General features: G+C 69.0%; 81 protein-coding genes and 1 pseudogene. 35 read left to right on the top strand and 47 right to left on the bottom strand.

Going from position 1 to position 115343, the window contains the following annotated elements; all coding sequences use genetic code 11:
* Window positions 1-863: 863 nt before the first annotated feature.
* Window positions 864-1514, top strand: a pseudogene (locus QHF84_RS50295) (zinc metalloprotease); the annotation flags it as partial.
* Window positions 1515-1988: 474 nt separating this feature from the next.
* Here the strand turns inward: QHF84_RS50295 and QHF84_RS31200 are convergent.
* From QHF84_RS31200 to QHF84_RS31185, 4 genes are all read right to left on the bottom strand, one after another.
* Complete coding sequence (locus QHF84_RS31200) at window positions 1989-2477, bottom strand: hypothetical protein (RefSeq protein WP_281317122.1); 489 nt, start codon at window positions 2475-2477, stop codon at window positions 1989-1991.
* 386 nt (window positions 2478-2863) lie between these two features.
* Window positions 2864-3265, bottom strand: coding sequence for a response regulator (locus QHF84_RS31195; protein WP_281317121.1), 402 nt, complete (start codon window positions 3263-3265; stop codon window positions 2864-2866).
* Between the two features lie 33 nt (window positions 3266-3298).
* Complete coding sequence (locus tag QHF84_RS31190; RefSeq protein WP_281317120.1) at window positions 3299-4672, bottom strand: MEDS domain-containing protein; 1374 nt, start codon at window positions 4670-4672, stop codon at window positions 3299-3301.
* A 121-nt stretch (window positions 4673-4793) separates the two neighbouring features.
* A complete protein-coding gene (locus QHF84_RS31185; RefSeq protein ID WP_281317119.1) occupies window positions 4794-5699 on the bottom strand; it encodes a LysR family transcriptional regulator in 906 nt (301 codons plus the stop codon).
* A gap of 111 nt (window positions 5700-5810) precedes the next feature.
* Here QHF84_RS31185 and QHF84_RS31180 point away from each other — a divergent pair, with 111 nt between their 5' ends.
* From QHF84_RS31180 to QHF84_RS31160, 5 genes are all read left to right on the top strand, one after another.
* Window positions 5811-6674 (top strand): hypothetical protein, encoded by an 864-nt coding sequence (locus QHF84_RS31180; RefSeq protein WP_281317118.1) that lies wholly within the window; start codon window positions 5811-5813, stop codon window positions 6672-6674.
* A 631-nt stretch (window positions 6675-7305) separates the two neighbouring features.
* Entirely contained in the window at window positions 7306-7593 is a 288-nt protein-coding gene (locus QHF84_RS31175) for a hypothetical protein (protein WP_281317117.1), read from the top strand.
* A 173-nt stretch (window positions 7594-7766) separates the two neighbouring features.
* Window positions 7767-8510 carry a hypothetical protein gene (locus QHF84_RS31170; protein WP_281317116.1) on the top strand — a complete coding sequence of 248 codons (744 nt, stop codon included), beginning with the start codon at window positions 7767-7769 and terminating at the stop codon, window positions 8508-8510.
* A 197-nt stretch (window positions 8511-8707) separates the two neighbouring features.
* Window positions 8708-11392: a hypothetical protein gene (locus tag QHF84_RS31165; RefSeq protein WP_281317115.1), complete on the top strand. Its 2685-nt coding sequence runs from the start codon at window positions 8708-8710 to the stop codon at window positions 11390-11392.
* Between the two features lie 220 nt (window positions 11393-11612).
* A complete protein-coding gene (locus QHF84_RS31160; RefSeq protein ID WP_281317114.1) occupies window positions 11613-13769 on the top strand; it encodes a PEGA domain-containing protein in 2157 nt (718 codons plus the stop codon).
* 132 nt (window positions 13770-13901) lie between these two features.
* Here QHF84_RS31160 and QHF84_RS31155 read toward each other — a convergent pair whose 3' ends face one another.
* The 14 genes from QHF84_RS31155 to QHF84_RS31090 all read right to left on the bottom strand — a co-directional run bounded on the left by QHF84_RS31155 (window position 13902) and on the right by QHF84_RS31090 (window position 30133).
* The gene (locus tag QHF84_RS31155; protein ID WP_281317113.1) at window positions 13902-14825 is read right to left on the bottom strand and encodes a hypothetical protein; all 924 of its coding nucleotides are present in this window, start codon (window positions 14823-14825) and stop codon (window positions 13902-13904) included.
* Window positions 14825-15319 (bottom strand): hypothetical protein, encoded by a 495-nt coding sequence (locus QHF84_RS31150; RefSeq protein ID WP_281317112.1) that lies wholly within the window; start codon window positions 15317-15319, stop codon window positions 14825-14827. The genes QHF84_RS31155 and QHF84_RS31150 overlap by 1 nt, the downstream gene beginning before the upstream one ends.
* A 182-nt stretch (window positions 15320-15501) precedes the next feature.
* The gene (locus tag QHF84_RS31145; RefSeq protein WP_281317111.1) at window positions 15502-16128 is read right to left on the bottom strand and encodes a type II secretion system protein; all 627 of its coding nucleotides are present in this window, start codon (window positions 16126-16128) and stop codon (window positions 15502-15504) included.
* A 150-nt stretch (window positions 16129-16278) separates the two neighbouring features.
* Window positions 16279-16977: a prepilin-type N-terminal cleavage/methylation domain-containing protein gene (locus QHF84_RS31140; protein WP_281317110.1), complete on the bottom strand. Its 699-nt coding sequence runs from the start codon at window positions 16975-16977 to the stop codon at window positions 16279-16281.
* 60 nt (window positions 16978-17037) lie between these two features.
* Window positions 17038-18546, bottom strand: coding sequence for a sigma-54 dependent transcriptional regulator (locus tag QHF84_RS31135; protein ID WP_348652897.1), 1509 nt, complete (start codon window positions 18544-18546; stop codon window positions 17038-17040).
* A 135-nt stretch (window positions 18547-18681) separates the two neighbouring features.
* Window positions 18682-19089, bottom strand: coding sequence for a hypothetical protein (locus QHF84_RS31130; RefSeq protein WP_281317108.1), 408 nt, complete (start codon window positions 19087-19089; stop codon window positions 18682-18684).
* Window positions 19090-19161: 72 nt separating this feature from the next.
* Window positions 19162-20595 (bottom strand): 30S ribosomal protein S12 methylthiotransferase RimO, encoded by a 1434-nt coding sequence (gene rimO, locus QHF84_RS31125; protein ID WP_281317107.1) that lies wholly within the window; start codon window positions 20593-20595, stop codon window positions 19162-19164.
* Window positions 20596-20754: 159 nt separating this feature from the next.
* Window positions 20755-21885, bottom strand: a complete 1131-nt coding sequence (gene carA, locus QHF84_RS31120; protein ID WP_281317106.1) for a glutamine-hydrolyzing carbamoyl-phosphate synthase small subunit — start codon at window positions 21883-21885, stop codon at window positions 20755-20757.
* The gene (locus QHF84_RS31115; RefSeq protein ID WP_281317105.1) at window positions 21882-23222 is read right to left on the bottom strand and encodes a dihydroorotase; all 1341 of its coding nucleotides are present in this window, start codon (window positions 23220-23222) and stop codon (window positions 21882-21884) included. Before QHF84_RS31115 ends, carA begins: the two co-directional genes overlap by 4 nt.
* Before the next feature lie 170 nt (window positions 23223-23392).
* Window positions 23393-24271, bottom strand: a complete 879-nt coding sequence (locus tag QHF84_RS31110) for a S8 family serine peptidase (RefSeq protein WP_281317104.1) — start codon at window positions 24269-24271, stop codon at window positions 23393-23395.
* A 213-nt stretch (window positions 24272-24484) separates the two neighbouring features.
* Window positions 24485-26749 carry a DUF4340 domain-containing protein gene (locus QHF84_RS31105; protein ID WP_281317103.1) on the bottom strand — a complete coding sequence of 755 codons (2265 nt, stop codon included), beginning with the start codon at window positions 26747-26749 and terminating at the stop codon, window positions 24485-24487.
* Window positions 26746-28419, bottom strand: coding sequence for a GldG family protein (locus tag QHF84_RS31100; protein ID WP_281317102.1), 1674 nt, complete (start codon window positions 28417-28419; stop codon window positions 26746-26748). The genes QHF84_RS31105 and QHF84_RS31100 overlap by 4 nt, the downstream gene beginning before the upstream one ends.
* Entirely contained in the window at window positions 28416-29165 is a 750-nt protein-coding gene (locus QHF84_RS31095; RefSeq protein ID WP_281317101.1) for an ABC transporter permease, read from the bottom strand. The genes QHF84_RS31100 and QHF84_RS31095 overlap by 4 nt, the downstream gene beginning before the upstream one ends.
* Window positions 29162-30133: an ABC transporter ATP-binding protein gene (locus tag QHF84_RS31090; protein WP_281317100.1), complete on the bottom strand. Its 972-nt coding sequence runs from the start codon at window positions 30131-30133 to the stop codon at window positions 29162-29164. Before QHF84_RS31090 ends, QHF84_RS31095 begins: the two co-directional genes overlap by 4 nt.
* A gap of 139 nt (window positions 30134-30272) precedes the next feature.
* Between QHF84_RS31090 and QHF84_RS31085 the strand changes: the two genes are divergently transcribed.
* Window positions 30273-30743, top strand: a complete 471-nt coding sequence (locus QHF84_RS31085; protein ID WP_272425296.1) for a DUF3293 domain-containing protein — start codon at window positions 30273-30275, stop codon at window positions 30741-30743.
* Window positions 30744-30814: 71 nt separating this feature from the next.
* Window positions 30815-31255 (top strand): hypothetical protein, encoded by a 441-nt coding sequence (locus QHF84_RS31080; protein WP_281317099.1) that lies wholly within the window; start codon window positions 30815-30817, stop codon window positions 31253-31255.
* A 188-nt stretch (window positions 31256-31443) separates the two neighbouring features.
* Here the strand turns inward: QHF84_RS31080 and QHF84_RS31075 are convergent, their stop codons facing one another.
* Both QHF84_RS31075 and QHF84_RS31070 read right to left on the bottom strand, forming a co-directional pair.
* A complete protein-coding gene (locus QHF84_RS31075) occupies window positions 31444-32154 on the bottom strand; it encodes a response regulator transcription factor (RefSeq protein ID WP_281317098.1) in 711 nt (236 codons plus the stop codon).
* A gap of 47 nt (window positions 32155-32201) precedes the next feature.
* Entirely contained in the window at window positions 32202-33161 is a 960-nt protein-coding gene (locus QHF84_RS31070) for a HAMP domain-containing sensor histidine kinase (RefSeq protein WP_281317097.1), read from the bottom strand.
* A 91-nt stretch (window positions 33162-33252) separates the two neighbouring features.
* On the opposite strand from QHF84_RS31070, the gene QHF84_RS31065 reads away from it, so the two are divergent.
* Window positions 33253-34560, top strand: coding sequence for a thymidine phosphorylase (locus tag QHF84_RS31065; RefSeq protein WP_281317096.1), 1308 nt, complete (start codon window positions 33253-33255; stop codon window positions 34558-34560).
* On the opposite strand, the gene QHF84_RS31060 is transcribed toward QHF84_RS31065, so the two are convergent.
* Window positions 34528-36168 (bottom strand): hypothetical protein, encoded by a 1641-nt coding sequence (locus tag QHF84_RS31060; protein WP_281317095.1) that lies wholly within the window; start codon window positions 36166-36168, stop codon window positions 34528-34530. The genes QHF84_RS31065 and QHF84_RS31060 overlap by 33 nt on opposite strands.
* A gap of 353 nt (window positions 36169-36521) precedes the next feature.
* Between QHF84_RS31060 and QHF84_RS31055 the strand changes: the two genes are divergently transcribed.
* Complete coding sequence (locus QHF84_RS31055; protein ID WP_281317094.1) at window positions 36522-37121, top strand: hypothetical protein; 600 nt, start codon at window positions 36522-36524, stop codon at window positions 37119-37121.
* A gap of 93 nt (window positions 37122-37214) precedes the next feature.
* Here the strand turns inward: QHF84_RS31055 and QHF84_RS31050 are convergent, their stop codons facing one another.
* The 3 genes from QHF84_RS31050 to QHF84_RS31040 all read right to left on the bottom strand — a co-directional run bounded on the left by QHF84_RS31050 (window position 37215) and on the right by QHF84_RS31040 (window position 48502).
* Complete coding sequence (locus QHF84_RS31050) at window positions 37215-39992, bottom strand: MopE-related protein (RefSeq protein ID WP_281317093.1); 2778 nt, start codon at window positions 39990-39992, stop codon at window positions 37215-37217.
* The gene (locus QHF84_RS31045; RefSeq protein WP_281317092.1) at window positions 39992-43987 is read right to left on the bottom strand and encodes a MopE-related protein; all 3996 of its coding nucleotides are present in this window, start codon (window positions 43985-43987) and stop codon (window positions 39992-39994) included. The genes QHF84_RS31050 and QHF84_RS31045 overlap by 1 nt, the downstream gene beginning before the upstream one ends.
* Window positions 43988-44557: 570 nt before the next feature.
* Window positions 44558-48502, bottom strand: a complete 3945-nt coding sequence (locus QHF84_RS31040; protein WP_281317091.1) for a MopE-related protein — start codon at window positions 48500-48502, stop codon at window positions 44558-44560.
* A 345-nt stretch (window positions 48503-48847) separates the two neighbouring features.
* Between QHF84_RS31040 and QHF84_RS31035 the strand changes: the two genes are divergently transcribed.
* A complete protein-coding gene (locus QHF84_RS31035; protein ID WP_281317090.1) occupies window positions 48848-50062 on the top strand; it encodes a WYL domain-containing protein in 1215 nt (404 codons plus the stop codon).
* A 351-nt stretch (window positions 50063-50413) separates the two neighbouring features.
* On the opposite strand, the gene QHF84_RS31030 is transcribed toward QHF84_RS31035, so the two are convergent.
* From QHF84_RS31030 to gltX, 4 genes are all read right to left on the bottom strand, one after another.
* A complete protein-coding gene (locus tag QHF84_RS31030) occupies window positions 50414-51796 on the bottom strand; it encodes a KamA family radical SAM protein (protein ID WP_281317089.1) in 1383 nt (460 codons plus the stop codon).
* A gap of 226 nt (window positions 51797-52022) precedes the next feature.
* Window positions 52023-52706: a lytic transglycosylase domain-containing protein gene (locus QHF84_RS31025; protein WP_281317088.1), complete on the bottom strand. Its 684-nt coding sequence runs from the start codon at window positions 52704-52706 to the stop codon at window positions 52023-52025.
* 93 nt (window positions 52707-52799) lie between these two features.
* Window positions 52800-53756: a CPBP family glutamic-type intramembrane protease gene (locus QHF84_RS31020; protein ID WP_281317087.1), complete on the bottom strand. Its 957-nt coding sequence runs from the start codon at window positions 53754-53756 to the stop codon at window positions 52800-52802.
* Window positions 53757-53762: 6 nt separating this feature from the next.
* Window positions 53763-55223 carry a glutamate--tRNA ligase gene (gene gltX / locus QHF84_RS31015; RefSeq protein ID WP_281317086.1) on the bottom strand — a complete coding sequence of 487 codons (1461 nt, stop codon included), beginning with the start codon at window positions 55221-55223 and terminating at the stop codon, window positions 53763-53765.
* A gap of 95 nt (window positions 55224-55318) precedes the next feature.
* On the opposite strand from gltX, the gene QHF84_RS31010 reads away from it, so the two are divergent.
* Entirely contained in the window at window positions 55319-55999 is a 681-nt protein-coding gene (locus QHF84_RS31010) for a heme exporter protein CcmB (RefSeq protein ID WP_281317085.1), read from the top strand.
* A 42-nt stretch (window positions 56000-56041) separates the two neighbouring features.
* On the opposite strand, the gene QHF84_RS31005 is transcribed toward QHF84_RS31010, so the two are convergent.
* Complete coding sequence (locus tag QHF84_RS31005) at window positions 56042-57280, bottom strand: 2Fe-2S iron-sulfur cluster-binding protein (RefSeq protein WP_281317084.1); 1239 nt, start codon at window positions 57278-57280, stop codon at window positions 56042-56044.
* Between the two features lie 91 nt (window positions 57281-57371).
* Here QHF84_RS31005 and QHF84_RS31000 point away from each other — a divergent pair, with 91 nt between their 5' ends.
* From QHF84_RS31000 to QHF84_RS30975, 6 genes are all read left to right on the top strand, one after another.
* Window positions 57372-58010 (top strand): hypothetical protein, encoded by a 639-nt coding sequence (locus QHF84_RS31000; protein ID WP_281317083.1) that lies wholly within the window; start codon window positions 57372-57374, stop codon window positions 58008-58010.
* On the top strand, window positions 57991-58602 hold the full coding sequence (gene nadD, locus QHF84_RS30995) for a nicotinate (nicotinamide) nucleotide adenylyltransferase (RefSeq protein ID WP_281317082.1): 612 nt from the start codon (window positions 57991-57993) through the stop codon (window positions 58600-58602). The genes QHF84_RS31000 and nadD overlap by 20 nt, the downstream gene beginning before the upstream one ends.
* Window positions 58599-59432: a DUF2520 domain-containing protein gene (locus QHF84_RS30990; RefSeq protein ID WP_281317180.1), complete on the top strand. Its 834-nt coding sequence runs from the start codon at window positions 58599-58601 to the stop codon at window positions 59430-59432. Before nadD ends, QHF84_RS30990 begins: the two co-directional genes overlap by 4 nt.
* Before the next feature lie 162 nt (window positions 59433-59594).
* Window positions 59595-63194, top strand: a complete 3600-nt coding sequence (locus QHF84_RS30985) for a sigma-54 dependent transcriptional regulator (protein WP_281317081.1) — start codon at window positions 59595-59597, stop codon at window positions 63192-63194.
* On the top strand, window positions 63191-63544 hold the full coding sequence (locus tag QHF84_RS30980) for a hypothetical protein (protein WP_281317080.1): 354 nt from the start codon (window positions 63191-63193) through the stop codon (window positions 63542-63544). The genes QHF84_RS30985 and QHF84_RS30980 overlap by 4 nt, the downstream gene beginning before the upstream one ends.
* Window positions 63545-63601: 57 nt before the next feature.
* A complete protein-coding gene (locus QHF84_RS30975) occupies window positions 63602-65737 on the top strand; it encodes an ATP-binding protein (protein ID WP_281317079.1) in 2136 nt (711 codons plus the stop codon).
* On the opposite strand, the gene QHF84_RS30970 is transcribed toward QHF84_RS30975, so the two are convergent.
* Together QHF84_RS30970 and QHF84_RS30965 are read right to left on the bottom strand one after the other, a co-directional pair.
* Window positions 65721-67415: a formate--tetrahydrofolate ligase gene (locus QHF84_RS30970; protein ID WP_281317078.1), complete on the bottom strand. Its 1695-nt coding sequence runs from the start codon at window positions 67413-67415 to the stop codon at window positions 65721-65723. The genes QHF84_RS30975 and QHF84_RS30970 overlap by 17 nt on opposite strands.
* Window positions 67416-67444: 29 nt before the next feature.
* Entirely contained in the window at window positions 67445-68488 is a 1044-nt protein-coding gene (locus QHF84_RS30965; protein WP_281317077.1) for an L-erythro-3,5-diaminohexanoate dehydrogenase, read from the bottom strand.
* A 146-nt stretch (window positions 68489-68634) separates the two neighbouring features.
* Here QHF84_RS30965 and QHF84_RS30960 point away from each other — a divergent pair, with 146 nt between their 5' ends.
* Entirely contained in the window at window positions 68635-69567 is a 933-nt protein-coding gene (locus QHF84_RS30960; RefSeq protein WP_281317076.1) for a DUF4388 domain-containing protein, read from the top strand.
* Here QHF84_RS30960 and QHF84_RS30955 read toward each other — a convergent pair.
* Genes QHF84_RS30955 through rplC form a run of 3 tightly spaced genes read right to left on the bottom strand, consistent with a single transcriptional unit; the run spans window position 69549 to window position 71409 of the window.
* Window positions 69549-70121, bottom strand: coding sequence for a gamma-glutamylcyclotransferase (locus tag QHF84_RS30955; RefSeq protein WP_281317075.1), 573 nt, complete (start codon window positions 70119-70121; stop codon window positions 69549-69551). The two genes, QHF84_RS30960 and QHF84_RS30955, sit on opposite strands and share 19 nt — an antisense overlap.
* Entirely contained in the window at window positions 70118-70729 is a 612-nt protein-coding gene (locus tag QHF84_RS30950) for an RlmE family RNA methyltransferase (RefSeq protein ID WP_281317074.1), read from the bottom strand. Before QHF84_RS30950 ends, QHF84_RS30955 begins: the two co-directional genes overlap by 4 nt.
* A 14-nt stretch (window positions 70730-70743) precedes the next feature.
* Window positions 70744-71409 carry a 50S ribosomal protein L3 gene (gene rplC / locus QHF84_RS30945; RefSeq protein WP_281317073.1) on the bottom strand — a complete coding sequence of 222 codons (666 nt, stop codon included), beginning with the start codon at window positions 71407-71409 and terminating at the stop codon, window positions 70744-70746.
* 227 nt (window positions 71410-71636) lie between these two features.
* Here rplC and QHF84_RS30940 point away from each other — a divergent pair, with 227 nt between their 5' ends.
* From QHF84_RS30940 to QHF84_RS30925, 4 genes are all read left to right on the top strand, one after another.
* A complete protein-coding gene (locus QHF84_RS30940; protein ID WP_281317072.1) occupies window positions 71637-74177 on the top strand; it encodes a heavy metal translocating P-type ATPase in 2541 nt (846 codons plus the stop codon).
* Window positions 74178-74423: 246 nt separating this feature from the next.
* On the top strand, window positions 74424-75485 hold the full coding sequence (locus QHF84_RS30935; RefSeq protein WP_281317071.1) for an IMP dehydrogenase: 1062 nt from the start codon (window positions 74424-74426) through the stop codon (window positions 75483-75485).
* A gap of 130 nt (window positions 75486-75615) precedes the next feature.
* Complete coding sequence (locus QHF84_RS30930) at window positions 75616-75951, top strand: SCP2 sterol-binding domain-containing protein (protein WP_281317070.1); 336 nt, start codon at window positions 75616-75618, stop codon at window positions 75949-75951.
* A 104-nt stretch (window positions 75952-76055) separates the two neighbouring features.
* The gene (locus tag QHF84_RS30925) at window positions 76056-77228 is read left to right on the top strand and encodes a CaiB/BaiF CoA-transferase family protein (RefSeq protein WP_281317069.1); all 1173 of its coding nucleotides are present in this window, start codon (window positions 76056-76058) and stop codon (window positions 77226-77228) included.
* Between the two features lie 176 nt (window positions 77229-77404).
* On the opposite strand, the gene QHF84_RS30920 is transcribed toward QHF84_RS30925, so the two are convergent.
* Window positions 77405-78805, bottom strand: a complete 1401-nt coding sequence (locus QHF84_RS30920) for a hypothetical protein (protein ID WP_281317068.1) — start codon at window positions 78803-78805, stop codon at window positions 77405-77407.
* Window positions 78806-78977: 172 nt separating this feature from the next.
* On the opposite strand from QHF84_RS30920, the gene QHF84_RS30915 reads away from it, so the two are divergent.
* Window positions 78978-81635: a protein kinase gene (locus QHF84_RS30915; RefSeq protein ID WP_281317067.1), complete on the top strand. Its 2658-nt coding sequence runs from the start codon at window positions 78978-78980 to the stop codon at window positions 81633-81635.
* Complete coding sequence (locus QHF84_RS30910; protein WP_281317066.1) at window positions 81632-82705, top strand: hypothetical protein; 1074 nt, start codon at window positions 81632-81634, stop codon at window positions 82703-82705. Before QHF84_RS30915 ends, QHF84_RS30910 begins: the two co-directional genes overlap by 4 nt.
* Window positions 82706-82826: 121 nt before the next feature.
* Here the strand turns inward: QHF84_RS30910 and QHF84_RS30905 are convergent, their stop codons facing one another.
* Complete coding sequence (locus QHF84_RS30905) at window positions 82827-83639, bottom strand: uracil phosphoribosyltransferase (protein WP_348652899.1); 813 nt, start codon at window positions 83637-83639, stop codon at window positions 82827-82829.
* A gap of 148 nt (window positions 83640-83787) precedes the next feature.
* Between QHF84_RS30905 and QHF84_RS30900 the strand changes: the two genes are divergently transcribed.
* From QHF84_RS30900 to QHF84_RS30890, 3 genes are all read left to right on the top strand, one after another.
* A complete protein-coding gene (locus QHF84_RS30900; RefSeq protein WP_281317064.1) occupies window positions 83788-84375 on the top strand; it encodes an SMI1/KNR4 family protein in 588 nt (195 codons plus the stop codon).
* Window positions 84376-84556: 181 nt separating this feature from the next.
* Window positions 84557-85864: a histidinol dehydrogenase gene (hisD, locus tag QHF84_RS30895; protein ID WP_281317063.1), complete on the top strand. Its 1308-nt coding sequence runs from the start codon at window positions 84557-84559 to the stop codon at window positions 85862-85864.
* 185 nt (window positions 85865-86049) lie between these two features.
* Complete coding sequence (locus QHF84_RS30890) at window positions 86050-90879, top strand: zinc-dependent metalloprotease (protein ID WP_281317062.1); 4830 nt, start codon at window positions 86050-86052, stop codon at window positions 90877-90879.
* Between the two features lie 147 nt (window positions 90880-91026).
* Here QHF84_RS30890 and QHF84_RS30885 read toward each other — a convergent pair whose 3' ends face one another.
* From QHF84_RS30885 to QHF84_RS30875, 3 genes are all read right to left on the bottom strand, one after another.
* Window positions 91027-91938 (bottom strand): DUF4388 domain-containing protein, encoded by a 912-nt coding sequence (locus tag QHF84_RS30885; RefSeq protein ID WP_281317061.1) that lies wholly within the window; start codon window positions 91936-91938, stop codon window positions 91027-91029.
* Window positions 91939-92191: 253 nt separating this feature from the next.
* Window positions 92192-94789 (bottom strand): DUF3344 domain-containing protein, encoded by a 2598-nt coding sequence (locus QHF84_RS30880; protein ID WP_281317060.1) that lies wholly within the window; start codon window positions 94787-94789, stop codon window positions 92192-92194.
* 84 nt (window positions 94790-94873) lie between these two features.
* Window positions 94874-96058, bottom strand: coding sequence for an acyl-CoA dehydrogenase family protein (locus tag QHF84_RS30875; RefSeq protein WP_281317059.1), 1185 nt, complete (start codon window positions 96056-96058; stop codon window positions 94874-94876).
* 97 nt (window positions 96059-96155) lie between these two features.
* Here QHF84_RS30875 and QHF84_RS30870 point away from each other — a divergent pair, with 97 nt between their 5' ends.
* A complete protein-coding gene (locus QHF84_RS30870; protein WP_281317058.1) occupies window positions 96156-96782 on the top strand; it encodes an alpha/beta family hydrolase in 627 nt (208 codons plus the stop codon).
* Here the strand turns inward: QHF84_RS30870 and QHF84_RS30865 are convergent.
* The 3 genes from QHF84_RS30865 to QHF84_RS30855 are packed head-to-tail and all read right to left on the bottom strand — an operon-like array spanning window position 96774 to window position 99666.
* The gene (locus QHF84_RS30865) at window positions 96774-98429 is read right to left on the bottom strand and encodes an AMP-binding protein (RefSeq protein WP_281317057.1); all 1656 of its coding nucleotides are present in this window, start codon (window positions 98427-98429) and stop codon (window positions 96774-96776) included. The two genes, QHF84_RS30870 and QHF84_RS30865, sit on opposite strands and share 9 nt — an antisense overlap.
* Window positions 98426-99376 carry a class I SAM-dependent methyltransferase gene (locus QHF84_RS30860; protein WP_281317056.1) on the bottom strand — a complete coding sequence of 317 codons (951 nt, stop codon included), beginning with the start codon at window positions 99374-99376 and terminating at the stop codon, window positions 98426-98428. Before QHF84_RS30860 ends, QHF84_RS30865 begins: the two co-directional genes overlap by 4 nt.
* Window positions 99373-99666, bottom strand: a complete 294-nt coding sequence (locus tag QHF84_RS30855) for an acyl carrier protein (RefSeq protein WP_281317055.1) — start codon at window positions 99664-99666, stop codon at window positions 99373-99375. Before QHF84_RS30855 ends, QHF84_RS30860 begins: the two co-directional genes overlap by 4 nt.
* A 251-nt stretch (window positions 99667-99917) precedes the next feature.
* On the opposite strand from QHF84_RS30855, the gene QHF84_RS30850 reads away from it, so the two are divergent.
* The 3 genes from QHF84_RS30850 to QHF84_RS30840 all read left to right on the top strand — a co-directional run bounded on the left by QHF84_RS30850 (window position 99918) and on the right by QHF84_RS30840 (window position 102954).
* Window positions 99918-100787, top strand: coding sequence for an alpha/beta hydrolase-fold protein (locus QHF84_RS30850; protein WP_281317054.1), 870 nt, complete (start codon window positions 99918-99920; stop codon window positions 100785-100787).
* A gap of 420 nt (window positions 100788-101207) precedes the next feature.
* Window positions 101208-101912: a hypothetical protein gene (locus tag QHF84_RS30845; protein ID WP_281317053.1), complete on the top strand. Its 705-nt coding sequence runs from the start codon at window positions 101208-101210 to the stop codon at window positions 101910-101912.
* A 358-nt stretch (window positions 101913-102270) separates the two neighbouring features.
* Window positions 102271-102954 carry a hypothetical protein gene (locus QHF84_RS30840; RefSeq protein ID WP_281317052.1) on the top strand — a complete coding sequence of 228 codons (684 nt, stop codon included), beginning with the start codon at window positions 102271-102273 and terminating at the stop codon, window positions 102952-102954.
* 157 nt (window positions 102955-103111) lie between these two features.
* Here the strand turns inward: QHF84_RS30840 and QHF84_RS30835 are convergent, their stop codons facing one another.
* Together QHF84_RS30835 and QHF84_RS30830 are read right to left on the bottom strand one after the other, a co-directional pair.
* A complete protein-coding gene (locus QHF84_RS30835; RefSeq protein ID WP_281317051.1) occupies window positions 103112-105172 on the bottom strand; it encodes an FUSC family protein in 2061 nt (686 codons plus the stop codon).
* Window positions 105173-105254: 82 nt separating this feature from the next.
* A complete protein-coding gene (locus QHF84_RS30830) occupies window positions 105255-106931 on the bottom strand; it encodes a L,D-transpeptidase (RefSeq protein WP_281317050.1) in 1677 nt (558 codons plus the stop codon).
* 85 nt (window positions 106932-107016) lie between these two features.
* Between QHF84_RS30830 and QHF84_RS30825 the strand changes: the two genes are divergently transcribed.
* The 3 genes from QHF84_RS30825 (at window position 107017) to QHF84_RS30815 (ending at window position 111332) form a co-directional block, all read left to right on the top strand.
* Window positions 107017-107850, top strand: coding sequence for an expansin EXLX1 family cellulose-binding protein (locus tag QHF84_RS30825; RefSeq protein ID WP_281317049.1), 834 nt, complete (start codon window positions 107017-107019; stop codon window positions 107848-107850).
* A 6-nt stretch (window positions 107851-107856) separates the two neighbouring features.
* Window positions 107857-109521: an alpha-amylase family glycosyl hydrolase gene (locus QHF84_RS30820; protein WP_281317048.1), complete on the top strand. Its 1665-nt coding sequence runs from the start codon at window positions 107857-107859 to the stop codon at window positions 109519-109521.
* Between the two features lie 98 nt (window positions 109522-109619).
* Complete coding sequence (locus QHF84_RS30815) at window positions 109620-111332, top strand: hypothetical protein (protein ID WP_281317047.1); 1713 nt, start codon at window positions 109620-109622, stop codon at window positions 111330-111332.
* A gap of 332 nt (window positions 111333-111664) precedes the next feature.
* On the opposite strand, the gene QHF84_RS30810 is transcribed toward QHF84_RS30815, so the two are convergent.
* From QHF84_RS30810 to QHF84_RS30800, 3 genes are all read right to left on the bottom strand, one after another.
* Entirely contained in the window at window positions 111665-112429 is a 765-nt protein-coding gene (locus QHF84_RS30810; RefSeq protein ID WP_281317046.1) for a YkgJ family cysteine cluster protein, read from the bottom strand.
* 89 nt (window positions 112430-112518) lie between these two features.
* The gene (locus tag QHF84_RS30805) at window positions 112519-114093 is read right to left on the bottom strand and encodes a carboxypeptidase-like regulatory domain-containing protein (RefSeq protein WP_281317045.1); all 1575 of its coding nucleotides are present in this window, start codon (window positions 114091-114093) and stop codon (window positions 112519-112521) included.
* Window positions 114094-114229: 136 nt separating this feature from the next.
* Window positions 114230-114667 (bottom strand): hypothetical protein, encoded by a 438-nt coding sequence (locus QHF84_RS30800; RefSeq protein ID WP_281317044.1) that lies wholly within the window; start codon window positions 114665-114667, stop codon window positions 114230-114232.
* Between the last annotated feature and the right edge of the window lie 676 nt (window positions 114668-115343).

The raw sequence follows: 115343 nt of genomic DNA, 5'->3' as shown, positions 1-115343 counted from the left end.
CCCCAGTTGCGTTTGAGCGTAGCTGTGGCTCGACGTCTCGCGACGCCGAGCGAAAATTCCATCGCCGGCCGCGCCTCCGCGGGTCGGTCGTCGGGACAGGCCCGCATTTCGATGCAGTGCGAGCCTCACCTCGACCCTCGGTCGGCGCCATTTGCGCGTTTTGCCGAGCGACGAGACGACGGGAAAGTAGCCTGGAATGCGGACCCGGCAAGGGAAAATGGAATCGATCGAGAAGGCAATACAGGACGTAAACATGGGGGAAACTGGAAGTACCAGGTGATCATTCTTTGACGTCCGCATTCGCCCGCACCCTCCTCCGCTCGATTTCCCTCACCCCGAGCCCCCGGCCCGCCCCGAATCTCCCCGTCCCGTTCTGCGTTCGGTCGTCCGGCTCGTCCCGATACCGCCGCCATTGCGGACACCCCGACCTCCGCCCGGTCCGGAGTCCCCCACACCATCTTGCCGTCCCTCTTGAAAAGTTCCGCGTATGACGCGCGGCGCCAGTTGATCATCTATGCGCCGGACGCCCGCTTCCGTTGATGCGAGCCGCACGGGTCTGATAGTTTTCCCGCCTGTCGCTTCCCTGAACGAAGGAGGGAATTTTCATGAAACGAGTCCATCACTTCTTGGCCGTCGGTGGCCTTTTCTTCGGAGCCGCCTCGATGGGCGCCGGCTGCGCCGTGGACGACGGCACCGAGAGCGGCGTCGACGATGATCTCGTCGGCGACGCGACGCTGGATCCGACCTCGCTCCCCGGGCGTGGATGCGGCGTCAAGAACCTCCCCGCGGACGAGATGCTCCGCGTCGAAGAGGAGTTCGAGCGGATCAAGATCGTGCGTCCGGACAACGCCTTCTCCGGCACCGTCACGATCCCCGTCTACTTCCACGTCATCAACAAGGGCACGGGCATCGCGAACGGCGACGTCCCGCAGAGCCAGATCGACCAGCAGATCGCGGTGCTCAACGCCGCGTACGCGGGCTCCGGCTTCCAGTTCCAGCTCATCTCGGTCGATCGGACGACGAACTCGACCTGGTACACGATGAGCCCAGACACATCGGCCGAGACGAACGCCAAGGCCGCGCTCCGCAAGGGCGGAGCGAACGCGCTCAACATCTACACGGCGAACCTCGGCGGCGGCCTCCTCGGCTGGGCGACGTTCCCCTCGTGGTACAGCGGCGCGCCCAGCGACGACGGCGTCGTACTCTTGTACAGCAGCGTCCCCGGCGGGACGGCGGCGCCCTACAACCTGGGCGACACGGGCACGCACGAGGTCGGCCACTGGCTCGGCCTCTACCATACGTTCCAGGGCGGCTGCGCGTCCCCGGGCGACTCGGTCTCGGATACGCCCCCGGAGGCCTCGGCGGCCAGCGGCTGTCCGACGAACCGCGACACCTGCTCCGGTGGCGGGCTCGACCCGGTCAAGAACTTCATGGATTACACCGATGACTCGTGCATGAACTCGTTCACGGCGGGTCAGATCTCTCGCATGCAGTCCCAATGGGACACGTACCGCGCCTCGGGCAGCCCGCCGCCGCCGCCGCCGCCTCCGCCGCCTCCGCCGCCGCCGCCTCCGCCGCCGCCGCCGCCGCCCTCCGGCACGTGCGCGCACGACAAGTGCGTGACCGGCGTGGCGCTGGACGCGTCGGCGTGTGGCGCGGTCGTCCAGGCCGTCTGCGCCGAGGACCCCTATTGCTGCTCCACGCAATGGGACAGCACGTGCGTGACCGAGGTCTACACCGTCGGCGACAGCGCCGCGTGCAAGATGGGCTCGTGCACGCACAGCGCGTGCACGACCGGCACCAAGCTCACGAAGGGCTGCGACGGCCAGGGCCTCACGACGACGCTGTGCAACGCCGATCCCTATTGCTGCAATACGGGATGGGATAGCACCTGCGTGAGCGAGGTCTCGAGCATCGTCGGCGCGACCTGCAACTGAAGCGGTAGACTGTGCAAGCGCGCCGTGCGAGCACGGCGCGCTTGCCCCGCATCACAGCTCAGACACGCACTCGCCCTCGACGCACACCTCCAGATTGTTGCAACGGTTGCCGCAAGCTCCGCAGTGGTACCTGTTGTTGAGGTTCGAGCAGCCCGCAGGATAACTCGTGCAATAGACCTCGCCGCTCGGGCAGCAGCTCGTGCTCGTGCACTCGCAGGCTCCGTTGACGCATTGCTCGCCCGTGTCGCATTGGTGCCCGCAGGAGCCGCAGTTGTTCTCGTCGGTGTCGAGGTTGCGACAGACGCTGAAGAACCCGGCAGGGCAGCAATCGAGGCCAGGGTCGCAGCCGCCGGCGCTGCAAATCCCACCCTCGCCGACGGCGAGCTCGGCCTCGGCGACGTTCTCGTCCGCGATCGAGGCGTTGAGGTCCGGATCCTCCGGGCCGGCCGCCGCGCAGCCCATATCCATCGAAGCGACGCCGCCGATGACGAGCACGGCCAGCATGGAGACGAGACGAGAAATCTTCTTGTCGAATGCCATGGTATCTTCTCCTCGAAGCGATCGTTTGTCGAACGGCGCGGCCAACGGACCTGCGGCCGTCACCGATCGGCGGGCACCTCATCAAGATCGGTGCCAGCACGAAAATCGATGCGAGGAGGAGGTCGAGAGCCGCATGCAAGCGGCGGATTCGGAGGATGTAGGGGGTGGCCTTTCACGTCCGCCGGGGAGATGTGCAGGCGCGCCCATGCAGCGGATGATGGCTTGGGGCATCACCGAATGGGCACGGCGCTCGGCGGGGGCGGGCGTTCGTATCTCCTCATGCGAAGGATCATGGGCACCAAGAAACTGGGCGAGCGCCGGGGGGCATCGCGGCATTGCTCGCTTTCGTGTGCGCGTGCGGCGCGCGGTCGGGAAGACGAGCCGAGCTAGCAATACTCTTCGAGGAATGCGAGCAGCGCGTCGACGTCGACCGGCTTGCTCAAGAACCCGGTCGGGCAGAGCGCGCGGACGCGGCTGCTGTTCGCTCCCGCCGTCAGGACGACGACGGGGATCCTCGAAAGCGCCGGATGCTGGCGTTGCTCCGCGAGGAACCCGTAGCCATCCATGACCGGCATCATCATGTCGAGCAAAATGACGCAGGGCGCCTCGTTCTCCGCGAGATACGAGAGCGCCGCGCGTCCATTACAAGCCGTCACCACGCGATAACCCTCGTCCACGAGGAACGTCTCCAGGGCCTCGATCACCCCCGGATCGTCGTCGATAACGAGGATCGTGCCGGGACGACATCCGTCTGCCTCCGGCGTGGCATCCTGTTGATCGTCGATCATGCAATCCTCCTCGACGGCGGGCTGCACTTCGGGTCAATTCGATTCCACCGGGATGCGCGGCAGCGTCACGCGGAAGGTCGACCCTGCTCCGGGCTCGCTCTCGAGGTCGAGCGTGCCCCGGAACGCGTCTACGATCTTGCGCACGATCCAGAGCCCGAGGCCGAACCCGCCGTGGTGGCGCTCCGGCGGGGAGAGCTGGACGAATCGCTCGAAGATCCGGCCCTGATCCTGCGGCGGGATCCCGGGGCCATGGTCGCGCACCGACACGACGGCATGCCCGTCCTTTTCGGTCACGGTGACTTCGATCGGCGCTCCAGGCGCATACTTGATCGCGTTCGAGAGGATGTTCACGAGCACCTGCTCGACGCGCAGCCGGTCCCAGATGCCCATGATCGGCGTGTCGGCGCGCAGCGAGAGCTTGCAGCCTGCCTTGTCCAGGTTCTCGGAGAAACGCTCGGCGGTCATTCGTGCGACGTCGGAGAGGTCCACCTCCTCGGGCGTGAGCGCGAGCTGACCGGACAAGGCGCGCGAGAAGTCGAGGAGATAATTGACGAGTTTCTCCAGCCTGCCGCACTCCGCCTTGGCCTTCGTCAGCCGCTCGGTGAGCTGCCCCGCCGAGCATGTCCCTTTCGCGCCGGCCCGCAGCAGGCTCTCGATGTAAAGCTGAAGCGAGGTGAGCGGCGTCTTCAGCTCGTGGGAGGCGACCGAGATGAAGTCCTCTCGCATTCGTAGCGCCTCCTCGAGCTCCGCCGTGCGCTGGCGGACGCGCTCCTCGAGCTCCTCGTTGAGCTGGCGAAGCTCCTCTTTGGCGATCTTGAGCGACGAGCTCTCGATGAGCTCCCATTGATCGGCCCGTCGGGTGAGCGCGAACTGATGGCTCCGCACGACGTCGATGACGCTGTCGGAGTTGCATCGGCGGAGGGAGTAGGCGCAGAGGCCGACGATCCGGTGCCCTCGAAACGCCCCGGTCAGCCTCGCCTCGTAGTCGGCGAAGCTCTTCCAGTCGCATACCTCGAGAAAGGACGTGTTTCCGCTCGCCCGCAGCCCCGAGTAGCCATTCTGGAGCGCGACTTCCTGCCGCTCGATCCACATCCGGTGGAGGGTTTCGGTCTTCAGCCCCCCGGTCTTCAGGTACCAGTCGTTATGATCGATGATCTCGAGCTGACCGCTGCGCTCGAGCTTGTCGAGGTTGGGCACGGCTGCCCTGAGCAGGTCGCGCGCCTGGTGGGCGCGGAGCGGATCGGCCGTGACCCAGACACATTGCGCGTTCCCGCGGATCCCCGCGAGGAAATAGGGAACGAGCGTGTCCGCGAGATCCCGCTGTGAATCATAGAACTGACAAAAATGAGTACCCCAAGGGAGAATGCCGACTGCCGGGATTCCGCTGTCAACGCCCGCTGCTACCATGATCCTTTCGTACTCCCCACGCGTTGTGGCGACGCGAGGAGGAGGATGCAAGCGAAGGCCGCGCGAATTTCATTTCAATGCCGGCGATCGTGCTCGGCGCCTGCGGGGCCCGTCGTCCTGGTCACTTCGCATGCACGAGCAGCTCCCTGGCCACGTCCACGAAGAGGCGCAGCGCTGGCGAGCTCTGCGCGCGGCTGGGGTAATAGAGGAAATAACCGGGGACCCTGGGCGCATAGGCCTCGAGCACCCGTTCGAGCCGCCCGGTGCGTAGCTGCTCGGCCACCATGGGCTCGAAGGCATACGCGAGCCCCAGGCCTTCCTCGGCCATGGTCACGGTCAACGCGTTGTCGTTCGTGGCCACGCCGCCGCGCACCGGCACGCGCCAGGTCCTGCGGCCTCGCTCGAGCTCCCACGCGTAGAGCGCCCCGGTGGTGTGCATGCGGAAGGTGATGCACTCGTGGCGCAAGAGATCCTCGGGGCGCTGCGGCGTGCCGTGGCGCGCGAGGTAGCTCGGCGCGCCCACCACCACGAAGCGAAATGCGTCCGTGAGCCGCACCTGCACCATGTCGCGCTCGATGGCTTCGGTCAGCCGCACGCCCGCGTCGTAGCCCTCCGCCACGAGGTCCACGAAGCGCTCCTCGATGACGATCTCGACCTCGATCCGTGGGTGACGTTCGCGGAACGTGGGTACCACGGGCGTGATGATGAAAGGCACCGCCGCCCGTGGTATCGACAGCCGGACCCGGCCCACCGTTTCTCCCGGCTGCGCGGAGACCTCGGTGAGGGCCGCGATCGCCTGTCGCATCGCCGGGCCGGCGCTCTCCACGAGCCGCCTCCCTGCGTCCGTCAACGACACGCTGCGCGTCGTGCGGGCGAGGAGCACCACGCGCAGTTGCTCTTCGAGCTGCCGCACGGCCTGGCTCACCGCCGATCTGGACACGCCGAGCTCGCGTGCCGCGCTGCTGAAGCTGCGCAGACGCGCCACGGTGAGGAACGCCTGGAGCTGCGGGAAGGGGGCCGTGTTCATGCGCCGGATCCGTCGCCGGGCGCGCTCGATTGTCAAGTCTGACGCAACACCATGGCCTGCGACGAAGGATCGCTGGCGCCAAGAAGACGTCTCGTCAAAATACAAAAACCCGTGCTTCGATCGCTGCCGATCCTCACGCTCCTCTTGGCTCTCGTGTCCTCCTGCGACGCGCGCCGCGCCGAGCCCAGCGCCGCGGCGCCCACCGCGAGCGCGAGCCCGAGCGCGAGCGCGCCGCCGGCTCTGCCCTCGACCGTCGTCACGCCGAAGGAGCCGAGTCCGCTCCGAGCCGCGTCGCCCTTCGTCGATCTCCCGGTGCCCGGTCATCCCGCGGCTGTCGTATCTCTACCGAATGGCGCGACGTCGCGCCGGCCCGTCGTCATCGCCGCGCACGGCAATTACGGTCGGCCTGAATGGCAATGCCAGGCCGTTCGCGAGTTGTTCGAGGAGCGCGCATTCGTCTTGTGCCCTCGCGGCATCCCGCGCGACGATTCTCCCGGCCCGGACGACCTTCGCTTCACGTATGAGAGCAACGCTGTGCTCGAGCTGGAGATCGACGCCGGCCTTCGGGCGCTCGCGGCGGCTTATCCCGACCACGTGGATCCCGGCCCTCCGCTTTATATTGGTTTTTCCCTCGGCGCGATTCAAGGCGTCGCGATCGCCGGCCGCCGCCCCGCGGATTTTCCGCGGCTCGTGCTCATCGAAGGCGGCCATGACGCGTGGAAGCCCGAGGTCGCGCAGGCTTTCGCCAAGGGCGGCGGCAATCGCGTGCTCTTCATTTGCTCGCAGAGCCACTGCGAGAGGGACGCCCGCTGGGCGGCGGCGCGGCTGAAAGAGGCGAACGTTCCGACGCGTGTCGTAAAAAGCGCCGACGTGGGACATCGTTATCGTGGCCCCGTGGCCGAGGTGACCCGCAAATCGCTCCCTTGGTCGCTCGAGGGAGACGCGCGGTTCGGGGAGATGCTGCCGGGCCCCTGAGATGTGGCCTCACGCCGCGGCTCGGAAAGCGTGGGTCGGGGGGCATGTCCGAGCCCCCGCGGGGCCCGGGGTGGCGGGTGACGCTCCGGCGCGGCCGGGGCGACCCGAGCGGAGCCCTTCGAGATGCTCCTCCCCATCCCGGAGCGCCTGTCCTCCCTCCCGTCCCTTGGTCCCCCCATCTGCCCGCCCGCGCGTCGGCCGCTCCCCCATGCGCGGACGGAGCCCCCGTGCCCGCTCGTTCCCCCGGAGCGGATGCCCGCACCCATCCCCGTCGGCCGGTCGTCCGGGGTCTCGCCATGCCCCCGGGCATCTCGTCGGCCGTGGGCTTGCCCCGCCGGGATGCCCCCACCCATCCCTCACGCCCGAGCCTTCGCCCACGCCTTTGCCCCTGGGCATCCTCGCGGGCGAACGTTCGCGCAGCGTGGGTCGGGGGGCATGTCTTCGCCCACCCCCTCGATAGGAGTGGGAAGGGGCAAGGAAGAATTGCAGGGAGCAGCTGAAGCTCCCGGGCCGCAAATGGGGACGCGGCATGACGGGAGGCTACAAGCAGACCTCTTGGTCTTGTGCGGGGCGAGCGTGCCGCCGCCCAAGGAGTAGTAAGGAGGAGGAGCCAGCAGTCTTGACGCCGGCCATGCCCGAGTCCCCCGACGAAGAGGAGATCGCGCTCGCAAAGGAACTGGGGGAGGCCGGTCTCGCGGCCGTCGACGCGGCGCTGCTCAAGCAGGTCATCTATCGGTACCAGAAGGCGGCACGCGTGATCGTCGACGCGCTCGATTTCGGTTCGTATCCGCTCGACGACACCCACGTCCGTCTCTTCGCCCGCCGGCTCATCGCCCTCGCGGAGTCCGGGGCCATCGTGGCGAGGGGAAACCTCCTCAACCCGCGGCGCAGTGAGGTAGCGCTGCCCGACGAGCCTTGAGCCCGGTCGCCCAGCTCCACGAGGCACACATGACTCGCCGCAAATCCATCAAACGACCTCCTTTCCGAGCATTGTTCAAAGAAGACACCGAGGAAGGCTGACGCGCGCCGCCCCCCGCCCCCGCTCGAACACCCCCCCCTTGACAGTTCCCCAACCTTCGATCACCTCCGCTCATGCGTTCTTTTTCCGTACTCAACCTAACCGACCTCAGCGTCGGCCTTGCCGATCTGTCCACGAAGCGATACGCGGCCCTGACGAGCACCAAGGCTGGCGTGGGGCAGGTGGACGTCCTTGCCTACCAGCAGAAGGCGATCGATGCGTTGCCCAAGGCCCTCGTCGGAGGAAAGCCGATGAGCGAGGAGCTCGCGTCGAAGGACGACGAGCATGACGGTTTGGGCCTGGGGATCTGGCACATGACCGAGGCCTATTTCCACGTGCCGGGCATCCCGCCTCATATCGTCGACGCTGCACGGCGCGTCCGCGCGGCCTTCATCCCCACGCTCGGCGCGCTCCAGGAAAGCTACGCGGACGAGGCTGCGGCCGCGAACGCGCACAAGGAAGATCTGGCGAAGCTCGAAGCCGATCTGAAGCTCCTCCCCATCGCCGGCGGCGGCACGCTTTACGACTGGGCTGCGAGCTTCGTCGCGGCTGGGCAGGACCTTTCCGTCTTGCTCAGCAAACGCGCCGACGTGAACGCCGCGACGCGCAAGAACGCGCAGGTCCTTCGGTCCGAGACCGTGGGGATCCTCAACGACCTTCGCAGGGCGATCGCGCGCGAAGCGAAACGCAACCCGGCGCTCGCCGCGGACATCGATGCCCAGATTTTCGGCTACCTGGACACCCTGGAAGAACAGCGTGTCGCCGCGCATCGGGCGGCGAAGGCCGAACGAGGCAAATCGTCCACGAACGAGGGGTGAACGCCAGAAACGGCTCCCGTTCCCGCTCCCGCCTCCGCCCCCCGACGAAACGTTGGCCCTTCCGCCTCACCGATGATATTGCCGCGCCGCTCCGCGCCTTTTTCGGCGTCGGGCAGGCCCCATCGGCTTCGAGCGTTCTGTCCACACTCGGGGCTCCGGATCGCCTTCGGCGCCCTCGGCCCCAAACCCCACGCGGCATGGCCACCTCCCGTCTCTCCACCCTCGTTCGACAAGGACGCCGCCACGTCGCGCTCACCGTGCTCGGCGCCGCCGCCCTCGCGACGCTCGTGCCCCGCGGCGTGCCGAACCTGGGCGCGAAGGACAGGTCCACGGCGCTCGCCTCGGCGCTCACGTCGCAGGGCCTCGTGCTCACCGCCGAGGACGTGGCCTGGATCGATCCGCCGCGCGGCGTCTGGGGCGCGCTCGGCGCGAAGAGCCGCGCCGTCGTCCGCGCCGCGCCCGCGCAAGGCGAGCCGAACGATCTCTACCTCGTGCACGCCGAGCTCTCGCCCGAAGGTGTGCTCCTCGACGTGGGCGGCGCGTACAACCTCACCGAGACGAGCGGCGCCGACGAGTCACGTCCTGCCGTTCGTGGCGAGCGCATCGCGTACGTGTCGAGCCCGCTCATCGCCGGCAGCCATCCCACCGTGCACGTCTTCGATCTCTCCGGGCAAGCGCTCGCGACCGAGGGATGGACCCGCGTCGAGCGGATGCAGAACGCGCTCACGAACGCGCAGGAGACGGGACAGCTCCGCGGCATCGGCAAGCGCACGTTCACGCTCGGCGAAGGGGAAGGCGAAGCCGCCGCGCAAGAACAAGAAGGCGAAGCGAAGGAAGGCGAGGCGCCCGCGCGTGACGTGCGATGCGCGCTCGAAGAAGCGACGCTCGTCGTCCGTGATGGAGCGCGCGAGGCGCGCGTGCCGCTCGATGGACCGGCGACGCTCCCGGCTTGGCTCTCGCACGAGAGCGGGGAGATCGCGCGGCCGGGCAACGTGGTCACGTGGTCGGTCGATCGCGTGCGCGACGTCATCGGCGACGAGGCGATGCAGACGATCAAGGCCGTCGCGTTCGCGGGCCTCGAGGTCGTCATGCGGCAGAAGGAGAGCATGGGCGGCGAGCAGGCCGCGGCCGATGCGATCGCCGAGGACCTCGGACAAACCACGCTCGAAGCGCCGACGCGCACGATGCCCACCGACCCCGAGATCGGCTGGCCGCCGGCGCCGCTCGAACCTTGGATCACGCCCGCGCTCCCCGGCGAGGGGCAGTGGAACCCGCAGGACAAGGATCCGTTCATTCGAAGGATCGAGGGCCTGCCGCCCGCGTTCGTCACGACGTACATCCGCCCCGATCGCTCGCGCAAGACGACACGCGTGTTCATCGTCGTCTGGGATCCACGCCAGGTGGAGCTGCACATGATGGCGGGCACGGTCGAGCCGAAGGGCGCGACGGGCGAAGCAGGCCCCGGCCTCATCCCGCGTGACCCCGCGGTGCTCGAACGTGTCGTCGCCGCGTCGAACGCAGGCTTTCAGGCGCTGCACGGCGAGTTCGGCATGATGGCCGACGGCGTGGTGTATCTACCGCCGAAGCCCTATGGCGCGACCGTCGCGGTGCTGCGTGATGGCTCCACCGCGTTCGGAAGCTGGCCCGAGGATCAGAGCATCCCGCCGAACGTGATGTCGTATCGACAGAACATGACGGTCATGGTGCTCGACGAGAAGTTCAACCCGTACAACCGCACGTGGTGGGGCGGCACGCCGCCCGGCTGGGCGGACAAGACGCACACCGTGCGCACGGGCATCTGCCTGACGAAGGAGAAGTTCGTCGCGTACTTCTACGGCGCGGACCTCGGCCCCGAAGGGCTCGCGCAGTCGATGATACAGACGCGTTGCTCGTACGGCATCGCGCTCGACATGAACGCGGGTCACAGCGGGCTCGAGTTCTACAAGGTCGCGCAAGAAGGCGAGATGGATCCGCTCGGCAGGCCCTTGCAGTACGACTGGGAGTCGGAGGGCACGGTCTCGGGCATCGACGGATGGAAGTTCCGTGGCAGGCGCTTCATCCGCGGCATGGGTCTCATGAACTTCCCGCGCTACATCAAGCGCGAGGCGCGCGACTTCTTCTACATGACGCTGCGCCACGTGCTGCCCGGCGCAGGGATCGCGCCCGTCGCGCAGCCGCCCGTCGAGGGCGAAGGACAGTGGCGCGTCAAGGGTTTGCCGCAGCATGGTTTTCCGTACGCGCTCGCCACGACGGAGCTGCGCATCGATGCGGCGCGGCCCGATCGCAAGGCACGCGTGGTGAAGATCGATCCACGCACGGTGGCGGCCGCGAAGGCCTCTGCGCAGAGCGCCGGCAAAACGGTGGCCGTGCTCGACGCGGGCCCGGCCGACGCGGGCGCGGGCTCCGCGTCGCTCTGGGCTTCGGCCGGCGCGTTCGCGATCGGCGCGGAGCCGCCCGTGGAAGGCGCGATCCGCCTCGCGACGGGCTCGCCGAACGCCGCGGTCGCCGCGGCCGCCGTCGGCGTGAACGACAAGGACGGCATGCTCCTCTATGTCGAGCTGTTGACGCCCGCGGATGCATCGGCGGCCGACGCGAAGGCGCTCGACACGCTCCTGAAGAACGCGGGATGCAGCACGCGGCTCTTGCTCGCGAAGCCGCTCGTGGTGGCGCTCGGCGGCGACACGGATCTCGCCGGCGCCGCCGTGCACCCGCCCCAGGGCCCGACGGCCGTGCGCCTCGCCCGCGCCGAGGCCCCCGGCGGTCGCCGCATCCTGGAGGACACGCCCATCGTGCCCTTCAATACGTGGTATCCGCTCCAACAGAAGCGGATCCGCTACTTCAAGAAGCCCCAGAAGGACCCCGCGGAGGGGGCGCCGAACTAGCCCCCCTCGGGGGGCCACCGGACGAAACCCGCGGAACTATGTGAACAAACTCGCGAAGCACGCCGAGCAAGGGTAGGCTAGGTGTGTCACGGTTTTCCCGCCTGCGCGCGGTGCGGTCACGGAGCCCCATCGACCCTCTACTCGCGTCGCGCGAGATGTGCGAAAGGGTTTTCCTGTCGTCCGCGGCGTAACGTCGCATTCTGTCGAGGAGTGGCTGAACATGGCCGATGATAAGGGCAGCGATCTGGACGTCTTCGAGGGGCTGGCGAAGAAGGCTCCTCGCAGCACCACGCCAGGACTCATGCCGCCGCCCCCCTCGGGCGCTGCCCGCAAGAGCACGCTGGTCGGCGGGGTCGCGCCCGTCCCCCTTCCGCCCCCGCCCGGGGGCGGCGCACCCTTGCCCCCGCCTCCGAGCGTGTTGCCCCCTCCGCCAGGGGCACCCTCGCAGCAGCGGCTCGCGACGCCCCTGCCGCCGCCCCCCGGCGCAGCGCCGTCGATCCCGCTGCCGCCGCCGCCCGGAGCCGCCACGTCGGTGCCGCTGCCGCCGCCTCCAGGAGCCGCCGCGTCCGTGCCGCTGCCGCCGCCGCCCGGAGCCGCCACGTCGGTGCCTCTTCCCATGCCCCCCGCGCCGCCTCCAGGAGCCGCCGCTACGTCGGTACCGTTGCCGCCGCCGCCCGGAGCCGCCGCCGCGTCCGTGCCGTTGCCGCCGCCGCCCGGCGCGCCGACCGGTGAAGCCCCCGCGAAGGTGGGCCCCGGCGGCAAGGCCGTCGACATGGACTGGGACGACGAAGAAGAGTCGACCCACGTCTTCGACGCGAGCAAAGGCGACCCGCACCCGACCGGCCCGCGTCCTGCGGCGGGCATGCCTCCCATGAGCAGCGCGGCCGCGGCCCTGCTGTCCGGCTCGGGTGGCTCTGCGCGCCCCGCGCCGCTGCCTCCGCCGGTCTCGGTGCCGCCACTCGGCACCTTGCCGCCCGGCGCCGCGATGCCGCCGCCTCAGCAGCCCGGCGTGGCCACGACGCTCGCGTCCGCAGGCGTGGTGCCGGTCCCCGCGATGCCGCCCTCGCAAGCGCCGATGACGGCGCGCTCCGAGGCGACGGCGATCCGCCCGCGCCCCGATCTGCCGACCATCGCAGGCGTGCAGCCCGCGTCTTCGTCGTCCGGCGGCAGCAAGATCGGCATCATCCTCGGCGCCGTCGCGCTCGTCGCGGTCATCGGCCTCGGCGTCTTCATGTTCCTGCCGAAGAAGGGCTCGCTGAAGATCGACATCCAGTCGAAGGGCGCGCCGATCAGCAAGGCGGAGATCTTCGTCGACGGTCAGAAGAAGTGCGACACCACGCCCTGCGTGGTCGCCGAGCTCGGCCCCGGCGAGAAGACGGTGCGTGTCATCGTCGCGGATCTCGGCAAGGACGAGAAGGTTTCGGCCGTCGTCGAAGCCGGCAAAGAGACGCCCGTGATGGTCACTCTCGAGACCAGCGGCGCAGCCCCCGCGACGTCTGCACCTGCGGCGGCGAACGCGAATGTTACGGGCCTGAAGATCCTCGCCGCGACGCCGAACACGAAGGTGTGGATCGACGGCACGGAGAAGGGCGTGCTCCCGGTCGAGCTGAAGGACATCACGGCCGGCTCGCACAAGCTCAAGTTCGAGGCCGGCGATCGTTACGACCGCTTGGAGCAGACGGTCGACATCGAGGCCGGCAAGATGAAGGAGATCGGCCCGATCAAGCTCAAGGTGCTGCGCGGGCAGATCGTCCTCGAGCTCGCGACCGAGGGCGCGGCCGTCAAGCTCGTCAACGCGAAGAAGGAAGAGAAGAAGATCCCCGAGAAGGAGTGGAAGAACCAGCCCGTCAAGATCGAGCTCGATCCCACGGCCGGCTGGAAGCTCGTCGCCACGAAGAAGGGCCTCGACGACTTCACGCAGGATCTCGCCTTCGACGACGGCCTCGCCGAGAAGCCGATCCGCATCGCGCTCTACGAGCCGGGCAAGGCGCCGACGAACGACGCCGTCGCGAGCGGCTCGGTGAGCGGCTCGGCGAGCGGCTCCGCGACGGACACGGGCTCGGCCACGGGCTCGGCCTCGACGGGCTCGACGGGCTCGACGGGCTCGACGTCGAGCGGCACGTCCTCCACCGCGTCGACGGCGTCGGGCGGCGACAAGGCGCCGGCGACGGGCAACGGCACGCTCAACATCAACTCGATCCCGGTCTCGAAGGTCGTCCTCGACGGTCGCCCGCTCGGCAGCACGCCGAAGGTCGGCGTGAGCGTGCCGGCTGGTACGCACACGGTGACGTTCATCCACCCCGACAAGGGCAAGCAGACGGTGAGCGTGACCGTGAAGGCCGGCGAAACGAAGACGGCCGCCGTCAAGTTCAAATAATGCAACCCTCTGCATCGACCGCATCGCGGTCGATGCACCATCGGTCCAGGCCGTGCCTGGTCCGGGTCCAGGGGCGGATAGCCCCTGGTCGGGCCCGGGGTGAAACCCCGGCGCCACGCTCCAACCAACCCCTCAGCGCTGCTCGTCCGACCCTGCCGCCCACGCCTTCCACGTGAGCGCGCAGCGCCGATCGTCCGCGTGCGCGCCGCCGGCGCAATAAGCCGCATCGAACGGCGGTCCGAGCACGAACAACGTCGACCTGCTGACGAACGGCAAGTCCCGCAGCGTGAGCTCGATCATCTCCGTCTGCCGTCGCCGGTACGCTTCGAGCTTCGCCTCGCCGACGAGGGACGCGAGCTGGAGCTGCAAGCGCTCGCGAAGCTCTTCGTCTTCCGTCACCGCGAGCGTGCGCTGCAGCAGACGGATCGCCGCATCGCGCTCACCTTGCCGATTCAGGATCCCCGCGCCCGCGACGGCAGACCATCCCATGTTCCCCGCATCGCCGCCGAGCTCCGCCGCGCGCGCCAGCATGCGCGCACCGTCGGCCCTCCATGCGGCGCGCTCTTCCGGATCCGTCAGGTACGTTCCGGGCGCGATGAACGCGATGAACTGACCCGCCGTCCTCCACACCTCGGGATCGAGCGGCCGATTGCGCGTCCCACGTTCGAGGATCGCCCGCGTCCGATCGATGTCCGCGCGATCCGCTTCCGCGATCTGGAGCGTGATGAGCGAATCGGAGAGCAAGTACGGATCTCGGAACTCCGGATCGAGCTCGTTGATCGTGTCGATGAGGTCCGCGACGTTCTCGAAGCGACGGCGTTCGAACGTGTGCAGCCCTTGCGAGACGAGCACGTGCGCCCAGAGCACGTCCGCGAGCGCCGCGCGATAACCGAGCGAGAGCGTCACGACCTCCTTCGGCGGCGGCAGGAGATGCACGTCGCTCGTCTCCTTCACGTGCGCATGCTCCCGCGCGACGCGACCCTGCACAGAGCCGATGCACAGCGCCGACACGCCCACCACGATCGCGGTTCGGACGTAGTCGCGGGGCGAGGGCATCACTCCACCTCGCGATCCACGAACATGCCGGGCAAGACCCGCGGAGGTTGTCCCGGCACGCGCTCGCCGCGCACCTGGAACGTCGAGAGCTTGCCGTCGCCGTCGAGATCGCCGTGCGCGGTCGCGACGAACCGCATCACGCGCGTGACCGGATCGAGCTCGCTCTCGAACTGGAACGAGAACGCATGCGGCTCCTCGATGCGGAAGTCGAGCGAGCGCCACGTGAGGTGCTCCCAGATCTCGGGAGGATCGGTGACGCGCACGCCGCGCGGCACCTCGGCCGGCGTGAGTGGCGCGGCCGGCGGGAAGCTGATCTCCTGCGGCTTGCTCTCCGCGTACGCGACGGCGTGCGTGACCAGCCGATCGAGGTTGTCGAGCGGCTCGCTCAGCTTGGAGGCGTGCAGGTTGCGGATGAACGCGGGCACCGCCACCGCGAGGACGCTGCCCCCGATCGCAAAGGCCACGCTGAGCTCGAGCGCGCTCCATCGCGACATGCCCCCCTTCTAGCGCGCCGCCGCGTCGGTTTCCACCCGAGAATCGCGCGGCCCCGGGGCCCGGGAAAACGCGCAGCTTCCGCGAGGATGCTCGATAAAAAACGAAACCCGGGCCGCGCATTGCGGTCCGGGTTTCGGAGGTGAGGTCCGAAGGCGCGCCCGCGGCGCGCTTCAGATTTGGATCACTCGTACTCGTTCGAGATGAAGACCTGGGTCGAGCGGACGAGCTGCTTCGTGGTGGTGTCGACCTGGCCGGTCAGCGTGAAGATGCCGAACTCGGTGGTGTCGCCGTCGAGATCACCCTTCGCCGCGGCCTCGAAGCTCTCGGTGCCGGTGACCGAGGGGCCGGCCGGCGTGGCCTGCTGGCCGATGGGCGCGCTGCCCTTCGTGTACGAGTACTGGTAGTAAATCGGGTCGCTGATCTCGAAGCGCAGGCACTTCCAGCCGTTCGAGGAGTCGCCGCCCGCGAAGTCCGTCGTGCCGCTGTTGTTCGGCTGGTACTTCTTCGCAGCCGGGACGCCGGCCTTGGGCACGGGATCCGCGGCCGAACCGCAGAGCGCGTGCGTCGGGACCGTCGACTCCTGGCCGAGCGGCAGGATCTGCGAGGTCGTGTTCTCACGCTCGTACGACTCGGCAGCGGCGCGCGCGATGCGGCCGACCGCGTTCTTCGCCTCGCTCGTCTTGGCGCTCTTCAGATACCGGTTCACGCCGAAGATCGCGAGCGCCGCGAGGACGCCGATGATGGCGACGACGATCATGAGCTCGACGAGGGTAAAACCACGCTTGCTGTAACGCTTGAATGCACGCATGACGGACCTCCTCCTCTGGCAGACGAAATGTTTCGGAGCGGCAAACCCGCCGCGAATCTATCGATCCCACCTCGACGAGTCAAAAAACGCTCGTCGGATCCTGGGATTTGCGCACGAAATCGAATCGCCGACGTACCAATCGTTTCTTCGTCACTCGTCGTCGCCGTTCTTCGGATCGACGCAGAGCTCGCCCGTGAGCGAGGACGAAGCGAAGAGCGAGAGGACCCCGTCGGCATCCTGGTCTCCCGCTGCCTGCACCACGAACCACGGACCATTCACGGTCGCGTGCGCGGTAGCCCAGTTCTGGCAATACGTCACGTTGGGGACCGCGTCGGGCTGAGGCGCGATTCCCGCGACCACTGCATAACCGAAGCGCACCGGGCCGTCGGTCGTCACATTGAGCCGCATCCAGCAATCGTGGATTGCATTGCCCGTCTGACCATTGTCCCAGTTCCGCTTCTTGTCGTTCGGCGCGGCCGGATACCAGTCCGTGAGGCCACCGCAGCCGAGATATTGAAACGTCTCGGCCTTGTAGGCTTCCTCCGCGATCCGAATCCCGGAGACGACGGCCTTCACCTCCGACGCCGCAGCCCCTCGCATGTATCGGCGATATCCGACCATCGCGATCGCCGCGAGTACGCCGATCATCGCCACCACGATCATCAGCTCGGAGAGCGTGAACCCGCGGCGCTTTGCATCGCCCCTGGGTCGTCCGCCGAACTGCATCGTGTCCATCTGGCCATCGTTAAAAGCACGGCTCGTGCCACCCGCGATCCGCGCCCCGAGGCGCCCCCAGCGAAACGAACGATCCACCTCGATCCAGCGGCTTTCTCCGGCTTTTTCGTTCATTGCGGTGGATCCTCGGCGCCTCTGGAGTCTACCTTTCGCGTCGCGTGGTGACCAAAATTGTCACCGGCGGGCCTCGCGTGGTGACGATTCTCGTCGCCCCCCCGCCGTCGGCTGCGCGGGCACGATCGAGCCGTCCGCGTCGTCGTCGTCGCCTTCCGCGTCCGTGTCGAGCCCATGCTTCGCGAGGCGGTAACGCAACGAGCGAAACGTCACGCCGAGCAATTTCGCCGCAGCCTTGCGCACGCCGCCGCTTCGCTCGAGGGCCTGAAGAATGAGGCGCCGCTCGACCTCGCCGAGTACGTCTTCGAGGACGCACCCCTCCGGCGGGAGCTCCGAAAGAAAAGGCGCCGGGCTCGCCGAGAGGCCGCTCACCTGCGCAGGCAAATCACCGAGCCCGATCGCAGGCCCCGACGCGAGCGCCACCGCGCGCTCCATCATGTTCTCGAGCTCGCGCACGTTGCCGGGGAACTTGTAAGCGTCGAGCGCGCGTAATGCGTCCGTCGTCAATCCCCTGACATCCTTGCCGAGTTCGTTCGCAAAACGACGCACGAATCGCTCGGCGAGCCGCGCCACGTCCCCAGGGCGATCCCGCAAAGGCGGCAGCTCGATTCGAATGACGTTGAGTCGATAATAGAGGTCCTGCCGGAATTTGTTCTGGCGGACGTCGGCCTCGACGTCGCGGTTCGTCGCGGCGAGGACACGCACGTCGACCGGGATCTCGGCCGCCGCGCCCACGGGCCGCACCTTGCGCTCCTGGAGCACGCGGAGGAGCTTGACCTGGAGCGCGGCCGGCAGCTCGCCGACCTCGTCGAGCAGGACCGTGCCGCCGTCCGCCTCGCGGAAGAGGCCGAGCGCGCGCGCCCCCGCGCCCGTGAACGCGCCCTTCTCGTGGCCGAAGAGCTCACTCTCCATGAGCGCCTCGGGCAGCGCGCCGCAATTGACCACGAGGAAAGGTTTTCCCGCACGATCGCTGCGCTCGTGCAGGGCCCGCGCGACGCGCTCCTTGCCCGTGCCGCTCTCGCCCGTGATGAGCACCGTGGTGCGCGTGGGCGCGATCTTTCCGACGATCTCGGCGACGCGGCCCATCGCGGGGCTCGCGAAGATGTCGCTCTCGGCGGGCTCGAGGCGCGAGATCTGCGCGCGGAGGCGCTGGTTCTCGAGGAGGATGCTGCTCTTTTCGAGGGCCTTCTGCGCGAGCGCGATGACCTCCGCCGGCGAGAACGGCTTGCCCACGAAGTCGTACGCGCCCTTCTTCATCGCATCGAGCGCGTTCTCCACGCTCGAATGCGCGGTCATCACGATGACCTCTGTCGCCGCCGATCGCTGCTTCGCCGCCGTGAGGACCTCGATGCCCGATCCGTCCGGCATCACGAGGTCGGTGATCACGAGCGGGAAGGGCTGCGGGTTCTGCTGCAAGGCCTCGATCGCAGCGCGCACGCCCGGCGCGGAGACGACGTCGATGCCTTGGCGCCGGAAGGCGATCTCCAGGACCTGCCGGAGCGCAGGCTCATCATCGATGACGAGGATCTTCGTCGGAGTCGGCGGAACGCTGAGCGGCATGGAGGCCATCCTGCTGAAATTATCACGCCGCTCGTCGAGCGCGCAGTATCTCGCAGGCGTTCTCCGCCGAGAAACGCGTGGCCCAGCCCTCGGCGCGCGCGCGTCGTGAGCAGACGCGCCGCGCCAAGTCCGTGCCTTGTCACTTCATTTGCAGGCGGACGGATCGGTCGGGCCGGACGGGGTGCGATCCTGGACGACGAAGGTGGTGCGTGCGCTCTCGTCCTCGCCGAGGTCCTGCGCGACCCAGGCGACATCGCAGAGCTCGGCCTCGATCTGGACCTCGTAACGGCCGTCGCGGTCGCGATCCTCGACGACCGCGCCCTCACCCGTGCGCTCGTTGAAGACGATGACGATGGCGCCCTCGAGGCACGAGCCGGAGATCGTCCACAGGCCCGGCGCCGCGGCCTGCGGAGAGATGGAGTCGGGCGGCTCGGGCGGAGGGAGGGGGAGGGTCGGGCTCAGGCAACCCGGGAGCGCCACGAGGCAAGCGGCAGCGAACAACCGGAGCAAGGAGCGGCGACCCATCACGCGGGCGCCCCGTGCACGACGCATGCCCCGCAAAACCTCGGTGAATCTTCTGGAAAAACGTGGTGATGCACGCGTGCTCGCGGGAGGCCGAGACAACTACGTTGCCATCGTGCGCCCGTCGGTTTGCAGCACGCGCAGGCTGATGCGCTTCTTCGGGAGGTCGACGGTGAGCGTCGGCGCGTGATCCGTTTCGCCTTCGTCGAGCAGCTCGCCGACGAGGTCGTAGTCGCTGGCCTGCGTGATGCGCACGCGGCGGATCTCGCCGGGGCGCGCCTCGCCGCCCGAGAGGTAGACCTGTCCGTCGATGTCGGGCGCCTGGCCGCGATGGCGGCCCATCTGGACGAACTCGTGCTCGTCGCTCGTGCCCTCGACGAGGACCTCGAGCTCGCGGCCGATGAGCGTGGTGTTCTTCTTGTGCGCGATGCGCCGCTGCAGCGACATGAGCTTGCGGTGGCGGTTCGAGGCGACGCGCGCCGGCACCTTGTCGGGCATCTCGGCGCTGCGCGAGGACTCCTCGTCGGAGTAGCGGAAGACGCCGACCCGATCGAACTCGGCCCACGTGACGAAGTCTGTGAGGTCCTTGAACTCCTCGTCGGTCTCGCCCGGGTGGCCGACGATGAAGGCGGTGCGGAAGGTGAGGTCGGGGATGTCCTTGCGCAGGCGCGTGACGAGCTTGCGGAGGCGCTCGCCGCCGTGGCCGCGGCGCATGCGGCGCAGCATGGCGTCGGCCGCGTGCTGGAGCGGCATGTCGATGTACGGGACGACGCGCGGATGCTGCGCGATGAGCTCGACGAGCTCGTCGGTGATCGTCTCGGGGTAGAGGTAGAAGAGGCGCGCCCAGTGCAGACCCGGGACGTCCGCGACACGACGCACGAGCTCGGCGAGCGTGGGGCGCGCGCCGGCAGGCAGATCGCGGCCGTAGGCGATGGTGTCTTGCGAGACGAGGTTCACCTCGCGCACGCCCGCGGCGACGAGCTGCTCGACCTCGGCGACGACGTCCTCGATGGGGCGTGATCGCTGGCCGCCGCGGAGCTGCGGGATGACGCAGAAGGAGCAGGTGCGGTTGCAGCCCTCGGCGATCTTCACGTAGGCGCTGCCGCCGGGCGTGGAGATCGTGCGTGGATCGGAGGCCCGGACGACCCAGTCGGCGGGGTTGCCGACGAGCATGCGATCGGCCTTGCCCGTGAGGACCTCTTCGAGCCGGAGCATGTCGCTCGAGCCGAGGATGTGATCGACCTCGGGCATCTCGTCGGCGATCTCGGTGGGGTGGCGCTGCGAGAGGCAGCCGGCGACGACGAGCTTCTGGAGGTGCCCGTCCTCCTTGAGCTTCGCCATCTCGAAGATCGCGTCGATCGACTCCTTCTTGGCCTCGCCGATGAAGCCGCAGGTGTTCACGACGATCACCTCGGCGTCCTCGGGGGCGGGGACGTGGTCGTAGCCGGCGCGCCGGGCGACGCCGAGCATGACCTCGGAGTCGACGCGGTTCTTGGGGCAGCCGAGGGAGACGAAATGAATCTTCTTGCCGGACATGGGGAACAATCCTGGGACGTGGGAGCTTGACACGGCAGAGCCGCAGAGAGCGTCGGGGCCCGCGTTTTTCAGGGCGGGCACGGGGTGCCAGTACCCTCCCTCCTCCCACCCCGAGAGCCCGACGCTCTCTGCAGGCTCGGAGCGTGGGAGGGCGCTCGCTCAGGAGCGGGCGGCTTCCTCCATGCGGCGGACGAAGCGCTCGAAGAGGTAGAGCGCGTCGTGGGGGCCGGCGGCGGCCTCGGGGTGGTACTGGACCGAGAAGGCCGAGAGGCCGGGGAGATCGAGGCCCTCGCTCGTGCCGTCGTTGAGGTGGACGTGCGTCGTGCGCGCCTTGCCCTCGAGGGAGGCGAGGTCGACCGCGAACCCGTGGTTCTGCGTGGTGATCTCGATGCGGCCGGTGTCGAGGTCCTTGACCGGCTGGTTGATGCCGCGGTGGCCGAACTTGAGCTTGTAGGTGCGGCCGCCCATCGCGAGCGCGAGGATCTGGTGGCCGAGGCAGATGCCGAAGAGCGGCTTTTTCCCAACGAGCCCGCGCACGGTGTCGATCGCGTAGGAGACGGCGGCCGGATCGCCGGGGCCGTTCGAGACGAAGACGCCGTCGGGCGCGAGGTCGAGGATCTCGGCGGCGGTCGTCTTCGCAGGCACGACGGTGACGCGGCAGCCGACGTCGACGAGCGAGCGCAGGATGTTGCGCTTGATGCCGAGGTCGACGCAGACGACGTGCTTGTTCGCGGCGTGCGCGCCGGGGACCTTCGTGCCGAACGCGCCCGAGCCTTCGGTCCAGACGTAGGGCTCCTTGGGCGTGACGCGCTGGGCGAGGTCGAGGCCTTCCATCGACGGTGCTTCGCGGGCGCGGCGGATGAGCTCTTCCGGCGAGGCCTTGCCGATCGCGCCGTTCTGCGATCCGCGATCGCGGAGCGTGCGCGTGAGCAGGCGCGTGTCGATGCCCGCGAGGGCCACGATGCCGTGCCGCGCGAGGTAGGCGTCGAGCGTCTCGCTCGCGCGGAAGTTCGCGGCGACGGGGGAGAGGTCGCGCACGAGGAAACCCGCGACGTGCGGCGCGCCCGTCGTGCTCTCGTCGTCGTCGCGATTGATGCCCGTGTTGCCGATCTGCGGGGCCGTCATCGTGACGATCTGCCCGCAGTACGAGGGATCCGTGAGGACCTCTTGGTAGCCGGTCATGCCCGTCGTGAAGACGACCTCGCCCGTGGCGATCCCGGGCGCGCCCCAGGCGACGCCCTCGAACGTGGTGCCGTCCGCGAGGCAGAGATACGCGCGCTCGCCGCTCATCGTGCTTGTACTTCTCCCTGGGCCCATACGTCGTGCACGACGCGGCCCGCAGCCATGGTGAGCTCGACCGAGCCCGTGACGGACTTGCCGAGGAAAGGAGTGTTCTTGCTCTTCGACCGGAGGCGCGCCGGATCCACGCTCCAGCGCTTTTCGGGGTTCACGAGGCAAAGCTCGGCGAGCGCGCCCTCGCGCAAGGTCGGCGCCGAGAGGCCCACGATGCGCGCCGGCGCGGCCGTGAGCGCGTCGATCAGGCGCGCGAGCGGGAGCGCGCCTTCGCGCACGCGGGCGAGCAGCAGCGGGACCACGAGCTCGAGGCCGATCATGCCGGGCGAGGCCTCGGCGAACTCGCAGTCCTTCTCCAGCGAGGAGTGCGGCGCGTGGTCGGTGGCCACGCAGTCGATCGTGCCGTCGGCGAGGGCCTCGCAGAGCGCGGCGACGTCCTCCGGCTCGCGCAGCGGCGGGTTCACCTTGCAGGCGGTGTCGTAGCCGATCACCGAGGCGTCCGTGAGCGTGAGGTGGTGCGGCGTGACCTCGGCGGTGACGCGGATGCCGCGGGCCTTGGCCTCGCGGATGATGCGGACGGCGCCGCGCGAGGAGACGTGGGCGACGTGGTATTTCGCACCCGTGACTTCGGCAAGCAACACGTCCCGGGCGACGATGATGTCCTCGGCGACGCGGGGCCAGCCGCGCAGGCCGAGCCGCGTGGAGACGGCGCCCTCATGCATGAGCGCGCCCTCCGTGAGCGCGTGATCCTCGGCGTGCTGGATGACGGGGAGGTCGAAGTTCGCGGCGTACTCGAGGGCGCGGCGCATGACGGCGCTCGACGTGACGCAGCGGCCGTCGTCGGAGACGGCGACGGCGCCCGCGTCCTTGAGGTCGGCCATCTCGACGAGCTCGGCGCCCTTCTGGCCGAGGGTGATCGCGCCGATCGGGTGCAACGCGGGGCCCTCGATCGAGCGTGCCTTCGCGATCATCGCCTCCGTGATGCTGCGCGTGTCGTTGACGGGGCGCGTGTTCGGCATGGCGCAGACGTGCGCGAAGCCGCCCGCGGCCGCCGCAGCGAGGCCCGACGCGATGTCTTCCTTGTACTCTTGGCCCGGCTCGCGCAGGTGCGCGTGCAGATCCACGAAGGCCGGGACGCAGAGGAGGCCTTCGCCGGAGATCACGCGCGCTCGCTCGGAGGCGAGGATCTCCTTCGTCGCGGCGCCCGCGCCGATACGCGTGATGGTTCCGCCCTCGACGACGATGTCCACGATCGCGTCGAGGTTCGCGCCGGGATCGACCGCGCGCACGGAGGCGATGACGAGCAGGCCGTCCTTTCTCTGGGGACCGAGCATCGCCCGCCCTCTAGCATTTTTGCGCGGAGGGGGCTCGCAAAGCAGCGAGCGCGCCCACGGGGCTTGCTCGATCGCGTTGCTCTCGGGGAAAGGCGGCGCCGGCTCGTCCGTCGGGGAAATCGGAAAGCGTGGCGGGGATGAACCCCCGTCGGTGCGCCGTTACTTTGAGGTCAAATGAGCTTGAGGGCGGCGGCGACGTCGAGGCGGCCGCGGAGGACGCCCTTGCCTCGCTCGCTCTGGGCCATCGAGAGGGGCGTGGCGCTCTGGAGCAGCGCGGCGCGGACCGCGCGTGCATCCGCCTGCTTTCCGCGCGTGATCTGCACGCTGAGGAGGAGCGCAGCGATGCCGGCCACCATCGCGGCGGCGAAGGTCGCGCCGCTCTGCGCGACGGTTCCCCCGCCGGGAGCCGCGCCGATGAGGCCCTCGCCTGGCGCGACGATGCCGCTGTCGCGGTAGGTCGGGCCCCACATGCCGAAGTCGAGCAGCTTGCCTTCCGCGTCCTCGGCCGCGACGGCGAGCACCGTGGAGGCGGCCGTGGGCACGTGGAAGTGCTCGTTGCCGTCGCCTTCCGCGGCCACGACGACGAGCACGTTGCGCTCGGCGGCGCGGGCGAGCGCCTTCGCGAGCGCGTCGAGCATGCCCGCGTCCGGCGAGAGCGCGCCGCCGTGCATCGTGATGACGTGGGCGCCGGCGGCGATCGCGTCGCGGATGCCCTTCGCGAGATCGGGCGGGTTGCCGGCGGGCGCGCTGGTCTCGGGGCGGAAGTTGTGCACGGGCACGACGATGCCCTTCGCCTTCGGAGCGATCCCCGGCGCGGGGCCGCCCAGCTGACCGAACACGAGGCTCGTGACGTGGGTGCCGTGCGTGCGGTCGGCCGCCTCGTCGCTGGACACCGGCATCTCGAGGGCCGTGACGTTCGCGCCGCGGAAGGCCGGGTGCGCGAGATCGACCGGGCCATCGAGGACGGCGACGCAGACGTCGGGGCTTCCGAGGGTTTCAGCCTGAAGCGCGGCGAGGCCGGCCAGGTTGGATCGCGGGTCGGTGGACATGGGCTGACGGAGTCTACCTTCTTTTCTTCGCAGGGGTCCACCCTCGAGCTTTCTTGTTCGCGGGGATCCAGGGCCGCGCGGGGAGGCCGCGATTTTTTCGAGCGCCGTGGCCGGGCGGGCGTCCGAACAGTGCTTCGGACTCTCGTCATCGGTCGCGACGCACCTCGGGGGATTTCCGTCTTCTTCGGAAGATCGCGCTGTCGCGGCAGAGTGTCAGCGAGCGGCGTCGAGCAAGGCGCGCGTCTTGGCTTGCGCGATGGCGTAGGTGGCGTCGACGCCGTCGCGCCTCGCGTAGCTGATGTTCGTCCCGCGGAACGTATCGCCGGCGCCGAGCGAAATGCGCAGGGTGCGCTGCGGATCGACGGTCGCGGGCGCGTCGGGATCGAGGCCCCTGCGCTCGATGGTGATCACGACGGCGGGCGGATCGAGGCCCTCTTCTTTGCGCGGCGGGCCGACGCTCACGGCGCCTTCGGGGACGAGGTCGGCGAGGGCGTCGCGGATCGCGGCGGCCTTTGCGGTCGCGGCCTCGTCACCCTGGATGCGCAGCACGTCTCCCGCGCGATCGAGGACGAGGCTCGGTTTGCGTTTGTCCGAAGGGGTGATGGTGACCTTCAGGATCTCGGCCACGTCGAGGGCGAAGATGGATCGATCGAGCAGCCATTTTCCGGCGGCGGCCTCGAGCTTCGGATCGATCACGAAGACGGCATCGTCACCGTCGAGGCGTGCGAAGGAGCCGCCCGTCGTGGGCGCGCCGATGAGCAGGCGCACGGTGCGCGCGCCCGCATCTTTGCCCGCGCCGAGATCGGCTTCGATCACGATGCGCGGGTTCGCCAGGCCGAAGGATCCATCGTCGCGCTCGGCGACGAAACGCTCGACGCGCAACGGGAGCAGCGACGTGGCGAGCTCCGTGCCGAAGCCGAGATCGGCTGCGAGGTTCTTGCCGTGTGGTTCTTTGAGCGCAAAGCTTCCCTCGGGCGTGCGTTCGAGGTGCTGCACGCGATCGCCCTCGGTGATGCGCACCGCGCGCAGGCTCGTCTCCGGCGCGTCGATCACGGTGGGGCTGCGCAGCGTGATCTTGCTCGGGAAGAGCGCGCGCGCTCGATCGGCGGGGATCGCGAGGACGGCGCCGTCGGAGGTGCGCAGCACGGGGACGATGTTGCCCTGGGGCTTGCCGACGAGCAGCTCTTCGATCCGATCGTCGTCGCCGCCGTCGGGGCTGCGCGAGGGCAAGACCGAGACGATGCGCACCTTGCCTTGCGGCGGATCGAGGCCGAGCGAGGCGCGATCGTCCGCCGCGAGAAAGTCCTCCGCGCGGAGGGCGAGCAGCGACTCGAGGAAGAGGCGACCGGTGTCGCCCTCGATGTCGCGATCCTCGGGGGCGCGCTCGTGAAAGCCCGTGCCCTTGCGCGCGAGCTCGATCCGTTGGTCTCCGGCGGTCAGGGTGATCTCGTGGATCTCGTCGATCGTCGCGAAGAACGCGGCGCGATCCACGAACGTGCTCTCGGGCTTCGAAAGCGCGAGGTGAATCTTTGCGACGCAAGCCGCAGCGCTGGCGGGCTCCGTTTGCAGGGCGACGACGAGGTCGGGGTTGTCCGGACAGGGGCCACCGAGGACGAGGGTGCCCTTGGGCTTCGACCCGTCCTTCGGGATCATCGTGAGGGTCACGATGGGCGTGGACGCGCGGCGCGCGGCTTCGTCCGAGAGGAAAACCTCGGCCCGCATGCGGGAGAGAATGCCTTCCAGCTCATCGGTGGCGGCGCGGGAGGCGCGTCGATCCGCTGCCTTCGCGGGAGCATCGAGCCGCAGCGCGTCGCCGCCGTCCGTGGGGCGCGCGAGCGCGAACTTTCCGTCCGGTCCTTCGAATTCGAACCGCGCGACGTCGCCGGGGGGGTAGGGGAGGATGTCGCGCGATCGGAGCGTGCTCGGATCGATCGCGAGCGCGGTGACGAGTTCCTTCGTGATCACCTGGAACGAGGTCCGCTCCCCTTCGTGAACCTCGATGATCGCAGCGCCTGCCGGCGTCGGTGCGGGCCCTCCGATCGCGATCGAGATGCTCCGTCCCGGCGCGGTCACGACGAGGCGCGCGCGTGGCGCATCGAGGCCACTCGCCGCGCGATCCACGCTGTCCGGCGCGAGCACGCGCTCGTGCGTGGCGAACTCCAGCGTGCCGAGGAGTTGATCGACGACCTGCGCCTCCGCGGGGAAACGCTCGCCCCCGATCGTCACCTCCCAGAAGCGCTGCCCGAGCGCGTCGGGCGGCGTGCGCGTGAGCTTCGCGGAGGACGCGCCTTGCTCGACCACGACCTCGCTGATCTCGTCCGGCCTCCACGCGAGCACCACGTTCTTCTTCCGCTGCTCGGCCTCCTCGGTCGTGACCGAGCCGCGATCCACCACGAACACATAGGCGCCCGCGCCGACCGCCAAGGCGCAGAGGACGAGCGTGGTCGCGTGTTTCTTCGCGAGCTTCGCGAAGCTCATTCGGGCGCGCGCTCCTTCTCCTTGCGGGTCCCGCGCCGCTCCGTCGCGCGCCTCCGGAGATGCACGGCGATCCCGGTGAGCACCGACGCGAGCGGGATGAACACCACGACGTAGCGGAAGATCGAGGCGAGCGAGTCCTCGCTCATGCGCAGGCCCGCGGTGAACGCGGGCTTGTTCGGGATGTCGAGCGGCACGGGCGCCGAGGAGAGCCAGGCGATCGCGCTCTCGACGAAGATCGCCGTGCCGCGCAGCTCGTCGCTCTGCCAGTTCTCGCCCATCATCGGGCTCGCCGATCCGATGGCCACGAACCGCGCGCCGCGCTCGGCGCCCGGCCTCTTGGGCAACTCGGCGGCGAACGAGACCGTGAGCGGTCCCTTGTGATCCACGTCGTTCGGCGCGGGATCCGAAGGATTTTTCGCCCACGTGAAGAAGTCGATCATGCCGAAGGCGTCCTCGCTCGTCTCCAGCAAGGGCGACACCGCGGCGGCGCCCTTGCCCGTCTTCTGGAGCGAGCTCGCCACGGTCATGACCGCGCCGAGGCCCGACTGCTCGGCGCGGATCAGGCCCTCGGTGATCGGATGCGGCTTGGCGATCGGAAGGAACGTCTCGCCGTATCCGCGCACGGCGCGCAGGCGCGGATCGGTCTCGAACACGAAGTCCCGCGAGAGCGCGATGCCGAAGCGATCGAGCAGCGGATCGAGGCCGAGATCGAGGTATTTCTGGTCCCCCTCGTCTGGCACGGGCGAGGCCGCGACGAGGACGTTCCCGCCCTGCTCGACGAACCCTTCGAGCTTCTTCGTCTCCGCCTCGGAAAAACGCAGCGACGGCCCCGCGACCACGACGACGCGACAACCGGCGAACGGCGCGCGCGCCTTCTCCTTGTCGTCGGCCTTCTCGCGAGCGTCGACGGTCACGACCTCGTTCCCGTTCTTTTCGAGCCGCTCGCGCAGCGGCGCGAGGCCACTGCCGCCCGTCTCGATCGACTTCTCTTCGTGCCCCGTCGTGAAGCAGATCTTCGGCCGATCCGTGCTCACGACCGCGCGGATCGCTGCGGTGAGGGCCTGCTCGAGGCGTGGCCGTGCGCGCACGTCGTTCTCGTCCTCGACCTCGACGAGATCCCGCGGCGCGATGAACTGCACGCGGTCGCCTCGCGCGACGACGATCGCCGCGTCCGTCACCACCCGACCGTCGACGACGCGCTCGTCGTACTTGCGTTGCACCGCGACGAACTCGGCCGCGTGCCGATCGGGATCGGTGAAGTGCACTTCGAGGCGCGTCGTCTCGCTGCGGTAGGCCTCGAGCAGGTGCCGGATCGAGAGCGCGAGCGGATCACCCGAGGGCAGGAGGACGTCGATGCGGATCGGCTCGCCGAGCGCATGAAGCGTCTGCACCGTGGCCGGGCTCAACGTGTAGAGCCCACCCTTCGTGAGATCGAAGCGTTTGTAGTGCCGCGCCGCGACCACGTTCACGAGCACCGCGAGCACCATCGCCGCGACGAGCCCGACGAGCGCGCCGAGCTTCGTCCCCGCGCTCGTCCCGGCCGGCGCTTCGGGCGCGGGATCACGCGGAGCCTCGGGCGCCTTCGTGGCCGCGGGCTTTCCGCCCTTCGGCTTCGTGGCTTCCGGCCGAGGCGCCTTCTTGCCTTTCTTCGGCTTGCGATCCTCGCTCATCCCCACCTCCACGCCTCGACGGCGCGCACCGTGACGAAGAGCGGCAGCAGCACGACGGTCGCGTCGAACACGAGCCGCCGCGAGTCGAGCAGTCCCCGCGACGCGTCGTTCATTTGTGTCCAAACGGAGACGTGCGTCGCGAGATCGTGCGCCGGCCCGTCCGGCACGATGAACTCCGCGAAGCCGAAGAAGAACAGCCCCGAGATCGCCAGCGCCGAGAGCACCGCGGCCGTGAGCTGGCTCTGCGTGAGCGCGCTCGTCATGACGCCGAGCGCGAGGTAACCCGCGCCGATCGCGAAGACCGAAACGTAACTCGTCCCCACGACCCGCCAGTCGACGTCGCCCGTCCGCGCGAGGATGACGATGTAGAGCGCTGTCGGCGCCCACATCACGACGTACGTCGCCACCGCGGCCGCATACTTCGCGAGCACCACCCCCACGGTGCCCACGGGCGCCGTGAGCAGCGTCTCGATCGTGCCGCTGCGTCGCTCCTCCGCGAAGAGCCGCATCGTGAGCAGCGGGCAGACGAGCAGGAGCGGAACGTAGAGCAGCATCGTCTGGCCGAAGAAGGCCTGGACCGGACCGCTGTCGCCGATCGACTCCGCCGGCGCCGCCGCGAAGTTCACGACGATCAGGAAGAAGTGCAGGCCCTGCAGCAGCAGGAACGACGTGATCACCACCCAGGCGAGCGGCGTGACGAAGAGCGCGAAGAGCTCGCGCTTGAAGATCGGCCAGAACCCCCTCACGCCTGCACCTCGGCCGCGTCCTCGTCACCCCGCGTGAGCTCGGAGAAGACCTGCTCGAGCGTCGCGGCCCGCGGCACGACCTCACGCACCCCGAGCCCTGCAAAGGCGAGCGCCGCGACGACCCGCTCGGCCGCCTCGGCCCCGCCCTCGGCGCGCCGATACTCGACGACGAGCGCCGAAGCATCCGCCGCCGGCGCGTTCCCCGCATCCACCTCGGCCTCCGCGACCTCCGGAAGCGCGCGAACGATCCCGAGCGCCCGCGCCGCGTCGCCGCGCACGACGATCCGGAGCCCCGACGCCCTTCGCATCTCGCGCAGCTCCTCGATCGTCCCCGACGCCACGAGCTTGCCCCGCGCGACCACGAGCGCGCGCGAGCACGTCGCCTCGACCTCCGACAGGATGTGCGTCGAGATCAGGATCGCGTGGTCCTTGCCGCGCCGCCTCACGAGCTCGCGCACCTCGCGGATCTGGTTCGGATCGAGCCCCGCCGTGGGCTCGTCGAGGATCAGCACCGGCGGATCCCCGAGCAGCGCATCCGCGAGCCCGACACGCTGCCGGTAGCCCTTCGACAGATGCCGCACGAGCACATCCGCGACATCGTCGACCCGCGCCTCCTCCGCGGCACTCTCGACCGCCTTGGCCCGCGCGCTCCGCGGCACGCGCTTCACCTCGGCGCGAAAGGCGAGGTACTCGCGGACGCGCATCTCCGGATACAGCGGCGAGGTCTCGGGCATGTACCCGAGCTTCTCCCGCGCGAGCAGCGGCTCCTCGGCGATGTCGTGCCCGCCGATGCGGATCCGCCCCGCGCTCGGCCCGAGAAAGCCGGCCAGCATGCGCAGCGTCGTGCTCTTGCCCGCGCCGTTCGGACCGAGGAAACCGACGACCTCGCCGCGCTCGACGTGAAACGACACATCCGACACGGCGCGAAAGGCGCCGTACGACTTGGAGAGGCGCTCCACTTCGATCATCCCGGGCAGGGCTTAGCGCAAGCATCCAGGAAGGGAAAGACGCGCGGGCAAGCTCACGAGGAGGCCGGGCGCGGCTCGTGACGCGAAGGGCCTGGTAGCGGGCGGGCCGCCACTCTGGTAGGAGCGGTCAGACCTCTCGATGGACCAAGCGCTCCTCCGTTCGTACCTCGCGACGATCTACGAGTTTCCCGGCCCGCACGGCGCGCCGCTGCGCGCCTCGCTCGACGGCGAGATCGTCCAGGATCACTCGGCCCTGCCCGAGCTCCTGAACCGGCGTTTCGCCGTGCTCACGGCCTACAACCCGCGTTCGATGCTCCTGCCCCGCAAGGTGAACGAGCAGCGCCACCACGTGCTCCGCGACCTGCTCATCCTCGGCTGCTACCGCGTCGAGCCCTGCGTCGGCTCCGAGGCGGAGCCCGAAGGTGTCTGGCGCGAGCCCGCGTGGCTCGTCTACGGCATGGAGCGCGACGAGGCCATCGCGTTCGGCCGCGTCTTCCGACAAAATACCATCGTCTACGCGGAGAACGGTCGCCCCGAGATCATCGTGACCGACCCGACGGCCGACGACGTGGGACGTACCTTCCACGGCAACTGGCGGGTACGCTCGTGACTGCGAAGTTTCCGGCCTCTTCGAAGAAAGCGGCCACCGAACGCCAATCCCTCCACAGGAGACAGTCGAAGATGCGTCATCAATCCCTGTTCTCGGCCGCGATCCTGGGCGCCGCTCTGCTCGTGGGTGCCACGGCCTGCGGCCAGAAGAAGATCACCGAGTGCAACCAGCTCATCGAGGTGATCAACAAGGGCGTCGAGAGCCTGAACAAGACCCCGAAGGGCGGCGCCGATCCGACGGGGGCAAACGAGCTCAAGAGCATGGCCGACGCGATGGACAAGGTCGCCGCCGACGCCGCCAAGGTGGAGCTCACGATCCCCGACCTGAAGAAGTACTCGACCGAGTACCAGACGATGGCGAAGGACGTGGCCAAGGCCGCCCGCGACATGGCCGCCGCCGCCGAGGCGAAGGATCTCGCGAAGATCAACTCGGCCCAAGCCGCGCTCGACAAGGCCGTCAAGCAGGAAGACCCGCTCGTCGACAGCATCAACAAGTTCTGCCAAGCGCCTTGATTACGGTGGGGGGCTTGGTCACGGTGGGGGGCTCCGGTCGGCCCTGAGCCGATTCTCCGCTGCGCGGAGAATCGTCGGGCCTTCCTCTGCCCCCCACACCCCCCGCCGCTCGCCTCCACTTCGCGGAGCTCCGTTACGGCTTCGCGTTCGAACTGGGGGGTTTGTCTCGGAGACTTCGTGGAGCCGCGTCAGACCACGAAGCGGTAGCCGACGCCTCGCACCGTCACGAGGTGCCGGGGGTTTGCCGGGTTGTCCTCGAGCTTCGTTCGTAGCTGAAGGATGAAGTTGTCCACGGTGCGCGGCGTGCCGTGATGGCTCGGCCCCCACACCTTCGCCTGGAGCTGCTCCCGTGAGAGCACGCGGCCGCCCGCGCTCACCAGGCAAAAGAGGATGTCGAACTCCGTCGCCGTGAGCTCCACGAGCTTGCCGTCGCGCCGCACCTCCCGCGTCGACGGATGGATCTCGAGGTCCGCCGCTCGGATCGCGGCCGCGTCGTCGCCACGCGCGATCGCGTCGCGCCGGAGCACCGCCTTCACCCGCGCGAGTAGCTCCGCGAGCCCGAACGGCTTCGTGATGTAGTCCTCGGCGCCGAGCTCGAGCCCCATCACCTTGTCCATCTCCGCACCGCGCGCGCTCAGCATGATCACCGGCATCGTGTACCGCTCGGCGCGCAGCATCCGCAGGAGCTCGAAGCCGTTCAGCTTCGGCAGCATCACGTCCAGGATCAAGAGGTCGATCCCGCCCCCGCGCGCGAGCGCGAGGCCACTCTCCCCGTCGGTCGCGAGGAGCACGCGATACCCCTCTGCCGACAGGTTCATCTCGAGCCCCATCGCGATGCTGTCGTCGTCCTCCACGACGAGGACCGTGCGCCGCGCGCTGCCCTGTCCGACCCGGTTCATCGATCCAGGCTCTCTATCACGTTCCGCGCCGCTTGCCGCTCCCACGCTCACGCCGTCCCTCCCGTACTCGACATCGGCTCCGACACCCGGACCTTCGCCTGGATCGGCAGCACCAGCGTGAACGCGCTGCCTCGACCCGGTTCGCTGTCCACGATCACGCGGCCCCGATGCGCGCGCATCACGTGTTGCACGATCGCAAGACCAAGCCCCGACCCCTCTTGCTGTCGTGCAAGGAGATCATCGACCCGGTAAAATTTCTCGAAGATGCGCTTGTGCTCGCGCCGCGCGATCCCCTTGCCGTTGTCGCGCACCGTGATCATCACCTCGCCGAGCTTCCGCGTCACCGCGAGCTCGATCTTCCGCGGCTGCCCCCCGTACTTGTAGGCGTTCGAGAGCAGGTTCACGATCGAGATCACGATCGCCCCGTGGTCGCACCACACGCGCGGCAGGTCCGGCTCGAAGTTCACCGAGAGCTCCACGTGCCGCTGCTCGCGCGTCGGTTCGAACGCGGCGATCGCCTCCTCGACGACCTTCACCACGTCCTGCTCGGCGAGCTCGTAGACGCGCCGCCCGCTCTGCATGCGCCCCCAGTCGAGCAGCCGATCGATGAGCTGTTGCAGCCGCGCGCTCTCCTTGTTGAGCGCCTGGATGCATCGATCCTCGCTCTCCTTGTCGCCGCGCCGGAGCACCAGCGTCTCGGTGAACATCCGGATCGACGTGAGCGGCGTCCTGAGCTCGTGCGAGACCTTCGACACGAAGTCGGCTTGCAGCTCCGAGAGATCACGCTCCCGCCGCAAGAACACCCACACCAGGATCACCCCCGTCACGAGCGCGCTCGAGAACGTGAGCACGAGGATGCCGATGAGGATGTTGTACCGCGCCTCGCCCAGCACCACGAGCGACGCCCCGACCGCCGACAGAAGCACAGACGGGACGATGACGAGCGAGACCAGCAGCTTGACGATGCGCCGGTAGCCGAGCGTCGTGAAGTCGCGTGCCCTGCTCATGCGGCCGAAAGGTAGCGCGCGTCCCAGGCCCTGGGGAGACGCCGCGCACGCGGCCCGCGCCGCGAGGCCGCTTTGAGGTATGCTCCGCTCCGTGGAGACCCTGGTAGAGCTCATCGCCAAGAAGCGCGACGGCGGCCGCCTTTCGGACGACCAGATCGAGCGCCTCATCCGCGCCCTCGGGACGGGCGAGCTCGCCGACTACCAGATGAGCGCGCTCTGCATGGCCATCTTCTTCCGCGGCATGGACGACGCGGAGACCGTGGCCCTCACCCGCGCCATGCTCCACTCCGGCGACGTCCTCGATCTCTCCTCCGTCCCCGGCATCAAGGTCGACAAACACTCGACCGGCGGCGTCGGCGACAAGGTCTCCTTGTGCCTCGCGCCCCTCGTCGCGGCCTCGGGCGTGCCCGTGCCCATGGTCAGCGGCCGCGGCCTCGGCCACACGGGCGGCACGCTCGACAAGCTCGAAGCCATCCCCGGCTTCAACGTCTCGCTCGACACGGACGCGTTCGCGCGCATCGTGCGCGACGTCGGCGCTTGCATGATCGGTCAAACCGGCCGCATCGCGCCCGCGGACAAACGCATCTACGCGCTGCGCGACGTCACGGCCACGGTCGAGTCGATCCCCCTCATCGTCGCGAGCATCCTCTCGAAAAAGCTCGCCGAGGGCATCGACGCGCTCGTGCTCGACGTGAAGGTCGGACGCGGCGCGTTCATGAAGACCGAGCGCGACGCCCGCGCCCTCGCCGAGGCCCTCGTGCGCGTGGGCAAGGCCGCCGGCAAGCGCGTGGTCGCGCTCCTGACCGACATGAGCACCGTCCTCGGTCGCACCGTCGGCAACGCCATCGAGACGCGCGAGGCGATCGAGGTCCTCCACGGCGGCGGGCCGGACGATCTCGTCGAGTGCACGCTCGCCCTCGGCGCCGAGATGCTCGTGCTCGGCGACGCCGCCTCGACGGTGGAAGACGCGCGCGAAAAACTCCGCGACGCGATCACGAGCGGGCGCGGCGCGCGCGTGTTCGAGCGCATGATCGAGGCCCAGGGCGGCGATCCCGCGGTCGTCGAGGATCCGCTCCGCTTGCCGCGTGCCCCGGAGACCGTCCTCGTTCCCTCCGACGCCGACGGCTTCGTCGCGGCGATCGATCCCCTCGAGATCGGCCTCGCCGCCGTCGCCATGGGTGCGGGCCGCACCCGCGCCGATCAGAAGGTCGATCACGCCGTCGGCATCGAGATCCTCGCGCCGCGCGGCGTCGGCGTTCGTCGCGGCGAGCCCCTCGCGCGCCTCCACGTGCGCTCGGCGGCCGCGGCCGAGGCCGTCGCGGATCGTGTCCAGAACGCCTTCCGCGTCAGCTCCGCGCCCGAGGTCTCACCGCCGCTGCTTCTGGGCCGCATCGCTTGACGGCGGCGTGATCAGGGAGGCCGGCATCATCGAGCGCGCGCCGGCTGAGAGGCCGTCGTTCGTCCAGGAAAACTGGTCCACGAGGACCACCGGATCCGAGGTGGACAGAGGATCCACCTTGCCGAGCACCCACGCGTCGGCGCCGCTGCCGTCGCGGCGCACGCGCACCCGCACGAAGTGCTTGTACCCGGGGTGCGCCAGCGCCGCGAACGCCTGGTGTTGCTCGATCCCGAAGACCGTCAGCGCCGTCAGGTACGCGCCGAAGACGAGCGTCGCGACGTAGACCGAGGCCGCGAACACGAGCCACGGCCGCGCGCCGTAGAGATCCGCCGCGTGGAGGAAGAGGCCACCCGCCGCGGCGAACGTCATCCGCGCGAGCATCGGCACGAACCCGACGATGAGCCCCGCGATCGTCGCGAGCAGGTACACCGCGATCGATCGGTTCCGGAAGCCCCCGAGCAGCCGGCACACGAAGCCCGCGATCGCCGCCGTCACGAGCGACCCCACCATTGGCGGCGCGCCGCCCCATCGCACCGCGGTGAACGCCGGCAGGTAGAGCAGCGCGGCCGCGAGGTGCACCAGGAAGCCGCTCCGCCCGTGCACGATCTGCCACGGGATCTGCAGCGCCAGCGCGAGCGACGCCTTCGGCCCCGGGAACTCCGCGGCCGGCTCGGGCAGGCCCTGCCGCATGATCCGCGCCGGATGCAAGAACGCCCCGCCTCCGCCGGCGATCACGTGACACGTCTTGCCGATCTGCTCGCGGCAGTAGTGGTGCGTGTCGCCCGTCAGCACGAGCACGCTGTCGTCTTCGAGCCGCAGATCCAGCGCGTCGACGATGTGTTGCCCCGCCGGGTTCGGCTCCAGGAACGCGTATGCCGGATCCGCCAGGGTCAAGAGGAGCCCGCGGTTTTCCGTTCGTAGCGACGCGAAGAACGCGCGTTGCTCGAAGTCCACCGCCCGGAGCTGCCGATCCGCGCCCCACAGATCGAGCCCCGGCGCGAGCCGGAGCGCGAAGTAACTCGCGTCCTGCACCGGCACGTACCCGTCGAGCGGCAGCGTCGATCGTTTGCTCACATAACGTCCGATGCGAAATGCCTCCACCCACTGGATGAAGTGGCCGATCTGCGCGAACCGCACGACCTCGTTCGGCGCCGATCTCCCCACGAGATCCACGGTCCCGCGCCGCTCCCGGAACATGCGCCCGAAGCCGTCGAGCCCCGCGTACCAATCGTGATTTCCCGGGACGCCCAGGAGCACCCGGGGTTTGCCGTCGCGAACCTCCTCGAGCACCCGCGAGAACGGCACGATCACCCGGTTGTGGATCTCGAGCTCCGTCGCCACCGGATATGCCGTGTCCCCGCCGAACAGCAGGATGTCCCCGCGCGGCAGAACCAGCGTCTCGCCGGGTTTGTCCGGAGCTTCGACCTCGTACGTCTCGAACACGAGACGCGCGACCTCCTGGCTCACGGACACGCAATCGCCCGTGTCGGCGAGGAAATCGATCCAGACGTCGCGATCGAGCGCCTCGGTGAGCGTCTCTTTGCCCTCGCGACCGCCCAGCACGGCCGCGGCCTTGCGCGTCAGTGTGTCGGCTGTGCTCGGTCGCATCCATGCGCGACTGTCGATGTCTTCCGTCGCGATGACGCTCGCCGCGAGGTGCCAGAGGTGCCCCCAGAACGATCGGGCTCCGAACCACGCGATCGCCTGCGGATATCGGCCTCCGCGCGTGAAAAGCAGCTTGGGAACGTCGGGAGGAGCAGCCGCAGGGCGGAGGGGAGAGGGACGGACCGGCGAGGGAGCAGACATCGGCACTTTTTTTGTCTTGCCATCAGGCCGTGGATACGGATCAAAGTCGAATGCCGGGGCAACTTGCCCCGCGCGGCCGGACCATGGGCCGGGCGAGTAGGAATGCGAGGATCGCCGAGAAAGGTCGATCTTCGCCACCATGTAAGGAGAGCAGGATGAGACAGGGAGTGCGGTTCGCGGCGATTGTGGCGCTCGCGGGTGCCGTCGGCTGCGGCGGTGGTGAGGCGAAGAACGAAGGCGCCTCGCCCGAGGCGAAGCCCAGCGCGGCCGCGGCGGACACGCAGCCTGCGGCCTCCGCGGCCCCGGTCGCGTCAGCGGCCCCCGCGCCGAGCGCCGAGGCCCCCAAGCCCGAGAACAGCGCCGCGTCCGCCCCCGTGGAGCCCGAGGGGTCCGCCGCGGCTGCGGCGTCCGCGGCCCCCGCCGCCGGCTCTGCGGCGCCCGCGGCCAGCGCGGCGGCCGGCCCGAAGACGTTCGATTGCGGCGGCAAGGGGCAGAAACCCTGCCCGATGCAGGGCTGGATGAAGACGGTCATGGCCTCGGCGACGTCGAGCGGCGACGCGCAGAAGATCGCGAATGGCCTGGCCTACATCGCGGGCAAGCCGCCGCCCGGAATGGGGAGCTGGACGGCGATCTCGAACGATGGCGTGGCCAAGGCGAAGGCCGGCGACATCGACGGCGCGAAGGCCTCCTGCAAGAAGTGCCACGATCTTTACAAGGAAAAGTACAAGCAGACGATGCGCGATCGCCCCTGGTGATCGCAGCCCAGGGGCCACGTCATCGTGGCCCCGAATGAAAAAGCCCACGCGTCCCGGGTTTCGGGAGCGTGGGCTTTTTCGTTGGAGGTTCCGTCAGCCGGGGTTCGAGGCGAAGCAGCAGCGGAAGCCGGTGTCGAAGAACTGGAAGTTCTGATCGACGGTGTAGAACGTGAAGTCCGACTGCGCGCCCGACTCGGCCTGCGTATTGAAGGCGCCGCCGAGCAGCGGGTACGTGTTCGTCGCGGACTTCGTGATCTCGCGGAGGTTACCGGTCATGTCGTAGATCTGGGGATTGGTTTGTCCCGTCCAATCGACGAAGCAGTTCTTCAGGTTCACCGTGTCACCGGTCACGAGCAAACCGTTCTGAATGCCGGCATCCGGCGAGAAGTCGTACGAGAAGCCGAGGTTGCAGAACTTCGTGCCCGCCACGTACCCGGTCTTGCACGCGGAGAGCGGCGCATAACCCCAGAGGCAAAAATCCGGGGTGGTATTCCGCGCGGCGGCCTGCCAATCGGCCGTGCTGCAGACGGTGCCGCCGGCCGCGGCGCAGACCTGCTCGACCTCACGCGGGGTGACGTTGAACCAGGGGATCTTCCCCTGGACCGAGCACGCCGGGGTCTTGTCGAGCGTGGAGCCCGTGGGAGCGCTGGTCCAGAAGCCGTTGCCGGTGCCGGGGACGACGGCGGTCGCGTTCGGGCGGCTGGCCTCGAAGGCCATGATCCACTTGTTTTGCGAGCCGATCTTCGTGGCGACGGGCTTGACGTAATACGTCGCGTTGCTGCCCTTGTTGCTGTAAGGCTCGTCGGCGATGCCGTCGCAATCGTTGTCGAGGCCGTCGCACTTCTCTTCGCAGCCGCCGGGCAAGCTGCTGCAGTTTGCCGGCGTGGCGCTGCATTTGACGGCCATGGTGCCGTCACAGATGAAGGTGCCAGGCGTGCGGCAGGCGCCGTGTCCGGGCGGCGGCAGGCCGTCGTCGGAGTTGCAGGGCTTGTTCCAGTTGGCGACGTTCTCGTTCTGGACACCGTCGCAATCGTTGTCGAGGGAGTCGCAGAGCTCGGGGGTGCCGGTGCAGTAGTTCGGGGCGGCCCCGGTGCAGACGCCGGCCGGGAAGGTGCATTTCCAGGCGCCCATCACGCAGGCGACGTTGACCTGGCTCGTGCACTCGGGCTTGACGGCGGAGGGGCTGACGCCGCAGACCTGCGTGGGCGAGGGGGCGATGACGTTCTCGTCGATCTGGCCGTCGCAATCGTCGTCGAGGCCGTTGCAAGTCTCCTGCGCCGAGATGAAGTCGCAGTCGTACTCGCACTGCTTGTCGTTGTTGAGATCGTAATATCCCGGTTCGCAGCCCTGGAACTGGCAAGCGCCGGCGACGCAGGACCACGTGGAGTGGACCGCGCCCGTGTAGCAGCTCTTGCCACACATGCCGCAGTTGTTGACGTCGGTCTGCTTGTCGGGCTGGTTCGTCAGCGCGCCGTCGCAGTTCGCGTCGATGTTGCAGCCGTCCTGCGTGCCCGGCGCGGGCGTGACGGAGTTCTGGCAGACGATGGCGCCGCCGACGCAGGCCTTCTGGCCGGCCTTGCAAGGCGTCGTCGAGCCCGCGGGCGGGTTCGGCGGGACGTTGCAAGCGCCGACGGAGTCGGACGGCGGGCTGCCGTTCGTCTTGTCGATCTGGCCGTCGCAATCGTTGTCCTCGCCGTCGCACATCTCCGTCTTGGGATCGATGTTGCCGACGCAGACGAGCGCGCCGTTCTGGCATTGCTGCGTGCCGTAGGCGCAGGGGAAGATGTTGCTGACGCCGCAGGCCTTGCCGGCGTCGGTCGGGCTGTCGTCGACGATGCCGTCGCAATCGTCGTCGAGGCTGTTGCAGAGCTCGGGGTTCTGGTTCTCGACGAGGACGTTGGGCCCGGCGCAGACGATCTTGTTGCCCTGGCAAATGGTCTTGCCGAGGTGCGCGGGCGTGGCGCACTCGCCGTTCGGATCGCCGTAGCAATCCACGCCGAGCTGCGCGTCGCCCGAGAGATCGTCGGCGTCGTCGATCTTGCCGTCGCAATCATTGTCGAGGCTGTCGCCGCAGATCTCGACGCCATTGTTCGTGATGTTGCACTGGTACTCGCAGCCCGTGGCATACGAGCCGTCGAGATCATAGAACCCAGGCTCGCACGACTGGATCACGCATTGCGTGTTGCCGTCGTTGCAGGCCTGCCCCGGCTCGGCGTTGCTCTGGCAGGCCGGGGTGCCGTGGAGGACGACGCAGGTGCGCCCGCACTTGCCGCAATCGGTGGTGCTGGTGCAGAGGTCGACGTCCTCGTCCTTGATGCCGTCGCAGTCGTCGTCCTTGTTGTTGCAGAGCGAGTCGTCCGCGCCGCCGGAGACGCAGTAATACTCGCAGCCCGGCGCGTCCGGATCGAGATCGTAATAATCGAGCGCGCACTGGCCGGTGCAAATGCCGTCGGTCTTGCCCGGATCCGCGCTCGGGGTGCAGGCGATGGTGTCGGGGTCGGTGTTGAGCAGGACCTGATAGCAATTGTTTGCGCAGGTGCCGCAGGCCTCGGGCGTGCTCCAATCGGAAAGGTCGTCGACCGTGCCATTGCAGTCGTCGTCCTTGCCGTTGCACTCCTCGACGCCGCTGTCGGACGGCACGCAGCCGCCGCCGCCGCCTTCGCCGGCCGTGCCGCCCGTGCCGCCGCAGCCGAAGAGGCATCCACCTTCGCCGCCCGTACCGCCGGTGCCGGAGGAGCTGGAGGTACCCGTGGCCGAGCCGCTATCACAATCGTCGAAGCAGAATGCTTCGGTGGTGCATCCCGCGGAGCCCGCGGCGAGGGCGAGCCCCGCCGCGGCCGCGAGCCATCCGAGTCTGGAAGAGAAGCTCATCACGCAACCTCCACGTTGCGCGCCGACCGACGCCGGCGGAGGAAGGCCAAGGGCAAACCGAGGAGTGCGAGCCAGCCGGCCGGGGAGCGCGAATCGCCGGCCGTGGAGCAAGCGCAACCGCCGCCGCCCGTCGCGAGGCCCCAGACGCCATTGTCCTGCGCGCCGGCCGAGCCGCCGGCACCAGGGCCTGCGCCGGCCATGCCGCCGTCTCCACCCGCGCCGCCCGAGCCGCTCGAGCTCGAGGTGGAACCCGGCCCGCCCATGGGCTCGACGCATTCACCTCGGCTGCAAGCGACGCCCGGCGGGCAATCATTCTGGCAAACCTGCCCCTCGGGGCAAACCACGCCTTCGCAGGGGCAGTTGCCGCAGGCGCCCGTGACCGGGTTGCAGCAGCCGCCGCTCGCGCAGGGGCCGGCGCACTGGTTCTGGACGCACGTCGGCGGGGTCTGGCTGAGATCGCAGTATTGATCGGGGCCGCAATTCGGGCTGCAGGCGGCCACGCACGCGCCGCCCTGGCAGACCTGACCCGCCGGGCAATCCACGTTCGCGCAGGTCGAGACGCACGTGAACGTGGTGTAATCGGCGCTCGGCTTGCAGATCTCGCCGGGCTGGCAGCTATCCGGCTGGCAGGGGTTGTCGATGCACGAGCCGAGATTGCAGACCTTGTTGCAGCCGGGGCAAGGCACGTTGTAGCAGTTGTCCACCACGCACTTGCCTGCGTTCGGGCCGTAGTTCGCGCAGACCTGGCCGGCGCCGCAGCTCACGCCGTCGCACGGCTCCTTGCAGCCCGCCTGGCCCTTGCAGGTGCACACGGGCGGCTTGTAGCAATTCGCGTCGGCCGGCGTATCGGCGGGCGCGCAGAGCACGTTGCCGTTCGCGTCCTTGACCGTCTTCAGCTCGCAATCGGTGCAGGGCTCCGACACGCAGTAGAAGCCGAGGTTCTCCCCCGTCGAGCTCTCCGTCACCTGCTGGCACTGCTGGCCGGGCGGGCACGGATACTCCTTGCCGGGGTTGCAGGCGCTCGCGCACTGGCAGATGCCCGCGCTCCCCTTGACGCACTCCTTGCCGGTGCTGCACAGCGGAATGCCGTTGTTGGGGTTGTCGCTCTGGCCGTCGCAGTCATTGTCGTTGCAATCGCAGACCTCGAGGACCGGCGTGACCTCGCCCGTGCAGACGAACCCGCCGTTCAGGCAGGTGTACGTGCCCTGCTTGCACTCGCCCGTCTCCACACCGCACGCCTGGCCGATGCTGCCGGCGGGCGTGGGCTGCGGGTTCATCGAGCCGTCGACGCCGTCCGGCCCGGGGCCGCTCTCGTCGACCGTGCCGTCGCAGTCGTTGTCGATGCCGTCGCAGACCTCGGGCTGCGGCGTGACGCCGCCGAGGCACTCCACGCCGGCCGCGCCATTGCAGAGGAACTCACCCGGCGTGCACGGCGAGGCCGTGCGATCCCCGGGATACAGCGCGGTGTCGTACGCAGGCACGCACGGGCCGCCCGAGGGGATGCCGTTGTCGTTCACGCCGTCGCAATCGTTGTCCTTGCCGTCGCAGATCTCGGACACCGGGCCGACGTCGTTCGCGCAATCGAGCACGCCGGCCGTGCAGGCGAGCGTGCCCGTCGCGCACTCGCCCTGATCGGTGCCGCACGTCGTGCCGACCTGCGGCAGGTTGCCGTCGTCGAGCATGCCATTGCAGTTGTTGTCGAGCCCGTCGCAGACCTCCGGGGTCGGGGGCTTCGGGTTCGAGCAGACCCACTTTTGCAGGCCCTGACAGACGAGCTTGCCCGTGTTGCACGGCGCCGTGAGCGTGCCCGTGCCATTGCAGGTGCCGCCGGCGGGCGGGCACCACGTGAGGTTTCCGAACGTGCAGCAATTGCCCGGCTCGGTCCAGCAGCCGTTGTTGCCGCCGGTCGGCGCGTCCGCGAGCGGCGTCTCGTCGACGGTGCCGTCGCAATCGTTGTCCTTGCCGTCGCAGACCTCGGGACCCGGCTGCACGCCGCCCTGACAGACGAGCGCGCCATTGACGCAGGCCGTAGTGCCGGGCACGCACGGCGACTGGTTGGTGCCGCAGGGCGTTCCGACGCCGAACGGGCTCTCGTCGACGGTGCCGTCGCAATCGTTGTCGATGCCGTCGCAGATCTCCGCGCTCGGCCCGATGAAGCCCTGGCACGTGCCATTGCAGGGCTGCAAGCCCCGCTTGCACTGGCTGTTCGGGCCGTAGTTCAGGTTCGACGGCGTGCCGACGGGCACGCACTGCGCGGCCGGCACGCCGTCGTCGATCGTGCCGTCGCAATCGTTGTCCTGGCCGTCGCAGGTCTCGACCTGCGGATTGTTCGTGCAGGCGTTGAACCCGCCGTTCGCCACGCAAGCGCCGGGGAGCGCCACGGGTTGCGCCGCCTTGCACGTCAGCGTGCCGGCGCAGTTCGCCGGGGTGGTTTGGCCACACGCCGCGCTCGGGGCGCCGTTGTCCGCGACGCCGTCACAATCGTTGTCGCAGCCGTCGCAGATCTCGGGCGAGGGGACGCACGGCATGATACACACGCCGCCCTCGTCCGTTTGCCCGTCGCAGTCGTCGTCCTGGCTGTTGCAGGTCTCCGCCTTGGGGCAATGCGCGGGGCTGCCGCACTTCGTCACGTTTTCGTCGATCGTGTTCGCCGCGTCGCCGTCGAACGCGGGCCCCGGATCGCAGTTGTTGTCGACGTTGTCGCAGCTCTCCTTGGGGTTGTAGCAGAGCCAGTTGGCGGGCTGCGTCGCCTGCGTGGGCGTCGTACAGGGCAGCTTCGTCAGGTCGCCGCCCGGGTTCGCCATGGTGATCGTGCTCTGGAACGTCGACATGCACGTCGCGCGCTGGGCCGCCGTCGACCAGTTGCAGCAGGTCTGCCCCTGGTTGCAGTAATGGGCGAAGCCCTCGTCCGTGCAGCCGTTGCAGTTGTTATCGGCGTTGTCGCAGGTCTCGGGCTTGATGGCGGAGGCGACGATGTTCGCGAGCGCCGTGGAGAGCTGCGTCTCGTTCGTCGCCGCCTTTGCCGTTCCCGTACCGCCGGCCGCCGCGATCGTGTCGTTGATCGGGTTCGCGCTGCCGAAATCGATGACGTGCGTCTTGACCGACCAGTGGATCCCACCTCGGTCGAAGCCCGTGAGAAGATCAGCGGCCGCGTCGACCGCGTCGGCGGCCACGTCACACGACTCCGTACCGTCCGTGACGAGGATCGTGTTGATCGTGCGGCAGGCGCGCTCGCCCGACAGCGCGATCGGCGACTGGAACGTCGGGTTGTTGGTGGTCGGCCGGATCCATTGGTCCGAGAGGTAGCGGTAGGCGTCGCGCAGGATGCCGTTCAGCGGCGTGCCCCCTTCGGCCCAGAGCTCGTAGCTGAGCGGCCGCGTCGGGTGCGGCGCGCAGTTATTGTCGACCCACTTGAGCAGCTCCGGGACGTTCGAGTCCTCGAGCGGCGGCAGGTAGAAGTTGTCGAGCTGCATCGGGACGAGAATCTCGGCGCCGCGACGATCCGCGGAGTTCGGGGCCGACGTGTCCACCTCCACCCCGCAGCCGGCCGAGAACCCCCCCCACTGGCAGGTGCCGTTTCCTTCTCCCTCGCCGCCGCCGACGTCGGCGCAGGTGGCCGTGCAGCCCGTCGCCGTGCCGCGCAGGAACGCGGCGAGCCCGAAGTTCACCTGCCCGCCGAACGCGTAGAACATCTTCCGCAGCGCACACTTGGCGTGGGTGATGCGTGTGCTCCCGAAGCCGCACGAGTCGGGCACGGGGTTCAGGTTGTTCGGGACGCCGCCCGTCATCGACCCCGAGGTGTCGAAGAGGATCATGAAGTACGGCTTCGCGGACGAAGGCCAGTCTTTCGGATCCGCGCTCAGGCACGCAGCCTCCTCTGCGGAGGCGCGCGGCGCCGTGAGCGACGCGGCGGCCATGAGGGCCGCACCAGAAAGGACCGACGCGATACCAAGCTTGCGACGGCCAATGCCACGGGAGAAGAAGGTCCTGTTCATGTTCTCGTGATCCAGCCCCGGCCCGACCTCGTCATGCAGCGACGCGTGTCGGCCGAAGGAAAGTAGGAACGGGACGAACGCGAATTTTGCAAAAGGAGTTTGCCTCGACGTACGGGTTTCCATCACGCCCGGCACCGGGCGATCGGACGATGCTCCGTCTGATCCCGAGAGCCGGGAAGATGATGCTCGTTCACCCTACAAGAGTTCGTGCGAGGCGTAAACTCTCTTGATCGGGACGGACAAGGGGGCGTTTTCCGCTGTGATTTCAGCGGGGTAGCCCGCGCGGAGCCCCGGGGCGGGTCCGCGCGGGGCGGAGGCGAAGTCACCGCGGAAGCGGGTGTCGAAGCGCTGGCACTTCCGAGCGACGATGCGGGAGGTGAGCGCGTTCTCTGCGCCGAACCGGCGTCAGGCCTTCGCCGGGATTGTAGGTTACGGCCCCTCGGCTCGCCTCCGCGCGCGGGCCAACATCGAGCGCACGTGCACTGGCAATGGTCGCGCAAGCAAACGAAATGGGCGCGACCCGCGGCGAGGCCGAGCCACGCCGCGGGCGCGATCCATGCGATTGAAGGATTACGCCGCCTTCGCGTCGCGCGTCGAACGACGCCGGCGGAGGAAGGCCAAGGGCAAACCGAGGAGCGCGAGCCAGCCGGCCGAGGAGCGAGCATCGCCGGCGGCGGAACAAGCGCAACCGCCGCCGCCCGTCGCGAGGCCCCAGACGCCCTTGTCGGGCGCACCCGCGGAGCCGCCCGCGCCGGGGCCCGCGCCGGCCATGCCGCCCGCGCCGCCCGCGCCCGGGCCCGCGCCGCCCGCGCCCGAGCTCGCGCTCGAGCCCGTGCCGCCCATGGGGTCGACGCATTCGCCGCCATTACAAGCCTGTCCGCTCGGGCAAAGGACGCCTTCGCACGGGCAGTTGCCGCAAGCGCCCGTGAGCGGGTCGCAGCAGCCGCCGTTCGAGCAGGCCCCGGCGCACTTGTTCTGCACGCAGGCCGGCGGGGTCTGGCTCGTGTCGCACGTCTCGCCCGCGCCGCACGCAGGATCGCAGGTCGGGACGCACGCGCCTTCCTTGCAGGCCGTGCCCGCCGCGCAATCGACGTCCGCGCAGGTCGGGACGCACGAGAACGTGCTGAAATCGGCGCTCGGCTTGCAAACCTCTGCGGGCGGGCAAGCGCCGGGCACGCACGGGTTGTCCACGCAGGAGCCGAGGTTGCACGCCTTGTTGCAGCCGGTGCAAGGCACGTTGTAGCAGGTGTCCACCACGCACTTGCCGAGGTTCGCCCCGAAATTCGCGCAGACCTGGCCGCTCGGGCAGCTCACGCCGTCGCAAGGATCCTTGCAGCCCGCCTGGCCCTTGCAGACGCACACGGGCGGCTTGTTGCAATTCGCGTCGGCCGGCGTATTCGCAGGCGCGCAGATCACGTTGCCGGCCGCGTCCTTGACCGTCTTCACCGAGCAATCGCCGCAGTTGTCGGGGACGCAATAGACCCCGAGCGACTCGCCCGTCTCGCTCTTCGTGACGTCCTCGCACCTCTGGCCGGGCGGGCAGGGGAATTCGCCGCCCTTGCAAGGCGAGGCGCACGCGCACGCCTCGCCGCTCTTCACGCACTCTTTGCCGGTGCTGCAGAGCTTCGGTTTGCCCGGATCCTGCTCGTCGCTCGATCCGTCGCAGTCGTTGTCGAGGCAATCGCAGGCCTCGTCCGTGGCCTCCATGCCGCCGATGCACGTGAGCTGGCCATTGACGCAGCCATACTTGCCCTCGGCGCAGACGCCGACGTTGAGGCCGCACGCATCGCCGACGTTCACGGTCGGCGGCGGGGCCGGGTTCGCCGATCCGTCGATGCCGTCCGGCCCGGGGCCGCTCTCGTCGACCTTGCCGTCGCAATCGTTGTCGAGGCCGTCGCAGACCTCGGGCGAGGGGCCGATGCCGCCCGCGCACGCCGCGCCGCCCAGGCCGTCGCATTGCAACACGCCCGGCTGGCACGGCGGCGCGCTGCGATCGCCGGGATAGAGGCTCGTGTCATACGCGACGGTGCAAGCGCCGCCGGCCTGGATGCCGTTGTCGATGTTGCCGTCGCAGTCGTTGTCCTTGCCGTCGCAGAGCTCCTGCGTGGGGCCGACGTCGCCCACGCAATCGAGCACGCCGGCATTACACGCGAGCGCGCCGATCTGGCATTCGCCCGTGTCGCTCCCGCAAGGATCGCCGACCTGGGAGATGCTGCCGTCGTCGACCATGCCATTGCAATCGTTGTCGAGGCCGTCGCACGCCTCGGGCTCGGGGGCCTTCGGCGTCGCGCACACCCACTTTTGCAGGCCCTGGCAGACGAGCTTGCCCGTGTTGCAGGGCGCCGTGAGCGCGCCCGTGCCATTGCAGGTCGCGCCGGGCGGCGGGCACCATTGCAGGTTGCCGAACGTGCAGCAATTGCCGGGGTTCGTCCAGCAGCCGTTCATGCCGGCGGCCGGCGCGTCCGCGAGCGGCGTCTCGTCGATCGAGCCGTCGCAATCGTTGTCCTTGCCGTCGCAGACCTCGGCCTGGGGTTGCGTGCCGCCCTGGCAGACGAGCGCGCCGTTGACGCAGGCCGTGAGGCCCGTCGTGCACGGCGCCTGGTTCACGCCGCACGGCGTGCCGACGCCGAAGGGGCTCTCGTCGACGGTGCCGTCGCAGTCGTTGTCGATGCCGTCGCAGATCTCGGCGCTCGGCCCCACGAAGCCCGAGCAGACGCTCGATCCGCAGGGCTGCGTGCCCTTCTTGCACTGGCTGTTCGGGCCGTAATTCAGGTTCGACGGCGTGCCCACGGGCACGCACTCGGCCGCCGCGACGCCGTCGTCGATCGTGCCGTCGCAGTCGTTGTCGACGCCGTCGCACGTCTCGGTCATCGGGTTGTTCTGGCAGGTGTTGTACCCGCCGCTCGGCGCGCAGGTGCCGACGGGAACGTTCTGCGGCGGCTTGCACGAGAGCGTGCCCGCGCAGTTCGACGGGGTCGTGAGGCCGCAGGGGATCGCGGGGATGCCGTTGTCAGCGACGCCGTCGCAGTCGTTGTCGCAGCCGTCGCAGATCTCGGGCGAGGGCTTGCAGGTGCAGGAGGCGCCGAGGCCCTCGTCGGTGAGGCCGTCGCAGTCGTCGTCCTGGCCGTTGCACGTCTCCGTGGTAGGGCAATGCAAGGGATTGCCGCACTTGAAGACGCCCTCGTCGACGGTGTTCTGCGGGTCGCCGTCGATCGTCGCGTTGGGATCGCAGTTGTTGTCGACGTTGTCGCAGGTCTCCTTCGGGTTGAAGCAGAGCCAGCTCGCCGGATCCTGCTGCTGGGCCGCCGTCGTGCACGGCAGCTTCGCGAGATCGCCATCGGGATCGGCCCCGGAGATCGTGGCCTGGTAGTTCGAGAGGCACGTCGCGCGCTGGGCCGGCGTGGACCAGGCGCAGCAGGTTTGTCCCTTGTTGCAGTAGTGGACGAAGCCCTCGTCGGTGCAGCCGTTGCAGTTATCGTCGGCGTTGTTGCAGCTCTCGGGCTTGATCGAGCCGGCGATGATGTTCGCGAAGGCCTGGCTGAGCGAGGCCTCGTTCGTCGCGGCCTGCGCCGCGCCCGTGCCGCCGGCGGCCGCGAGCTGGTCGGCTTCCGAGCCGACCTGGCCGAAGTCGATGACGTACGTCTTGATGCTCCAGGTGATGCCGCCCTTCGTGAAGCCTGTGAGTAGATCCGCGGCGGCGTCCTTCGCGTCGTTGACGGGGTCGCAGTTCTCGCCGCCGTCGGTCACGAGGATGACGTTGACGGAGCGACACGGCCGCTCACCATCCGCGAGATTCGCGAGCGGCGAGGGGTAGCTGAGGCCCGCGATCACGGGGCTCGACCAGCCCTCGTAGAAGTACCGGTAGGCGGTGCGCAGCATGCCGTTCAGCGGCGTGTTGCCCTGCGCGAAGAGCTCCTTCTGATCCGAGCAGTCGTTGTCGACCCATCTGAGGAGGTCACTGATGTTCGAGAGGTTCGGCGGCGGGCTGTAATAGTTGTCGACGAGCAGCGGGACGACGATGTTCGCGCCGTTTCGGCAGCCGGAGTTCGGCTGGGCCACGGGCGGGGTGCCGCACTCCGCGGGCTCCGGTCCGCACCCCGCTTTGTCCATGTTGCCGGGAAAGTCGCTGTGATAGCAGGCCTCCTCCGTACACGCGGCGTCACAGCCCTTCTGGACCTTGGCGAAGGTCGCGAGCCCGAAATTCGCCTGCCCCGCGAACGCCTGGAAGGTGTTTTTCATGGCGCAACGGCCATGCCCGAGGCGGTCGTTCGCGTAACCGCACGAGTTCATGCCCGCCACGGGGAGCGTCATGGACGCGGACGTGTCGAACATCACCATGAAGTAGGGCTTCGACGGCGCCGGCCACGCCGCAGGATCAAACGACAAACACGCCGCCGGCTCCGCGAGCGCCGGGCGCACGACGGCGAGCGTCGCAGCGGCGGCAAGGCCGACGATCGCCCCGACCTTCACCTGCACCGAGCGCTGCCCAAGAAGTGTACGAACCCTGGTGAACATCGTGTCCTGTCCCCGCTGGCCCGTGTCGGGCGGCCCCCGCGCCTCCCCCGGAGTCGCGGAGAGCCGCAGAGCACGCACGCACGCCAACGGTCCATGGTCGCACGCATGCGCGCGATCCAGCAAGGCGCGATGTTCCCAATTTCAGAAGAAGCGTCGCCACACGCGGCCGCCGTGGCCGTCAAGCACACGACATGGCCACGCGTGCCCGGTATGGATCTCCGAGCCCGCACACCAGGACGAACCCAGAGGAGCGCCCGGAGAGGCCCGCGCAGGCGAAGCCCGTCGGGCGCAGCCACGAACGCGCTTTCCCGCAGGCGCGCGTTGCGATACACGAAGGTGCATACCGTGGGATCCAGCACTTCGAGCACGGGACGCGATGCCCTCTCCTCCGCGCGCCGCGCCGCGCCCGCCGCAGCCGCCGTCGCAGGCCGCGCCGCGGCGTCCGAAGCAAGAGCGCCACAAGCGAGCCCGCAAGGCGCGTCGTCCGCTTCGTCCACGCGCCCACGCGGCCGGCCCAAAGGCCCGTTCACGCAGCACCGGCGCCTCGATACGCTGCGCGCACTCTTGCAGCGGCACCCGAAGGGCCTGACGATTTACGAGCTCGCCCGCGAGCTCGACGTGACGCCACGATCGATGCGCCGCTACCTCGCAGAGGTGCGGCGTGATCTCGACCTGGTCTCGACCACGAGCAAGCCCGGCGGGACACGCCTCTGGCGCCTGGCCCCCGGCGAAGCGCCCCGGCGCGTCGAGGTCCGTCGCACGCAGGCCTACGCGCTGCTCGCCGCGCGGCGCCTGTTCGAGCCGATGCGAGGCTCGACGCTCTACGAAGAGATCGACCTCGCAGCGCAGCAGCTCCTCGGCGTCGCGCGCCGCCCCGGCCGCGGCCCGAACGCAGGCGTCGCCGACGCGCGCCTCGAAGAACGCTTTCTCTACCTGCCCTTCGCCCCGAAGGACTACGCGGCGCACACGGAGGCGCTCGACGATCTCTTCCAAGCCGTCGCCGATCTACGCCCGCTCTCGTGCCGGTATCGGCGCGCAAAGGACGGGCGCGAGGACAAGGTCGTCATCCACCCGTACGCGATGGTGCTCTACAAGGACGCGATCTACTGCGTCGGCCTGCACGCCGGGCGCGGCGAGATCCGGACGTTCTTGCTCGACCGCATGCGCGACACGGAGTGCGCGACGACAGAGCGCTTCGACCTGCCCGCAGATTTCCGAGTCGAGGACTACTTCCAGGGCACGTTCGGCATCTGGTCGGGCGGCGCGTCGACACACGTGGTGATCGACTTCAGCGCAAAGGTCGCCGACTTCGTACGGACCCGAAAGGTGCACCCGTCGCAGGTGATCGAGGAGCTACAAGGCGGAGGCGTGCGGCTCTCGCTCGACATCGGCGACATGACGGAGCTGACGTCGTGGGTCCTCGGCTTCGGCGAGACAGCACGCGTGCTCGAGCCAGCCGATCTCGTGACGCGCGTGAAGAGGGAGCTCGAGCAAGCCGTGGCGAACTACGAGGCCGATCCCGAGGATCGACCGAAGGTGAAGAAGAGCCGCTCTTCTTGAGGTCGAGGCCGCCGCGCCGGGGCGCTGCCCCGGGCCCCGCGGGGGCTATCCGCCCCTCGACCCGGACCAGCGCAAGCGCTGGACCATTTGGGGAAGAACTGCGCGATGCGCAGTTCTTCCCACAGGCCGGTGGCAAGACCATGAAGGTCGTCGCACGCAGCGGCACGTTGCCGGCTGAGACGTCAGCGCTGCCGTCTTGGTTGGCAGGGTCGTCGTACGTCTTGACCTGGCCTGTTCGATGAACTGCGCGGAGCGCAGTTCATCGACCCCGAGTCCAGCGCTTGCGCTGGTCCGGGTCCAGGGGCGGACAGCCCCTGGTCGGGCCTGGGGCGAAGCCCCAGCGACGCGGCTTCAGGAAATCGCGCGCATCGCCTCGTCGATCATCACCTGGTGCTCGCGCGGGTCGGCCCAGCGGGCGCGGCCTTCGTCGGGCAGCCGATCGATCGGATCGAAGTAGAGGTACTTCTGGCCGGGCTTGACGCTTGGGCTCTCGAAGATGCTGATGCCTGTGGTGCGATCGTAGAACTCGTAGGAGTGCACGTCGCGCTTGCCGCCGCCGCCGGGGGCGTCGACGACGACGGTCGGCGTGTTGAAGCCTGCGGTCGATCCGCGCACGTGCTTCTCGATGAGCTCGCCTGTGGCCACGGTGGTGCGCAGGTCCTCGGCGCCCTTCACGAGGTCGTGCACGTACACGTAATAGGGCTGCACGTTGAGGTGGCCGAGGCGCTTGACGAGGAGCTTCATCGTCTCTGGATCGTCGTTCACGCCGCGGATGAGCACGCTCTGGTTGCGCACGCGGATGCCGCGCTCGAAGAGCTTCTGCATGGCGTCGCGCGTGATGCCCGTGATCTCGTTCGGGTTGTTGAAGTGCGTGTGGACTGCGACCTCCTTGTGCAGCTTCCGGCCGAGGTCCGAGATGTACGTGACTGCGTCGATCCACTCGTTGTCCGTCAGGATCTTCTGCGGCATCACGGCTGGGCCCTTCGTGGCGAGGCGGATGCGCCGGATGTTCGGCATGCCGAGCAGCGTCTCGCCAATCGAGCGAATCTGCTCGGGGCGCAGGTTGTATGCGTCGCCGCCCGAGACCACGATGTCTTCGAGCTCGGGCCGCGAGGAGATGTACGTGTACGCGGCCCGCCAGCGATCCTCGTCCACCTTGAAGTGGGTCTTCTCGACCTCCTCGGTGTCGATCCCGACGGCATAACTGCGCGTGCAGAAGCGGCAGTAGACCGGGCAGGTGTCGAGCGGGAGGAAGAGGGCCTTGTCGGAGTAGCGGTGCGTGAGCCCCGGGACTGGCGCGTCCGCGCGCTCGTGGAGCGAGTCGAGCCCGAGCTTCGGGTGATCCGGCAAGAAGCGCGATTTCAGCGGGATGAACTGGGTGCGCAGCGGATCACGGTAGGGGTCGTTCCAGTCGATGAGCGAAAGCAGGTACGGCGAGACGCGCACGCTCATCGGGGCGCGGGCAAAGCCCTCGGTCGCGTCCTTGATGAAGTCCTCGGAGACGAGATCACGCAGGGCTTCGAGCAGTTTGTCGGGCCGGGTAATCGATTTCTTCGACTGCCAGCGGTGATCGAGGAATTGCTCCTCGGTGACGTCGGCATAGGCGGGGATCCTCCGCCAGTCCGGCGCTTCCTTGAAGTTCTTGTACTCGAGCCTCGCCGGATCGACCGGGGGCTTGAGCGGCACGATTTCGTAGGTGCGTTTGCTGAGCTCGACGAGGCTTTGGGCAGTCATGGTTCGCCCCCAAGCGGGTTATGCACGGCGGCCCTCGGGCTCGCCCGGCTGACGAGCGCCATATAGAACAATCGGGCGTTCGTGCAACCTGCAGGAAGGGCCGATCGTAGCACAGGGACGGCCCCGGGGTCTCCAGGGACTCGTGATGCCTCCCGATTGCTGCGCTGCGTTGAATTCGCTTCCCGCTCGAACGGGCGGGGGGTGTGGGGGGCAGAGGAAGGCCCGCTCAGCGGGCCGACCGGAGCCCCTCACCGTCGAGGGCCTTGAAGGCCCGGTAATGGCCGACCACGCACCCGACGTACCCTTGCGTCTCTTCGTACGGCGGGATGCCCTGGTACTTCATGACGGCATTTTCGCCCGCGTTGTATCCCGCCACGGTGAGCTCGAGATCGCCGTTGAACATGTTCGCGAGCACGCGCAGATAACGCGAGCCGCCGAGGATGTTTTCGCGAGGATCGAAGGCGTCACGCACCTGCATTCGCAGCGCCGTCGCCGGCATGAGCTGCATCAGGCCCTGCGCGCCCGTGGGCGAGACCGCGCGCGGATCGAAGTCGCTCTCGCACTTGATGATCGCGCGAATGAGCTCCTCGGGGAGGCGATAAAGACGCGCGCCTTCGCGGATCCACGAGTCGTAACGTCCAAAACGCTCCGGCGATCGGTCGCTCGGCATCGACACCGTGAAAAGCTGCGCCGCCTTCTTGCGCGATTTCGTGCCGTCTCCGCTCGTGATCCGATCCATCTTTCCGCCCGATTTTCCGCCGCGGACGGGTTGGCTCGTGACGTGCACGTTTCCCTGCGCGTCCGTGTAGGTATAAATGTCGGCGTTTGCGCGGCCCGGGACGAGCAGCGCCGCCCCGAGGCCGAGGAGGCCGAGGACGGCGTGGGCGGAGGAGAGCGAAGAGGCGGCCAAGCGAGGCCAGGATAGCACACGATCGGGCGGCGGCATCAGGGGCCGAACCGGCGAGGTGGGCCGATCCTTCCTAGGAACTGCGCTTACCAGGGCTCAGGGCCCCCAGAGCGACGTGGGCAGCGCGTTTCGATGCGAGAGCGCCAGCAGATCCATGAGCAGCGCCACCGTCACGTGCACGAGGAAGCCCGAGTAGATGCTCTTCGTGCGCATCGCGAGCGAGCCGAGCGCGATGCCCGCGACCACGGCGCCCGCCGCTTCGAGGTAAGGCTTGCCATAATGGATCATGCAATACGGCACGCACATCGCGAAGATGGCGCCGGAGCCGAGCGTCGTGCGCAGGCCCGAGAGCCAGAAGCCGCGGAAGAAGACCTCGAGCGCGAAGAACTGGGCGAAATACATCGTCTCCCACATCGCGAGGTCGAACCACGAGCGGGAGCATTGCTTGTAGAATGGGTAATATGTGCCGAAATCGGGAGCCCGCGAGACGATCACCACCGCCGGGACCACGACCGCGAGGCAAAGGCCGTAGATCCACGCGTGCTTCCAGAAGCCGCGGACCCGTAAGCCCATGTCGAGCAGGCTGTCCCTCCGGAAGCAGATCTTCCAGATGATCATCGGGACCGCCACGTATCCGAACACGCGCGTAAAAGCCCACCAGCCGTAGCCGTAGAGCTCGTTCCACTTGCGGAGATCGACCCCGAAGCCGCCCATCTTTTCGAGCTCGCGCAGGAATGGCTTCAGGTGATTTTCATAGAAATCACGGCCGCCATAATATTCCTGGAGCGTAAGCACGAGCGCGGTGGTCACGAAGAGCACCGCGGGGCGGTAATCGTAGGCGCCGGAGGCGAGGGTTTTTCGCTGGTGCTCGTGCGCCGCGACGTCGAGCTCGCGCCACGTGCCACGGAAGAAGAACCAGAGGACGGGCGCGAGCGCGAGGTACGCGGCGACGGGGAAGAGGGCCTTGGTCGCCGTCTCGAGGAGCGTCGGCGCGGCGCGCGCGCCCGTCGGGCCCGCCGCCGCGGCGAGGAGCGTCGAGGCGAGATCGAACATGGCGGCTCAGCCGGCCCCGGACGAAGCCGCGATCAAGGAGAGCGCATGATCGAGGCGCGCGAGGACGCGCGGCTTGTCGATGAGCGCGAGGACGTCGAAGAGCCCAGGCGTCGCCGTCCGGCCGCTGATCGCGACACGAACGGGCTGCGCCACGTCCTTGATCTCGAGCTTCTTCTCGGCGAGGAGCTCGCCGAAGCGCGCCTCCAGGTTCTTCGCGGAGAAATCGTCGATGGACGCGAAGAGATCCCGCACGGCCCGAAGATGCGGGGCCTTGTCCGCGACGAGGAATTTCTTCACGGCCTTCTCGTCGTAGACGGGCAGATCGCGGAAGAAGTAGTCGAGCGCGTCGGCCGCGTCGGCGTACGTCTGCGCGCGCTCGCGGATGAGCGGGAGGACCGCGCGCACCGCCTCGCGATCGAAGCCTGAAAGGCCGCGCTTTTCGAGGAACGGGAGCGTGTTGTCGAGGTACGCGTCGTCGGGCGTGAGCGCGGAGGACTTGAGGTGCTCGAACGCGATCGCCGCGAGCTTCTTCGCGTCGAACTTGCCGTCGGCCTTGCTGCAGTTCTCCCAGCTGAACTTCTGCACGAGATCCTGCATCGGGAAGATCTCTTCGTCGCCGAAGGACCAGCCGAAACGGACGAGGTAGTTGAGCAGGCCGACCGCGGGGATGCCGCGCTCGCGGTACTCGCCGACGGAGACCGCGCCATGCCGCTTCGAGAGCTTCTGGCCGTCGGGCGCGAGCATCATCGGCAGGTGCGCGAACTGCGGGACGGGAGCGCCGAGCGCCTGGTAGAGCAGGATCTGCGGCGGCGTGTTGATCATGTGGTCACGGCCGCGCGCCACGAGCGTGATGCCCATGGTGATGTCGTCGACGACCGCGCCGAGGTTGTAGAGCGGGACGCCGTCCGCACGCACGAGCACGGCGTCCTGCTGCGTGTTGTTCGGCGTGACGACCTCGCCGAACACGAGATCCCGGTACGTGACGGAGCCCGAGCTCGGCGCGCGGAAGCGAATGACGAACGGGCGATCGGGAGCGGGGCCCGTGCGGTCGCGGCAGGTGCCGGGGTAGCGGAACTGGGCCTTCGGATCGCGGGCCTTCAAGGCCTCGCGCTGGGCGTCGAGCTCCTCCTTCGTGCAATAACAGCGATAGGCCGCGCCCGCCGCGATGAGCTTCTCCACGAACTCCTGGTAAATCGGGAGCCGCTCCATCTGCCGGTACGGGCCGTGCTCGCCGCCGACTTCGGGGCCCTCGTCCCAGCCGAGGCCGAGCCAGCGCAGCTCGCGCAGGATGATCGCTTCGTTCTCCGGCGTGCTCCGCTCCTGGTCGGTGTCCTCGATGCGCAGGACGAACGTGCCGCCGGTCTTGCGCGCCCAGAGCCAGTTGAAGAGCGCGGTCCGGACCCCGCCGATGTGGAGGTAGCCCGTCGGAGAGGGAGCGAATCGAACGCGAGGCTTGCCTTGTGCCATGGCGCCCGCGCTGTAGCATTTTTCGGTTCGATTGTCGGCCTCGGCGTGCTCACGCTCGGCGAGCGCGTGTATACCCTCGGGCCCTGAGCTCGCACGTGAAACGATTCCTGAAGCAAGCAGCGCTCATCGCCGGCAAGGACCTCGCCATCGAGCTGTCCACGGGCGAGATCGTGACCACGAGCGGGTTCTTCGCCGTGCTCGTCGCCGTCATCGCGTCCCTCGCGTTCTTCGCCGGACAGGAAGCAACGGAAGGCGTGGCGCCCGGCGTGATCTGGGTCTCCGTCGCGTTCGCGTCGGTGCTCGCCGTCGGGCGGACGTGGCAACGCGAGCGCGAGGAGAACGCGCTCGCGGGGCTGCTCGTGCTTCCCGTGTCGCGCGGCGCGATCTTCGCGGGGAAGGCCGTGAGCGTGGCGATCTTCGTGGGGCTCGTGGAGGCGATCGTGGTCCCCGTGAGCGCGCTGCTCTTTTCCGTCGATCTGATCCGGATGGGGCCGGGGCTCGTCTTGATCGCGCTGTTCGCGACGCCGGGGATCGCCGCGGTGGGGACCTTGTTCGGCGCGATGACGGTGCGCACGCGGGCGAGGGATCTCGTGCTCGCGAGCGTGTTTTTTCCGCTGCTCGCGCCGACGCTGCTCGCCGCCGTGGCGGGCACGCGCGAGCTCTTCGGCGGCGCGGAGACGAGGGAGCTCTTCGATTATCTCGCGCTGATGGGCGTGTTCGGGTTCGTGTTCACCGCCGGCGGCGTGGGGCTGTTCGATACGCTCATCGACGGGTGACGGGGGTTTGGGGGCATCGCTCCGCTTGCCGGAGCGGAGCCCTCAAGCGTTGACAAAGGCGGCGCAGCGCTCGGCGGCCGCCGTGATCAGGTCGGGATCGAAGGCCATGCCGGTGCACTCGCCGACGGCCCAGATGCCTTCGCCGGCCGCGCCGTTTTCGTCACACGCGACCGCGTAGCCACGCGCCGGATCGAAACGAACCTCGGCTCCCGCCTGCGCGGCGAGCTCGAAGGCAGGGGCGCCGGGCAGCGCGAGGGCGAGGACCTCCGCTTCGATCGATCGCTCTTCTTCGGCTCCCTCGCGCAAGAGAACACGCTTCACGTACCCCGTGCCCTCCACACCCGCGAGGGCCGAAGCCGCGGCGCGCACCACGCGATCGCCGAGCCGACGCGCGAGCTCGTCTGCCCAGAAACCTTCGCCCGCGACGACGACGGGACCGTCGGGCTCGATGCCGTACGCATGAAGGAGGCAAAGCGCGCGCGCCGAGAAGACGCCGGGCAGATCGTTGCCCGGGAAGGCCGATACGCCGTCGTGCGCGCCCGTGGCGAAGACCTTGGCGGGCGCGCGTACCACGACGGCGCCTTCTTCCGCAGCGACGAGGAGATCCCCGAGGTAGACGCCGGCCGCCGTGGCGCGCGAAAAGACGAGCTCGCCGCTCGCGCGGATCGATTCGAGCAGCGGCGCGTGATCGGGCAGGGCGAGGAGCGAGCCGCCGAGCGAGAGGCCATCGTCGACGACGACGACCCGCGCGCCCGAGGCGCCGAGCTTCTGCGCGACCACGAGGCCCGCGAGGCCCGCGCCCACGACGACGACGTCGGCTTCGAGCACACGTGCAGGCCGCGGCGCCTCGACCTCCGAGGGCATTCGACCGAGGCCCGCGATCTTGCGGGCCATCGTCTGCATGAGGGTGCCGAGCGCAGGGACGCCGGCCATGAAGTGGTGATGGTCGATGCCCTTCGGGAAGAACCAGTCCGTCAGGCGCAGGAGATCGGCCTGGCGTGAGCCGATGACGTTCTGGGCTTCGACCTCTTCCTCGCCCCGGGTCGCGTGGAGGCAGGTCATCACGTTCGGCGTGCCGTCGACGCGCATGAGGCAGCCGTCGCACCCGCCGCGGAAACAGCTCGCGCTGCGCGGGCGGTGGAGCTTGGGGCTCCGCGCCAGGATGATCTTGTCCTCGGCGAGGAGCGAGGCCGCGAGCGGCTCGCCCCGCTCGGCACGCACCGGCGAGCCGTCGAGGTGGATCGTGACCGGATCTCGGAAGGCCCGCGTACGCCGGAACATGGGCCAGGGCCCTATAGCACGGCAAACTCGGGAGCGGCCCCCGCAAACAAACGTCCACGAGGACTCGCGCCTGATCTACCCTCTCGAATCGATGCGCCTAGGCATCCTCGGACCGGCCAACAGAGATCTGCCCGCGCTTGCACGGGCGGCGCAGCTCCTGCTGGACGAGGTCCAGGTCGACAAGATCATCTACCTGTCCGACGACGGCGCGCTCGATCTCGTAGCGAAGGCCTGGGCGTACCAGATCGTCGGCGCGAACCCGAGCGAGGACCTGCTCTTCGCGCGCGCCGCGGTGCGATGCGCGCGCGCTACGCCGGAGGCGATCGACGCATACGTCGCGGCCGAGCGCGCGCGGTCGCGCCTTCGCGCGCTGACGAGCATCCCGAGCCGCCAGCTCCGATCGATCGAGCTCGTCGACGGGCGCGTGGCGGTGTTCGTCTACGACAAGGCGATCCTCGATCAAGACGACATCGCGGCCGCGAGCTTGCTCGTGTTCGGGCGGAGCCAGGAGCCGACGATGAAGCGGATCGGGTCGAGGATGTTCGTCTCGCCGGGGCCGATCGGGGCGCCGGGCGGAGGCATGGGCGTGCTCGAAGAGGTGGAGTCGGGCGGCGTGCGCGTGGAGATCCGCAACGCGAGCGGGGCGGTCACCGCAGAGGACGTGCTGGGCGGAGGGCCGAGCCTGCCCGGCATCAAGATGCGGGTGCAGGATGGCAAGAGCAGCGGATGAGCCGGAGGCGCCCGTGCCCGCGCCGCAGCATCGGGTCGCCGTGTTCGGAGGGAGCTTCAACCCGCCGCACGTCGCGCACGTGCTCGCGGCGGTCTACGTGCTGTCGACGGAGCCCGTGGACGAGGTGCTCGTGGTGCCCGTCTACAGGCACCCGTTCGCCAAGGAGCTCGCGCCGTTCGAGGATCGCCTCGCGATGTGCAATCTCGCGTTCGACTGGATCCCGCGCGTCCGCGTCTCCACCGTGGAGCGCGAGCTCGGCGGCGAGAGCCTCACGTTGCGGACGCTCGAGCACCTCGCCTCGGAGCACCCCGACTGGTCGATGCGGCTCTTGCTCGGCGCCGACGTGATCGCGGACCTCACGAAGTGGCATCGCTTCGATCGGATCGCGGAGATCGCGCCGCCGCTCTTCGTGGGACGCGCGGGCGTCACGACCGAGGGCGCGCCGGAGCCGATGCTGCCGAGGATCTCGAGCACCGAGGTGCGTGACGCGATCGGCCGCGGAGAGATCGAGCGCGTTGAGAAGCTCGTGCCGCGCGAGGTGCTCGCGTATGCGGCCGAGCACGGGCTCTACCGGAGGACGTCTTGGCCGTGAAAAACCGCGTGTTCATCCTGGGCGCGGGCAAGGTCGGCGCGGGCCTCGCGCGGGCGCTGCGCAGCGCGGGGTACGTGGTGACGCTGCGTCCGCAACGCAGAGGGCTGCCTTCGCGGCGCATCGATGCGCCGTTCGTGATCCTCGCGGTGCGGGATCGGGACATCCAGCCGCTCGCGGAGCAGATCCGGGACGCGGGACTCTTGGGGCACCAAAAGGCGGTGGTCGTGCACTGCGCGGGCGCGCTCGGCCCGGAGCCGCTCGCGCCGCTCCGGAGCGAGAACGTCGCGGTCGCGCAGATGCACCCGATGATCTCGTTCGCGTCGCCGGACGTGACGCCGTCGCTCACGCGCGGGCAGCTCCACGTGGATGGAGACGCGCGCGCGGTGCGGGCCGCGTCGGCGATCGGTCGGAAGCTCGGGATGACGCCGCGGACGATCCCCGGGCTCGATCGCGTGCTCTATCACGCGGCGGCCGGGCTCGTGGCGAACGGGGCCGCGGCGCTTGCCGCAGGCGGGGTGGATCTGCTCGGACGCGCAGGCGTGCCGGCGGACACGGCGGCCGCGATGCTGGGCCCGCTCCTCCGAAGCGTCGCGGACAACGTGGAAACGATGGGTTTGCCGGCGGCGCTCACGGGGCCGGTGCGTCGAGGGGACGCGGCGGGCGTGGGTCGGCACCTCGAGACGCTCGCGCGCGCGGCGCCGCACCTCGTGCCGCTCTACGTGGCGGCCTCGAAGCTCCAGGTGCCGCTCGCGCGCGCCCTGGGCGATGCGCCGGCGGAAAGCTTCGACGCCATCGTCACGGTGCTGGAAAAGCCGCCGAGCGGCGCCTGAAAAACGTTGCGGTAGGCAAGCTGCCGACCGTACGCTGGAAAAGCCGTGGCGGACGCCGAACCTCGCACTTCTCCGCTCGATCGGTTTTCACCCCCGGAAGCTTCGGGTGTTCGCGCCGAAGGTGTCTTCGGTGGGGAGGCGGGCGCGCTGCCTTCCGGGGCGGTGATCGCTGCGCCCTCGGTGCGCACCGCGCTCCGTGGTCTCGCGGCGGTCGACGATCTGCTCTGCGCGAAAGGCGCGAGTGGGCTCGTGGTGCTGCACGGGCCACGCGCGACGCTGGAGGCGGTGGGCGCGCACGCGGCGCGGCGGGCGCAGGTGATCGGGCGCGCGTGCCTGCGGGTCGCCGAGGTCGCGTGGGACGAACCCTGGCGCGAGATCGCCGCGCAGATGGGGATCGTCGATGTGGTGGAGCCGCGCCTCGTGGCCGCGCGGATCACCTCTGCGGCGAACGGCGCGATGATCGTCGTGTCCGAAGGCACGCCGACGCACTGGGGACAGGCGGTCGTGGAGGAGATGGCGCGCCTCGTGATCGCCCCTCCACGCGCAGGGGCCGCGCCGCTCGTGCTCGTGCTGCGCGAGGTGGCATCGGCGCCGGCGGGCGCGCGCCTCGTGCAGTTCGATCCAATCGCGTCGCCGGAGGATCTGCGTCGCTTCTGGGAGGCGATCGCGCAGGCGGCCGAGCTTCGCCTCGGCGCGGAAGAAGGAAGGCTCGAAGCGCTGGAGCGCTGGTGGTCGGCGGCGCGACGCGCGCCGCTCGACGGGCGCGCCGAGCCGATCGTGCTCGAACCGGCGCAGAGGCGGCTCTGCGCGCGGCTCGCGCTGGCGCAGCGGAGCTTGCCGGCCGCAGAGATCGGTCGGCTCGGCGCGAGCGCGGACGTGGAGGCGCTCGTCGCGCGGGGCGCGGCGACGATCGACGCGGCGGGATCGATGAAGCTCACGGGGGCTGCGCCGATCGAGCTCGAAGCCGATCGCGACGATGCGTTCGCGGTGGCGAGCGCGCTCGAAGCGGTGTTCCCGCTCGATCCCTGGGCGATGCTCCGCGCGGCCGAGCTTTGGGCGCGCGCAGGCGATTCGGAGCGAGCGGAGCTGCTCGCGACGCGCGCGCTCGCCGGCGTGGCAGAGCCTTCGGCGCGGGTGGATTTCTGGCGACGCTGGGAAGCGGCGCTCGCGCTCTTCTCGGATGCGTCGACGACGAAGGCGCTCCTGCGTTCGGCGGAGCTCGCGCTGCGTGTCGGCGACGCGGAGCGGGCGACGGGGTTCGCGCGGGCCGCGGCCGCGCGGGATGGAAACGCGCCCGAGGTGATGATCACGCTCGGCAAGGCGTTGAGCGCCGAGGGTGATCTCACGACGGCGACGATCGTGCTCGAACGCGCGATGAGCCGCGCGGATGCGTCCGGCGCGCGCGCGCGTGCGGCCGTGGAGCTCGCCGAGGTCCGGTACACGGCCGGTGATCTCGAAGCGGCGCGAAGGTTTGCCCAGGAAGCGCAGGCCGGCGCGGCGGATCTCGCGACGCGGCTCGGGGCGCGCAACGTGCTCGGCAAGCTCCTGCTCGCGGCGGCGTCGTGGAGCGAGGCGGAGGCGCATTTCGCGGCGGACGCGTGGGAAGCGGCGTGCGGCGGCGAGGGGATCGCGGAGCTCCGGGCGCGGCTCAACCGCGCGATCGCCGTGCTCTCGACCGGCAGGCTCGACGAGGCGCGGCCGATGCTCGCCTCCGTGCTCGAAGACGGCACGGCGCGCGGCGAGCACCGCGCGGTGGGGTTCGCCCTGACGAACCTCGCGACGATCGCCATCCTGAAGCGCGATTATCCGGAGGCGTTCCACCTCTCGGAGCGCGCGATCGAGGTCTTCCGGCGCATCCGCGAGCGGCTCTTCCTCGCCACCGTGATCCCGAACCTCGCCGAGCTCCGGCTCGATCTCGGGCTCGTGGCCGAGGCAGAGCAGACGCTCGCGTTCGGGCGGCAAGCGTGCGGCCCGGCGATCCCGGGGACACGCGCGCCGCACTTCGCGCTCGTCGCGGCGCGGATCCACCTCGCGCGCGGCAGGACGCTCGAAGCGCGGGCGGAGCTCGCGTCGGCCATCGCGGGCGCGAGCGGATCGAGCAACGGCGCGAAGCTCTGCGAGTGCCACTGCCTCGCGGCGCGTATCGCGCTCGACGACGGCAACGTCACGCGCGCCGCGCAGGCGATCGAGCGCGCGCGGGCGCACGCGAGCTCGACGGGGGCACGCGCGGAGGTCGCGCTCCTCGAAGCGACGCGGGCGCGCGCCGCCGGTGATGCGTGGGACGGCGCCGCCGAGGAGGCGCTCGATCTCGCGCGGGAAGCGGACGCGCCGGAGCTCGAACGCGAGGCGCGCGTGCTGCTCTGCCACGCGGAGCTCGCGCGGGGCGATGCGCGCGAGGCCGAGGTGCACCTGCAAGCGGCGCTCGCCTCTCGTGATCGCATGGCGTCGTCCCTGCCCGAGGGGATTCGCGAGCGTTTCCTCGCGCGTCCCGAGCTCCGCGGGCTCGCGGCCCTCGAAGCGCGCGCGCCGCGTGCGAGCGAGCCGGGGTCGAGGCCTTGCGAGCGATGCGGCGATGCGTCGTGCCCGGGCTGCTCCGCGCCGTCGCTCCACCCTTCGTCGCCGTCCTTGCGCGCGTCGTCGCCGTCGCGCTCGTCGGTGACGGCGATCGAGCGGATCGTCGGGCGCGACCCGACCATGCTCTCGCTGCTCTCGGCCATCAAGAAGGTCGCGAAGGCCGACACGACGGTGCTGATCCAGGGCGAGAGCGGCTCCGGCAAGGAGCTCGTCGCCGACGCGATCCACGAGATGAGCCCGCGCCGCGCGGGGCCGCTCGTCAAGGTGAACTGCTCGGCGCTCGTCGAGACGCTCCTTCTCTCCGAGCTCTTCGGCCACGAGAAGGGCGCGTTCACCGGCGCGCAGGCGCGGCGCCGCGGCCGCTTCGAGCTCGCCGAGGGCGGCACGATCTTCCTCGACGAGATCGGCGACATCTCGCAACGCACGCAGGTCGCGCTCCTCCGCGTGCTCGAGGACAAGAGCTTCGAACGCGTCGGCGGCGCCCAGCCGATCCGCGCGAACGTGCGGATCCTCTGCGCCACGCACCGCGATCTCCGCGCGATGGTGGCGCGCGGCGAGTTCCGCGAGGATCTCTACTACCGGCTGCGGCAGGTCGTGCTCGAGGTCCCCGCGCTTCGTCAGCGCATCGCGGACATGCCGCTCATCACACAGGCCTTGCTCACGCGCATCGCACAGGAGCGCGGCGAGCCGCAGAAGCGGCTCTCGGATCGGGCGATCGAGGCGCTCATGCGCCACGCGTGGCACGGCAACGTGCGCGAGCTCGAGAACGCGCTGCGCGCGGCGTCGCTCTTTGCGGAGGGCGACGTCATCGAGCTCGAGGATTTCACGACGAACGTCGAGTACATGCGCGGCGTAGCTGCCGAGATCACGAAGAGTTCGTCGCCGCCGTCGCCTTCGGAGCCGCAGGACACGCGTGGGGGAAGCGGGGGCGCCTCTCAGCTCACCGAGCGAAGATCGCAGGGGGAGGGCGATGCGACGCCGGTCGAGGTGACGTACGCGCACGTCCGCTCGGGCGTCAGCCTGAGCGACATGAAGCGGAAGATCGAGCGTGAGTGCATCGCGCGCGCGCTCGAAGAGAGCGGCGGGAACATCACCCGCGCTGCGGTGCTTCTGGGGATGAAGCGGCCGCGGCTCTCGCAGCTCGTGAAGCAGTACGGACTGGGCAGTGCGTCGGAGGACGGATCATGAACGTTGGGAGACAATCGCTCGGGCTCGGAGGACTCTTCGCACTCGTCGCGACGGTGCTCACGGGGTGCCTGGTTGCGCCTGACGAGAGCGCCGAGGTCGACGAGGCCATCGAGGAGCTCGCGGTGAATTCTTCCGACGCGGAGGATCAGCCGGATCGTGGTTCCCCGAGCGTGCCGGACGAGCCGCCTCCGCAGACCGACGACATGCCCGATCCGCTGCCGTGGCACGAGATCGTCACGGTGAAGCCCGGCGGGTGTGATCCCGAGGCGCGCAGCGGCCCGGATCCGCTGCCGTGGGTCCCCGGCGCCGGCACGCAGAGCTCGCCGGGCACGGGGACGAAGCAAGACTAGGAGCGCGCGCGGCGATCGATCGGGGACGACCCCGGGGCGGCGCGTTACGCTCTCGTCGTGCCGATAGGGATCGATCTCCGGACACGGACCACGCTCGTCTGCGGCGCGCTCGCGCTCGTCATCGCCGTCTCGATCCTGCTTCGCGGCCGTGTCCGCACCGTGCACCTGCTCTTCGCGGCGTTCGCGGGCGACATCGGCCTCTGGTACCTGTCGCAGTCCCTCTTCGGCTTCTTCCAGCAGACGATCTGGGAGCGCTTCACGGCGATCCTCGCGGTGGCCCTGCCGCAGTTCGCGCTCCACCTCTTCGAGGCGATGATCCCGCACGAGGGGGATCGACCGAGCCGATTGCCGCGCCTCGCAGGCGTGCTCGCGATCCCGATGGTGCTGCTCGTCTTGAGCCCGAAGCAGGGTTTTTGGCTCGTGCGCGGCGCGGTGTTCTTCTACGTCTTCGCGTTCCTCACGGCGGGGCTCTGGGAGCTCGGGCAACGCGGCGCGCGGAGCGGCTCGCGCGCGACGCAGCGGCGCGTCCGCTTCCTCGTGGTCATCGGCGCGCTCGCCGGCCTCGCGAGCGTGGCCGACTTCGCGTGGTTCCTCGGCGTGAACCCCGCGCCCGTCGGCGCGGCGCTCAGCGTCGTGTTCCTCTTCATCCTGGCGCAAGCGCTCCGACACGAGCGGCTGCTCGACGTCTACGAGATGCTCGCGCGCCTGCTCGTCGCCACGGCCGTCGCGTTCTTGATCGCGGGGATCTTCTACGTCCTCATCACGTTCATCGGCGGCTTCAACACGATGTACTTGAACGCCGTGCTCGCGGCGATCGTGATCCTCGTCCTCTTCGATCCGCTGCGCGAGCGCGTCGCCGAGCAGATCCAGAAGCTCTTCTTCCGTGATCGGTTTGACCTCGAACAATCCGTGGCCGACGCGCGAAGGCGTCTCGTGCATGTGCTCGAGCTCGACGACCTCGGATCGATCGTGATGACGGCGCTCGAGCAGTCGCGGCGCGTGACGAAGGCGGCGATCTACCTGCGCGACGCGGACGGCTCGGGGTTCGACAAGCTCGCGTCGCTCGGCCAGGGCGCGCCGCCGCGGATCGAGGTGGCGACGGCGCGTGCGCTGCTCGATCGGCTCGAAGTGGGTCCGCTCTCGCTCGAAGAGCTCAAGCGCGAGGTGCGCGAGCGCAAGGCGCGGGGCGCGCGAACGGACGCGCCGGAGGCCGTGCTCAGCGCGGCCGCGGTGCTCGGGAGCATGCGGGACGGCGCGATCGTCCTGCGGATCCGGGCCGAGGGCGACGAAGCCGTGGGGCTGCTCGTGGTGGTCGACGAGCGCGTGCGGGACGCGTTCTCGCCCGAGGAGACCACGCTGCTCGACGCGATCGCCACGCAGGTCGGCGTGGTCATCGAGAACTCGCGCGTCTACCAGCAGATGAAGGAGCGCGATCGGCTCGCCGTCCTCGGGCAGATGGCGGCGGGGCTCGCGCACGAGATTCGAAACCCGCTCGGCGCGATCAAGGGCTCGGCGCAGCTCCTCGCGGAGCCGGGGCCGGACGGACGCGATCCGGATCCGCAGTCGCGCGAGTTCATCGGCATCATCCTCGAAGAGGTCGAGCGGCTCGATCGGGTCGTCGGCTCGGTCCTCGATCTCGCGCGCGCGAACCAGGGCGCGGTCGTGCCGACGGACGTGAACGCCGTCGTGCGCCGCACGCTCCAGGTGCTCTCGACCGAACGCGCGACCCAGGATCTGACGGTGGAGGTGAACCTCGATTCGAGCCTGCCGCGCGTCGCGATCGATCCGGAGAAGCTCCGGCAGGTCTTGATGAACCTCTACCGGAACGCGGCGCAGGCCATGAAGGGGCGGGGGAAGATCACGGTGTCGACGCGCGTGCGGCTCGGCCGCGGGACACGTTCGGGGACGGGGATGGCCGACGAGCCGTTCGTGGAGCTCACGGTCGCGGACAACGGGCCGGGCATCTCGCAGAAGGTGCTGGAGAACATCTTCCTGCCGTTCTTCTCCACGAAGGAGAAGGGCACGGGGCTCGGGCTCGCGATCAGCCAGCGCATCGCCCAGGGCGCGGGCGGGCGCATCGAGGTTCGATCGTACGAGGGCAAAGGGTCGACGTTCGCGGTGATCCTGCCGGCGGCGATGGACGCGCTCGGGGCGCCGTCCTCGACGCCGACGCCGCTCAGTCGTTCTGCATGAGGCCGCGGATTTTGCCGGTGGGCAGGAGCTTGACCCGCAAGGCGGAGGGCTCACGCGGCAGGCCCGGCATGGTCATCATGTCGCCGGTGAGCGCGACGGCGAAGCCTGCGCCGGCGCTCAGGCGGATCTCGCGCACGGTGACCTGGAAGTTCGTTGGACGTCCAACGAGCGCGGGATCGTCGGAGAGCGAGAGCTGGGTCTTCGCCATGCAGACGGGCACGCCGCCGTGGCCGAGCTCCTCGATGCGGCGGGCGTCGCGTTCGGCGGCGGCGGTGAAGGTGACGCCGTCCGCGCCGTAGATCGTGCGGGCGATCTTGGTGATCTTGTCGCGCAGGGGCTCGGCGAGGTCGTAGACGAAGCGGGGCGCAGGCGGCGCTCCGTCGGTCGCGTCGGCGGCGCTCGCGACGGCCTCCGCGAGCTCGAGGGAACCCTCGCCGCCTCGCAAAAAACCTTCGCAGCGGACGGCGCGCACGCCGCGGCGCTGCATGGCCGCCTCGACGAGGGCGAGCTCCTCTTGCGTGTCGTTCGGGAAGACGTTGATCGACACGACGACGGGCAGGCCGAAGAACGCGGCTGAATCGAGGTGTTTGTCGAGGTGCGCGAGGCCGAGCTCGAGCGCCCTCGCGTCGGGCTCCGCCGCGCGCTTGACCGGCGCGCCGCCGTGCATCTTGAGGGCGCGCAGCGTGGCCACGAGGACGAGCACGCGCGGGAAGACGCCCATCGTCCGGCACTTGATGTCGAGGAACTTCTCGCCGCCGAGGTCGAAGCCGAAGCCCGCCTCCGTGATCACGTAGTCGCCCGAGAGCAGGCCGAGGCGCGTCGCGAGGACCGAGGAGCAGCCGTGCGCGATGTTCGCGAACGGGCCGGCGTGCACGAGGGCCGGGCCGCCCTCGTCGGTTTGCACGAGGTTCGGCTTGATCGCGTCGCGCAGGAGCGCGGTCATCGCGGCGGCGGCGCCCACGTCGTCCGCCGTGATCGGCGCGCCGCTCGTGCTCTGGCCGATCACGATGCGGCCGAGGCGCTTCTCGAGATCCTCGGGCCCGTCGGCGAGCGCCACGATCGCCATGACCTCGCTCGCGGCCGTGATGTCGAATCGATCCTGCCGCGGCACGCCGTCGGCCTTGCGGCCGAGGCCGACGATCACGTTGCGCAGGGCGCGGTCGTTCATGTCGAGCGCGCGGCCCCACGTCACGAGGCGCGGATCGATCGCGCCTTTTTCGCCGAACGACGTGCCGAAGTGGCACGCGTTGTCGACCATCGCGGACAGGAGGTTGTGCGCGGTGGAGATCGCGTGGATGTCGCCGGTGAAGTGCAGGTTGATGTCGTCGGCGGGCACGAGCGTCGCGCGTCCGCCGCCCGTGCCGCCGCCCTTCACGCCGAAGACCGGGCCGAGCGAGGGCTCGCGCAGGCAAAGCACGGCGCGCTTCGCGAGGCGCCGCATGCCCATCGCGAGCGCGATCGACGTCGTCGTCTTGCCTTCGCCCGCGGGCGTCGGGTTGATCGCGGAGACGAGCACGAGGCGGCCCGCGCCGGCAGCGGGGCGCGTGAGGGCGGCGAGATCGATCTTCGCCTTGTTGCGGCCGTACGGCTCGACGTGATCCTCGGACACGCCGAGCTCGCGCGCGACGTCGAGGATCCCCTGGGGTCCGATGGGCAAAGCGCTCTGCGTAAGGGTCACGGGCCTCCTCGGTGCCTGCAGCGCAGGCGTCAGGTGTAACGTCGTTGCATCAGGTCGTGGAGCAGGCGGCTCCCGCGCACGAGCGAGAGCGTGTGCTCGGCGTGGTCGTGGGCGTAGCCGTTGCCGATGAAGAGATCCACGTCGCGGCCGAGCCCCTCGGCGCCGAGGGCGGCGGCCGTGAAGCTCGTGCTCATCGCGAAGTAGTAGACCTTGCCACGATCGCGGGCCGCGAGGATCGCGGAGAGCTCGACGCCGGGCACGTTCACGCACGAGAGCACGAGGTCCGCGCCGCGGCCCTCGGTCAAAGGCGCGACGGCGTCACGAACGGCGAGCGGATCGCGCGCGTCGAGTGTCGCGACGTGATCGCAGATCCCGAGCGCGCGCAGATCGTCGGCGTACGCGGGGAACGACTCGATGCCGATCACCTTGCCCGTCGCGCCGACGCGGCGGCGCGCCTCGGCCGCGCAGAGCAGGCCCGATTTGCCGCCCGCGCCGAGCACGACGACGCTGTCGCCGGGTCCGCAGAGGCGCGCGACCTGCGGCGCCGCGCCGGCCACGTCGAGCAAGGCGAGGACGAGCCGCTCGGGCATGTCCGTCGGGATGCGCGCGATCGGCGCCGTGAGAAAGACGGCGGCCTTGCCGACGACGTCGAGTTGCGCCGAGGCGGGGCGCACGGCGAGCACGCGATCGAGCCAGAGCGGCGTGAGCGAGAGCGAGACGAGCGTGGCGACGCGGTCGCCCGGGACGAAGCCGCGCGCTGCCGCGAGATCGCCGACGCGCTCGACGACGCCGAGCAACATGCCGCCGGAGCCGGTGACCGGGTTGTGTTGCTTGCCGCGTCGCTTCACGGTTTCCAGGACGAGCGCGGCGACGCCCTCGGGGCTTCCGCCGGAAGCCTCTTCCATTTGCCGAAAGCTCGCGGCGTCGACGTTGAGCGTCTGGACGTCGACGACGATCTCGGTCGCGTAGACCTTGGAAAAATCGTTGTCGAGCCGCTCGGCGGGCTGGGGGAGCGCACCTTTCGGCGCGATCACGCGGTGGGTCCCGAGGGGGTCTCCGGCAGGCGTTGTCACGAGCGCTCCCTTATCACGCCTTTCGCCGGACGGAAGGCGCGGGGGGGATCCCGCGAGGAACGCTTGACCCTCGCACGTCGGAAACCCTAAAGTTTCAAGGACGAAGCGGGCGTATCCTGCGCCCTCCGCGAATCTTTCGGCCGAGCATGGAAAGCCAACTGCCCAAGGTGTCGCCGCCGCGGAGGCTCGCGCTGCGCTTCATCTCCGGCAAATACCAGGGCGGAGAGTTCCTCCTGGAGGACAAGAAGGAGATCATCGTCGGGCGCTCGAGCGACCTCGACATGGTCCTCGTGGAGGACATGGTCTCGCGCAAGCACGCGCGGATCGCGGTCGGCGACCCGATCACGATCGAGGACCTCGGCTCGACGAACGGCACCTTCGTCAACGGCGAGCGCATCAAGCGCGCGACGCTCAAAGAAGGCGACCGCGTCCTCATCGGCACGAACATCCTGAAGGTCGTCATCGCCGAGGTCTCGTCGCCCGGGATCCGCCTGCCGAAGCGCAGCGAGCAGCCGCCTTCGGGTCGCTCGCCGACGCGCAGCATGTCCGGCGCGATCGACGAGATCCCGCTGCCCGATCTCCTGCAGCTCCTCGGTTCGTCGAAGAAGACGGGCCTGCTCGTGATCCGCACCGACGACGAGGTCGGCAAGATCCACCTCTCGAAGGGCACGATCATCCACGCGTCGCTCGACGACAGCGCGGATCTGCCGCCGCTCAAGGCCGCGTATCGGATCCTCTCGTGGGGGAGCGGGACGTTCGATTTCGAGCCGCCCGACGAGGTCCTGCCGAAGGATCCGATCGACGTGTCCGTGCAGGAGCTCCTGATGGAAGGGCTCCGTCAGCTCGACGAGTACAACGCGATCAAGCACAAGCTGCCCGGGAAAAACGCGCAGCTCTCGGTCGCGCTCCCGCTGAAGCCGCTCATCCGCGATCTCTCGCCGCTGGAGCTCGATGTGCTGCAGGCCGTGTGGAACCACGCCGAGATGCACGTCGTGATGGACAAGAGCACCGCGAGCGACCTCGACACGGGGCGCACGCTCCTCAAGCTGATCTCGTCGGCCTACGTGCGCGTCGAGTAACGCGAAGGATCCACGATCGCGGCGCGCACCGCCTCGGCCAGCGAGGAGACGTGATCGTCCTCGAAGCCGAGCGAAAGGAGCGTCTCCGCGAGGCGCAGCACGTACTCCACGTTCGTCCCGCTCGGCCCGCGCGCTTCGAGCACGTCGGCGACCATCGTCTCGAACGGCGCGGGCCCGAGGTGCCACGGGTTTCCGGGGCGCGCGATCCAGGTGATCGCCTCGATCGTCGTCGCGCTCTCCTTCGCCGCGGCTTCTCCGTGAAGCTCCGCGTGGACCGTGACGCGGTCGTAGCCGCCCTGCTCGCGTTCATCGAGCGCGGTGAGGATCGCGTCTGCCTCCGCGGGCGCGAGCGCGTACACGAGCCCGCCCACGTGCGCGCCGGGCGCGGGCACGAGCGTCGCCACGCGGCCGAGCCGCTCGGGCGTGCCGCGATGATCGGGCGAGCCTTGTTCGAGCCGTCGCGACAAACCGGCGACCCGCGCGGCCTTCGCCTCGACGTACGGAAATCCGGGCCGCCAGAGGAGCGACCCGTAGCCGAAGATCCACACGCTCACGGCGCTGCTTTTTTCCGGCCGAGCCCGACGAGGAAGACCTCGGAGCTCACGCTGCGCGTGCCTTCGGGCCGGATCACGCGCACCTCGTCGTAGAGCGAGCGCAGCCGCTCGCGCGCCTTCTGGAACTCTTCGCTCATGAACAACTTGCCGACGAAGGCGCTGCCGGGCGCGCCGAGCGCCTCGGCCACGGAGACCGCGCGATCGAAGAGCTCGTAGCTCCGCCACTGATCCGCGGCCTTGCTGCCGGTCGTCGCGGGCGCCATGTCGCTCAGCACGACGTCGTAGGGCGCGAACTGCGCGAGGGCTTCGTTCGTGAGCGAGAGCGCGTCGCCTCGCACGACCGTCACGTTGGGGCCGAAGGCTTGCCGGATCTCCGAGAGATCCACGGCGAGCAGGTGTCCCTTCGAGCCGATCTTTTGCGCGGCGTACATGGACCACGACCCGGGAGCGGCGCCCAGATCGAGGACGCGCTGCCCGGGTCGTAGGAGACGTACCCGACGATCGATCTCCTCGAGCTTGAAGACACTCCGCGCCGGAAACCCTTGCGCCTTCGCCGCTTTGGTGAAGGTGTCGGGTTTCCGGTACGGATTCTTGCCCTTCGCGCTCACGAGGAGATGGGCGATCAGGCCTTCTTGCCGCCGTTCTTCTTCTTCACGGCGCCGCGGACGAGGACGATGCCGTTCCGCGCGCCCGGGACCGCGCCCTCGATGAGGACGAGGTCCTCCTCGGGGATGAGCTTCGCGATCTTCAGGTTGAGCGCGCTCACGGTCTCGGCGCCGTAGTGACCGGGCATCTTGAGGCCGGGCAGGGTGCGGCCGGGGGTCATGTTCGTACCGATCGAGCCGCCGTGACGGCGATACTCGTGCGTACCGTGCGTCTGCACGGCGCCGGCGAAGTTCCAGCGGCGCACGACGCCGGTGAAGCCGCGGCCGCGGGACGTGCCCTGCGCGTCGACGATCTGGCCGACCTCGAACACCTGATCGACGCCGATCTTCTGGCCGACCTCGAACTTCGCCGCGTCCTCGGCCGACACGCGCAGCTCGCGCACGACGCGCTTCGGCGTCTGCTGCGTCTTGCGGTACGTGCCGAGCAAGGGCTTCTTCGTGTGCTTCTCTTTGCGCTCGCCAAGGCCGACGATGAGGGCGCTGTAGCCGTCCTTCTCCACCGTCCGCTTGCCGATCACGACGCCGCCCGCCTGCACCACGCTGCAGCGGAGGACCTCGCCCTTTTCGTCGAAGATCTGGGTCATCCCGATCTTCTTGCCGAGGATGCCAAGGTTCTTGTTCATCTCGATGCCTCTATCGTGCGCTTCTTCTGGGGTTCGTCCGGCTGTGTTCGCGAGGATCGCGAGCCCCTCGTCGCATCTTTCGCCTGCTTGGCGAAGGCCGGTTCGAAGCGCAGAAACCGGGGTGAACGAGCACCAGGCGAGTCGGGGGGCGGGGAGTCTACCCAGGAAGGTCCAAAGGGAAAGGTTTTTTGTTGGCAAACCCCGCCGGGAGGAACAAGGAGGGTGGGGTGAACGAAGAAGCACCGGCCAGAGTGAAGGATCCGGTGTGCGGAATGATGGTGACGCCCGGGGCGGCCAGGGGCGGCCATCACGAGCACGCAGGCACGACGTACTGGTTCTGCAACCCGCGTTGTAGGGAGAAATTCGCGGCAGATCCGGAGAAGTACCTCGCGCCGAAGGCGGAAGAACAAGCTCCCGCGCCCGCCAAGGTGAAGGATCCGGTGTGCGGGATGATGGTGACGCCCGGAGCGGCCAAGGGCGGTCATCACGAGCACGCAGGCGCGACGTACTGGTTCTGCAACCCGCGCTGCCGGGAGAAATTCGCGGCGGATCCCGATAAATACCTCGCGCCGAAGGTCGAGGCGCCCGCGGCGCCCGCGGCGAAGGTCGAAGAAAAGGCAGCGTCGCCGGCCCCGGTCGTCGAGGCGCCCGCAGGCACGATCTACACGTGCCCGATGGATCCCGAGGTCCGGCAGGACAAACCAGGATCCTGCCCGATCTGCGGCATGGCGCTCGAGCCGATGGCGGTCCTCACCGCCGAGGAGCCGCCGAACCCCGAGCTCGAGAGCATGACGCGAAGGCTCTGGATCTCGGCCGTGCTCTCGCTGCCGCTGCTCGTGCTCGCGATGGCGCCGATGTTGATGCCCGGCTGGCGCTGGTCGCACGTGCTGCCGTACCAGCGATGGATCGAGCTCGTGCTCGCGACGCCCGTGGTGCTCTGGGGCGGATGGCCGTTCTTCGAGCGCGGGTGGACCTCGCTCGTGACCCGGCGTTTCAACATGTTCACGCTGATCGCGATCGGCACGGGGACGGCCTACGCCTACAGCGTCGCGGCCACGATCGCGCCTTCGATGTTCCCCGCGTCGTTCCGCGTGCACGGCGGCGAGGTGCCCGTTTATTTCGAGGCCGCGGCGGTGATCGTCACGCTCGTGCTCGTCGGTCAGGTGCTCGAGCTTCGCGCGCGCAGCCGCACCTCGGGCGCGATCCGCGCGCTGCTCGGCCTCGCTCCGCGCAGCGCGCGGCGGCTGCGCGACGGCGTCGAGGAGGACGTGCCGATCGAGGTCGTCGCCGTGGGCGATCGGCTGCGCGTGCGGCCGGGCGAGCGTGTCCCCGTCGACGGCGTCGTGCTCGAAGGCAAGAGCTCGGTCGACGAGTCGATGGTCACGGGCGAGCCGATCCCGGTGGAGAAAGACGTCGGCGATCACGTGACGGGCGGGACGGTGAACGGCGCGGGTGGCTTCGTGATGCGCGCCGAGCGCGTGGGGCAGGGGACGCTGCTCGCGCAGATCGTGCGGATGGTGGGCGAAGCGCAGCGCACGCGCGCGCCGATCCAGCGCCTCGCCGACGTCGTGAGCGCGTGGTTCGTCCCGGCCGTCGTGCTCGCGGCGTTGCTCACGTTCGTGGTGTGGGCGCTCGTCGGCCCCGAGCCGCGCCTCGCGTACGCGCTGCTCAACGCGGTCGCGGTGCTCATCATCGCGTGCCCCTGCGCGCTCGGCCTGGCGACGCCGATGTCGATCATGGTGGGCACGGGGCGCGGCGCTTCGGCGGGCGTGCTCGTCAAGAACGCGGAGGCGCTCGAAGCGCTGGAGCGCGTGGACACGCTCGTCGTGGACAAGACGGGCACGCTCACCGAGGGCAAGCCCGCCGTGGCCTCGATCGTGCCGCTCGACGGCGCAGACGAGGCGACCGTGCTCCGCGTCGCGGCGAGCCTCGAGCGCGGCAGCGAGCACCCGCTCGCCTCGGCGATCCTTGCGGCTGCAAAGGATCGAGGCGTCGATCTCGCGAGCGTCACGGAGTTCCGATCGCTCACCGGCCGCGGCGTGACGGGCGTGCTCGAGGGCGAGCCGGCCGCGCTCGGAAACGCTCGCCTGCTCGAAGAGCTCTCGATCGAGAGCGCCAGCGGTCTCACGCGCGCCGAGGCGCTCCGCGCGCGTGGACAAACCGTGGTGTTCGTGGCGCGCGGCGGGCGCGTCCTCGGGCTCGTGGGCGTGGCCGATCCGATCAAGAGCTCGGCAAAAGAGGCGCTCGCCGCGCTGCGCGAAGAGGGCCTCGCGATCGTCATGCTCACGGGCGACAGCCGCACGACCGCCGAGGCCGTGGCGCGCGAGCTCGGGATCACGGAGATCGAAGCCGAGGTCCTGCCCGATCAGAAGAGCGCCATCGTCGAGCGCCTCACGAAGAGCGGGAAGATCGTGGCCATGGCCGGCGACGGCGTGAACGACGCGCCGGCGCTCGCGCGTGCCGCCGTCGGCATCGCGATGGGCACGGGCACCGACGTCGCGATGGAGAGCGCGGGCGTGACGCTCGTGCGCGGCGATCTACGCGGCATCGTGCGGGCGCGGCGCCTCTCGCACGCGACGATGAAGAACATCCGCCAGAACCTCTTTTTCGCCTTCGTCTACAACGGTCTCGGCGTGCCGCTCGCGGCCGGCGTCCTCTACCCCTTCTTTGGTCTCCTCCTGAGCCCCATGATCGCGAGCGCCGCCATGAGCCTGAGCAGCGTCTCGGTCATCACGAACGCGCTCCGTCTGCGCACCGTGCGCCTCTGACGCAAAGCGTCGGTCGCTCGGTTCCGAAGGGGGGAAGGCCGAGGGCGGGCCGAGCCGGGAAAGCTGAGGCCGTCCTGGAAAGAGCGCGAGCTTGCATCGCCGGTTGGGCTGCGCCAACCCCCTCCCGTACGGCAATCGGGGTGCTACGCTCTCCGAGGGGCGACGCGCCTGCCGCCGGGAGGTTCGATGGCAAGCGAGCGCAATCGCAACGGAGCCGCGAGCCCGAGGGATACGACGAGGACGCGCGTGTCTCCACGGGAAGGCGCGCCGCGCACGCGCGGGATGCCCGCGTCGCATCACGCGGACGGAAGCTGGGGCGGACCTGGAAAAGGCGCGCGTTCGTTCGCGGCGGTCACCCCGGGCGCAGGCGCGACGAAGGCCGCCTCCCGGGACAGCGCCTTGCCGCTCGTGCTCGTCGCGCTCGTCGTGCTCGCGGTCGCGCAGAACATCGTTCTCCGCATCGCCGTGCCGCTCGTGCTCGTGACGGCCGCGATCGTGCTTTACGTGCGCGGATCACGCAGGCGTTCGAGCGACAAGGCCGCGTCGCGTGGCATCTGCGTCGACGGCCACGGGCTCTTTTTCCAGCCGGAGAGCGGGCCGCCGCAGAACGTCGTTCCGCTCGGCGAGCCCTTCGGCATGACGCTCGTGACCAGCGCGAAGCGGGATCGAATGGTCGCCGTGTGGAGCTCGCCGGAAGGCCTCTTCTACGTGGGATCAACGTTCGAAGGCACGGCGCGCCGCGCGCTCGGGGCGCTCTTCGATCGCGCGTTCACCGCGGTCGGCGACGACGCCGCGCTCGAAGCCCTCGGCCCCGACGGCGCGCCGCTCGAGCTACTGCCCTCCGACTTCGCGGCGCTCGTGTTCGCCGTCGAGGAGCTCGATCCTTCGTGTGTCGAGCGCCTCGTCCTCTCGGACGCGCGGGGCGCGCCGCTCACGCTCGACGGCCGCGAGCTCGTGGTGGGCGAGCGTCGCTTCGACCTCACCGCGCCGCTCGAATGGCGTCCTTTCGTCTTTCAGGAGGCCTTCGGACAGGCCGTCGCCGTGTACCAGGGCACGTCGATCCGGCAGGGCGGGAGTGAGGCCGTGCTCGTGGCGCTTTTGCCCTCCATCCTGCCTTACGAGTTCGGCGCGGAGAGCGACCTCGATCGCACGCTCCTGCGTGATCTGCGCCTGATGCAGGCGCCGCCCGAGGAGCCGCCGCCCCGCGACGCGCGGGTCGCGATCGATCGGCTCTTCGTCTTGCCCGTGCGATCCGCCCTCGACAGGGCCCCGCGCGCCTCGCAGCAGCCCTCTCGGGCGCGCGCGTAGTCGAAACGCAATTTTGCCGCCAAACCATTGTCTTCGCGGCCGCTTGACGCGGCACGTCGCTCGCGGCTACACCCGGCCGACGCTAGAACACGCCGACGACGACGTCGGCGCATCGCTGCCCGGAGGCACCATGGCCGTCGACATCCAGAAGCTCTTCAACGAAGAAGTCCCCTCGAAGATCGCCAAGAACCCCACCGGGGCGAAGGCGATCGGCGGCAAGTACCAGTTCGTCATCACGGGCGAGGGCGGCGGCGAGTGGTTCCTCGACCTGACGGACTCGGGCCCGAGCTCCCAGGCGGGCAGCCCCGGCGGCGCCGACCTGACCGTCACCATCGCGTCGAGCGACTTCCAGAAGCTCTACGAGAACCCGCAGGCGAACGGCATGCAGCTCTACTTCGCCGGCAAGCTCAAGATGGTCGGCAACCCGGCGCTCGGGATGAAGCTGAACAAGCTCTTCGAGCTCTGATCGATCCCGAGCCCGGGAAGAGGCCGGCGCGTGCTCGGATCCGTCCGAGGGCCGCCGGCCTTCGTTCATCCGCCACCATTTCTTTTTGACCTCAAAGGAAACGCATGCGCCCCCTCGTCGGCAAACGGATCCTGGACCTCTCGCGGCTCTTGCCCGGCCCCTTCGCGACGCTCGTGCTCGCCGATCTCGGCGCCACCGTCGACAAGATCGAGGACCTCGCCGGCGGCGATTACCTCCGGCACATGCCGCCCGCGCTCGCCGGCGAGTCCGCGGCCTTCCAGCTCTTGAACCGCGGCAAACGCAGCGCGCTTCTCGACCTCAAGCGTCCCGAAGGACGCGCGGCGTTCGAGCGGCTCGTCGGCTCGTACGACGTGCTCTTCGAGCAGTTCCGCCCCGGCGTGCTCGATCGCCTCGGCCTCGGGCACGACGTGCTGCGCCGAAAATTCCCCAAGCTCGTCATCTGCGCGCTCACGGGCTACGGCCAGGATGGGCCGCTGAAGAACCGCGCGGGCCACGACATCGACTACCTCGCGCGCGGCGGCCTGCTCGGCTCGCAAGGCCCCGAGGATGGCCCGCCACAGCCGCCCGGCTTCCAGCTCGCCGACGTGAGCGGAGGCATGTGGTCCGTCATCGCGATCCTCGCCGCGCTCGCCGAGCGGGATCGCACGGGTGAAGGGCGCGTGCTCGACATCTCCATGACCGACGGCATTCTCGGCTTCGCCACGGCCACGATCGGCGCCGCGCTCGCAGGCGAGACGCGCCCGCGCGGCACGGACGCGCTCGTCGGCGGCATCGCGCCCTACGGCACGTACGTCTCGAAGGACGGGCACCCCTTCGCGCTCGGCGCCCTGGAGCCGAAGTTCTGGATGTCGTTCTGCGCCGCGGCCGGGATCGAGCCGCGCATGGAGGCGCTCCTGCCGGGGCCGCATCAGGCCGAGATCAAGGCCACGGTGCAGAGCGCCTTCGCCCAGAAGACGCGCGACGAGTGGATCGCGATCGCTGCGAGCCACGACTGCTGCCTCGAGCCGGTGGTGCGCCCGAACGAGCTCCGCGACGATCCGCTCATGAAGGCACGCGAGCTCTTCTTCGACATCCCGAGCCCGCGCGGCGACATCCCGCAGGTGCGGCTCCCGGTCACGCCGAAGGACGTCGCCTTCGCCCCGCCGCCGCGCTCGGGCGAGCACACGCGCGTGGTCTTCCGCGAAGCCGGCTTCTCCGACGCGGAGATCGACGACCTCGTTCGCGCCGGCGCCATCCGCGAAGGCGAGAGCAGCTAGGGCCGATCAGAGGGTGTTCCACAGCGTAGCGCCGGGGTTTCACCCCGGACCCGACGAGGGGCTGTCCGCCCCTCGACCCGGACCAGGGCCAGCCCTGGACCTCTGATGCATCGACCGCGATGCGGTCGATGCACAGGCGCATGGGTTTTCACTCGCGACGCCTGTGGAACACCCGCTCAGATCTTCTTGAGCTCGTCGACGAACTCCCAGTCGGCGACGAGCCCCTTGCGCAGGAGCACCGACAGGAGCGCGGCCGCGATGGCCTCCCAGCGCAGGTTCGGCCCGAGGATCTGGTTCGCGTCCGCGCCGTGACAAACCGCGCGCAGCGCCGCCACGAGATCCCGCGCCGTGAGCCCGGCGCGATCGTCCTCGGCCCCGAGCGTCGACGGCGGCAGCTCCTCCTCCGACGGTCCGCCCGCCGGCTGCGCGAGCGTCGGCACGCGTTGCTTCTGCTTGCGCGGCGCGGGCAGCGAGATCGTCGTGCCGTCGAGCAGCGTCAGCGAGATCATGCGCGGCGCGCGGCCTCGCGGCTCGGGGATCGTGTCCACGGGCTCGGAGCTCGGCGGCAAGGCGCCCTCGTCGAGCGTCGGCGGCTGCGGATCGTCCGTGATTTCGAGCACGCGACGCAGCCGCTCCGACGGCGGCGGCAGGGGACGCGCTTCCACGATCGACACGCGCGTCTTCGCGGCGACCTCTTCGAGCTGCGGCGACTGCGCGCCCGGATCGGGCAGCGTCGGCGGCGGAGGCACGTCGGGCGCCGAGGGCATCTTGCCCCGCGCAGGCGCGGGCGCGGCCGCCTCGGCGAGCGCGACGGCGTCCTGCGTGGTCGGCGGGGGCGGCGTCTTCGGCGCGCTTCGTGCCGCGCTCGGCTGCGGCTTCGGCGGCGAACGATCGGGATCCGAACCTGGGAGGTCCAACGAACTCACCGTGATCTCCGCGACCTCGACCGCCGGCCCTTCCACCGGCGCCGGCGCCGGCGCCACGAACGGCGAGGCCGGCGTCTCCGCGATGGCGAGGCTCGGATCGGCCGCGGCTTCGGGCCTCGTGCCGTCGGGCGTCGTGTCGCGCTCCACGATCGGCGCTCCTTCGGCGGGCGACTGCGCGAGCGGCGCAGGCGGCGCGCTCGGCTGCACGTCGTAGTAGACGCGGATCGCGTTTCGGATGTCGCTCGGCGGCGCGATCATCGCCTTCACCGGCAGCCCCGAGTGCTCACCACACGCGCGCAGGCCCTCCTCGTTCGAGGGATCGTCCATCGCGACGTAGAGCGTCTGCCCCTGCCCGCGCACGTGGCGCACGTAGATCGGCACCACGCAGAAGCGCTCGGCCACGTGGTGCGGCACGAGGTTCAAGAGTTGCCGCGAGAACTCGATGTGCAGCAGCGAGACCCAGGGAACGCTCAGTTGATGCGAGAGGATCTGTGTGAGCTGGGTCTCGTTGATGTGCCCTCGCTCCACCAGCAACGTGCCGAGGCGGCGCCCGTCGCTTTTCTGAAGCGCGAGGACCTCGTCGAGGTCTTGCTGTGAGAGCAGCCCTGCGTCGACGAGGAGCTGACCGAGACGGAGGCGCGGCGTTGGCATCGGCCCGCAGGTTAGCCGATCGCAGCGCGGACCTACCAGTTGTTGGGGTGCGGCGTTCGCTTGATAGAACCAGCCCAATCCGGGCCCCGACCGTGGTACCTTGCGGCGCGTGTCGGATGTCCTTTGCCCTCAGTGCGCCACCGCGTGCGATCCGGCACACCGCTTTTGTCATGTGTGTGGCTTTCCGATCTCGGAGCTGCAGACACGCGCCGACGATCCGCTGCTCGGAACGACGCTGCCCGGCGGCTACGTCATCCTCGAGCTCATCGGCGTGGGCGGCATGGGGCGCGTGTATCGCGCCGAGCAGAAGGCGCTCGGCCGCACGGTCGCCGTCAAGATCATCCACCCGCACCTGCTCGGCGACGAGAGCGCGTCGGTCCGTTTCATCACCGAGGCGCGCGCGGCGAGCCGGCTGAACCATCCGAACATCGTCAGCGTCTTCGACTTCGGAAAGAGCGGAAACCAGCTCTACCTGGTGATGGAGTTCCTGCGCGGCCGTGATCTCGCGCGGGTCGACTACGAAGAGGGGCCGCTGCCGTTCCGGCGCATCGTCGAGATCATGTGCCAGGTCCTCGCGGGCCTCGCGGAAGCGCACCACCTCGGGATCATCCATCGCGATCTGAAGCCCGAGAACGTGGTGCTCGAGCCGATGCGCACGGGCGGCGACTTCGTGAAGGTCGTCGATTTCGGCCTCGCCAAGATGCGCGAGGTGCCGAGCACGCACATCACGAGCCCCGGCATCGTCTGCGGCACCCCCGACTACATGTCGCCCGAGCAGGGGCGCGGCGATCCGATCGACGGCCGCAGCGATCTCTACACGTGCGGCGTGCTGCTCTTCCAGCTCCTGACGGGACGGCTGCCATTCGAGTCCGAGTCGCCCACGCAGGTCGTGCTGATGCACCTCACGGTGCCCCCGCCAAACCCGCTCGACGTCGCGCCCGCGCGCAACATCCCGCTGCCGCTCGTCGACGTGACCCTGCGCGCGATGGAGAAGGAAGTCAGCCGCCGCTACCAGACGGCCGACGAGTTCACGCTCGCGCTGCGCGCCGCCGCGACGATGCTCGATCGTGGTGCGCCTCCGCCCTCGGTCGACGAGCCCGGCGTGGCCTGCGGGTCGTGCGGCACGATCGCGCCGCGCAACCAGAAGTTTTGCGGCGAGTGCGGCGCGCGGATCTCGCTCCAGCCGCCCATGAGCCAGCCCCGGCGCATCGCGCCGCCCGTCTCCGCGGGTCCGCCGCCGCGCGTGCGCCTGTCGAGCTTGCCCGAGCTGCCGCTGCCGTTCGTCGGCCGCGAGCGTGATCTCGAGTGGCTCGACAGCTTCCGCTTCGACGTCGATCGCACGCTCGCGACCGCGCGTATCGTCGGCGAGGGCGGCACGGGCAAGACGCGCCTCTTGCAGGAGTTCATCCACCTCGCCTCCGTGGCGGGTGACTTCGTCGTGCTCACGCGGCCCGATCCGTGGGGCGCCGACGTTGGCTACCACGTGCTGCGCGAGTCGATCGTGGCGCTCGCGTCGCTGCCGCCCGGCGGCGGAGAGCCGCACGAGTGGCGCGGCGCGACCCCCGAGGCGCGCGCCGGCCTCATGGCCATCTTCGGCAAGAAGGACCGCAGCGCGCCGCAGCCGAGCGTGAACATGTGGTCGAAGCCGCCCGCGGGGATCGTGCTGCCCGACGATCGTCGCTTCACCGCGGCCGAGGCCCTGCGCTGGGCGATCATGCGCGCGCACGAGAGCAACGAGGGGCGCCTCGTCCTGCTCGCGATCGACGACCTGCACGCGGTCGACGGCGCCAGCCGCAATGCCTTCGCCGACGTCGTCGCCGAGCCGCCGATCCACCCGCTGCTCGTCGTCTCGACGCACCTGCCTGGCTTCGATCCGGGCTGGGCCGGCGCCACGCGTGTGCTCGAAGGTCTCCCGCTCGACCTCGTCTCGCAGATGGTGAGTCAGCCGATGGCCGCGACCCTCGGGCAGGGCGGCGGGCGCTCGATTTCGCCGCTCTACCTCGATCAGTTCCTGCGCTTCTCCTCCGAGGGCGGCACGAACCCGCCCGCGCGCCTCGGCGATCTCGTGGCCCAGCGCATCGAGCGCCTCCCGCCGGAGGCGCGCCGCGTGCTCCAGTCGGTCTCGGTCCTCGGCGACGACGCGCAGATGGAGGACATCGAGCGGCTTTTGCCCTCGGATCGCAACACGGGCACGCTGCTCGCCGTCCTCCGCGCGTCGGGCATGATCGAGCAGGAGCTCGGCGGCTTCCGCGCGGCGCACCCGCTCCTTCGCGAGATCGCGCTCGCCACGACGCCCGTCGCCGTCCGCCGCGACCTCCACGCGCGCGCGCTCGTGGGCCGCGACGGCGATCCGCTCCCCTTGCCGCTCGAGGTCCGCGCGCTCCACGCCTACCACGCACAGGACACGTTCGAGGCGCTCATGCTCCTCGAACAGGTCGCCGATCGCGCGGGCGAGCGCGGTGATCGCGCGGGGGCCATCCTCGCGCTTCGTCGCGGCCTCGACCTCGCGCGGCGCGAGCTCTTCCGCGGCGAGCTCGACGAGCCCGAGAAGGCCGTGATCATCTTCAGCCGCAAGCTCGGCGAGGCGCTCGCTCGCGCCTCCGCGCTCACCGACGCGGACGGCGTCCTGCGCGAAGCGCTCGATCTTGCGGCGGGCGGCATCGAGCGTGCGCGCTTGCTCGCGGCGCTCGCCTTCGTCGCGCACGAGCGCGGGCGTGCGAAGGAGGCGAGCGCCTTCCTGCACCAGGCGTTCGACCTCGCCCGGTCCGTCGGGTCGAGTGATCTCGTGGGCTCCCTCGAGCGCATGCGCGCCGAATGGAACGCGGGGTGAACGAGCGACGCGTGGTCCCCGAGGGGCCGGCGCCCGGAGCCTCCGCCGCGCGCGGCGCGTCTCGCCCCTTCGTCGCGCGCTGGGACCTCGACAAGACCTACCTGCGCACCGACTTCGACACGGTGCGCGACCTCGTCCGCACCGCGATCGAACGTCCCGATCAGAAGCGCACGGTCCCCGGTGCGGCGGCGCTGCTTCGTGAGCTCGGCCGTGCGGGCGTGGAGATCCACATCCTCTCCGGCAGCCCCGAGCAGCTCCGCTCGCGCATCGAGCAGAAGCTCCGCCTCGACGGTGCGCGCTGGGCCTCGCTCACGCTCAAGCCGAACCTGCAGAACATCCTGCGCCTGCGCTTCCGCGCGCTGCGTGGCCAGCTCGGCTACAAGCTGCCGGCGCTGCTCCGCCGACGTTGCGAGCTCGGCTCCGTGCGCGACGAGAACGGCGAGCTCGTGCGTGAGGTCCTGCTCGGCGATGACGCCGAGGCTGACGCGTTCGTCTACTCGCTCTACGCCGACGTGTGCGAGGGCAAGGTCAAACCCGACGAGCTCGTCGACATCATGCGCGCGGGCGGCGCGTACGAGGACACGATCCTCGATGCTGTCCGCTTCGCTGGCTATGTCGAGAAAGGCCCTGTCGTCGAGCGCATCCTCATTCACCTCGATCGGCAGTCTTCCCCGTCGGACTTCCGCCTCTACGGCGCGCGCGTCGTCCCGTTCTACAACTACCTGCAGGCTGCCTTCGTCCTGCACGAGGACGGCCGCATCCCGGATCGCGCCGTGCTGCGTGTCGCGCAGGACCTCGTCGCGTCGCACAACTTCGACGGCGCCGCGCTTGGCCGCAGCTACCTCGACCTCTCGCGCCGCGGCCACGTCTCTGGCCGCGGCATCCCTGCGATTGCCGAGGCCTACCGCGAGCTCACGCAGGGACGCGCCGCGTCCGCGAGCGAGCTCGGCGCGATGGTACAAAGCCTCGAGCACATGCTCCCCGACCTGCGCCCGCCCGTCTCTCGCTCCGAGAACGCGCTCGACTACCGCGCGATGGTCTCTGCGCACAACCCGAGAACGCGACGTTGATCCCTCTGCATCGACCGCATCGCGGTCGATGCACCAAGGGTCCAGCGCTTGCGCTGGTCCGGGTCCAGGGGTGGACAACCCCTGGTCGGGGTCCGGGGCGAAGCCCCGGCGCCACGCTCCCTCAAACCCAGGCGTTGTTCAGAATCTCGCCCACGCCGCCTGCGCCGGGCACGATGTACTGCACCTCGTTGAGCCCGCGCTCTTCCTCGTGCGTACCGGGCTCCGTGCGCAGCACGGCTGGCGGCGACAGCCCTCGATCGAGCCGGTAGGCGTACACCACGAGATCCGGATGATCTGCGTGCACGCGCCGGATGTACTCGGGCGTCACGATCAGGTGCATCGCGATGAGCTTCGCGGGCTTTCCTTCCAGCGAGTTCTTGTAATACGAGACCGCGCTGACCATCGACGAGCCCGTCGCGCCCATCGGATCGGGGAACAGCACGTAACGGTCGCTCACGTCACGCCCGATCTTCGCGTCGTGCCATGTTGCGCCGACGACCTCGCCCTGGGCGTTCGTCTGCCGGCTCATGAACAGGTGATCTTGCCGCACGAGGCTCGGGTCGAGCACCTCGTTCATCAGGTCGAAGACGACCTGCGACGGCATCGTCCCGGCCCGCGCGATGCCCACGGTCACGGCCTTGGTGGTCCTTCCGAGGGCGGTGCCGCGGTAGACGGCCTCCGGGTGTGAGACGGCCATGCGGGTGGGGACGTCCACGCGGGCGCGGGGGAACTCTGTCGCCAGCACGACGCGGGCGAGCCCTTCGTAGAGCATGCGGACCAGGCGTCCCATGTCCGGCTGCCCGGTGTCCGGCGAGCAAGCTCGGGTCAAAAGGGTCCAGGCGAACGGGTCGTCGATCAGATGGACCCCTGGCCCGTAGCGGTGGGGGATCTCGGCGGCCCGGTACCGGCTCTCGGCGTAGGCGGTGTCGACCATCATTTTTCTGTTACACTACCTGGCCCCGTGCGGGGTATTCCTACGCGCGCCGGTGGTTCCGGCGTATGGGTTCGGCACGGCGGACGTGGGTCTGGTCTTTCCAGGCGTCCGGACGTGTACGACACCGGCGAGACGGAGGATGGGTTCGGTGGACAGCGACCTGGCCGAATCGGTTGCGGCGCTCAAAGAAATCTTCGCCAAGCGGGGCATCCCCGTGCGCTTCGGCAAGGCGGAGCCGGCGGTGATCGACGAGCTACGCAAGACCTTCAGGATCCCTGCGCGATTTCGCGCCTTCATCACGGCCGCCGATCCGACGGACGTCGAGACCGTGACTCCGGTCGAGCGTGTGCGGCTCTTCCCGTCGTACAAGCTCGCCGACGAGCAGACGCTCGGGGGCAAGCCCGCGGCGGAGATCCCGAACTGGCGCAAGAACTGGGTGGTCATCGGCCGCAGCGCGCTGCTCGGCGATCCGTACTTCCTCGACACGAGCAAGCTCGACGCCGAGGGCGACTGCCCCGTCTTCACGTGCATGCTCGGCACCGACACGATCAAGCCCGTGCTCTGCGCGTCGAGCTTCCAGCAGTTCTTGCGGATCCTCGCGACGAGCATGGAGGTCGCGACCGGCTTCGGTAGCGGGGTGCTCGACGACGAGGACGAGGCGATCTTCCGCGAGGCGCTCGCGCCGAAGATCAAGACGATCGACTCGGCTGCGCTGCGCGCGGGTCACTGGACCTAGAACATCACTCCGAACGATGTCCTGGGTAGCCGCGAGGGGTCGTTCTTCCGGGAACGACCCTTCCGTCCGGTGAAAAAGCCGCGGGAGTAGGCCCCGATCGGGCCTATGTGCCGAAAAAAGAACGTGGTACGGCACGAGCTTCGCCTGCGATCCCCTTGATTCGCAGCGCGCTCGCTGTCGCATGATCCCCATTCACATCGACGGAACCGAGACGTTCGCCGCGAGCCTCGGCCGCCTCGTGGCGCGTGGCGCCGATGATCTCGGCGCCGTCGAGCAAGACGTCCGCGCGATCGTGTCGGCCGTCCGCGCCGAGGGCGACGAAGCCGTCCTCCGTTACGTCGAGCGGTTCGAGCGTCGCCGCCCCGAACCGCTGGTCATTCGAGAGTTCGACGGCGCTGCTGCGCTCGCGCGACTCGAACCGGATCTCCGTGCTGCGCTCGAGCTCGCGGCCGATCGGATCCGCCGCTACCACGAGCACCAGCGCGAGACCGGCTTCCGTTACGAGGAGGATGGCGTCGTGCTCGGCATGCGCGTGCGACCGCTCGCGCGGGTCGGCGTGTATGCGCCTGGCGGCAAGGCTCGGTATCCGTCGAGCGTGCTCATGTCTGCGATCCCCGCGCGGGTGGCCGGTGTGCGCGACATCGTCCTCGCCACGCCCGCGCCGGATGATCGCCTCCTCGCGGCCGCGCACCTCTCCGGCGTCACGAGCATGCTCGACGCGGGCGGCGCGCAGGCCATCGCCGCGCTCGCGTACGGCACGGCGAGCTTGCTGCGCGTCGACAAGATCGTTGGTCCCGGAAACATCTACGTCGCTTGTGCGAAGAAGCTCGTCTACGGGGACGTCGACATCGACGGCATCGCGGGGCCGAGCGAGATCGTCGCGCTCGCCGACGACACGGCCGATGCGTCCGTCGTCGCCGCGGATCTCCTCTCGCAGGCCGAGCATGACGAGGCCGCGTGGTGTGTCCTCGTTACGACCTCCCGCGCGCTCGCCGAGGCTGTCGTCGCCGAGCTTGGCCCGCAGCTCGCGGCGCTCTCGCGTGACTCCATCGCGGGTGAGGCGATGCGCACGCGTGGCGTCGCGCTCGTCGTCCCGACCCTCGCGCGCCTCGCGGAGATCGCCTCGCTCGTCGCGGGTGAGCACGTCGCGTATCACGTCGCCGATCCCGAGGCGCTCTTCGACGCTGTCGAGGGCGGAGGCGCCGCGCTGCTCGGCGGCATGACGCCGGTCGCGGCGGGCGACTACCTCGCGGGTCCTTCGCACGTCTTGCCGACGGGCGGGGCTGCGCGTTTCGGCTCTCCGCTCGGCGTCTACGACTTCGTCGTGCGGGCGAGCATCATTCGTTACGGGGCGCCCGCGCTGCTCCGTCATGGGCCCTACATCGCGAACTTCGCGCGTGCCGAGGGCCTCGACGCGCATGCGCGCGCGGTCGAGTTGCGGATGTCGCATCACACGCGCCTCGGGGGGCGGGGGGAGGGCGAGAGTTAGCGATCGTCGTGTCAGAGCTTTAACGGGGATCCGGGCGGGGCCCCGTGCTTCAACAAGCAAGTGCTTGAAAACGCCCAGAAATTCGTTGTGGCATCAAACGTGCTTTCAGTCCCGCAGACCGGGCAGGTACCCGCTCGCGTGGGCTTTCGGCGGGCTTCGGATCGGCAGTGCAAGGAGGACCTTCGATGAGATGGATGAGGTTACGGGTCGCCTTCGTGGCCACCCTCGGGCTCCTCGCTGGTGGGGCGCTCGGGTGCGCCGAGGAGCGAGACCCCATCAACCGCGTGCAGGCGAACGCGCTGGCGAAGTCGTTCTTCGTCGGTGAAGACCTGCATAGCGACGCGGACAACCCCGAGTTCTGGACCCAGGGCACGGTGGTCGACGTCGGCTACGGCGCGGCGCAGGACGGCTTGTTCACGTCCACGTACGCGCAGCCCGTCGCGCGCTTGAAGTGGCAGATCACGGAGGACCTCCTGATCGGGCGCTTGAGCTACGAGCGCATCCAGGATTCCGACGGCAAGAAGGGCGTGGGCCCGTCGACGGATCAAGGCGTGATCGTGGTCGCGTACCCGATCGTGTCGCACTTCGACATTCGCTACGAGTACAACCCGACGACGGGCGAAGAGCTGAACGTCCTCGTCGAGAACTCCTCGGACAAGCCCTGGTACGAGCGCGAGTACTTCCGCGTCGACTGGAGCCGGAACAAGAACACCGACTCGTACGACTTCGACACGCTGTCGATGCTCGGCGTCTACGGCGGCGTCGAGTACGAGCCGATGGACTACTACGTCAGCGATCCGAACGATCCCGACGCGCCGCACTTCGATCCCGAGACGGGCTACTTCGACGTCACGAACAAGGCGTTCGCGAAGCCCAAGATGATCGACCTCAGCCACCTCGGCTGGGGCATCGACAAGTTCCCGGCCTGCTTCCTCGACAACGATTTCTTCGGCGGTTCGGCGCCCTCCGGCACCTGCAACCCCGTCGAGCTCACGATTCGCCAGTCCTTCCGCCGCGTGGTCGATCGCGACTACGAGCCGGTCAACTGGGACGGCAAGCGCTTCAGCGCGTACGGCGCGTTCACCGTCGATCGCTCGGGCTACGCCCGCAACTACGGCATGAGCGACGACAAGTGGTACCGCTTCGCCGCGCGTTACAACATCTGGGAGCGCAGCCACTACTACGCCGATCCCGAGAAGATGACGGGCGAGGTGAAGTGCTTCGTCCCCGAGAAGACGTTCTCGGGCGACGATCCGCACCGCGACGCGGACGGCAACGGCACCGAGGACGAGTGCGAAGAGGTCACGCAGCGGACGGGCGTGGCGGGCTCGCGTTGCGACGAGTTCAAGCAGCGCTGCACGCTGCCGTATCGCCTTCGCAAGGAGGTCCCGCAGCCCTGGTACTACACCGCGGAGTCGGACCAATCCTACTTCGAGTCGACCGACTGGGCGACGCACGAGTGGGACGTCGCGATGCGCGCGGCGGTCATGTCCTCGCGCAACGCCGAGTGCAAGGCGACGGGCGGTGATCCCGGGGCGTGCGACGGCCAGTTCCCGATGTACCGCGGCCAGATGGACGACAACTGGGATCTGATCCAGCTCTCCCGCGAGGTCGACGCTTGCCGTGCCGGCAAGACGAACGACGGCCGCAACTGCGAGGCGATCGCGGATCAGCTCGGCGCCGAGCGCGGCATCGATCCGGGCGTGATCGCGGTCGCGAAGATGCCGCAGATGATCATGCTCTGCCACAGCCCGGTCCTCGAGACCGACGATCCGGCCTGCGGCCCGGCGGGGCGCACGGTGCGCATGGGCGACCTGCGCTACCACCAGATCAACGTCATCCCGACGCCGCAGACGCCCTCGCCGTGGGGCATCATGACGGACTCGGACGATCCGCTCACGGGCGAGAAGATCGCGGCGAGCGCGAACGTCTGGTCGCACGTCACGGACCTCTTCAGCCAGGGCATCGTCGATCAGATGCGGTACCTGAACGGCGAGCTCTCGACCGACCAGGTCACCGAGGGCACGTACGTCAAGGACTGGGCGGTCGCCAGCGAGGCGGCGGGCGGCACGGGCGTGCTGCCGCAGATGAGCCAGGCGGACCTCTCGCGTCGCGTGCTCGGCGCGGCGGGCGTCATGCCGGACAAGATGAAGGCCGTCGAGAGCGGCGAGGGCTCGATCGTGTCGAAGCCCGAGTTCGCCGAGTCGCTCGAGAACGTGAAGCAGATGGTCCGGGACGTGCGCGCCGACGCGCTCGCGCCCTCGGCCAACCGCCCGGTGTACGAGGCGCGCCGCCAGCACGCGGCGGGCTCGCCGATGGAGGCGGAGCTCACGACGAAGGCGATGCAGCAGCTCGCCGGCACGGAGAAGCTCCCGCTGAACGACGCCGTGATGAACTTCGCTTCGCCTCTGCGCGGCAACCACCCGCAGGTGCAGCGTGATATCGCGCGCATGAAGGAGATCGCCCTCGCCGAGCGCGGCATGTGCATCATGCAGGCGACCTTCCCCTCGCCGATCGGCCTGACCTCGCTCGACAAGGCGATCCAGGCGAAGTTCAAGGACGCCATCAACCCCCGCACGGGCGCGCCGTACGGCACGTTCGCGGATCCGATGGCGAACTCGAAGCAGGACCAGCTCGACCGCGCCGAGGCGATCCGCAACTGGATCGCGCAGAAGGCGCACTACTCGGTCATCGCGCACGAGATGGGTCACTCCATCGGCCTGCGCCACAACTTCGTGAGCTCGTCGGATGCCTGGGGCTTCCGCCCGCAGTACTGGCAGCTCCGCACGAAGAACGGCAAGGTCACGGCGGCGTGCAACGACCTCAAGAACGAGGCCGACAGCGAGACCTGCATCGGGCCGCGTTACTTCGACCAGGTCACGGCGAACGAGCGTGATCAGCTGATCACGATGTTCATGCACCAGTCGATCATGGAGTACGGCGGTGAGGTCACGCAGGACTTCATCGGCCTCTCCGCGTACGACTTCGCCGCGGCGCGCATGTTCTACGGCCAGACGGTCGCGGTGCATGCGGACCCGGACATGAACGCCGACAAACCGCTCGGCCGCGCCGCCCTCGACAAGATGGACGGCTTCGGCGGCATCATCGGCTACCAGTACACGTCGAACGGCAGCGCGAACATCCACTACTCCCAGCTCCAGCGGACGTGGAAGATGCTCGACGCGGCGAGCTGCACCTCGCTCACGGAGGAGCAAGTGCAGCGCATGAAGCCGTCCGACTGGGACGAGGGTCGCCTCGGCAAGTGGGACCCGCTGCTCGACGGCCTGATCGTCAAGGTCAACGGCGAGTACTCCAAGTGCAAGATGCGCAAGGTCGACTACATGCCGTGGCAGTCGATGCGCGACAACGGCGTGGACTTCGGCCGTCGCTGGAGCTCCGTCGATCCGGCGAAGCGCACGCGCGTCCCCTACGGCTTCGCCACGGACCGCTGGGCCGACCTCGGCAACGTCGCCGTCTACCGCCACGACAACGGCGCCGACGTCTACGAGCTCTTCAACTTCTTCATCACGCAGCAGGAAGTCGGGCACATCTTCGACAACTACCGCCGCAACCGGCAGAGCTTCAGCGTCCGCGCTTCGGCGATGCGCACGCTCGAGCGGTACAACACGAAGATGCGCGATGCGGCCAAGGGCCTCGGCCTGCTCGTGAACATCTACCGTGACTTCGCGCTCGAGAGCGGCTTCGACTTCAACTCGGAGTGGCCTTCGATCGCGAAGCAGTTCTACCAGGACAACATCCTGGCCTCGGGCCTCGCGTTCGATCACTTCGCGCGCCAGGTCGCTCGCCCGCAGCCCGGCGATCACCAGAAGGTCGCGAACGACCTCGTCATCCGCTCGACGGACGACATCTACTCGCAGCCGGGTCCCACGGTCCTCGTCGTGCCGAACGGCGCCACGGGGTATCGCTCGGACAACAGCCCCGCGGGTCCTGCGTCGATCGGCATCGGCGGCAAGCCGCTCGAGAACCGCCTCGCGGACGACAAGGGCAACGACTACGACTCCGAGTACACGATCAACGCCGGGTCGTATTACGACAAGGCCTGGGCCTCGATGCTGATGACCGAGTCGGTCGACAACTTCATCAGCGCCTCGCGCCAGGACTTCCTCGACGCTCGTTACCGCGCGGTCTCGCTCGCGGACGTCTTCCCCGAGGGGTATCGCCGGTGGCTGGGCAACAACCTGACCGGCGACGACATGCTCAAGGGCGCGTGGGTCAAGGCGAACAACAACTCGCCCATCACCGATCCGCAGAAGTTCCCGACGACGCCGCTCGGCTGGACGAGCTGGTGGCCGGCGGAGGGCCCGCAGGTCTGCTTCCCCGGCCAGGGGTCGACGGTCTGCTCGGCGGTCGGCTGGGATCCGGGTGTCTTCGAGGGCGAGGCGGTCAACGTCGACACGCTCATGCCCATCGACGGCCAGATCGGCTGGGAGCAGCAGAAGTTCCTGATCGCCTGGACGATGAACTACCTGCCCGAGAACCAGCAGCAGTGGTGGATCAACATGCTCCGCCTGTGGGAGCAGGGCGTGGACGGCGATCCCGAGTTCGGCAACCGCATCGAGTTCCACGATCCGACGGGCAAGGTGTACATCGCCAAGTCCTTCGGCACCGAGGTCCTCTTCGCGGGCACGAAGTACGAGAAGACCGTTCAGAAGGGCATCTCGGCGCGCGTCCTCCAGTACGCGAACGATCTGCTCCAGCAGGCGTACGTGGTCGACGAGGTCGACTACGACAACGACGGCACGGTCGACTGGTACAAGGCGCGGATCAACAGTGACGCGACGTCGCCGAACTACGGCGCGCCGCTCGTCAAGTTCGACTCGACGATCCAGTCGTCGGCCGATCGTTGCACCGCCAACGACAACACGGGCTGCACCTGCACGGCGAACCGCGCTTGCGTCAAGCTCTCGCGTTACGTCGAGGTGCCGTTCTTCATCCGTCAGGCCCTCGCGGCGTACGGCCTCGCCGACCCGACGATGAAGGGCATCTACGACTGATCGAAGACGCCTTCCCCCCACCCCTCTCCTTCGGGAGAGGGGCCGGGGGTGAGGGGACCTTTCAAAACGAAAAGGCCACGGGATTCGCTCCCGTGGCCTTTTTCTTTGCGCCGCCGGTTTGTCCGGGCGCGCGTTCGTCCGGGCGTATCAGCCCTTCCGCAGATAGCCGGCGTTGATCAGCTTGATGACGGCTTGCGTCGTGTCGAGGTCCGTCGCCTGGCTCTTGTTCAGCACGAGGGCGAGGTGCCCGTGGTTGTACGCGAGCTGGAAGACCTCGATCTCCGTCGGCGAGAGCTCACGCAGCGCGGGCCCGAGCGGGTGCGGCACGAGGAGCCGCGTATCGAGATCCGGCAGCTTGTGCCGGAGCGCGTTGAGCTCGTCGATCTGCCGCAGGCCCTCCATCAGCAGCTCCTGCACGGACAGGTTGATCGTCACCGGCAGCGTGCGCTCCTCGGGCGGGTCGAAGTCGAACGTCCCGCGTGTCCACGCGAGGATGCGGATCGCGGCCTTCAGCGGCGGCACGTCGTCCTCGTTGATCTCGGCGTACGTGACGATGCCTCGGTGCAGGAAGATCTTTCCGACGTCGTCGTCCGACGTGATCACGAGGACGCCGCTCTTCTTCGAGGTGCCGAGGAGCTGCAGGAGATCGGGCAGCGGGATCTCCTCGATCGCGCCGGACATCGAGCGCGCGGGGCCGCGGGGCGCCACGGAGGGGCGGGGCGGCTCCATCTTGCGACGCGAGGCGGCGGCGGTCTCGGCCGAGACCACCTTGAGGATGCTCGTGCCGATGAGCACGCGGTCGCCTTCTTTGAGCGCGCTCTTCTGGATCTTCTCGCCGTTCACGAACGTGCCGTTCGTCGAGCCGAGATCCTCGATCGTGAGGTCCGTGTTCGAGAGCAAGAAGCGCGCGTGTTTGCGCGAGACCATCTCCTCGACGAGGACGATGCCCGCGTCGCTCGCGCGCCCGACGACGAGCTCCTGCGCGTCCTGCAGCGGGATCTCGCCACCCTGGTACTTTCCCGAGATGAAGCGCAGAACGAGCCGCGACGGAGACGTCATGTGTGGAGCTTGTTCCATGTGCGTGGAAACCGAGCACGCGCTACTGCCACGCTCGGTCCGACATTGTGCATCGTGAGACCCTTGGGGTCATCCATCAAAACGACGCGGGCGTAGGGCCCGGGGCCCTGCGTTTCCGCGGAGATCGTGACGCCGCGGAAGCTCGCGCGCACGACGCGAAGTCGATTTCACGTGTGGTGGGCTCGCCACGATCGCGCCCCGCACCCCCTTTCGGGCGTGCGGGACGGGGGTGCGGCTAACGGCTCCGGCGCCTTCGCAGCGCGAGCGCCGCGCCTGCGAGACCGAGGGCCCAGGCGAGCGGATCCGTCGACGACGGCGCCTTGCCGGTCGAGCATGCGCCGCCGGTGATCAGGAAGCCTTCCGGGGGCGCTTGTCCGCCGCTGCCCGCGGCTCCGCCTTGTCCGCCGCTTCCGCCTGCGCCTGCGGCACCACCTGCGCCACCTGCGCCACCGGCGCCCGCGGATCCGCCTGCACCGCCTGCGCCGCCGGCACCACCTGCGCCGCCTGCGCCTGCGGCACCACCTGCGCCGCCTGCGCCACCGGCACCACCTGCGCCGCCCATGCCGCCGGAGCCCGAGCTGACCGTGTCGTCGCTCGGCTCATTCGGGTCACCTTCTCCCGGATCGACGGCGCCGTCCTTGTCCTTGTCCTCCTCGCCGTCGGGGATGCCGCCGTTGTCCGTGTCGGGGTCGAGCGGATCGGTCGTCGTCGCGCCCATGTCCGCGTCGGGCACGCAGTTCCCTGCGGCGGGGTTCGTCCCGGGACCGCTGCAGTCGTGGCCCATCTCCGTGCCGTCGAAGATCCCGTCGCCGTCGCTGTCGGGGTCGAGCGCGTTGATGAGCCCGTCGCCGTCGGTGTCGTCGCCTGGCAGCGGCTCTTGCCCGTCGGGCACGCCGTCGTTGTCCGTGTCGGCGTCGTTCGGGTCCGTGCCGAGTACCACCTCGACGTCGTCGGGCAGCCCGTCGCCGTCGGCGTCGTTGCAGCCCTCGTCGATCGTCCCGTCGCAGTCGTTGTCGATCGTGTCGCACGTCTCCATGCCCGAGGGCACGCAGATGCACTGCTTCTGCGCCGGATGGCAGACGGGTTTGTCGCCGGGGCACTGGCTGTCCTCGGTGCAGCCCACGCACTCGTTCGGATCGCTCGACGTGTCGCAGATCGGCGTCGCGCCGCCGCAATCGGCGTTCGCCATGCACTCCTCGATCACCACGACCGTGGGCGGATTGCCCGGCGACACGCCGTTGCCGTCGGTCGGGAAGGACGTGTACGGCGCGCCTTGCTTGCCTTCGCCGCTGACCGTCGCCTGGTTCGAGAGCGTCGCGGGCGCGTTCGGCTCGACCTTCACGCGGAAGCGCACGAGCGCCGTCTCGCCCGGGGCCATCTCGCCGCCCGTGATCGCGTTCGCGCCCGCGCCGAGGCGCACCGTGACCGTGCGCGTGGCGGCCGTGTACTCGCCCTGATCGTCGCCCGCTTGCTCCGTCTTCGGCCCTGCGTTCGCGCCTTGCACGATCTCGAGCGAGCCCGGGACGAACGACACGCCGACGGGCAACTGATCGTCGAGGCGCGTGTTGATCGACGCGTCGTTGCCGCTGTTCGTCACGGCGATCGCGTATTCGAGCTCGTCGCCGACGACGAGCTTGCCGGCGTTCACGTCCGACGCGGTCTTCGTCGAGGTCGAGAAATCGGGCAGCAGCGTGGTGATCGACGAGACGAAGCCGCCGATCCAGAAGATATCGTTTGCACCCGAAGCATTGCCGACCTGCACGTTCGCGGTCTTCTGGCCGGCCGTGATCTTCGTGGAGATGTCGACCACGTCGAGATCGATGCCGGCCATGCTGCCGGGCCCGCCCGTGAGCTTCGGCAGATCGCCGTTTGTGCTGACGGCCGTGCCGAGCCACGATCGCGAGGCGTTGAAGAAGTTGCCCATCGGGTTCTGCGCGTCGATGACGTCGTCCGCGGCGCCGAGCACGCCCGCGCCGAAGCGCAGGTAATCGTTCTGGCCGGCGGAGCTCGCGACGTCGCCCTCGTAGGCGATGACGGCGAGCTTGCCGTCGATGGCCGCGCCGGGGACGGTGAAGCCCGAGAGCGCGAGCGTCTGCGGCGTGACGCCGATCCGATCGAAGCCGTCGTGCAGCGCGAGGTGGCGCGGTTTCTCCGAGGGCAGCTCGTAGAACACGACGAGCCACCACCCGGCGAAGAGCCGGTCTTGCACGAGGCCGACGAAGCTGATCGAGTCGACGCCGGAGAGCCGGTACGCGCCGCCGCCCTGGGCTGCCACGAGCGCGGTCACGTCCGCGGTGGACTGGTAGAAATACTCGGTCACGCCGCCCGAGACGTTCGTGCTCACGAGGCTGTCGTCGGCGGTGAGCGTCTGGGAAAACGAGCCGGGGCGCTCCAGCGTCACGCTCGTGTCGGCCGTGCCATTGTTGTCCCAGCGCGCGCCCCAGTAGAGGCGGGCGTAGGTCACGGTCGCGCCGGGCGGCAGCGTGAGCACGGCGGTCGAGCGCTGATCGGCCACGGCGACGCTCTCGGAGGCGCTCGCGGTGCCGGGGGCGGGCGCGTCCGCGCGCCAGTGGATATCGGGGGCGCCGTCGCCGCTGCCGTTGCAGGCCACCTCGCCGACGAGCGGCGCGACCCCGACGTTGCCGCACTCGTAGCCGAGCGTATTGCCGATCAGTCGAAAATCGCCGTGGCCGTCGAACTGCTTTCGCAGCTTGGGAGCGGCGAACGCCGTCCCGGAGGGGAGGGCTGCGAGGGCCGCCGCGCCGAGGAGGGCGGCGAGGCCAGACCGGCCGAGAAAGCTACGCCGGGGCGGGGAAGGGGAGCGCGTGGACATGGCAAGGACCTCGCATTCCATCATGCCAGAGGTCACCCGCCGAGCGCATTCTTTTTGGGCGCGATCGCGGCCCTCGCGGCGCGCTCAGAATGCGTTATGACCGGTCAGCGCGTTGCCCAGGATCAGCGTGTGCACCTCGTCCGTGCCTTCGTAGGTGTAGACGCTCTCGAGGTTCAGCGCGTGGCGAATGACGGGGTAGTCGAGCAGGATGCCGTTTCCGCCGAGCAGGCCGCGCGCCTTGCGGGCGGCGCGCAGCGCGAGGCCCACGTTGTTCTTCTTGCAGAAGGAGACCTGAACGGGCGTGATGCTGCCCGCGTCCTTGAGCCGACCGTAATGGAGCGCGAGGATCTGGCCTTTCGCGATGTCCATGGCCATCTCCACGATTTGCTCCTGCACGAGCTGCTTTCCCGCCACGGGTTTTCCGAACTGCACGCGCTCGCGCGTGTACGCGACCGCGGCCTCGTAACAGGCGCGCGCGGCGCCGAGCGCGCCCCAGGAGATGCCGAAGCGCGCTTGCGTGAGGCAGGAGAGCGGCCCCTTGAGCCCGACCACGCCCGGGAGCACGTTTTCCTTGGGAACACGCGCCTCGTTGAGGACGATCTCGCCCGTGGGGCTCGCGCGCAGGCTCATTTTTCCGTGGATCGTGGGCGTCTCGAAGCCCTTCGTCCCGCGCTCGACGATGAACCCGCGGATGGACGAGGCGTCGCCGTCGTCGACCTTCGCCCATACCACGGCGAGATCGCAGATCGGCGCGCTCGTGATCCACATCTTCGTCCCCGTGAGCACGTACGAATCCCCGTCGAGGCGCGCGCGCGTCTTCATCGAGCCCGGATCGCTGCCGGCATCGGGCTCCGTGAGGCCGAAGCAGCCGATGAGCTCGGCGGCGGCCATTTTCGGCAGGTATTTGTTTTTCTGTTCCTCGGAGCCGAAGCGCCAGATCGGGTACATCGCGAGCGAGCCCTGGACGCTGACGAAGCTCCGCAGCCCGCTGTCGCCGTACTCGAGCTCGGCGAGCGCGAGGCCGTAGGAGACGGCATTCATGCCGGCGCAGCCGTATCCCTTGAGGGAGGCGCCGAGCAGGCCCATCGCGGCGATCTCGGGGATGAGGTCTACCGCAAACTGCTCCTTCGCGAAGAGCTCGGCGGCGCGCGGCAGATACCGCTCGCGCACGAACCTGCGCACGGTGTCGCGGATGAGGCGCTCCTCGTCCGTGAGGAGGCCGTCGATGGCGGTGAGGGCGTCGAGCGAGAGCGGCTCTTGGGGCGTCATGATCTTCGGCGTGTGTAGCCCGGATGGCGAGCGCGGGGAAGGGGCGTCGCGGCGCGCGCCCTCACGATCGCGACAATCCACGTGTTATGGATGCTGCATGCGCCCCCTCGACGGCACATTTTTCCTTCCTGGCCCGGCTGGCCGCATCGAGGCCGTGCTCAAGCGCCACCCGAGCCCTCGGGCGGCGGCCGTGGTTTGCCATCCTCACCCGCGCTTCGGCGGCACCTTCTACAACAAGGTCGTCTCCCGGGCCACGCGCGCCCTCCACGGCGCGGGAGCCACGGTGTTACGCTTCCATTTTCGCGGCGTCGAGGCGAGCGAGGGCCATTTCGACGAAGGCGTGGGCGAGGCGGACGATACCCGCGCGGCCATCAATTTCCTCGCCCCCGAACATCCTCACCTCCTCGTCGCGGGGTATTCCTTCGGCGCCTGGGTCGGCCTGCGGGCCGGCGCGATGGATCCACGGGTGAAGGCGCTGATCGGCATCGGGATCCCCATCAACGTTTATGATTTCTCGTACCTCCGCGAGACACGGAAACCCCTGCTGCTGATCCAGGGCGATCGCGACGAATGGGGAGAGATCGAAACGGTCCGCACGCTCGTACGCGAGCTTCCCGGCCCGGTCACGCTGGAGGTGATCCCCGGGGCAAACCATTCCCTCGCGGAGCACCTGGAGACGATGATGGAGAAGATTTCCGGATTCGCCCTGCGCGCTTCAGGCTGATTCGAGCGAGCGCCCTTGCGCGAGCGCCTCGGCGACCGCGCGCCGCCGCAGCTTGCCGCTCGTGGTCTTCGGCAAGATCCCGGGGGGCACGAACACCACGCGATCGACGCCGATTCCGCGCGAAAGCAGCGCGGCGCGCACCCGCTCGCCGAGCGCGTCTTGGGCGGTCGGATCGAGCTTCGTCTCCGCGATCACGTAGACGAGCTCGGTCTCGTCCGCCTCCGCGCGAACGCCGACGGCCACGACGCACCCGCTCCGCACGTCCTCGACCTCGGAGACGATCTCCTCGATCACCGAGGGAAGCAGGTTGTGCCCGCCCTTGATGATGAGATCCTTCTTCCGCCCCGTGACGAAGAGCTCGCCTCCGTCGAGATATCCGAGGTCTCCGGTGCGCAAATGATCGTCCCGGAACACGGCCGCGGTCGCCGCCGGATCGTCGAGGTATTCGTGCATCAAGGACGGCGCGCGGACCTCGATTTCGCCCACCTGCCGCTCGGGCAGGCTCTCGCCGTCTTCGCCCGTGATACGCACGTCGGTCTGCGGAATCGGCCGCCCCACGCAGACGAGCTCGAGCGCGTGCGGGCCCGGCTCGGTCGCGATGGCGCGCCCGGTCCGCTCGAGCGTCTCGCGATCCACGACGGCGAAACGCGACGGCGCGAGCAGCTTCGGAAAGCTCACGGCGACGGTGGCCTCGGCGAGGCCATACACCGGGAAAAACGCCTCCGCGCGGAACCCCACGGGGCGGAAGGCCTCGGCGAAGCGCCGCAAGAGCCCGGGTGAAATGGGCTCCGCGCCGATCATCGCGCATTCCCACGGCCGAAGGTCGAGCCCCGCCTCCGCGGCGCGCCGCGCGAGCCGCAGGACGAGCGCATAGGCCGAGGGCGGCGCCGCGCAGATCGTCGCCCGCAGCGAGGACATCGCCTCCAGCCAGGCGAGCGGCCGCGACCGGAAATCTTGCGGCGCCAGCATGTTCGCGACAAACCCATTGTAGAAAGGAAAAAGCAGTCCGCCGATGAGGCCCATGTCGTGGTGCAGCGGTAGCCACGAGACGGCCACCGATTCCGCGTGGCTCGGTAGTGCCTCGCTCATGCACGCCATGTGCAGCATCAGGCGCTCGTGCCCGAGGACGACGCCGCGCGGATGCCCTGTGCTCCCGCTCGTGAGCTGGATCAAAGCGGGCCCGGGGGCCGCGTCGGGATCGGGCGAAAAGCCATGCGGCGCAATCGACAGCTCCTCGGCGCAGAGGACCCGAACCGGCCCCGGCGCGCCGGCGAAGGCCGTGAGCGCGCGCGAGGTGACGAGCGCCCGCGCGGAGAGCTTCTCCGCTGTTTTGCGGAGCTGCTCGAGAAATCCCTCGATGTTGGTCAGCCGGAACGGGAGCCCGATGGGAATGGGCACCGCGCCGAGCGACCAGATTCCGAAGAGCGTCGTGACCGCGGCCTTCACCTCGGGTACGAGCACGAGCACGCGGTCGCCGGGCCGCACGCCCGACTCGCGGAGCCCTGCCGCGATGCGCACGGCTCGTTCCCAGAACTGGAGCCAGGTCCACGCCTCGAATCCGGAATCCTCCTTGAATCGAATCGCGACCTCGTCGCTCCTCGCTTCGGCGCGGCGGCGGAGCAGCCCGGCGAGGGTCCTCGTATTCATCGGACCCCCTTGTCGCGCGGAACGATGGGGAACCACGCGGCCTCGGCCCGCGGCCGGCCCCGCGTCGCCAGGATCATGTATTCGAGCGCCGTGCGCCGCGCGAACGAGAGCTTGGCGACGGTCATGTACTGCTGCAGGAGCCTCGAGAAACCCGGCGAGATCGCCTCGATGCGGCGGCGGTTCTTGCGCACGTTGTCGATCCAGCGCTCCAGCGTGAGGGCGTACGAGCTCGTGAGGTCCTCGACATGGCAGATGTCGAGCCCCGCGCGCTCGATGAACGCGAGCTCCTCACTGAGGTGGAGGAGGCGGCAATATCCGAGCGCCTCGACGAAGATGTAATCCGTCGCCGTGCTCTCGCGATCCCCGCGGTGCTCGGCGGGATAATAACAATCCGAGATGAGCAAGCGCCCGGAGGGGCGGAGGATCCGGGCGACCGTGCGGTGGATCTCCTCGCGGTTGTGCATGTGGACGATGCTGCCGCTGAAGAGCACCACGTCGAACGATGCGGGCTCGAGGGCGAGATCCTCGATGTGTTTGACGTCGATGTGGACGCGGTCGGCGACGCCGGCGAGGCGCGCGCGGCGGAGCGCCTCCTCGCGTTGCCGCTCGCTCAGCGTGATCCCGAAGAATTCGCCCTGGGTATGCTCGGCGAGATACAAGAGATTGCTGCCCCACCCGCAGCCGACGTCGAGGACACGCTCGCCGGGCTGGATGTCGAGCTTGGCCTGGATGCGGGCGAATTTGCGCGCCTGGGCGGTCTCCAGGTCCTCGTCGGGGCTCACGAAGACGCCGGTCGCATACGCGAGGCGGCTATCGAGCACCATCGAGAAGATCTCCACGTCGTGCTGGTAGTGCTCGGCCACGACGCGGCGCTCGTGCTCGCGTTGCTCCGCGGGCGAGCGCTCCATGGCCTCGCGCTCGGGGCGGGTATGCGCGGTCGAGATCATCGCGCACCTCCGTTCGCCTGCGCGGAGACCTTTTCGGCGACGAGCGCGGCCACGTCGCCCACGGAGCGGATGTGCGGCTGCTCGGGCATGGTGAAATCGGGCAGCGTGATGTCGAACGCCTCTTCGAGCGCGACGTTCAGCTTGATGAGCCCGAGGGAATCGATGCCGAGGCGCGCCTCGTCGAGCCGCGCGTCGAGCGCCACCTGCTCCACGGGCAGGCGAAGGGTCTCGGCGATGATGCGGCGGACGTCATTGACGATGGCGTCGGGAATGGAAAGATTGGTAGCCACGCAAAGCTCCTTGGTGCGGAAAGATACGGTCACGGCGCCTGGCAAGTTGGAGGCCACGCCGCGGGCCTCCGTGTGGACGCTGGACGTACCGGGTGCGTGCGCAGCCAATGCCCAATTCGCGCGGATCTTGCTCGCGCAGCATTGGCGCGGCCGTATGGCTTCGGCGAAACATTGCCGGGATGGCGGACGGCGTACGCGAACGTGACACACGGGCTTTCGTGGCGCGAGCGACGAGGATATGGTGGCGCCCGATGCGCCATCTCCTCTTTGCGGTGACCTTCGGCTCTTGCCTGACCCTCGTCGGCTGCGCTGCCCGCGGCCCCGAGCCGAGCCATGCGCCCGCGCCGCCGGACGCCGACGCCATCGTCATCGGACGTTCGTTCGTCATGGACTCGGCGGCGCTCGGCGAAAAGCGGCGGATCACGGTGTACCTGCCGCCGGACTATGCCGAGAGCCGCGAGCGATACCCGGTGATGTATCTGCTCGACGGCGGCGCGGCGGAGGATTTTCACCACATCACAGGCATCGTCCAGGTCTCCGTGGCGAACGAGATCATGCGGCCGGTGATCGTGATCGGAATCGAGAACACCGAGCGAAGGCGCGATTTGACCGGCCCCACGGAGAACGAAAAGGACAAGGCGATCGCGCCGCGCGTCGGCGGCTCGGCCAGGTTCCGCGCCTTCCTGAAGGACGAGCTCGTGCCGAGGATCGAGCGTGAGTATCGGAGCAATGGGGAGCGCGGGCTCATGGGGGAGTCGCTGGCGGGGCTGTTCGTCCTGGAGACGTTTTTCGAGGACCCCGCATTGTTCGGGACGTACATCGCGGTGAGCCCGAGCCTCTGGTGGAACGATGGTTTCTTGCTCGCGCAGGCCGAGCCGCGCTTGAAGATGCTATCGGCGCAGGGCAAGACGCTGTACCTGACGGTCGGCGGCGTCGAGGACAATACCGAGCAAACAGAGCGGATGGCGGGGATCCTGCGCCGGCATGCGCCTCCGGGGCTGATATGGCATTATGTGCCGCTTCCGGCGGAGGGGCATGGCACCGTTTACCATCCCGGCGCATTGAATGCGTTGCGGCTGCTCTATGCGCGGAAGAAGACGGAATCGGGGAATGGAGGCTAGGCCGCGTGCCCTCGCCGCCCGCGTCCTGGTCGTGGAATCGGCGCGCGTAAACGTCTACACGTCATCAAGATCGCCCACGGGCGCACGTGTAGTGTACGTTGCGGGCGCGAGACATTTCTCCCGGGCGTGTCCCTCACTCCTTAAACGAAGTGCTCGGCCCAGCGTCCCGTCCTCGCGATGTGCCCGCGGCGACGGCGCGCTGCATCATGTCGCTTTCGTGCTGCCGACGCACCCGGGTGAGGGGCCGTTTGAACGCGTATCGATTTCCAGATTGCCGCTTGACCTTTGACTGGACAGTGGGGTATACCCGAGCCGCCTATCGAGTGCGCATCCCATGATTTGGAAGATGCCCACTCTGTGGTTGTCCATCGTTCTCATTTTCCTGACGACCAATCCGGTCGTCCTTCCTGAGGTGCGCACATGAATAAGCTCGGTCTCTTCGGTGCTGCTGCGATCGCGACGGCGTTCTGCTTCTCCTCGGACGCGCGGGCCACGGGTGACGGCGATGTCGCGGGCTCGGCGCTCGACCTCGTCACGGCGTACGTGAACAATGGCACCACCACGGGCAACGGCGGCAGCTTCGTCACGAAGGCCGTCAAGGATGCGCTCGGCTGGTCGAGCAGCCAGTGGCTCTACTACTTCGGCACCTCGACCCTGAGCGCGCAGAAGTGGTACGAGCAGATCGTCCCGCCGGGCGGCGGCGCGCCCACGAACTTCGTCGAGGTCGACAACATCGCCGACGTCGACGCGGGCCAGATCTTCGCGATCAACGCCACCGGGTCGTACACGGGCCACGCGGCCGTGATCATCGGCGAGCCGATCGACATCACGCCCCCGAATGCGTACTACACGCCGTACATCACGGGGACAAAGCAGTGGGCGGTGGCGATTGCCGACTCCACGGGCAGCGAGCACGGCCAGAATGCGTCGTACCCCGACAGCCGCCGGAGCTCCAGCGGCTTCACGGCCAACGTCCCCGGCACGGCCTACATCCGGCTCTACTCGAACGCCACGACGGGCGAGATCCTCTCCTACGGCTGGAGCATCACCGCGACGAACGACCTCAACATCTACGACCAGAGCGAGCGGCCGTTCGCCATCGGCGAGCTCACCGTCTCCCCCTGAACGAAGTCCCTCCACGCGCCCAGCCGCGTGGCTCGAAGCTCCCAGGGCGCGTCCCGCAGGACGCGCCCTCCTGGGAGCTTTTTTCATTTGATCCCATCCAGCCCAAGCTCGCCACGAGCCCGCCAAGCGCACCACGCGTGCGAGCGGGACGTGCGCGCGTCCGGCAGGCGCGTTCGCTCCGACGGCGGATGAAATAAACCGCCCCTCCCACAACCACTATAGCCTTTGCGTTGATATCGGTGTATAGACGATGCGGCTATCGAGTGCGCATATATCGACTTCCTGATGCCCACTCGCCGGGTGCCCATCGTTACTCTTTCCTGACGACCACTACGGTCGTTCCTCCTGAGGTGTGAACATGAATAAGCTCGCTCTCTTTGGTGCTGCTGCGGTCGCGACGGCTCTCTGCTTCCCCTCGGACGCGAAGGCCGATCCTGTGCTCAACGCCTCCATCGACGCCAATGCGGAGGCCCTCAGCGGCGTGAACACGGGCAACGGCGGCAGCTTCGTCACCAAGGCGGTCAAGAACGCTCTCGCCTGGACGAGCAGCCAGTGGCTGTACTGCTTCGAGGTCTCGACCCTGAGCGCCGCGCAGTGGTACGAAGACATCACCACGCCCCACAACTTCGTCGAGATCACGAACATCGCGGACATCGAAGCGGGCCAGATCTTCGCGATCGACGCCACCGGGTCGTACACCGGCCATGCGGCCGTGATCGTCGGCGAGCCGATCGACATCACGCCGCCGGCCGGGTACTACACGCCGTACCGCACAGGGCAGAAGCAGTGGGCGCTGCCGATCGCCGACTCCACGAGCACCGAGCACGGCCAGAACGCGGCGTTCCCCGACAGCCGCCGCACGGCCAGCGGCTTCACGGGGAGCGTCGGCGGCACGGCCTACCTGCGGCTTTACTCGGACGAGGCGACGGGCGAAATCCTGTCCTACAGCTGGAGCGTGACCTCGACCAACGAGGCGAACGTCTTCGATCAAAGCGAGCGTCCGTTCGCCATCGGCGAGCTCGACATCTCCGCCTGCCTCTGATCACGAGCCGCCACGCCGGGCGCTGCCCCGGGGTTGTCCAGCCGAACAGCCACGCGCTGCATTGCACGTGCCCCCGCTCGCAGGGCGTGCCATCCGCAAATCGCTACGATCTCCCAAGGCGCCGACGATGACGCCGGGCGGAGGCGGATGCGCGCCCTCAATCCTGCCTGACCAAGCTCGCCACGAACCCGGCCGAGCGCACCACCCTTTCGAGCGGGTCGTGATCCACGATCTCGGGCGCGGCCGTCACGCGCTCGGGACGCTTCCCGCGCACGTGCGCCTCGGCGGCCCGTAACACCGCCGCGACGTAGGCCTCGACGCGCGTGAGCTCGTCCGCCTGCGGGGGCGCTTCCTTCACCAGCGTATCGGCCGCCGTGAGCGCCGAGCCGAGCCGCCGCGTGTACGTCACGAGGAGCATTGCGTCCGCCGCGGCTTTCTTGTCACCGAGGGGCTCCGCGAGCAGGCGCTCCAGCGAGACCTCCGCTTCGCCGAGCGCCACGCCGGCCGATCGTCGCGCCGCGGCCACACGTTCGTCCGCGTCCGGCGCTCCCCGATTCGACGCCGACGTCAGCACCACGTGTGCGTAGGAAGAGACGGCGCCGAGCATCGACGCGAGCGCGTCCGGCAGACGTTGTCGTTCGGACGAAGGCAAAAAAATCGTGCCCGCCACGACCGCGATGACGCCGCCGACGGCCACGGCGGCCACGCGCTCCGCCGCGGTCTGCCAATCGCCGAGGTGCCGCTCCGCGAGCAGGACGAACACCGGCGTGAGGAAGACCGTGAAGAGGCCGCGGCTCTGCGGCTGCGTCGCGACGGCGGCCACGAGAAGCGGGACCATGATCGTGGTGAGCACGATCGGCGATCGAACGGTGAGCGTGAGGGCGGCCGCGAGGGCGCAGCCGAGCACCGTCCCCACGACACGCTCGAGCGCGCGCTGGATCGTGGCGCCGATATGGGGTTGCAGGATGACGAGGGTCGTCAGCGTGACCCAGTTGGAATGGCCCGGGAGCACGAAGCCGCCCGCGATGGACGCCACAGCGGCGGCACACGCGGATCGAAGGGCGTGGTGCAAAAGGACGGATTGCGGGCAGAGCGCGTCACGTATCGCGCGGAGGCCCGCGTGGAGCTCCCCGAGGGGCGCGCGCTCGTCCGTGCGTGGAGGCAGCGGCATGTATTCGAGCGCGGGCGCCCCGAACGGCTCGTCGAGGTGCTTCGTGAGCTCGAGCGCGGCGCGCGCCTCCGATGCGAGGTGCGCCGCGAGCGCGCCTGCCCTCGACGCCGCCGCGCCGGCCGCAGGCGCGCGCGGGGTGGGCCGCGCCTTTGGGCTCGCTTGGAGCGCGCGTGCCCCGAGGATGCGGTTGATCTCGGCATAAGCCGCCGTGGTCTCCCCGAGGCATGTGGCAAGCTCGGTGCGCGCCTCGCTCGGGAGGGATTCGACCTCCTGCACGAGCGTGCCGAGCCGCGGGAACTGCGCCTCCGCCGCGCCGAGCAGCAGGCTCGTGTTCCTGCCGAGCCGCGTGTCTCCCTCGCGCCGCGCGCGCATCGCGAGCGCCATGTCCCGCGCGGCTTCGAGCGCGTCGCGGATGCGCCGGTGGTGTTGCCGGAGGAGCGCGCCCCATTGCGGATCGTCCCGGGGGATGGCGAGCATCGCCGCGCCGCCGGCCGCGGCCGCGTAGGCGGCGAGCTCCTCGTACACGCGCGCGAGCGAGCGGCGCACGGGGAGATGCGTCCAGATGGGCCATACCACCGAGGAGACCAGGACCGCGAGCGTCGCGCCCAGGCCGAAATACAGGGCGTCGCGCAGCGGCACCGGCGACGGGCGCCCGCTCGCGATCGCCGCCCCGATGGCCACCATCAACCCGACGAGCGAGGCCGTCGGCCCCGCGGCGCGCACGAGCCCCGCGGCGAACGCGATCCCCGCGAGCACGAGCGTCGAGAGCACGCGCGAGCCCTCGCACGCCTCCGTGAGCCCGACGGCCGCGGCCCCGGCGATCGCGAAGGCGACGAGCGCCTTCGCGCGGGTCGCGCGTGAGCCGCCCGGGTCGGCCAGGGTGCCGAGCCAGCCGCCGAGCGCCGTCCACGTGAGCTCCGGGTGCGCGTACGTCGCTGCGAGGTAAAACGCGGGCAGCACGAGGAGCGCTGCGCGAAACCCGCGCGCGATGTCGGGCACCGCCAGCGTGATCGGACCCGACGAGCCGAGGAGAGCACGAAGCCGCATCGCGTGGGGGCAAAAGACTAGCGCGGGCCGCGCGTCGCTGCGAACGCTGCCGTCTACGATCGGGCCGTCCCGCCGCGAACGGTCACGGATGGGTATACACGACCGTCCCGCCTCGCAGCGAGAGCCCCGCGTGCCACGTCGCGGGCACCTCCGGGGTTGTCCAGCCGAACAGCCACGCGGCGTCCCTCGGCGCGAGGTTCACGCAGCCGTGGCTCCGGGGCGTGCCGAAATCGTCGTGCCAGTAGGCCGCGTGGAGCGCGTATCCCTCGTTGAAGTACTGCACGAACGGCACGTCGCGCAGGTCGAACTCGTCGCCCACCTCGTCGCCGTCCATCGTCACGCTCACGTGTTTCGTGTGGATGCGGAAGACACCCTGGATCGTCGAATGCGTCTTTTTCGGATCGCCGAGCCCGTCCGCGCCCGTGCTCACGAGCGTCACGTAGACCGGCTTCGTCCCCTCGTAGGCCACGAGGCTTTGTTTCAGGATCGAAACATCGATCCATTTTTGCCCCGCGAGCGCCCAGCCCGGCGGGCGTGTCATCGGATCGATCCGCACCACCTGATCCTCGCGCACCCATGACCCGTCACGCGCTTCGAGGTAGGTCGCGCCGCCCGAGCGCATCGATTTGCCCGTGAGCGGCACGGCTTCGCGATGGCCGAGCTTCGTGGCGCCGCCGAGGCCGCCGCTCGCCGAGGTGTATCGCATGGCGTGTCGGCTCTTCACGAAGGCCACCGGCAGGGTCACCTCGTCGAGGGGCAAACCCTGGAACGGGGACGTCCGGATGACCCGCGTGCGATCGATGGGAATCACGGCGAGCTCGGTCGTCAGGCCATAACGACGGTCCTCGTGATCGAACGTCGACAGCAAGGCAAACCCCGACCGACCCTTGGCGCGCCCCACGACGAGCGTGTCGGCTCCGCGGGATACGCCGGCGAGCGGCGGCGCTGCGAGGCCGTAGAGCAGGGCGCCCGGCGTGGGATCGGGCGGCGGGGGCGCGATGAACTGCGGATCGAGCGCCGTTTGCGCGACCTTGCGCAGGTGGCTCGCGAGATCCGGCTCCACGACGCGCAGCTCGGCGTCGGTCGGGAGGCGCGCGTAAAGATGCGGCGATGGGCTCCGCGACATCACGTACGTGTAGGGCAAACCGTCGCGCAAAGGCCGCGTCGCGGCGGCTTCCACCACCGGGTGATGAATGTCGAGCGTGGCGTTCGTCCCGACACACACGTAGCCGCGCGGTTTGATGTGGTACCAGCCGCCTTCGCAATTCGCGCGGCTCTTGGGTTTTTCGTCGCGCGTGACGATCGCGCCGGCCCGCAGGTATCCGATGCGGCGGCTCCGCCAGCGGGGTTCGGCGTAGATCCAGGTTTCTTTTGCGATGCTCGCGAGCTCGAAGACTTCGGCCTCGGGCTTTTTCGGAGGCTCTTTCACCGGCTCGATCGGCTCTTCCGGCTCTTCGGGCACGGCGGGCGCTTCGGGCTCGGTGAGCACGAGATCCGCGGGCGCGGCCGGATCCGGCGGCAGATCCGGCGTATCCACGGTCGCCTCGGTTGGCGCCGCGGGCACGGGCGCGGCCGGCTGCGGGGCAGGGGGCGGCGCGGGGGCGGGCGTCGGCGTGGCGAGGGCGGGCAGCGGCGCGGGTTTCGGCAGAGAATCCGGCGCGGGGGAGGCCAATTCCTGGCCCACGCTCGGCTCGAGCAACGGACAACCCGTCGCGAGGCTCGTGATGGCCACGGTGGCGAGGAACGATGAGGCCCGCATGAACGGCCCGCTAACAGGCCTCTCGCGCGCGGGCCAAGTTCCTGCCGGATGGACAGGCGCGCCGCCGGGGTGGTACCGTCGTGGCATGGCTTATCGAGCGATCCGAGCGTTGGGCATTTCCTATGGTGTAGGCCTCGCGGCGGCCCTCGCGCTCGTCGTCGGATGCGGCGGCGGCAGCGGCGGCGGAGACGGCGACGGCGGCAGCGGCGGCAGCGGCAACGGCGGAAGTGGGAACGGCGGCAGCGGCAACGGCAGCGGTAACGGCGGTTCGGGCGCGGGGAGCACCGGATCCGGGTTCGGGGCCTGTGACAATGCGCCGACCTTCGAGGGCGACGGCACGTATTACGCCGCGAACGGCTCCGGCGCGTGCAGCTTCGACGCCTTGCCCGATTCACCGCTGCTCGTCGGGGCCATGAACGCCGAGGATTACGCGAATTCGGGCGTCTGCGGCGCCTGCGCGCACGTGAAAGGGCCGAACGGCGAGGTCACGGTGCGTATCGTCGATCTTTGCCCCGAGTGCGTGCACGGCGACATCGACCTCTCGCCCGACGCGTTCGCGATGCTCGCGCCGCTCGAAGACGGCCGGATCCCGATCTCCTGGCAATTCGTCCCCTGCGACGCTCCCGGGCCGATCGTCTACCATTTCAAGGAAGGCTCGAACCAGTGGTGGACCGCGGTGCAGATCCGCAACCACCGCAACGCCATTGCCAAGTTCGAGTGGAAGAGCGACGACGGCGCCTGGCACGAGGTCCAGAGGCTCGATTACAACTATTTCGTCGAGGACAGCGGCATGGGCCCGGGGCCGTACACGGTCCGCGTGACCGACGTCTACGGCAGCGTGCTCGAAGACAGCGGGATCCCCTTCGTCGAGGCCGGCGATTCGCCCGGACAGGGGCAGTTCCCCGCCTGCGGGATGTAAAACGACATGCAAAAAGCCGAGCTTCCGCCCTGGTGGGCGCGGACGACCGTCTACCAGATCTACCCTCGCTCGTTCCTCGACACGAACGGCGACGGAATCGGGGACCTGCCGGGGATCGTGCGGAAGCTCGACTATCTCCGGGATCTCGGTGTCGAGACGCTCTGGATCTGTCCGTTTTACGGGAGCCCTCAAGAGGACCTCGGCTACGACATCTCCGATTACGACGCCGTCGCGCCCGAATACGGCACCCGGGACGACGTCCGGCGCCTGCTCGACGAGGCCCACGCGCGCGGGATGCGTGTCGTCGCGGACATGGTCCTGAACCACACGTCGATCGAGCATCCGTGGTTCCGCGAGTCCCGTTCCAGCCGGACGAACCCGAAACGAAACTGGTATCTCTGGCGCCCCGGCAAAAAGCCCGGCGGAAAGGCGCCGCCGAACAACTGGCGCTCGCTCGTCGGGCCACGCGGCTGGCACTGGGACGAACGTACGCAGGAATGGTACTGGGCGAGCTTTTTGCCGTTCCAGCCCGACCTCGATTATCGCAACCCCGAGGTCCAGGAGGCCATGCTGGGCGTCGTCCGGAGGTGGCTCGCATTCGGCTTCGATGGCTTGCGGCTCGATATTTTCCACGCGCTCTTCAAGGACGAGCGCTTCGAGGACAACCCCTTCTCGACGCGCCTCCTCCCGAGCGAGGACGATCCCGACGGGTTCTTGCAATCCTACCGGCGCACGCTCCACCACCCGGAGACCATCGCCTTCGCCCGCACGCTCCGGCGCGTCGTCGACGAATTTCAGGACCCTCCGCGATTCATGGTCGGCGAGGTCTTCGGGCAGCCGAGCGCGCTGCGCCAATATTGCGAGGGCGGCGACGGCCTGCACAGCGTCTTTCTGTTCAAGGCCATGCGCGCGCCGTTCACGGCGACCGGGTTTCGCGAGCTCGTGCGCGAGTTCGAGCGCGAAATGCCGGCGCCGCTCGTGCCCACGTGGGTCTTCGGCAACCACGATCGCTCCCGGCGCGGCGAGCGGCTCGGATACCACCCCGAGCGCGAAAAGCTCAGCGTCGCCGTCCAGCTCACGGCCCGCGGCATTCCGTTCGTCTACTACGGCGAGGAGATCGGCATGCGGGACCTCGATCTGCCGCTCGCCACCGCGAAGGATCCGCTCGCGCGGATGTACCGGTTCCTCCCCGACGTCGTCGCGCGCAAGCTCCACGCGGCCGGCGTTCTTTTGAACCGCGACGCCTGCCGCACGCCGATGCAGTGGTCGGGCGCGCCAAACGCAGGATTCACGGCTCCCGGCGTCAAGCCGTGGCTCCCTTTGCACCCCGCCGCGGAGACCGTCCACGTCGAGGCCCAAGAACGAGATTCCGCCTCGATCCTGCATTGCTACAGGCGCCTGCTCCGGCTCCGCAAAGCCCACCCGGCGCTCCAGGCCGGCGCGCTCGAGCTCCACCCCGAGCAAGCGCTCCCGCCCGAGGTCCTCGCCTATCGCCGGACGTTCGGCGACGACGTCCTCGACGTGCTCCTACATTTCGACGACGCCACGAGGCGCGTGCGGATCCCGGGGGATTGCGGCGTCGCCCTGGCCTCCACGTACCCCGAGCCGCTGCCGATCCGGGAGCGCGAGGTCGTACTCCGTCCTTATGAGGCGCTCGTCCTCGGTCGATAACTCCACAGTCGGCGGAGCGTCCGATTCATGCCCCGGACGCGAAATCTCTACCACATGTTTCGGGGTATGGCTACCATCACCGGCCGCAAGGAGCACTTATGCGAACCTACGGCTTATTTTCTCTCGGCATCCTCTTGGCCCTGGCGTCGACAGCAGCTTGCAGTGACGGCGGTGGCGGCGGCGGTAACGGTGGCAATGGTGGAAATGGCGGCGACGCGGAGGGCGTGACGGGCACCGCGGTGGACCTCTACCGGCCGACCACCGGCGACGTCTCGTTGCCCAGCAAGACCTGGACGAAGATCGAGGCCCTCGTCGATCAAGGCGGGACCTTGCAATCCTACCCGGGCACCATCAACGACCAGGGCAACATCAGCATCCCCGGCGTCCCGACGGGGCCATACCTGCTTGCCCTCGAGGGCCAGCCGTCGGCCCCGTTCCCGAATGCGCCGCCGGTCCGGACGTACGTCGCCACGGACGCGCGCACGCTCGACATCGGATACCTTTACAGCGGCCGGCCCGATCCCGCGCCGATGTCGCAGCCGACATACGTCTCGATCGACGCGACCCTCGGAACGCCCCTGCAGGTGGCCACGTACGACGACATGGGCAACGTCCAGGGGTTCGACGACGAGATCCAGATCTATTCGCAAAACGGCACGATCCTCGCCTTTGCCTACCCCGCGGGGAGCCCCCCGGAGGACAATCCCCCCGCGAATGGAGCCACCCAGCTCTCCACCTGGAAAATCAATGCGCAGGACGCGTTCGTCCGGTTCTTCGACTCAACGACGCTCATCGACGCGAGCCAAGGGGACGAGGTCACGGTCCTGCACGGCGTGACGAAGCAGGTCGGCACGCCGACCGAAGACGGCAATCCCTGGAACGGCTACATATACACTGCCACGGCAGAGAGCATGCAAGCCATGCCGTTCACCATGACGAACGGGGGGACGAGCGTGGCGAAAGGAACCTTCTCGCCGGCCCCGCAAAAGAGCTTCGATCTGGATTACAAGGGCTCGGCCTGGAACGCCCTCCTTCCGAACATCCCGCTCTCCCTCCATGCCGTCTCCATCAGCGTCGACCACGAGCCCAGCGTGCCCGAGCCCGCGATCGGCACATTCGCCACGTTGCTCGGCATGAGCCTGCTCAACGGGACCGCGTATTCGAATCCGGATCCCGCCTGCCACGGCAACCTCTGTGATCCGGCCGCGTGCCCGAGCGGCTGCGACGTGGGGACCATGGTATTCGCCGGCGACCACGCGCAAACCTATTCGTACGGGGACCCGTTCACGGACGGGCAAACGTTCGGCTCGGTGACCATCACGTTCAGCAAGAGCGTCCGATCGCTCCTGCCCGAAACGACCGCGGAGTCACTCCGTGGCAACCTCACCATGTCCGCACCCGTGGAGGAGATCACGGGCAAACCCCTCGCGCCGACCCTCGGCCTGCCGCAGGACATCAAGGTCGCCGGCAAGGACACGCCCTACGATCAGGTGACCACAGGCGTGGGGACGACCCCGACAATCACGTGGACCGCGCCATCCCTCGGCACCCCCACGCGATATCGCGTGACCGTCGTCGATACGACGGACCTCACGGATCAGGACGGCTCCATGTCGACACGCCGCAGCATCGCGCACATGTACGTCAAGAGCCCAAACGTGACGCTTCCCGCGGGGATCCTGCAACCTGGGAAATTCTATTTCATCCAGGTCATGGCAACGATCCGCGACAATGACGATTTCGCCGCCCCGTTCAAGAATGCGCAACGAAGCACGAGCGCCACGATGTTCACGGGCCTCGTGACGCCCTGAAAGCGCAGCGCCGGGCCCCGACCAGGGGTTGTCTACCCCTGGACCCGGACCAGGGGTTGTCCACCCCTGGACCCGGACCAGCGCAAGCGCTGGACTCGGGGTCGATGAACTGCGCGATGCGCAGTTCATCGAACGGGCCAGGTGCCAGCCAAGACCGCCGCGCTGACGGTTCCAGCTCGAAACCGACCTCCATGGTCTTGCCACCGGCCTGCTGGAAAAACTGCGCGGAGCGCAGTTTTTCCACCTGAGGTCCAGCGCTTGCGCTGGTTCGGGTCGAGGGGCGAACAGCCCCCGCGGGGTCCGGGGCGGCGCCCCGGCGCAACGGCTTGCGATCAGGACGGTTTGTCCGCCGGTTTGCCCCCGGACAGCTCTTCCAGCAGCATGTTTACCAGCATGAAGCCGTCGAAGCGGCGTTGACCTTCTTCCTCGTGCGCCTCGGCCCAGGCGATGGCCAGCGTCAGTGGGAAGATCGTGGGCTCGCCGCCGAGCAGGCGGGCGGCTACGCGTGAGAGGGCGAGTGACATCCGGATCGAGACGGGCAGCCTTCGCACCACGGCCTCGCCGAGCTTCGTGCAGTTTTCTGCCGGCGACGTCACGAGATATTCGCGGCAGCCTGAGGGGCGCGAGGTATAGGCTGCGCACGCGCCGTTTTCGAGGAACGGACATGCGATGCCTTGACGGTGCCATGCGATGAGCAGCTTGCGTAGCTCGTTGTCGTTCGACATTTCTGCGAATGCGGCCTCGTCGAGGCCGAAGGATTCGAGTGCTGCTTCGGCGTCGACGACGCGTGTGAGCACCTCTTCCTGCTGTGCTTCGGGCATCGCTGCGACGAGGTCGTGGATCATGAACGCCTCGGGCGGCGAGATGGGCACGAGCTGGTAACAGCAGGAATCACAGCCCTTCTTGCACGAGACGGTCCCGAGGGTCGGCAGGTGTTTCTTGACGCCGAGGGCGACGATCTGGTCGTCGAGCGGCATCACCAGCCGTGAGAGGTCCGAGAGCCGCATCGGCTCGGCGGGGATGGCGAGGTTTGCGCGCAGCGTGCCCTCGGGCGTGCCGAGCTCGAAGGTAAACCTGTTTTTCAAGGGTTCCGGCATGGCGAGGCGAGCAGCCTATCACGGACCGGCAGGACCGCACACGCGCGGCGCGAGGGTGGCGCGCGGCCGCCCTCGCCCGAGCTTTCCGTTCATTCTACTTCTTCGCGCACGCTCCTCTTCTGCGGCTCGGCGATATCGAGGTCCAGGACGGCGACCTGGCCATCCTCGACCTGGACACCTTCGGTCTTCGCGGACGTCACCACGTTCACGGCGTAATGGCCTTCCGGGAGACCTGCGAGCTTGTAGATGCCGTCCTTGTCCGTCACGGGATACCGGATGTCGAGCCCCTGGACGCGGCCGCGGTTTGCCGCGACGAGGACCTGGACGCCTGCGAGCGGCACGCCGCCCGAGGTGATCCGGCCGCGAATTTCGCCCTGGCCCGTCGGGTGCATCGTGATGTCGCGCTCCGTGACGGCCCCTTCCTCCACGCGCACCGAGGTCGACGTGCGTTGATTGCCATGGAGCAGCTCGAGGCGCGTATTGCCCGGCGGGATCGAATCGAACCGGAACTGCCCCTCCTCGTCGGCGATCACGTTGACGAACCCGATGGCGCGCTGCATGAGCGTGAGCCGCGCGCCTGGCAGCGGGGTGCCGTCGCCTTTGCGTGCCACGCCGCTGATGCTCCCGCCGTCCGACATGACGAGCTCGAGGGGCTTGGCGAGCTTGCAATCGGGCATTTCGACGACGACCGTGCTTGGCGCGTGCTCGCCGTCGTAGCCGCGGATGACGACCTTGCCCGAGGGGGCGTGCTCGATGCGAAAACGGCCTTCCTCGTCGCTCTCGGCGCGGCTCGCGGCCTCCATCGAGACCTCGCTCACGCCGCCGGGGAAACGCGCCTCGGCGTCGATGAACACGTCTGCGAGCGGGCGCCCGGAGCCGTCGCGCACCGTCCCTTCGAGTGTGCAGCCGTCGCCGAGCTGCAGCTCGACTTGACGCGTGTCGCTCGGCTTTTCGAGGTAGATGGCGCTCGAGAAGGCCGGGGCGTGGTCGGCTGCGGTCGCGCGGATGACGACAGGCCAGGCCGGCAGCTCGTCGAGCTCGAAGGTGCCGTCGGTCCCCTCGAATCGTTTGGACCAGAGCGGCATGGGCGCGGCGAAGCTATCGGGTGCGGCCGTGAGCACGTCGATCACGAAGCGTTGCATTGGCGCGCGATCGGCGTCGACCACGCGGCCTCGGACCATGCCGCTTTTCGTAAGCACGAGGCTCACGTTCTCGCCGGTCTGCGCGGGCACGAACGAGGGCCCGTATCCGCTCTTGTTCGCGACGATCTGGTAGCTGCCGTCGGCGAGGCGCATCTCGAAGTGGCCTTCGGCGTCGGTTTCGAGCGAGGCGACGGTCGTCGGGAGGTTGCCTGCAATGGCGAAGCTCGTCGCCGAGATCTGCACGCCTGCGAGGGGTTTTCCGTCGATCGAGAGCACGCGGCCGGTGATGGCCTTTGCCTCGTCCTCGCCGGGCTCCTCGTCGCCCGAGCGGAACAGGCCGCGATTGACGTATTTCGCGCGGGCGTCGGAAGTGGAGGCGTCTTGTGCGTCGGCGGCGAGGCTCTGCGACGCAGCGGGCCAGAGAAGGAAAGCGCCGAGGGCGAGGACCGGCACGGTCCCGAGCGTGGCCCATCCGGCAGGGGAGCGAAAGAAAGGCTTTTTCTGGTTCGTGGGCAGGTGCATCGTGAACCTCGACATCGCCTGTCGGGCAAAAGGATGATTTCGGTGGCCGGAGAGAAACGGGCGCCGCCGTGGTGAGCGGCGGCGCCCGTGGTTCGCCGTTTCAGGCCGGAATGCCGGCCCTACCGCGGTTGCGCGATCAGCTCTCCCAGGCCTCGATCGTGTTGACGTACGGGTAACCCGCGTACTTCACGATACCGGCGAACCCGTCGTAGTGCTCGCCGACGTGCATGTACTCGATCTGCAGCGAGAGGCCCCAGTCATTGAAGCCGCGGCAGTACACATCGCTCGCGACCGTGGTCGGGAAGTTGATGTAGCTGTTGCCGAGGCAGCTCAGGTAGCCCTTCGTCTTGCGCTCGAGCAGGTCGCACTCCTCGCTGATGAGGTAGCCCTGGTTGTACCACTCGGACACGTAGAGGCACGCCTTCCCCGCGTCCTTGTAAAGATAGGGATAGATCGTCCCTGCGAAGTCGTCGTTGACGTAGACCTCGAACGCGGCTCCCTCCGTGAGGGCCATGGCGGCGCTGGAGGGCACGATCATCGCGGCGGCGAACGCAAACGAAAGCAGCTTCTTCATGGTGTGTTTCTTTCCCCCGTATCGAAGCAGATGTGTGTCGTTAGTTATTGCTACTTGGCTCGCCTTCGAGGAGCTGCGTGATGCACCTCCACGGGGCGCTCCGATCCGAAGCGAACTGCGTCATTCAGGAGCGCCTCTCGTCGGCAGCTCCTATGCATTAATTGTTACCAAGCGACCTCGGACAAGCAAGCCGCACTGGAGATATTTGTTACCACCTCTCCATTCGACGCGGCATTCGGGGCCACGCGCGTGGACGTACCCGTGAATGCGGCGGCGCGCGCAACCGGACGGCCGACGATCTCGAGCGCCGCCGGAGCGGAGACGATCTCGATCGGCAAGAGGACGGGTCCGAGCACGCAAAGGATGATGCGGTGGAGGCGCCCCGCGTTGCGCGGGAACCCGGCTGCGCGCGGGCACGCCGAAAGAATCGCGTTTCTCGCGGGGTTTGCCCGGCCGCACGCCGTCCTCGATGGAGGCTTTCGCATGCCGCGGGCGAATGATGTCGGTGTATTCGATGCGCAGAATCGCGCAAATCGGGAATGGCAGCGAATGGAGCGCCGCCGTCGTCGTCGGAGAGGCTAGAGCGCCGAACAGTTCGGCGCTCTGCGAGATCGCGAAGCGAGCTCGCCTCGGGGGGTGAATCGGCCGGGCTTTGCCCGGACGAGAGGGGGACGCG

This window comes from Polyangium sp. y55x31 (assembly GCF_029946505.1).
Taxonomy (GTDB): domain Bacteria; phylum Myxococcota_A; class Polyangia; order Polyangiales; family Polyangiaceae; genus Polyangium.
The sequence above is the reverse complement of the archived record's forward strand: the minus strand, read 5'-3'. Positions and strand labels throughout refer to the sequence as shown.

Bases quoted from the DNA above. Each gene is read 5' to 3' on its own strand.
- QHF84_RS31170 (WP_281317116.1), top strand. From the start codon at position 7,767: ATGCGTTCTTTTTCCGTACTCAACCTAACCGACCTCAGCGTCGGCCTT.
- QHF84_RS31050 (WP_281317093.1), bottom strand. From the start codon at position 39,992: ATGAGCTTCTCTTCCAGACTCGGATGGCTCGCGGCCGCGGCGGGGCTC.
- QHF84_RS31110 (WP_281317104.1), bottom strand. From the start codon at position 24,271: ATGTCCACCGACCCGCGATCCAACCTGGCCGGCCTCGCCGCGCTTCAG.
- QHF84_RS31150 (WP_281317112.1), bottom strand. From the start codon at position 15,319: ATGTCGCGATGGAGCGCGCTCGAGCTCAGCGTGGCCTTTGCGATCGGG.
- QHF84_RS30825 (WP_281317049.1), top strand. From the start codon at position 107,017: ATGGCTTATCGAGCGATCCGAGCGTTGGGCATTTCCTATGGTGTAGGC.
- QHF84_RS31040 (WP_281317091.1), bottom strand. From the start codon at position 48,502: ATGTTCACCAGGGTTCGTACACTTCTTGGGCAGCGCTCGGTGCAGGTG.
- QHF84_RS30880 (WP_281317060.1), bottom strand. From the start codon at position 94,789: ATGTCCACGCGCTCCCCTTCCCCGCCCCGGCGTAGCTTTCTCGGCCGG.
- QHF84_RS31090 (WP_281317100.1), bottom strand. From the start codon at position 30,133: ATGATCGAAGTGGAGCGCCTCTCCAAGTCGTACGGCGCCTTTCGCGCC.
- rimO (WP_281317107.1), bottom strand. From the start codon at position 20,595: ATGTCCGGCAAGAAGATTCATTTCGTCTCCCTCGGCTGCCCCAAGAAC.
- QHF84_RS30890 (WP_281317062.1), top strand. From the start codon at position 86,050: ATGAGATGGATGAGGTTACGGGTCGCCTTCGTGGCCACCCTCGGGCTC.
- QHF84_RS30885 (WP_281317061.1), bottom strand. From the start codon at position 91,938: ATGACGTCTCCGTCGCGGCTCGTTCTGCGCTTCATCTCGGGAAAGTAC.
- QHF84_RS31135 (WP_348652897.1), bottom strand. From the start codon at position 18,546: ATGGCCTCCATGCCGCTCAGCGTTCCGCCGACTCCGACGAAGATCCTC.
- QHF84_RS31075 (WP_281317098.1), bottom strand. From the start codon at position 32,154: ATGAACCGGGTCGGACAGGGCAGCGCGCGGCGCACGGTCCTCGTCGTG.
- QHF84_RS31055 (WP_281317094.1), top strand. From the start codon at position 36,522: ATGAGACAGGGAGTGCGGTTCGCGGCGATTGTGGCGCTCGCGGGTGCC.
- QHF84_RS30860 (WP_281317056.1), bottom strand. From the start codon at position 99,376: ATGATCTCGACCGCGCATACCCGCCCCGAGCGCGAGGCCATGGAGCGC.
- QHF84_RS31080 (WP_281317099.1), top strand. From the start codon at position 30,815: ATGCGTCATCAATCCCTGTTCTCGGCCGCGATCCTGGGCGCCGCTCTG.
- carA (WP_281317106.1), bottom strand. From the start codon at position 21,885: ATGAGCGGCGAGCGCGCGTATCTCTGCCTCGCGGACGGCACCACGTTC.
- QHF84_RS31185 (WP_281317119.1), bottom strand. From the start codon at position 5,699: ATGAACACGGCCCCCTTCCCGCAGCTCCAGGCGTTCCTCACCGTGGCG.
- QHF84_RS31175 (WP_281317117.1), top strand. From the start codon at position 7,306: ATGCCCGAGTCCCCCGACGAAGAGGAGATCGCGCTCGCAAAGGAACTG.
- QHF84_RS31200 (WP_281317122.1), bottom strand. From the start codon at position 2,477: ATGGCATTCGACAAGAAGATTTCTCGTCTCGTCTCCATGCTGGCCGTG.
- QHF84_RS31000 (WP_281317083.1), top strand. From the start codon at position 57,372: ATGCGCCTAGGCATCCTCGGACCGGCCAACAGAGATCTGCCCGCGCTT.
- QHF84_RS31030 (WP_281317089.1), bottom strand. From the start codon at position 51,796: ATGACTGCCCAAAGCCTCGTCGAGCTCAGCAAACGCACCTACGAAATC.
- QHF84_RS30830 (WP_281317050.1), bottom strand. From the start codon at position 106,931: ATGCGGGCCTCATCGTTCCTCGCCACCGTGGCCATCACGAGCCTCGCG.
- QHF84_RS31195 (WP_281317121.1), bottom strand. From the start codon at position 3,265: ATGATCGACGATCAACAGGATGCCACGCCGGAGGCAGACGGATGTCGT.
- QHF84_RS31155 (WP_281317113.1), bottom strand. From the start codon at position 14,825: ATGCCCTCGCCCCGCGACTACGTCCGAACCGCGATCGTGGTGGGCGTG.
- QHF84_RS30980 (WP_281317080.1), top strand. From the start codon at position 63,191: ATGAACGTTGGGAGACAATCGCTCGGGCTCGGAGGACTCTTCGCACTC.
- QHF84_RS31190 (WP_281317120.1), bottom strand. From the start codon at position 4,672: ATGGTAGCAGCGGGCGTTGACAGCGGAATCCCGGCAGTCGGCATTCTC.
- QHF84_RS30840 (WP_281317052.1), top strand. From the start codon at position 102,271: ATGAATAAGCTCGCTCTCTTTGGTGCTGCTGCGGTCGCGACGGCTCTC.
- QHF84_RS30920 (WP_281317068.1), bottom strand. From the start codon at position 78,805: ATGCCAACGCCGCGCCTCCGTCTCGGTCAGCTCCTCGTCGACGCAGGG.
- hisD (WP_281317063.1), top strand. From the start codon at position 84,557: ATGATCCCCATTCACATCGACGGAACCGAGACGTTCGCCGCGAGCCTC.
- QHF84_RS30845 (WP_281317053.1), top strand. From the start codon at position 101,208: ATGAATAAGCTCGGTCTCTTCGGTGCTGCTGCGATCGCGACGGCGTTC.
- QHF84_RS31140 (WP_281317110.1), bottom strand. From the start codon at position 16,977: ATGAACGAAAAAGCCGGAGAAAGCCGCTGGATCGAGGTGGATCGTTCG.
- QHF84_RS30800 (WP_281317044.1), bottom strand. From the start codon at position 114,667: ATGAAGAAGCTGCTTTCGTTTGCGTTCGCCGCCGCGATGATCGTGCCC.
- QHF84_RS30905 (WP_348652899.1), bottom strand. From the start codon at position 83,639: ATGGTCGACACCGCCTACGCCGAGAGCCGGTACCGGGCCGCCGAGATC.
- QHF84_RS31005 (WP_281317084.1), bottom strand. From the start codon at position 57,280: ATGTTCCGGCGTACGCGGGCCTTCCGAGATCCGGTCACGATCCACCTC.
- QHF84_RS31130 (WP_281317108.1), bottom strand. From the start codon at position 19,089: ATGCGTCGTGCACGGGGCGCCCGCGTGATGGGTCGCCGCTCCTTGCTC.
- QHF84_RS30925 (WP_281317069.1), top strand. From the start codon at position 76,056: ATGCGCCCCCTCGTCGGCAAACGGATCCTGGACCTCTCGCGGCTCTTG.
- QHF84_RS30870 (WP_281317058.1), top strand. From the start codon at position 96,156: ATGCGCCCCCTCGACGGCACATTTTTCCTTCCTGGCCCGGCTGGCCGC.
- QHF84_RS31145 (WP_281317111.1), bottom strand. From the start codon at position 16,128: ATGCGTGCATTCAAGCGTTACAGCAAGCGTGGTTTTACCCTCGTCGAG.
- QHF84_RS30835 (WP_281317051.1), bottom strand. From the start codon at position 105,172: ATGCGGCTTCGTGCTCTCCTCGGCTCGTCGGGTCCGATCACGCTGGCG.
- rplC (WP_281317073.1), bottom strand. From the start codon at position 71,409: ATGAACAAGAACCTTGGCATCCTCGGCAAGAAGATCGGGATGACCCAG.
- QHF84_RS30930 (WP_281317070.1), top strand. From the start codon at position 75,616: ATGGCCGTCGACATCCAGAAGCTCTTCAACGAAGAAGTCCCCTCGAAG.
- QHF84_RS31045 (WP_281317092.1), bottom strand. From the start codon at position 43,987: ATGAACAGGACCTTCTTCTCCCGTGGCATTGGCCGTCGCAAGCTTGGT.
- QHF84_RS31070 (WP_281317097.1), bottom strand. From the start codon at position 33,161: ATGAGCAGGGCACGCGACTTCACGACGCTCGGCTACCGGCGCATCGTC.
- QHF84_RS30810 (WP_281317046.1), bottom strand. From the start codon at position 112,429: ATGCCGGAACCCTTGAAAAACAGGTTTACCTTCGAGCTCGGCACGCCC.
- QHF84_RS31100 (WP_281317102.1), bottom strand. From the start codon at position 28,419: ATGAGCGAGGATCGCAAGCCGAAGAAAGGCAAGAAGGCGCCTCGGCCG.
- QHF84_RS31105 (WP_281317103.1), bottom strand. From the start codon at position 26,749: ATGAGCTTCGCGAAGCTCGCGAAGAAACACGCGACCACGCTCGTCCTC.
- QHF84_RS31085 (WP_272425296.1), top strand. From the start codon at position 30,273: ATGGACCAAGCGCTCCTCCGTTCGTACCTCGCGACGATCTACGAGTTT.
- QHF84_RS31165 (WP_281317115.1), top strand. From the start codon at position 8,708: ATGGCCACCTCCCGTCTCTCCACCCTCGTTCGACAAGGACGCCGCCAC.
- QHF84_RS31115 (WP_281317105.1), bottom strand. From the start codon at position 23,222: ATGCTCGGTCCCCAGAGAAAGGACGGCCTGCTCGTCATCGCCTCCGTG.
- QHF84_RS30805 (WP_281317045.1), bottom strand. From the start codon at position 114,093: ATGCACCTGCCCACGAACCAGAAAAAGCCTTTCTTTCGCTCCCCTGCC.
- QHF84_RS30875 (WP_281317059.1), bottom strand. From the start codon at position 96,058: ATGACGCCCCAAGAGCCGCTCTCGCTCGACGCCCTCACCGCCATCGAC.
- nadD (WP_281317082.1), top strand. From the start codon at position 57,991: ATGGCAAGAGCAGCGGATGAGCCGGAGGCGCCCGTGCCCGCGCCGCAG.
- QHF84_RS30850 (WP_281317054.1), top strand. From the start codon at position 99,918: ATGCGCCATCTCCTCTTTGCGGTGACCTTCGGCTCTTGCCTGACCCTC.
- QHF84_RS30960 (WP_281317076.1), top strand. From the start codon at position 68,635: ATGGAAAGCCAACTGCCCAAGGTGTCGCCGCCGCGGAGGCTCGCGCTG.
- QHF84_RS31060 (WP_281317095.1), bottom strand. From the start codon at position 36,168: ATGCGACCGAGCACAGCCGACACACTGACGCGCAAGGCCGCGGCCGTG.
- QHF84_RS31020 (WP_281317087.1), bottom strand. From the start codon at position 53,756: ATGTTCGATCTCGCCTCGACGCTCCTCGCCGCGGCGGCGGGCCCGACG.
- QHF84_RS31160 (WP_281317114.1), top strand. From the start codon at position 11,613: ATGGCCGATGATAAGGGCAGCGATCTGGACGTCTTCGAGGGGCTGGCG.
- gltX (WP_281317086.1), bottom strand. From the start codon at position 55,223: ATGGCACAAGGCAAGCCTCGCGTTCGATTCGCTCCCTCTCCGACGGGC.
- QHF84_RS30815 (WP_281317047.1), top strand. From the start codon at position 109,620: ATGCGAACCTACGGCTTATTTTCTCTCGGCATCCTCTTGGCCCTGGCG.
- QHF84_RS30820 (WP_281317048.1), top strand. From the start codon at position 107,857: ATGCAAAAAGCCGAGCTTCCGCCCTGGTGGGCGCGGACGACCGTCTAC.
- QHF84_RS30865 (WP_281317057.1), bottom strand. From the start codon at position 98,429: ATGAATACGAGGACCCTCGCCGGGCTGCTCCGCCGCCGCGCCGAAGCG.